Origin of the sequence: Chitinophaga sp. RAB17, assembly GCF_052114225.1 — a bacterium.
GTDB lineage: Bacteria > Bacteroidota > Bacteroidia > Chitinophagales > Chitinophagaceae > Chitinophaga.
In genome coordinates, this window is the sequence record NZ_JBFREI010000015.1 from 115,344 (window position 1) to 205,815 (window position 90,472).

At 44.2% G+C, this 90,472-nt stretch carries 78 protein-coding genes (1 of these 78 running past the window's edge); 37 read left to right on the plus strand and 41 right to left on the minus strand.

Going from position 1 to position 90,472, the window contains the following annotated elements:
* From AB4Z08_RS32015 to AB4Z08_RS32055, 9 genes are all read left to right on the plus strand, one after another.
* On the plus strand, positions 1 to 2,827 hold the 3' portion of the coding sequence (locus AB4Z08_RS32015; RefSeq protein WP_441577858.1) for an SDR family NAD(P)-dependent oxidoreductase. 1,643 nt of this gene lie to the left of the window's left edge; the window shows 2,827 of its 4,470 coding nt (coding positions 1,644-4,470); its start codon lies off the left edge, out of view; it ends in the stop codon at positions 2,825 to 2,827.
* A gap of 35 nt (positions 2,828 to 2,862) precedes the next feature.
* Positions 2,863 to 3,672, plus strand: a complete 810-nt coding sequence (locus AB4Z08_RS32020; protein ID WP_441577859.1) for a PIG-L family deacetylase — start codon at positions 2,863 to 2,865, stop codon at positions 3,670 to 3,672.
* A 27-nt stretch (positions 3,673 to 3,699) separates the two neighbouring features.
* Positions 3,700 to 5,115 carry a condensation domain-containing protein gene (locus tag AB4Z08_RS32025; protein ID WP_441577860.1) on the plus strand — a complete coding sequence of 472 codons (1,416 nt, stop codon included), beginning with the start codon at positions 3,700 to 3,702 and terminating at the stop codon, positions 5,113 to 5,115.
* 9 nt (positions 5,116 to 5,124) lie between these two features.
* Positions 5,125 to 5,952: an aspartate/glutamate racemase family protein gene (locus tag AB4Z08_RS32030; RefSeq protein WP_441577861.1), complete on the plus strand. Its 828-nt coding sequence runs from the start codon at positions 5,125 to 5,127 to the stop codon at positions 5,950 to 5,952.
* On the plus strand, positions 5,924 to 6,820 hold the full coding sequence (locus tag AB4Z08_RS32035; RefSeq protein ID WP_441577862.1) for a DUF6734 family protein: 897 nt from the start codon (positions 5,924 to 5,926) through the stop codon (positions 6,818 to 6,820). Before AB4Z08_RS32030 ends, AB4Z08_RS32035 begins: the two co-directional genes overlap by 29 nt.
* Before the next feature lie 11 nt (positions 6,821 to 6,831).
* Entirely contained in the window at positions 6,832 to 8,721 is a 1,890-nt protein-coding gene (locus AB4Z08_RS32040; protein WP_441577863.1) for a lanthionine synthetase LanC family protein, read from the plus strand.
* Positions 8,722 to 8,741: 20 nt separating this feature from the next.
* Entirely contained in the window at positions 8,742 to 9,548 is an 807-nt protein-coding gene (locus tag AB4Z08_RS32045; protein ID WP_441577864.1) for a glycosyltransferase family 2 protein, read from the plus strand.
* A gap of 22 nt (positions 9,549 to 9,570) precedes the next feature.
* On the plus strand, positions 9,571 to 10,788 hold the full coding sequence (locus AB4Z08_RS32050) for a glycosyltransferase (RefSeq protein WP_441577865.1): 1,218 nt from the start codon (positions 9,571 to 9,573) through the stop codon (positions 10,786 to 10,788).
* Between the two features lie 144 nt (positions 10,789 to 10,932).
* Positions 10,933 to 11,625, plus strand: coding sequence for a response regulator (locus AB4Z08_RS32055; protein ID WP_441577866.1), 693 nt, complete (start codon positions 10,933 to 10,935; stop codon positions 11,623 to 11,625).
* Positions 11,626 to 11,710: 85 nt separating this feature from the next.
* Here the strand turns inward: AB4Z08_RS32055 and AB4Z08_RS32060 are convergent, their stop codons facing one another.
* Positions 11,711 to 12,418: a thioesterase II family protein gene (locus AB4Z08_RS32060; RefSeq protein ID WP_441577867.1), complete on the minus strand. Its 708-nt coding sequence runs from the start codon at positions 12,416 to 12,418 to the stop codon at positions 11,711 to 11,713.
* Positions 12,419 to 12,791: 373 nt separating this feature from the next.
* On the opposite strand from AB4Z08_RS32060, the gene AB4Z08_RS32065 reads away from it, so the two are divergent.
* Both AB4Z08_RS32065 and AB4Z08_RS32070 read left to right on the plus strand, forming a co-directional pair.
* The gene (locus AB4Z08_RS32065; RefSeq protein ID WP_441577868.1) at positions 12,792 to 13,955 is read left to right on the plus strand and encodes a helix-turn-helix domain-containing protein; all 1,164 of its coding nucleotides are present in this window, start codon (positions 12,792 to 12,794) and stop codon (positions 13,953 to 13,955) included.
* 116 nt (positions 13,956 to 14,071) lie between these two features.
* Positions 14,072 to 14,683, plus strand: coding sequence for a DUF2306 domain-containing protein (locus tag AB4Z08_RS32070; RefSeq protein WP_441577869.1), 612 nt, complete (start codon positions 14,072 to 14,074; stop codon positions 14,681 to 14,683).
* Positions 14,684 to 14,775: 92 nt separating this feature from the next.
* Here AB4Z08_RS32070 and AB4Z08_RS32075 read toward each other — a convergent pair whose 3' ends face one another.
* The 3 genes from AB4Z08_RS32075 to AB4Z08_RS32085 form a co-directional block, all read right to left on the minus strand.
* The gene (locus AB4Z08_RS32075; RefSeq protein WP_441577870.1) at positions 14,776 to 15,315 is read right to left on the minus strand and encodes a hypothetical protein; all 540 of its coding nucleotides are present in this window, start codon (positions 15,313 to 15,315) and stop codon (positions 14,776 to 14,778) included.
* A 129-nt stretch (positions 15,316 to 15,444) separates the two neighbouring features.
* Positions 15,445 to 16,023: a Crp/Fnr family transcriptional regulator gene (locus tag AB4Z08_RS32080; RefSeq protein WP_441577871.1), complete on the minus strand. Its 579-nt coding sequence runs from the start codon at positions 16,021 to 16,023 to the stop codon at positions 15,445 to 15,447.
* A 29-nt stretch (positions 16,024 to 16,052) separates the two neighbouring features.
* Complete coding sequence (locus AB4Z08_RS32085; RefSeq protein ID WP_441577872.1) at positions 16,053 to 16,589, minus strand: adenylate/guanylate cyclase domain-containing protein; 537 nt, start codon at positions 16,587 to 16,589, stop codon at positions 16,053 to 16,055.
* Positions 16,590 to 16,612: 23 nt separating this feature from the next.
* Between AB4Z08_RS32085 and AB4Z08_RS32090 the strand changes: the two genes are divergently transcribed.
* From AB4Z08_RS32090 to AB4Z08_RS32110, 5 genes are all read left to right on the plus strand, one after another.
* Complete coding sequence (locus tag AB4Z08_RS32090; protein ID WP_441577873.1) at positions 16,613 to 17,194, plus strand: methyltransferase family protein; 582 nt, start codon at positions 16,613 to 16,615, stop codon at positions 17,192 to 17,194.
* Positions 17,195 to 17,435: 241 nt separating this feature from the next.
* Positions 17,436 to 18,833, plus strand: a complete 1,398-nt coding sequence (locus AB4Z08_RS32095) for a family 43 glycosylhydrolase (protein ID WP_441577874.1) — start codon at positions 17,436 to 17,438, stop codon at positions 18,831 to 18,833.
* A 121-nt stretch (positions 18,834 to 18,954) separates the two neighbouring features.
* Positions 18,955 to 19,365, plus strand: coding sequence for an SRPBCC domain-containing protein (locus tag AB4Z08_RS32100; RefSeq protein ID WP_441577875.1), 411 nt, complete (start codon positions 18,955 to 18,957; stop codon positions 19,363 to 19,365).
* A gap of 83 nt (positions 19,366 to 19,448) precedes the next feature.
* The gene (locus AB4Z08_RS32105; RefSeq protein ID WP_441577876.1) at positions 19,449 to 20,036 is read left to right on the plus strand and encodes a DUF1963 domain-containing protein; all 588 of its coding nucleotides are present in this window, start codon (positions 19,449 to 19,451) and stop codon (positions 20,034 to 20,036) included.
* Positions 20,037 to 20,063: 27 nt separating this feature from the next.
* Positions 20,064 to 20,570 (plus strand): hypothetical protein, encoded by a 507-nt coding sequence (locus AB4Z08_RS32110; protein WP_441577877.1) that lies wholly within the window; start codon positions 20,064 to 20,066, stop codon positions 20,568 to 20,570.
* Positions 20,571 to 20,657: 87 nt separating this feature from the next.
* On the opposite strand, the gene AB4Z08_RS32115 is transcribed toward AB4Z08_RS32110, so the two are convergent.
* Entirely contained in the window at positions 20,658 to 22,421 is a 1,764-nt protein-coding gene (locus AB4Z08_RS32115) for a RagB/SusD family nutrient uptake outer membrane protein (protein WP_441577878.1), read from the minus strand.
* 11 nt (positions 22,422 to 22,432) lie between these two features.
* Positions 22,433 to 25,450, minus strand: coding sequence for a SusC/RagA family TonB-linked outer membrane protein (locus AB4Z08_RS32120; protein WP_441577879.1), 3,018 nt, complete (start codon positions 25,448 to 25,450; stop codon positions 22,433 to 22,435).
* Between the two features lie 545 nt (positions 25,451 to 25,995).
* Here AB4Z08_RS32120 and AB4Z08_RS32125 point away from each other — a divergent pair.
* The gene (locus AB4Z08_RS32125) at positions 25,996 to 26,235 is read left to right on the plus strand and encodes a hypothetical protein (protein WP_441577880.1); all 240 of its coding nucleotides are present in this window, start codon (positions 25,996 to 25,998) and stop codon (positions 26,233 to 26,235) included.
* A gap of 130 nt (positions 26,236 to 26,365) precedes the next feature.
* Here the strand turns inward: AB4Z08_RS32125 and AB4Z08_RS32130 are convergent, their stop codons facing one another.
* The 6 genes from AB4Z08_RS32130 to AB4Z08_RS32155 all read right to left on the minus strand — a co-directional run bounded on the left by AB4Z08_RS32130 (position 26,366) and on the right by AB4Z08_RS32155 (position 31,687).
* Entirely contained in the window at positions 26,366 to 26,866 is a 501-nt protein-coding gene (locus AB4Z08_RS32130) for a DinB family protein (RefSeq protein WP_441577881.1), read from the minus strand.
* Between the two features lie 27 nt (positions 26,867 to 26,893).
* Entirely contained in the window at positions 26,894 to 27,424 is a 531-nt protein-coding gene (locus AB4Z08_RS32135; protein ID WP_441577882.1) for a YbhB/YbcL family Raf kinase inhibitor-like protein, read from the minus strand.
* Between the two features lie 94 nt (positions 27,425 to 27,518).
* Positions 27,519 to 28,331, minus strand: coding sequence for a helix-turn-helix domain-containing protein (locus AB4Z08_RS32140; protein WP_441577883.1), 813 nt, complete (start codon positions 28,329 to 28,331; stop codon positions 27,519 to 27,521).
* 251 nt (positions 28,332 to 28,582) lie between these two features.
* The gene (locus tag AB4Z08_RS32145) at positions 28,583 to 29,542 is read right to left on the minus strand and encodes a Dyp-type peroxidase (RefSeq protein WP_441577884.1); all 960 of its coding nucleotides are present in this window, start codon (positions 29,540 to 29,542) and stop codon (positions 28,583 to 28,585) included.
* Positions 29,543 to 29,653: 111 nt separating this feature from the next.
* On the minus strand, positions 29,654 to 30,121 hold the full coding sequence (locus AB4Z08_RS32150) for a GNAT family N-acetyltransferase (RefSeq protein WP_441577885.1): 468 nt from the start codon (positions 30,119 to 30,121) through the stop codon (positions 29,654 to 29,656).
* A 66-nt stretch (positions 30,122 to 30,187) separates the two neighbouring features.
* A complete protein-coding gene (locus tag AB4Z08_RS32155) occupies positions 30,188 to 31,687 on the minus strand; it encodes an FAD-dependent oxidoreductase (protein WP_441577886.1) in 1,500 nt (499 codons plus the stop codon).
* Between the two features lie 192 nt (positions 31,688 to 31,879).
* Here AB4Z08_RS32155 and AB4Z08_RS32160 point away from each other — a divergent pair, with 192 nt between their 5' ends.
* Positions 31,880 to 32,068 (plus strand): hypothetical protein, encoded by a 189-nt coding sequence (locus AB4Z08_RS32160; protein WP_441577887.1) that lies wholly within the window; start codon positions 31,880 to 31,882, stop codon positions 32,066 to 32,068.
* Between the two features lie 243 nt (positions 32,069 to 32,311).
* Here the strand turns inward: AB4Z08_RS32160 and AB4Z08_RS32165 are convergent, their stop codons facing one another.
* Positions 32,312 to 33,022: a CPBP family intramembrane glutamic endopeptidase gene (locus AB4Z08_RS32165; protein ID WP_441577888.1), complete on the minus strand. Its 711-nt coding sequence runs from the start codon at positions 33,020 to 33,022 to the stop codon at positions 32,312 to 32,314.
* 63 nt (positions 33,023 to 33,085) lie between these two features.
* Positions 33,086 to 33,682: a Crp/Fnr family transcriptional regulator gene (locus AB4Z08_RS32170; RefSeq protein ID WP_441577889.1), complete on the minus strand. Its 597-nt coding sequence runs from the start codon at positions 33,680 to 33,682 to the stop codon at positions 33,086 to 33,088.
* Positions 33,683 to 34,029: 347 nt separating this feature from the next.
* Between AB4Z08_RS32170 and AB4Z08_RS32175 the strand changes: the two genes are divergently transcribed.
* The gene (locus AB4Z08_RS32175; protein ID WP_441577890.1) at positions 34,030 to 36,162 is read left to right on the plus strand and encodes a hypothetical protein; all 2,133 of its coding nucleotides are present in this window, start codon (positions 34,030 to 34,032) and stop codon (positions 36,160 to 36,162) included.
* Positions 36,163 to 36,236: 74 nt separating this feature from the next.
* Here AB4Z08_RS32175 and AB4Z08_RS32180 read toward each other — a convergent pair whose 3' ends face one another.
* The 11 genes from AB4Z08_RS32180 to AB4Z08_RS32230 form a co-directional block, all read right to left on the minus strand.
* Positions 36,237 to 37,250, minus strand: a complete 1,014-nt coding sequence (locus tag AB4Z08_RS32180) for an OmpA family protein (RefSeq protein WP_441577891.1) — start codon at positions 37,248 to 37,250, stop codon at positions 36,237 to 36,239.
* A 102-nt stretch (positions 37,251 to 37,352) separates the two neighbouring features.
* Positions 37,353 to 37,835, minus strand: coding sequence for a YybH family protein (locus tag AB4Z08_RS32185; protein ID WP_441577892.1), 483 nt, complete (start codon positions 37,833 to 37,835; stop codon positions 37,353 to 37,355).
* A gap of 89 nt (positions 37,836 to 37,924) precedes the next feature.
* Positions 37,925 to 38,479, minus strand: coding sequence for a cysteine hydrolase family protein (locus tag AB4Z08_RS32190; RefSeq protein ID WP_441577893.1), 555 nt, complete (start codon positions 38,477 to 38,479; stop codon positions 37,925 to 37,927).
* A gap of 74 nt (positions 38,480 to 38,553) precedes the next feature.
* Positions 38,554 to 39,138, minus strand: a complete 585-nt coding sequence (locus tag AB4Z08_RS32195; protein ID WP_441577894.1) for a Crp/Fnr family transcriptional regulator — start codon at positions 39,136 to 39,138, stop codon at positions 38,554 to 38,556.
* Positions 39,139 to 39,243: 105 nt separating this feature from the next.
* A complete protein-coding gene (locus AB4Z08_RS32200) occupies positions 39,244 to 40,053 on the minus strand; it encodes a helix-turn-helix domain-containing protein (RefSeq protein WP_441577895.1) in 810 nt (269 codons plus the stop codon).
* An 85-nt stretch (positions 40,054 to 40,138) separates the two neighbouring features.
* A complete protein-coding gene (locus AB4Z08_RS32205; RefSeq protein ID WP_441577896.1) occupies positions 40,139 to 41,161 on the minus strand; it encodes an SDR family NAD(P)-dependent oxidoreductase in 1,023 nt (340 codons plus the stop codon).
* 294 nt (positions 41,162 to 41,455) lie between these two features.
* Positions 41,456 to 43,210, minus strand: a complete 1,755-nt coding sequence (locus tag AB4Z08_RS32210; protein WP_441577897.1) for a SusD/RagB family nutrient-binding outer membrane lipoprotein — start codon at positions 43,208 to 43,210, stop codon at positions 41,456 to 41,458.
* Between the two features lie 17 nt (positions 43,211 to 43,227).
* Positions 43,228 to 46,782: a SusC/RagA family TonB-linked outer membrane protein gene (locus AB4Z08_RS32215; RefSeq protein ID WP_441577898.1), complete on the minus strand. Its 3,555-nt coding sequence runs from the start codon at positions 46,780 to 46,782 to the stop codon at positions 43,228 to 43,230.
* A gap of 301 nt (positions 46,783 to 47,083) precedes the next feature.
* The gene (locus tag AB4Z08_RS32220) at positions 47,084 to 48,235 is read right to left on the minus strand and encodes a FecR family protein (protein ID WP_441577899.1); all 1,152 of its coding nucleotides are present in this window, start codon (positions 48,233 to 48,235) and stop codon (positions 47,084 to 47,086) included.
* 71 nt (positions 48,236 to 48,306) lie between these two features.
* Positions 48,307 to 48,894, minus strand: coding sequence for an RNA polymerase sigma-70 factor (locus tag AB4Z08_RS32225; protein WP_441577900.1), 588 nt, complete (start codon positions 48,892 to 48,894; stop codon positions 48,307 to 48,309).
* 189 nt (positions 48,895 to 49,083) lie between these two features.
* A complete protein-coding gene (locus AB4Z08_RS32230) occupies positions 49,084 to 49,893 on the minus strand; it encodes a class I SAM-dependent methyltransferase (protein WP_441577901.1) in 810 nt (269 codons plus the stop codon).
* 127 nt (positions 49,894 to 50,020) lie between these two features.
* Here AB4Z08_RS32230 and AB4Z08_RS32235 point away from each other — a divergent pair, with 127 nt between their 5' ends.
* Entirely contained in the window at positions 50,021 to 50,779 is a 759-nt protein-coding gene (locus tag AB4Z08_RS32235) for a DUF2314 domain-containing protein (protein WP_441577902.1), read from the plus strand.
* A 99-nt stretch (positions 50,780 to 50,878) separates the two neighbouring features.
* Here the strand turns inward: AB4Z08_RS32235 and AB4Z08_RS32240 are convergent, their stop codons facing one another.
* Positions 50,879 to 51,286 (minus strand): winged helix-turn-helix transcriptional regulator, encoded by a 408-nt coding sequence (locus tag AB4Z08_RS32240; protein ID WP_441577903.1) that lies wholly within the window; start codon positions 51,284 to 51,286, stop codon positions 50,879 to 50,881.
* Between the two features lie 104 nt (positions 51,287 to 51,390).
* Between AB4Z08_RS32240 and AB4Z08_RS32245 the strand changes: the two genes are divergently transcribed.
* Positions 51,391 to 51,771, plus strand: coding sequence for a nuclear transport factor 2 family protein (locus AB4Z08_RS32245; RefSeq protein WP_441577904.1), 381 nt, complete (start codon positions 51,391 to 51,393; stop codon positions 51,769 to 51,771).
* Positions 51,772 to 51,793: 22 nt separating this feature from the next.
* On the opposite strand, the gene AB4Z08_RS32250 is transcribed toward AB4Z08_RS32245, so the two are convergent.
* Positions 51,794 to 52,162: a winged helix-turn-helix transcriptional regulator gene (locus AB4Z08_RS32250; RefSeq protein ID WP_441577905.1), complete on the minus strand. Its 369-nt coding sequence runs from the start codon at positions 52,160 to 52,162 to the stop codon at positions 51,794 to 51,796.
* 162 nt (positions 52,163 to 52,324) lie between these two features.
* Between AB4Z08_RS32250 and AB4Z08_RS32255 the strand changes: the two genes are divergently transcribed.
* Entirely contained in the window at positions 52,325 to 53,077 is a 753-nt protein-coding gene (locus AB4Z08_RS32255) for an SDR family NAD(P)-dependent oxidoreductase (RefSeq protein ID WP_441577906.1), read from the plus strand.
* Between the two features lie 25 nt (positions 53,078 to 53,102).
* On the opposite strand, the gene AB4Z08_RS32260 is transcribed toward AB4Z08_RS32255, so the two are convergent.
* Positions 53,103 to 53,948, minus strand: coding sequence for a helix-turn-helix domain-containing protein (locus tag AB4Z08_RS32260; protein WP_441577907.1), 846 nt, complete (start codon positions 53,946 to 53,948; stop codon positions 53,103 to 53,105).
* An 85-nt stretch (positions 53,949 to 54,033) separates the two neighbouring features.
* Between AB4Z08_RS32260 and AB4Z08_RS32265 the strand changes: the two genes are divergently transcribed.
* Positions 54,034 to 55,596, plus strand: a complete 1,563-nt coding sequence (locus AB4Z08_RS32265; protein ID WP_441577908.1) for an MFS transporter — start codon at positions 54,034 to 54,036, stop codon at positions 55,594 to 55,596.
* A gap of 5 nt (positions 55,597 to 55,601) precedes the next feature.
* On the opposite strand, the gene AB4Z08_RS32270 is transcribed toward AB4Z08_RS32265, so the two are convergent.
* On the minus strand, positions 55,602 to 57,824 hold the full coding sequence (locus tag AB4Z08_RS32270; RefSeq protein WP_441577909.1) for a S41 family peptidase: 2,223 nt from the start codon (positions 57,822 to 57,824) through the stop codon (positions 55,602 to 55,604).
* Between the two features lie 442 nt (positions 57,825 to 58,266).
* On the opposite strand from AB4Z08_RS32270, the gene AB4Z08_RS32275 reads away from it, so the two are divergent.
* Together AB4Z08_RS32275 and AB4Z08_RS32280 are read left to right on the plus strand one after the other, a co-directional pair.
* A complete protein-coding gene (locus AB4Z08_RS32275) occupies positions 58,267 to 58,986 on the plus strand; it encodes a hypothetical protein (protein WP_441577910.1) in 720 nt (239 codons plus the stop codon).
* Positions 58,987 to 59,122: 136 nt separating this feature from the next.
* Entirely contained in the window at positions 59,123 to 59,533 is a 411-nt protein-coding gene (locus AB4Z08_RS32280) for an L-rhamnose mutarotase (protein ID WP_441577911.1), read from the plus strand.
* Here the strand turns inward: AB4Z08_RS32280 and AB4Z08_RS32285 are convergent, their stop codons facing one another.
* On the minus strand, positions 59,534 to 60,844 hold the full coding sequence (locus tag AB4Z08_RS32285; protein WP_441577912.1) for a DUF1963 domain-containing protein: 1,311 nt from the start codon (positions 60,842 to 60,844) through the stop codon (positions 59,534 to 59,536).
* 293 nt (positions 60,845 to 61,137) lie between these two features.
* Between AB4Z08_RS32285 and AB4Z08_RS32290 the strand changes: the two genes are divergently transcribed.
* A complete protein-coding gene (locus tag AB4Z08_RS32290; RefSeq protein ID WP_441577913.1) occupies positions 61,138 to 62,016 on the plus strand; it encodes a retropepsin-like aspartic protease in 879 nt (292 codons plus the stop codon).
* Positions 62,017 to 62,119: 103 nt separating this feature from the next.
* Here the strand turns inward: AB4Z08_RS32290 and AB4Z08_RS32295 are convergent, their stop codons facing one another.
* Together AB4Z08_RS32295 and AB4Z08_RS32300 are read right to left on the minus strand one after the other, a co-directional pair.
* Positions 62,120 to 63,466 (minus strand): vanadium-dependent haloperoxidase, encoded by a 1,347-nt coding sequence (locus AB4Z08_RS32295; RefSeq protein WP_441577914.1) that lies wholly within the window; start codon positions 63,464 to 63,466, stop codon positions 62,120 to 62,122.
* Between the two features lie 179 nt (positions 63,467 to 63,645).
* The gene (locus AB4Z08_RS32300; RefSeq protein WP_441577915.1) at positions 63,646 to 64,104 is read right to left on the minus strand and encodes a YdeI/OmpD-associated family protein; all 459 of its coding nucleotides are present in this window, start codon (positions 64,102 to 64,104) and stop codon (positions 63,646 to 63,648) included.
* 209 nt (positions 64,105 to 64,313) lie between these two features.
* On the opposite strand from AB4Z08_RS32300, the gene AB4Z08_RS32305 reads away from it, so the two are divergent.
* Complete coding sequence (locus tag AB4Z08_RS32305; protein WP_441577916.1) at positions 64,314 to 65,045, plus strand: ankyrin repeat domain-containing protein; 732 nt, start codon at positions 64,314 to 64,316, stop codon at positions 65,043 to 65,045.
* 195 nt (positions 65,046 to 65,240) lie between these two features.
* On the opposite strand, the gene AB4Z08_RS32310 is transcribed toward AB4Z08_RS32305, so the two are convergent.
* From AB4Z08_RS32310 to lpdA, 3 genes are all read right to left on the minus strand, one after another.
* Positions 65,241 to 66,206 carry a S41 family peptidase gene (locus tag AB4Z08_RS32310; RefSeq protein ID WP_441577917.1) on the minus strand — a complete coding sequence of 322 codons (966 nt, stop codon included), beginning with the start codon at positions 66,204 to 66,206 and terminating at the stop codon, positions 65,241 to 65,243.
* Positions 66,207 to 66,272: 66 nt separating this feature from the next.
* Positions 66,273 to 67,061: a helix-turn-helix transcriptional regulator gene (locus AB4Z08_RS32315; protein WP_441577918.1), complete on the minus strand. Its 789-nt coding sequence runs from the start codon at positions 67,059 to 67,061 to the stop codon at positions 66,273 to 66,275.
* Between the two features lie 10 nt (positions 67,062 to 67,071).
* Positions 67,072 to 68,475, minus strand: a complete 1,404-nt coding sequence (lpdA, locus tag AB4Z08_RS32320; protein WP_441577919.1) for a dihydrolipoyl dehydrogenase — start codon at positions 68,473 to 68,475, stop codon at positions 67,072 to 67,074.
* Between the two features lie 467 nt (positions 68,476 to 68,942).
* Here lpdA and AB4Z08_RS32325 point away from each other — a divergent pair, with 467 nt between their 5' ends.
* Positions 68,943 to 69,347 (plus strand): antibiotic biosynthesis monooxygenase family protein, encoded by a 405-nt coding sequence (locus AB4Z08_RS32325; protein WP_441577920.1) that lies wholly within the window; start codon positions 68,943 to 68,945, stop codon positions 69,345 to 69,347.
* A 6-nt stretch (positions 69,348 to 69,353) separates the two neighbouring features.
* Here AB4Z08_RS32325 and AB4Z08_RS32330 read toward each other — a convergent pair whose 3' ends face one another.
* Complete coding sequence (locus AB4Z08_RS32330; RefSeq protein ID WP_441577921.1) at positions 69,354 to 69,749, minus strand: hypothetical protein; 396 nt, start codon at positions 69,747 to 69,749, stop codon at positions 69,354 to 69,356.
* Positions 69,750 to 69,979: 230 nt separating this feature from the next.
* On the opposite strand from AB4Z08_RS32330, the gene AB4Z08_RS32335 reads away from it, so the two are divergent.
* On the plus strand, positions 69,980 to 72,187 hold the full coding sequence (locus AB4Z08_RS32335) for a glycosyl hydrolase family 8 (protein WP_441577922.1): 2,208 nt from the start codon (positions 69,980 to 69,982) through the stop codon (positions 72,185 to 72,187).
* Positions 72,188 to 72,263: 76 nt separating this feature from the next.
* Here the strand turns inward: AB4Z08_RS32335 and AB4Z08_RS32340 are convergent, their stop codons facing one another.
* Positions 72,264 to 73,535, minus strand: coding sequence for an LVIVD repeat-containing protein (locus tag AB4Z08_RS32340; protein ID WP_441577923.1), 1,272 nt, complete (start codon positions 73,533 to 73,535; stop codon positions 72,264 to 72,266).
* 273 nt (positions 73,536 to 73,808) lie between these two features.
* Between AB4Z08_RS32340 and AB4Z08_RS32345 the strand changes: the two genes are divergently transcribed.
* The 5 genes from AB4Z08_RS32345 to AB4Z08_RS32365 all read left to right on the plus strand — a co-directional run bounded on the left by AB4Z08_RS32345 (position 73,809) and on the right by AB4Z08_RS32365 (position 81,256).
* The gene (locus AB4Z08_RS32345) at positions 73,809 to 74,948 is read left to right on the plus strand and encodes an efflux RND transporter periplasmic adaptor subunit (protein WP_441577924.1); all 1,140 of its coding nucleotides are present in this window, start codon (positions 73,809 to 73,811) and stop codon (positions 74,946 to 74,948) included.
* 5 nt (positions 74,949 to 74,953) lie between these two features.
* Positions 74,954 to 78,121: an efflux RND transporter permease subunit gene (locus AB4Z08_RS32350; RefSeq protein ID WP_441577925.1), complete on the plus strand. Its 3,168-nt coding sequence runs from the start codon at positions 74,954 to 74,956 to the stop codon at positions 78,119 to 78,121.
* Positions 78,118 to 79,515 (plus strand): efflux transporter outer membrane subunit, encoded by a 1,398-nt coding sequence (locus AB4Z08_RS32355; protein WP_441577926.1) that lies wholly within the window; start codon positions 78,118 to 78,120, stop codon positions 79,513 to 79,515. Before AB4Z08_RS32350 ends, AB4Z08_RS32355 begins: the two co-directional genes overlap by 4 nt.
* A gap of 43 nt (positions 79,516 to 79,558) precedes the next feature.
* A complete protein-coding gene (locus tag AB4Z08_RS32360) occupies positions 79,559 to 80,476 on the plus strand; it encodes a helix-turn-helix domain-containing protein (protein WP_441577927.1) in 918 nt (305 codons plus the stop codon).
* 120 nt (positions 80,477 to 80,596) lie between these two features.
* A complete protein-coding gene (locus AB4Z08_RS32365; RefSeq protein ID WP_441577928.1) occupies positions 80,597 to 81,256 on the plus strand; it encodes an epimerase in 660 nt (219 codons plus the stop codon).
* Between the two features lie 74 nt (positions 81,257 to 81,330).
* On the opposite strand, the gene AB4Z08_RS32370 is transcribed toward AB4Z08_RS32365, so the two are convergent.
* From AB4Z08_RS32370 to AB4Z08_RS32380, 3 genes are all read right to left on the minus strand, one after another.
* Complete coding sequence (locus tag AB4Z08_RS32370; RefSeq protein WP_441577929.1) at positions 81,331 to 82,530, minus strand: macrolide family glycosyltransferase; 1,200 nt, start codon at positions 82,528 to 82,530, stop codon at positions 81,331 to 81,333.
* A gap of 100 nt (positions 82,531 to 82,630) precedes the next feature.
* On the minus strand, positions 82,631 to 83,647 hold the full coding sequence (locus AB4Z08_RS32375; protein ID WP_441577930.1) for an AAA family ATPase: 1,017 nt from the start codon (positions 83,645 to 83,647) through the stop codon (positions 82,631 to 82,633).
* Positions 83,648 to 83,673: 26 nt separating this feature from the next.
* Positions 83,674 to 85,677 carry a TonB-dependent receptor gene (locus tag AB4Z08_RS32380; protein WP_441577931.1) on the minus strand — a complete coding sequence of 668 codons (2,004 nt, stop codon included), beginning with the start codon at positions 85,675 to 85,677 and terminating at the stop codon, positions 83,674 to 83,676.
* Positions 85,678 to 85,949: 272 nt separating this feature from the next.
* Here AB4Z08_RS32380 and AB4Z08_RS32385 point away from each other — a divergent pair, with 272 nt between their 5' ends.
* The 3 genes from AB4Z08_RS32385 (at position 85,950) to AB4Z08_RS32395 (ending at position 89,721) form a co-directional block, all read left to right on the plus strand.
* Complete coding sequence (locus AB4Z08_RS32385; protein ID WP_441577932.1) at positions 85,950 to 86,921, plus strand: 3-keto-disaccharide hydrolase; 972 nt, start codon at positions 85,950 to 85,952, stop codon at positions 86,919 to 86,921.
* 153 nt (positions 86,922 to 87,074) lie between these two features.
* A complete protein-coding gene (locus tag AB4Z08_RS32390; RefSeq protein ID WP_441577933.1) occupies positions 87,075 to 88,628 on the plus strand; it encodes a hypothetical protein in 1,554 nt (517 codons plus the stop codon).
* A 340-nt stretch (positions 88,629 to 88,968) separates the two neighbouring features.
* Complete coding sequence (locus AB4Z08_RS32395) at positions 88,969 to 89,721, plus strand: M57 family metalloprotease (RefSeq protein ID WP_441577934.1); 753 nt, start codon at positions 88,969 to 88,971, stop codon at positions 89,719 to 89,721.
* Between the two features lie 88 nt (positions 89,722 to 89,809).
* On the opposite strand, the gene AB4Z08_RS32400 is transcribed toward AB4Z08_RS32395, so the two are convergent.
* On the minus strand, positions 89,810 to 90,472 hold a 663-nt coding region (locus AB4Z08_RS32400), incomplete at its 5' end, for a fatty acid desaturase (RefSeq protein WP_441577935.1).

Sequence of the window (90,472 nt, forward strand, 5' to 3'; positions counted from 1 at the left end):
CGAAGATGAGCCCATATTCAGAGCGGAGGTAGTGCGTTGCCTGGAAATATGCAGCAGTGAGCTTGAAAGGGATTTGCATCATATCCTGTTTTCATGCGCTGATGATTCCACGACGAGTGATATAGATGATACACAATATACGCAGCCAGCATTGTTCGTTATAGAGTACGCACTTGCCAGACTGATCATGTCATGGGGAATTGTCCCCGATCTGATGATAGGTCATAGCCTGGGTGAATATGTGGCTGCCTGCATTGGAGGCGTCTTTTCGCTGGCAGAAGCGCTGAAGCTGGTCATCAGAAGAGGACAGCTGATGCAGCAGATGGACCGGGGGGCGATGTTGGGAATTTCATTATCGGAGGCTGATCTCAAGCCATTTCTTAAAAGCCACAAAGGCATTTCCCTCGCTGCTGTGAACAGCTCGGAATTATGCGTGGTATCAGGGCCGGAACAAGCGATCAGTGAGTTTGCCACCTGTATGAAGGAAGAGGGACATCCTGTAAGAAACATCCGGACTTCTCATGCATTTCACTCCTCCATGATGGATGAAATGCTGGAGGAATTTGAAAATGAAGTAAGAAAAATCACATTGCGGCCCACTACTATTCCCATTATTTCAAATCTTTCCGGGAGAGTTTTAAAGGATAAGGAAATTACAGATGCTGCGTACTGGAGTAAACACCTGCGCAATACGGTTCAGTTCTCCCGCGGCCTGGATACCCTTCTGAAAGAAAAAAATATGATATGCATAGAAGTGGGACCCGGAAAAGTGCTGAGTACTTTTGTACGGTCGCATATCGGGAAGAAGAAAGGACATAAGGTCATTAACCTGGTACGCACACCACAGGAAGCTGTAAACGATGTAAGCTACCTGCTACAGGCTGTTGGAGAGTCGTGGCTGCATGGCATTGAGCCCAATTGGGAGGCACTGAACCAGGATAGCAACTGCAGAAAAATATCATTGCCTGCCTATTCCTTTGATAAAACGGAGCATCTGGCCAATGTCGATGTGTTTAAGGTGTTGTCGGGAATGATGCAAAAAAGCTATGTGCAGAAGAAGCAGGAGATCTCCCGGTGGTTTTATACGCCTACCTGGAAATTGCTGCCGCTGCCTGCTGTAAATACCGCACACAGAAGCAGTGGATGCACGCTGATATTTGCCGACTCCTGCGGAATTAGTCACCGGTTGATCAAAAAAATAAAAGAAGATAAAGGAGAAGTTGTTTACGTTCGAATGGCCGACAGCTACCAGGAGGAATCTTCCCATTTATATGAGCTGAATCCGAATGATGAAGAAGGATACAGACAGTTATTCTCAAGTTTATCTGACTACGGATTGCTGCCTCATCGCATCATCTATTGCTGGGGAATCACCAGGAAACAGGTGAACGAATTTTCCATTCCTGCAGGCAACATCTTCTTTTTCGGCTTGCTGGAAATAGCCCGTCAATACCATGCGCAGAGAGGCATTGACAGGAAGAAGATTATTGTGCTGACCAGCGATCTGCATCCTGTATTGGGCAGTAACAAAACCTCCGGCGTTAAATCCATGTCGTTGGGATTGTTACGGATCATTGCGCAGGAGTTCCCGTTTATCGAAACCGGCCATATAGATATTTGCATGGAGGAGTTGAACGTGGCCTATGTACAGCAACTCTATCAGGAAGTATGCACCGGGAATACGGGTAAGGTGATTAGCCTGCGGCAGGGGCAAAGATGGGAACAGATTTATGAGCCCGTGATGGCGGAACCGGAAATGCCTGGAAGAGGATTCAGGGAAGAAGGTGTTTATCTGATTACCGGCGGTCTCGGGAATCTGGGTGTTACCATCTCCGGATATCTGCTGAAAAACCTGCGTGCAAAAGTGATCCTGTTGGGCCGAACGGAAATACCGCCGGCTGAATTATGGGAGGGAATATTACATGACGATAGTTTCAACGCAGAAATCAGGAAGAAAGTAAAACAGCTACAGGCGTTGCAACAGCAAGGTGGTGAAGTATTATACCTGTCCTGCGATGTAGCCGATGCAGTCGCCATGCGTAATGCGGTGACCAGGGCGGAGAAAAGGTTTGGCCCTGTTAATGGAGTGATTCATGCCGCAGGGTTGGTGGGAGGCAATGCCGTGCAGTCGCTCACCGAGCTGCAGAGAAATGATTTCTATGAACAATTTTTACCCAAGATAACAGGTTTACAGGTGCTGAGGGAATTGATGGAAAGCAGAAACCCTGATTTCTGTATCATCATCTCTTCACTGGCGGCTGTTTTAGGTGGACTTGGTTTTGGTGCCTATGCCCCCGCAAATATTTTCATGGACTACTACATTGACGCCTACAGAAGAAAAGGACGCCTTTTAAACTGGGTATGCGTTGATCTCGATGGTCTGAATTTTGATGGCACAACCACTAATGTCATCGACAGCAGCGAATTGTGGGAAGCGTTGAATATTGTATTGAAGTTAAAAGAGATGTCCAGGATTGCGGTATCTGCTACTGACTTACAGGAAAGACTGAAGAAGTGGGTATACCGGCAGGAGGTGGCAACAGAACCGGAGATAATAACCACAGAAGTATATACCGCTCCTGCCACAACACTGGAAGAAAAACTCACCGGGCTGTGGTCTGCGGTGTTGAGTATAGAAAAGGAGAAAATCAGTACTACCAGCAGTTTCTTTGAACTGGGAGGCAACTCGCTTATCGCTCCGGTGCTCCTGTCTGAGTTGAATGAGGCATTCGGCATAACAGTGCCGTTGAAATATTTATATCAATATCCTACTATCGAAATGCTCTCTGCTTATTTATCTGAAAAGCAGCAGATCGTCATCGGCTAAATGTAACCACTATTTTTTTTGTTAATCATTCCACCATGTACAACAGGATGGCTGTGTATGTCGTTGCTCATCAGGACGACTGGCAATTGTTTATGGACCCCCTTATCAGCACTGATATCAACGATCCCGGGTGCAGGACGTTAATTATACATACAACTGCCGGCGATGCAGGAGATGAAAGAAAATACTGGCGTGCCCGCGAAGCCGGGGCTGTCAATTCACTGAAATTCAGAATAAGCCATGACGTTGGAAAGCAGCCGCTCAGCGGATATATAATGGTGAACAAAAAGAAGATTTTCCGGACACAGGCGGCTCATTGCAGTATCTATTTTCTGCGACTACCCGATGGCGGTCCGTATGGTGAAGGTTTTGCCCGGTATGGTTTTCAAAGTCTCTCGAAATTGCGGGGGAATAGTATCGGACAAATTCATTCCGTGGATAGACTCAATTGCTTTAGCAGTTTTGCTGAAATAGGCCGCCTGCTTGACAATATCATTAACAGGGAATTACAGGCAGGGCTTATGAAAGGCGATACTCCTATTGTGCTGAATTTTCCGGAATATGATGATAGCATCAATCCGGACGATCATAACGATCACCTGAATACAGCGCTGTTGCTGATGTCGATGAAAATATATGCCACTGCAGGAAAGCGTGCTTTTGTTCACTATCATATTCAGCACGTGGCACCGGATCTGGGCGGAGCAGAACTGTTCTGGAAAGTAGGTATGTTCAGCGTATACCATCAGACAGTACTGGATTTACATGGCCATTCCACTATCGGCGAAACACATCAGTACAGCATATGGTCAAGAAAAAATATTATCTGCAGGGATATTCTGTAGCATATCAATACCTCAATATCTGAAGCAATGCTGAATCATCTTATGGAAACAGGAATAAAAACGGAGATACTGGAAACCGGTTTTGTACAAAAACGGGAATGGATGCTGTATAAGATCAGAGAAGATCATTATCCGCTGAATATAATTGTCGATTTTTCGCTGGACAGTTTTGATCGTGATGTTTTTCAGAAGACCGTAGACCTGTTGGTACTGCGCCACGAAATTTTCAGGACTACTCTCCAGGTGATCGGTGGTAGCCTGAAACAGGTAATACATGATCCGGAAAAATTTCATGTGGGCTTCAACTACTACGATCTGTCCGGTAGCAGCCCTGCAGAAAGGGAATTGTTTACAGGTAATAAGATGCTGTTGCTGTCTTATATGCCTTTCAATTTCGAATTCGGACCGTTGTTACGGATCGCCGTATTCAAAACAGCGGAGGAGAAATTTGACATCGTTTTTATATTTCATCACCTGATTTTTGATAACATTTCTGTTCAGATATTCAAGGCGGATGCTGTACGTATATGGGGGCAACTGATGTACGGAGAAAGCGGACTTCCGGATACTGAACAGCCCCAATACAGAACCTATGTTGCATTTGAACAGAAGCTGCTGAACTCTTCCCTGGGTGATGCTCACCGGCATTATTGGTCGCTGCAGTTGAAGGAAGCATTTCCCCGGTTCCGTTTTATTGATGCGCATGCGTGGAAAGCATATCAGGATCGGCAGTTGAGAAAGGTACAGGAGGTGAAACGCAGGATCTTCAGCTTGCCTTTTTACGATCGGCGTTTTCTGGGTAGCGTGGTCAGAAGATATAGTTTTAATCAGGCAGGTGTTATCTGTTTTGATTATTCCAGGGAAACGATAAAACAGGTGTTTGAATACAAAAACAATCGGAACAGCAATCTTCATTCTGTTTTCCTGGCAGGCTTTATTCTCGCCTTCCATAAGCTATGTGGCCAGGAAAAATTTGTTTTTGATATCCCTGCCTACAGGCGAACGGATGGCGTATTTAAAAGTGTGATTGGCTGGCTGGCAGCCGGTGGGGTTTGTTATTTTGATATACAGGAGAATAAAAGCCCTGCTGCCTGGTTGCAATATATAGACAGGCAGTTGTCGCATCTGGCCAAACATTGTGTATACCCTTTCGAGATATTGGACTACGAATCCGCGATTCCTCTTGGCGGGGCAGTACCGGTTTTCTTCACCGTTTCTGAAACATTCCGTGCAATTGGCCCCGGGGGAGGATCCGGTATCGTGAGCCACGATACAGAAGGATCGGCCGTTTACGAGGAGATGGCAGTATTCCTTGATGTTTATACAGATGCCTGCCGGCTCAAAATGATGTATGACAATTCTATTATCCCTGCAGGCATCGTGGAAAAATTCATGTGGGAACAAGAGGGCTGCCTTCGTAATCTGCTCAGGGAAATTCTATAAAAATCTGCCATGGGAAACATGAAAGAAAATAATGTAATCGGAATAGTAGGAGGGATGGGGCCCCAGGCCGGTGTGGCTTTATTTGAGCGTGTTCTTTATCATACCAATGCGCTGAGTGATCAGCAACATCTGTCAACTATATTGATGTCGTTTCCTTCCCATATTGTAGATAGAACATCTTTCCTGGAAGGACATGAACCGGTAAATCCCGCCTTCAATATAGCAAAGGTCATCAACCGGCTGGAAATGGCTGGCGCCGGCGTAATAGGAATAGCCTGCAATACCGCGCACTGCTCAAGAATTTATGATGTTATACTTGACGAATTGCACAAAACAAACAGCCCCATCAAGCTTGTAAACATGATCTCCGAAGTATGCAGGCGGATTGAAGAACATTATCCGCGTGCACGAAGGATTGGGGTGATGGCAACAGACGGTACCTACAAGTCAGGCGTATACCAGGAGTTGCTGCAGAAATGTGGCCTTGAAGCTATAATGCCTGATCCTGCCTTTCAGCATACGGTTATTCACCGAATGATATATGACCCCGATTTCGGCATTAAAGCCCATTCGGTGAAGATCAGCCCGAAAGTAAATGCATTACTTAAAAAGGCGTTGCAATTCTTCAGGAGGGAGGCAGTTGATGCAATCGTCCTTGGATGTACAGAGCTTTCCCTGATCCTGCAGGAAGAGGAGCTGGAGAATATACCGGTTATTGATTCCTCGAAATCCCTGGCCCTGGCGCTCATCCGGGAAGCAACGGCGGAGAAAACAGCAAATAAAATACCTGAATCAACATCTAATCTCAATGAAAATAGTTCAAAGTTTCTGGTCTAAACCTTCCCGGCAATCCAACTCCCAGTTGGTAGATGCACGGTTTAATGGCGGTTGGCTCCATCGCAGCCTGAATTACTACAGCTGGGCGCTTAGCTGCCTGCAACTGCGGAAATATTATGATAGTGTGGAGCTGGTAACCGATGAATGGGGTAAAGAAATACTGATCGACAAACTGAATCTTCCCTATACAAAGGTAACAGTAGCCCTTGATGAACTGAACAGATTCGATGCCGGCATGTGGACAATGGGAAAAGTATATGCCTACGGTTTGCAGCAGGAGCCATTTATACATGTGGACAGTGATGTGTTTATCTGGAAACCGTTTGAAGATGATATCGTAAACGCTGCCCTCGTAGCGCAGAATCTTGAAGAAAAAGGGCAGGGCTATTCTGAATCTTTCCTGACAGTATGTGATACTTTTTCGCATGTTCCTGAATATTTCCAGCCCTTGTATGATCAGGGGTTTTCACCGTCCGCCAACGCTGGTATTCTGGGGGGTAATAATATCCCGTTTATGCAGAATTATGTCCGGGAAGTATTTTCTTTTCTGGATAATAATAAAAAGGACCTGGATAGTATGATCAGACAGAATGCCGGAAATTTCAGCGTCGTTTGTGAACAGGTGATTTTCTATTCCTATGCCAAACACTGCGGGGTGGATATTGGATATCTGCTTCCGGCAACACCTAGCCTGCCACCCGACATAGGATACTTTCATATGGCGGAACAAAACAGAGGCCTCGTTCACTGTGTGAGTTTTTATAAAAGAGACTTGCTGTCTTATGCCACACTGAAATGGAGGTTATGGGAAAATTATCCTGCGTATTATAATAAGATAAATAAGCTAATCGCTGATGCAGAAATCTAAAAAAAAGTAAAATGGAATCTGTTTATACTGATATAGCAGAAAAACTGTTGTATGTCTACAATCGCTTTTCTGCCGATGATAAAGAAATTATATATCCGGATTTGCCCGGACATACCACAAAACCCGACAGCATAGGCTATGGTAGCCTGGGATGGCATCTTTTTGCGCTCGAACTATACCGGTATACCGGCGAGCAGCAGATCCTGGCAGATGTAAGCCGTGATCTGCATGCGCTGGAACTATACACGCTTCACAATAAATCAAATAACTACAGTCTGTTAAATGGCCGTTCAGGACTGCCTTATTTATATCTTCAGCTGTACCGGATAACAAAAGAGCAGAGCTGGCTGGATAAATGTACAGGAATAGTGAAGAAACACTGGGACAAAGATGCCGGCAACCTGAAAATATTTGATAATAAGGGAATCGTGAATGGATTGTCGGGCCTGATATTGTTTTACCTCGATCTGTATACGGAAATAAGGGAGGAATGGCTGATGACACATATCACGCAGTGCACAATGGATCTGATCAATAAAGCTAATATGGGCGAGTCGGAGGTGTACTGGCCATATGATTTTTTTGAAGATGACCAGGAGACGGTCTGGATGAGTGATCGTTCGGCGATTGCCCTGTGTTGCCTCGAATTGGGCTGGTATAGCGGCAATAATGTTTTACTGGCGTTGGCGAAAGGTGTTTTAAGCAGGGAACGTAACAGGAAAGCCGGTATAGTGGCATCGGCTAATCGCGGAAGTATTGGTGATATGCTCGTTGACATGCATGCCGCTGCATTGAATATCGTACCGGTGGCAGCGGAAGAACATAAGGTCGCGGCATTGCCGGAATTGCTATTATCAGAAGATATTCCCGGCAATTTGTATTATGGACTGGCCGGCCATGCGTTGGGATTCCGGGAGGCATATAACATCTCCGGTAATCCCGATTGGCTGCAAGCTGCAAAAAGAATAGCTGCCACGCTGGAAGAGAAGTTAACACAGATGGTAAGCGGTGTAACCGACAAGCGCTTTTTTACCGGGATTGCCGGCATTGGCTATGCTTTGCTAAAGATGGCAGACAAAAGTGCGTCTCCATCACTGATGCTGCCGCGTGTTCATATCCGGGAAGATTCGCCATTATCCGGTGGCTCTCTGATGCATGCCAATGTTCAGATTGATCAGCCAACCGTAAACCGGATGCTGGTACAGAAGAATTATAAAGAAACGTTGAATTTGCTGAAAAAACATTTTCAACCGGAAACGGATACTTTTTTACTACAGGAGCCACCACTTTATCCATCGCAGTTACAGGACTTTGTAGCAACCTTGAAAAAGGCCCGCCCGGATACTGATAACTGGGAGCTTTTGCAGGAAATGCTGGAGCGGGAAAGGGCAGGTAACAGACTTAAAGAATTGCAGGGGCGTCCTGTAGACGATGATATCCTGTATGGGCAGCGGGTGGATAAAGTATTTCAGATTTCCCGCAGCAAATTGCTGTCGCTTAGACTGGTGGTGTCTGACAGGTTTTTTATCCTCAAAAGGGAGCCGGTGATTGATCTGACAGAAAAGGTGTCGGCTGCCGTGTTGCAGGAGCTGCTGACCGAATACGGCTCATTGTCGTACTTCATGCGTATCGACAACTTTAACCAGGTGCAGATTCAACGATTGGATATACGAAGACTCTATGTTGATCAATTCATTACGCCTGCCACAGTAAATGACGTGGCTGCAATGATCATATCTTTTGTAGAGCAGCAGGACGAGGAAAATATCAACATGCTTATTGCCGGATTGGAGGTGGAAAACCTGGATGCGGTCAAAGAAGTACTGAAAGAACGGTTTCTTGAAGCCATGCAATGGCTGCTCGCGATTGGGCTGTTGGAAGAATCCCCTGCTGCCTCCTGAATTATTTTTTAAATAATCTTATGAAGAGCTTACCGGTAACTGTTATCATCACTGTTTGGAAAAGGCTTTACCTGGAGGAACAACTGGATGCAATATTATTGCAGACGGCACTTCCATCTGAAATATGGATCATTCATTATGAAGATCATATTGATATCATTCAGTTGGTAAATCGCTTCAGGGAGAGGTTTCCTGCCATATTTCTTATCAGGTCTGATAAGAATTTAAAGTACTTCGGACGTTTCAGTATTGCCAGCCATGTAACCAGTGAATATACGTGGCTGATCGATGATGATATTGTGCCTGGTAAACGATGGCTTGAACTGAGCCACCAGAAGTGTTCGGCGTTGAATGCTGTTATTGGTTGCAGTGGAAGGATTATCCCCAATGGTATTTTTGTGCCTGAGAAGGGAGAATATCCCGATCCGGAGAAATATTTTGTAGGAGATGGGAATGGGGCAGAAGAAATGAACTGCTGCGAGGAAGATACCATTGTTGACTTCGCCTGTAACAGCTACTTTATCCGTTCCCGCTGGATAAGCGATTTCTGGGCGATGTGGCCAAGTACATTCAACTCTGGAGAAGACATCCATTTAAGCGCCTCACTGAAAATCCGTCAGAACATACCCACCATTGTTCCTGCTCAAAATTGTGCTGAAAGTACCGGCAACAGGAAGAAAGAATATGGAAGGGATCAGCATTCGTCCTGGCTGAAGCCCGGTTTTTTTACGATCAGGGAAGGGGTTTTCCGGGATCTGATCACCGTCAGGGGCTGGAAGCCCCTGTTATGGCAGCAGGCGTCTTTCCCGCAATTGGCTAAACCTTAAGATTCATTATATAATTTATTCTATGAAGTCTTTAAATAATAGCGCCGTCAAATTAGAATGGATGACGAGTGAACCCGCTACCGATCGAAGGATCGCCATGCTTATTCCTCAGTACAATGAGGGTGCTGATAAAGATTTTGAGCAGCGTCTGGAATATTTTAAAATGGTTGCAGACAAACACCGGGAACAATTGGATATCATCCTGATTGATGACGGATCAACGAATGATAGTCTTGAAAAAATGAACCTTTTCCTGGCTGTAAATCCTGGTGCTTTCTATCTGGCATCTGTATATCCGAATGCCAATAAGGTAGGTGCGCTTTTTCTGACCACCTTGTCTATTTCTCATGAGTTTGTGGTATTGTCGGACTTTGATACTGATATTAACGGTCTGGAGAAACTGCCTGCTGTATTGGACAACTTCAGAAGTGATGATGGGCTGATGGGATGTTATTTCAGGATGCTTCCTTTTGAAGGATCGGGAAATATCTTTCTCTACCAGCAGCTTGAATATTCGTTGCATCGCAGTATTTACCGTTATCATGAGAAAGAGCAAAGCATACGGGTGATGCCCGGAGCAGGCAGTTGTTATCGCCGCGATGCACTGGTGGCTATTTACCGGCAACACAGCGGGCTCCGTAGTGGGGAAGACAGAGAGGCCACTTTGATTGGGTTGAAGATGGGCTATAAAACCTTTTACCTCAATACCGTGCTGGCATTAACAAGGCCTCCATTGTCCGACCGGGCGCTGATCACGCAAAGAATCAGATGGAACATAGGGTACCTGGAAACATTCTATAAAGAAGGGAACTATTATCTCGGTGAGATCTGGAAATTCAGCCGCATCGGTATGATCACCATCGTGGATTTCTTTTCGCTGGTATTTCTGCTGCTGTTTCCTGTTATTGCTTTGGTCTGCGGAATTGCCGGCGGTATTTACCTGCTGTTGTTGCTGGTTTCCATTTATGTAGTACAGCTTGGCTGGTGCCTGAATTTATTATGGAAAGCGCCCGAGGAGTCGCATGAGTTCAGGGCAAAGAAATTAATTTCTGTCCTGCTGTATCCGGTAATTAAATTTTACATTGATTATTTTGCATGGAACCGGGCTTTTATACTGTTTATCAGCAACATCAGAAAGCTAGGGAAAAAAGCAGTGAATCAAAATAAAAGTAAAAATGAAATACCCACTAATATAAATATGGAAGAAACCCCTCGTGCAGAGTCGATCAAAGACCGGTGATTCAAATGGAGATGCGGCAGGCAGGTTATCAGGAATGTGTTGGTTTCAAAAACTGTAAAAAATATTTGCAGTTTAAATCTTAATTTGTATATTGATTATACAAGTGTTAACCGGATTTGTTTGAACCGCATAATTCTAGGTCCTATGTCACTAAAAGCCATCAATTTAGCCCTGGTTGATGAACGCACGTTGTTGAGTAAAATTTTAAAAAACTATCTCGGTGAGCATGAAACGATCAATGTTGTTTTCCACGTTTCAGAACCGGTCGACCTTTTTAAGAAGCTGAATGATTTTGATATTAACATTTTGTTGATAGATATATTCATTTATCAGCCCAATGCACTTGAGTTGCTGGAAGCCATCCGGACTGAGTATCCCAATGTCAAGATACTTGTGTTATCAAAATCTATGGATGTGGCCCATATCAGCGAATTGCTGGAAATCGGCATTCATGGCTATGTTTCAAAGATGGATGATCCTTCGGAATTACTTCAGGCCATCACGGCGTTGTCGGAAGGAAAGATTCACCGTAACAGATTGTTTACGGAGGCTTTGTATTGGAATAAGCAAAACAATGAACGGGTTTATACTGCCGCAGATTTAATCTCCCTCACTGAAAGAGAAAAAAGAGTACTCCAGTTGTTGTGGGAGGAAAAAAGTAACAGGGAAATTGCCAATGAGGTTTTCCTCAGCATTCGATCAATAGAAAAAATCAGGCAGGATATGAAGGAGAAACTGGACATCAAATCAACGGTAGGATTGCTGAAATATGCCATCGGCAAAAAAATAATATCTATTAATTCAATTAATGGAAAAATGACGGACAACAGTTACTAATATCACCTGTTGCCGGACAAAGATATTGAGGCGCATTTAATGCGAATGCTTTCCTGTGCTCCACACAAATTCTTCAGGATAACATTTATGTGGCAGCAGAAGTTAAGTCATTGCAATAAGCACTGATAATACCGGCAATTTTTTCCGGGTGATCGTGAATGAAGAAATGCCCGCCTTCAAAGAGGCTGTGGTAAAAGGGCGCATTGGTGAACCTTTGCCAATTGGTGATCTTGCCGGCATTTTCTTCCTGATTTCCCATCATGGCGTAGATAGGTACATTTGTAACAAAAGGGTCGATGGTATTTTTTTCTGCCAGTTCAAAATCCGCTCTGAGAATAGGTAAATAATAACTCATGAGGTCTTTATCAGCGAGAAATTCCTCCGGTATGCCACCCAGCGCTGTCAGTTTTTCAATAAAATCATCATTTTCCAACAGATGCCAGTCGTCCGTTTCCCGGATACCAGGTCCTGCATTGCCGCTGGTGAAAAGAAACGCAGGAGGTTGATGCTGTTTTTCCAGGCGCTGCGTAACAGCCAGTGCGAGGTAAGCACCCAGGCTATGTCCAAATATGATAAAGGGGGCACCATTCCTCATGGTGCTGATCTGCTGGTATGTGTCTTCCACCGCTAATCCAAAATCGTGCAATAGGGGGGATGCCATTCTTTTTCCTCTGCCCGGAAGTTCTACAGGAATAACATCAAACCCTTTCAGGAGTGGCGTCAGATAGCGGAAGGAATATACGTTTCCACCAGCGAAATGCAATAGGAATAGCTGTGCTTTGCTTGTTTTCATTGTAGTTTTTGTTCAGTGGAAATGGCTCTTTGCCAGGAACAGTGATAGCCAGCCCTTTTTGCCAGGTTATTAGAAGCGCGATGGATGAAGTTATCTCTGTTTGAAGCCATGAGGTTAATATTTCTATATATCCGTGGATGATGGATATGTAATTTACAAATTTAAAATAGATCACCATAAGGGACAAATCTTTTCAGAAAGATTTGTCCCTTTTTCTTTTTGGCTCAAATGGCTTCGTCAAAAAATAGTTTTTCGGGAAGTATTGGATGATCTTTTTCTTCGGTCGTTGGAGTAGCTTCCAACTGGCTTTAATCAAAAAGCGCTATTTTTAATCGATGGCATAGAAAGCGGGTTTGCATAAATTCAAAAAAAGATGTTTCATATAACCGGAATAATCATCTCTATATTTCTTGCTTTGCTACTTTTTACAAAAAAGGGTAAATCAACCGCTGATTTTATTTTAGCAATCTGGTTAGCCGTGATTGGTCTCCATTTATTATGCTATCATTTGCTGATTTCCGGAATGTATGTTGAACTCCCGTATTTTCTGGGCCTTGAAATTCCATTACCACTTATTCATGGTCCTTTTCTGTATTTGTATATTGCTACTTTAGTCAATCAAGGAAATAAAAGGCTCCATTGGTTTATCCATTTTATTCCTGCAACGATAGCCTACCTCTTATTGTCAGGATTTTTTCTCCAGACTTTTGCCCATAAAATCAATATTTATCAACATCATGGGATTGGATACGAAAAACTTATTTCAATTATACGCCTTCCCATCATACCTTCTGGTATTATTTACGTAGCCTTATCGCTGATTTTATTAAAAAAACACAGCATAAATATCTCAAAGCAATTTTCTTATACAGAGAAAATCAATCTGAACTGGCTGGTTTACCTCACCATTGGAATGGGGGCTATATGGTTATCCGTTATATTCGGGAATGATATTTCTACTTTCATGCTGGTTGATTTTTTCATTCTGTTTATTGGATATTTTGGAATAAAACAAGTGGGCATATTTACCAATCGAATGGTGAATAGTCAATTGGCAGGTACTGATAGTATAAAGCTCAGTGATTCGGAAAAGGAAGATAATGATCCTGATCTTGGCAGCGTAGCCATTGGTAGTGAAAAAACCAAATACATGAAAACAGGGGTCGGACCTGAATTGATGTCAAAAGTTCATAAGGAATTAACGCTGTTAATGCAGACAGAAGAACTCTTTAAAGACCCCGAACTAAATCTGGATGGACTGGCAGAAAGGTTGGGTGTTCATAGTAATGCCCTGTCCCAGGTAATTAACTCCATGGAGCAAAGGAATTTTTACGATTATATCAATGATTTCCGCGTAAAAGCATTTCAGAGAATAGCTGTATTGCCCGAAAACAGCAAATTTACACTCCTTTCCCTTGCTTTCGAGGTGGGGTTTAATTCAAAGACCTCTTTCAACCGGAATTTCAAAAAGGCGACGGGCCTGTCCCCCAAAGAATTCTGCCAACAGGAGAAAATACAATTGGGCCATCAGATGTAAATGAAAAGGACCAACCTACCATTTGGAACGTCCAAAAGTGGAATACAGAGAGACCATCTTACCTTTTGGAGCGTCCCAAAGAAGAATAGCCGCTTCCTTTGCTACCAAAAAACAAGATGGTAAAAAAGTTATTATGGATACTATTGGCCGCATTGTCGGTAATTATGGGTCTTTATCCAATTCTGTTCTTTTCGGCTGGCGAGAAGCAGGGTATATTGAAAGTCAAACCCGATGAGCTTTTTCTTAATCCCTTTTGGTACCTGAGCCTATACGTTCACATCATCTTCGGCGGGTTTGCTATACTGATCGGCTGGATACAATTTAGCCCTGGAATCAGAAGCAAAAATATAACGCTCCACAGGGGAATCGGTAAGTTATATGTAATAGCCGTTTTATTAAGCTCACTTGCGGGGTTTAATATTGCTTTTTATGCAACGGGAGGTCTGCCGGTAGCTTTGGGTTTTATGAGTTTAAGCGTTATTTGGTTTTATACCACTTTGATGGCATACATCCGCATTAGGAACAGGCAAGTGGTACAGCATAGAAATATGATGATCTATAGTTATGCCTGCTGCTTTGCAGCGGTTACATTACGAGCCTGGATGCCTTTTCTGCATGTCATGTTCGGTAACTTTGCTTATATGGTTGTCGCCTGGTGGTGCTGGATACCTAATTTGGCCGTGGCTTATTTTCTGATCCGGAAATCAGCCCAGGCAACTCCTGAATAACTTTGGGTCATATTGTTTGATACCGCTTCAAGCACTTTCACGATCATCGCCTGCGCGGATCTCCTAACCAATAGCGCCTTTCCTGTTTTGATTCAGAATAATGTTATAATTATCCAGATAGATAATGTCCCAATGACGAAAGGTAGCGCAAACACACAAAGACTAATTGCCATCCAAACGAATGGATTGTTATTGTTACCAGCCCTGTTGCTCCATATATTCCGTAAATCGGCGACAGGTAGCTGGTACATTTCAGTTTTTGTTAAACCACAGGTCACTGCGTTTTTCATCGTTAGTCCCTGTTTAAAGGCCTTTAAGGTACTCCCTGGATAAAATAGTACGCCCAGGCCTATGGCCCATAATGCCATGATCCAGATAACATAGATATTCTTCCAGCCACCAGAAGCAATTTCCCAGGCAGAGATGGCACTTTCGCCTTTCCAGGTGGTATCGTAACCGGTAATGATATGGTTTATATCGTGTAAATAAACATTTTTACGCCTGCTTTCAATATTGAGTACCGGGATTGAGAAAAAGCCAAATTTTATCCAGGCATATTTCTCATTTATTCCGCCTTCTGCGCCATAGTTGTGTTGTTTGTAAAAATTCTGAAGTGCCTGCTCTACTGTCATACCTGATTGCTTTAATAATATCTATTTCGCCCCCATGGGAAGGTCATGTAGCGTATCCGCTATAGCGTCATTTTATGAATGCAAAGTTCAGAAGAGAAAAATAAAATTCCATTCACCTCGGTGAAGAAATTATCTGCTTTCAATAATTCTTTTGCGGATGCGGCTAAGAGAAGGAGGTTTTACACCTACAAATGAGGCAATATGGTATTGAGAGATGCGTTGCTGCAGGTCGGGGTATTCCTCGATAAATTTTTGGTATCGTTGCTCGGGCGTATCTGTATAGAAAGAAGTCAGTTCTTTTTCAAGCTTTATAAGCACCATTCCCAGTACCAATCGTCCGATTTTGTCGCCGGATTTTGTGTGCTCATAGAAGTATTCAAAGTTTTCAAAGGTGGCAACGTGTATAACGGTGTCTTCCAATGCCTGTATTATTCTCGAGGAAGGAGCCTGCGTTTTAAAGCTTTCATAGTTACACAGAAATCTTTTTTCGTTCACAAACGAAAAAGTCCTTTCCTTGCCATCCTGGTTGATATAATGGCGCATTAAGCCGGATTCAATTAAGCCCATATATTTACATACCTGTCCTTCCTGTAGAAAGAAGTCACCTTTTTTGTAATGCTTTACCTGGAAGAGGTCTTTATAAATGACTTTATCTTCTTTACTGATGGGTACCAATTGTTGAAGGGTATCGATAAGAAAGGATGCCATTAGTATCATTATAACGTTTGAAATTATATTTAGTTAGCCCCGCCGATTGTAAATAGTTCGACCTTTTCATCTCTTCCTCTTAACTCATTTTTACCTAATGATTTAATCTGAAATTCAGTAGGGAGGTTGAGTTTTTTTATCAGCTTATCCGAAATAAGTATATCCACCTCGTAAGTATTGCAAAGTCCCTGTATCCGGGCAGTGGTATTGAGTACATCGCCTGTAAAGATAATTTCCTTTTTTATAACCCCTATTCCTCCTGTAGTCACTTTCCCCAGGTGAAATCCTGCTTTGAACACAGGTAATAACCCGAATTCCTTCTTATACCCGGGATAATATTGTAACCCGCCCAGCAAACCCCTTTCGAGCTGAGAATAGACTATACCAAAGATCAGCCATATCACGCCGAAAGGAATGAGCCGGGATATGTTTCTTTTGATTTTAGGAGATAGCATAGCATATTTATATTGGCCTAATATACGGTTTTCTATTGCCGGATGAACCGGTACTATTTCAGGATTGAATGAAATGAACAGATCATTTATAGGAATATCCCGTATTTTCATATGACCATTTATGATCCCCTGTTATGACTGAAAATATAACCATATTCACCTGGGTAACTGTATGTTGCTGGGTATTGTTTTGTAGCTACTGGTTGCTGCTCCGTAATAAAACCTTAAAAAATATCCAGGGACGAACCGCACGGCAGCGTTACCTGGGCACACTTGGGTATGTGCTCATCTTTACCTTACTCTATCTCCCCTTATTTGTACATGGTGGTTTTGCGGGCCGTATTATTCCCGCCCATTACCTGTTGCAGGGAATAGGTGCCCTGATATGTATGGCTGGTGTTGGCGTGTGCATCTGGTCACGCACTATACTGGGCCGGAACTGGAGTGGGGGTGTTACGGCCAAACAAGGGCATGAGTTAATTGTAGAGGGGCCATATCGCCTGGTCAGACATCCTATTTATTCGGGCTTTCTTACGGCGTTGGCGGGCACGTGCCTGGTAACAGGGGGGCTGGCAGCTATAATAGTTACTTGCATATATACGTTGGCGTTGTGCCTGAAAATAAATGATGAGGAAGTATTACTAAGGGATGTTTTCCCTGGGACCTATGAGATATATCAGCAACAAACCCGCAAACTGATACCTTTCATCTGGTAAAACGTTCGACCGACTCACGGCTGTTCAAAATATGTCATCCGCTGCACCCCGGTGTGCTAATAGGTACTCTTAACATGTGTGAGGGCATTTCCCCGTGCCGTTCCAGCCGGGCAACGGTAGTTTTAAAGGATGTTTATCTGACAAATGCCTGCAGGTGAAAGTGCAGCAATAATGCAGTCAGAATGATTAATTTTTCTTTGATAAAAAGCTAAAATTTCCACGTCATTAAACTCACTTCCACATGAGAATCCTATGCAAACCCGTGTTTGCACTCCTGCTCATTTTTGCAGGCAGCTGCACTAAAAAACACACTCCTTCCAGGTATGACAAAATCAATGCTAACGAGATGGCTGTTGCAGCCGCTGCGGATAGCATGAGAAATCCGTTTATCACTTCGATATACACAGCAGATCCGTCGGCCCATGTATGGGCGGATGGCCGCTTATACGTATATCCATCGCATGACATTGCTCCACCCCGGGGAGCTGACCTGATGGACCAGTATCATGTGTATTCCACAGATGATATGATCCACTGGACAGATCATGGGGAAATCCTGAGGGCCAACCAGGTGCCATGGGGAAGATCGGAAGGAGGCTTTATGTGGGCGCCCGACTGCGCCTATAAGAACGGAACCTATTATTTTTATTTTCCCCACCCCAGCGGAACGGACTGGAACAATACCTGGAAAATAGGGGTGGCTACCAGTACCAGCCCGGCCGGCGGCTTTACGGTACAGGGGTATATCCCCAATCTTGAATCGTTCATAGACCCCTGCGTGTTTGTGGACGACAACGGGCAGGCCTACCTGTATTACGGCGGCGGCGGCACCTGTAAAGGAGGAAAGCTCAAAAGTAATATGATGGAAATAGATGGCTCCATGCAGCCTATGGCCGGGCTGGAAGATTTCCATGAAGCCAGCTGGGTACACAAAAGAAACGGCATTTATTATTTATCCTATGCCGATAACCATGACCTGAACGGTAAACATAACCGGCTGAGATACGCCACCAGCAGCACCCCCCTGGGGCCCTGGACCTATAAAGGTATTTACATGGATCCCACCGATAGCTATACCAACCACGGCTCTATTGTGGAATACAAAGGCCAGTGGTATGCTTTTTATCTCAACAGTGCCCTTTCCCATAACGACTGGTTACGGTCCATCTGCGCGGATAAGCTGTTCTATAACGGCGATGGCACTATCCGGAAAGTGATCCAGACGCCCGTAAATAATAATCCAGGCAATCCCGGCGGTGTCCCCATTGGTCTGACGATCACGATCAGAGGCTCCAACAAAAAATTTGTATGCAGCGAGAACGGCACGCAACCGATGAACTGTAACCGGGATGCTGCAGGACCCTGGGAGAAGTTCATAGTGGCCGATGCCGGAGGTGGAAAAATAGCCCTGCAATACCAGGGTAAATATGTGAGCAGCGAGAACGGTACACAGCCAATTAACTGTAACCGTGCTGCTATTGGTCCATGGGAACAGTTTGAATGGATCAGTAATGCGGATGGAACAGTTTCTTTCAAAGGGAGTAACGGTAAGTTCATTTCCAGTGAAGGAGGGACAGCCGCAATGACCTGTAACCACACAACAGCAGGAAGCTCGGAGAAGTTTGATGTCGATCAGTGAGAAATCGGGAATACAAAATAAATAAAAACGGCTGCTGTAATAGCGGCCGTTCTTATTTATCTCCTAACTTTAAATGATTTTGCTCCAGATCAGTTTAAAACAAAAAAAACAGGTAACAGTTATGGACAAGCCAGTTATTAAAAAGGAGATTAACATCAACGCGTCAACAAAAAATGTCTGGCGTGTTTTTACAGAACCTGCAGTAACAAGACAAATGGGCGGTGAATATGTTTCTGAATGGAAAGTTGGTAGCTTATTTGGATGGAAAGGAAAAGGCAGCACGCTTTATACGAACGGAACAATTCTTGCGTTGGAACCGGAAAAATTATTGAAGCATAGTCTGGTTGACCTCAAGGATAAGAATAAATTACTTTCAGTCATAACGTATGAATTTTTGAAAAATGGTTCGGGAACAATCATTTCAGCAATAGAGGAAGTCAATTATGAAATGACAGATTACCAGTTAAAAGAAGCGAATGAAGGTTGGGATGCAACACTTCAACTGGTAAAATATGTAGCAGAGAAATTATAGAATTGAGTTGCCCGGTGGTCATGGTTTATTAATTATATTCGTTTTAGTGTAAATAAAAAAGGCGTTAACCTAAATTGAAGCAGATGGCAAGTTATATCGAATATGAGGGCGATGCGGAGGACCAGGAGCATAGTAAAATTGGCGGTAGTGCTTTATTACCGGAAGCTATAAAATGGCCGATAGATCGTCACGGCAGGAAGATGCTTTTTTTAGCGTCCCTGTCTTCCCAATTATTGAAAGCACAATGTGATATTGTAATTCCTGAAGACCAGGTGCTGTCCATATTTTGTCCTTATGAAAGAGATAATATAGAATGTGCCATTGACATGGCCAGAGGACGGGAAACCGGATGTGTGATTGCTCATTTCGCAAAGGAACCGAGACAGGAGTTTAATGATCCTATTGCTGAAGTAAAAAAGCTGGTCTTAAATGAGGATGTTGAAACGGATGAAGATGAATTTTCTGAAGATCTGGATGATAAAATTGGAGGTAATCCCAACTGGCTCCAGGATAGATTCGATTACACAGGCTACGATTTTGTACTGCAGATTTCCGGATTATATTTTGGAAAAATTATTCCCACCCACAAACATATATTTATGGGTGGAATGTTCTACGTTTTCTACCATCCATCGGACAATAAAGGATTAGTTACTTTACAATATTCATAATCATAAAGAAGATAAAAGCTGATTATTATGGAAAACCTGACTTTTATTGAATCATTGAGCAAGCAGGGGTGGGATATTCAACTAAATACTGAAGATCTTAAGCGTGTGATAAACGAAAGGGTAAATAATACATCGGAAGACTTTAAAAACTTCATTACCAGCTTTGATATCTGCGCAAATAAAGAAGATAATACCTGGTTTTTATCTTACAGAGATTATGACAACAAAACTGATTCGGCATTTCCCTGGAATGAATTTGAGGAACAAAGCCTGCAAAGTGCAGAGAGGGATAGCATGGATGCTATTAAGAAATTTTGGGAATCGCATCTTCCTTTCTTAATGTCTGTAAAAAACGGATATCAGTATGTTGCTATTGGAATAGGCGAAGAGAATGCAGGTAAGATTTACTATGGTCGTGAACCTGAATATGAAGAAGCTATATTGATAGCCGAATCTTTCTCAGTGTTCAGCGCATATTATATAGATGCGTTAGATCAAAAATTTCAATCAAACTATTATAAATTAATAGTATAAAAGGCACATCTTTCTGAAACGAAAATACGCCGTCTCATTTCGGAGACGGCGTATTTTTTATTAATGTGCTGTTTATTTCAGATACGCTTAATAGTTAGGGTTTTGAGTAAATGCCTTTGAAGCGTCCAACGTAGACTGTGGAATCGGGAAGATCCGGCGGAAAGGTTGTGAGGCAGCCTTAGCTGTACCAGCGGCATCGAATTTGCCAAACCGGATGGCAGCCTTTCTTCTGTACATTTCCCAATACATCTCGTACCCTGTTTCATTGTAAAGCGTTTGCTCCGTCAGGGCAGTAAGAGCAACACCGGGGGCATTGTTATAGAGTGCCTCACGTGTTCTGCTTGTACGTAACTTGTTGACATCTGCCAGCGCAAGACCTGTCTGACCGTTACGGAAATAAGCTTCAGCGCGCATGCAATACATACCTCCCAAACGATAAAGCGGGATATCTACGTTGCTGGAACCATTATCTTTTTCCGGATCGAATTCAAATTTGAAGGGACGTACACCACGATTGATTTCTGCCTGTGTGAAAACAGCCTGCGCCGGGTTGGAGAAGTTAAGCGCTGGTGTAAAGTCCATTGGCAGCGTAGTGTTTTTTTCACAGTTGAGTTTTATCACTTTGATACGTCCATCAGGAGTGCGTTCAAAATCACCGGAAGGCAACAGGTTAGGACCATATTGCTGGCCTACCTGGAGTCCACGGTTGAAATGGAACCATGACAGTGTTCTGGCGCTTAACACGAAGGTAGTGCCGGGTACGCTCACGTCTGTACCATCGTTCATGAACCAGGTACCATCGGCATACTGGTAGTGCCGCTGAAAACGGGGATCATTATGGTTGCCATCCCAGGTAGCGTAAAACTCAGGAGTGATACATGATGCGTTGGTGCCACGGTTAACAGGAGAAGGTTTCTGGTTCCTTTCCATGCACATGTAGGCGAAATCGTTGTCGCTGTTGCGCAGTGTATTGAGTACTTGCGTTACCACAAAAATCAATTCCGGTCTGCCGCTGTTATCAATATCAAAATTCTTGAAGAAGTTGCTTTCCAGCTGGAATTGGCTGTTTGAAATCAGCAGGGAAGTATACTTGATCACCTTGTCCATATCTGAACCATCGTTGTCCACTGCTTTCTCTTTGAAATCAAAGGTAGCAGCAGTACGGTTCTTGAACACTGCACGGTTCAGGTACATATCCGCAAGCAATGCATATGCAGCTTGTTTGGTGAATCTGCCGTTGTGTGTATTCTGTTGGCGTAATTCGGCCAGGTTAGGAATGAGTGATTCTACTTCTTTGATAAGGTCATCGATGGTAGTTGCTGCTTTTCTTACCTGTAAAGGTGCATTTACCACGTTAGGATCGCGGTAGGGTGCCTGACCGAAAAGGTCCAGTGTATGATAGGTGTAGAAGGCCAGCAATCCCCTTGCTTCTGCCAGGAACAGGGCTTTATTGGTAAAATCCTGTTTGCTGTTGATGGTGCTGATAGCTGTCAGTGACTTGGTGATACCGTTGTTCAGGTTATTCCATGTGTTGGTAACCACGGAATTGTCGGGCCCCCAGGTAAACTCATGGATGGCACGCCAAACACCACCATCACCCCAGTCACTACCACGGGTGGGGAGCAGCGCTTCATCTGTTGAATACTCCTGTAATGCAAACACGTTACCATGATCTACAAACGTTGCATCGCCCAATTGACCATATGCTGCGGCTATTGCATTTTCAGGATTTGAATTGTTGGAACCGAGCACCTCATCGATCACCTGTTCGTGCAGGTTGGTACAGCCCATCAGGCCCACAAGGAGAGATGCGCAGGTTAGTTTATATAGTCTTGATGAATTGATTCTCATATTTCGATGTATTAAAATTTAACCGTTGCACCTAACAGGTATGTTTTAGCAGCTGGATAGGTGGCATAATCAACACCCAGGGACTGGTTTCCTCCCACGTTCTTGGTGGTATTCACCAGTGGATCAAATCCTGAATAGCCAGTGATGGTAAACAGGTTCTGGGCACTTGCATATATGTTTAATGATTGCAGCCATGGCAATTGTTTCACAGTAAGGGTGTATCCCAGGCGGAGATTATTCAGACGGATGAAGTCCGATTTTTCCAGGTACAGGGAAGACAGCTGTACTGCGTTAGAAGTATTTGCCTTAGCGTCAAAGTACTTTTTCAGCACGTTGCGGTCGGAGGCCAGACTGTTGATGTTCAGATCCAGCGCTGTATTATTCACCAGGTAACCACCGGTTTGGCCGATGAAGGAAACTGCGAGGTCAAACTTCATATAACGCAACTGGCTGTTAAGACCGAAATTAAATTTTGGTATAGCACCCTGGAAGATCTGTCTGTCGTTTGAGTTGATAACGCCATCGCCGGTTTTATCTTCAAAAATATCCTTACCATCTTTGTCATAGCCCAGGTGCTTCAGCATAAAGAAAGAACCTGCCGCATAACCATTCTTGTAAATGTTGGCATTTACACCAGAGAGACCAGGACCAGAGATGCTGCCAGAGTATAGCTCGGACACCGGAAGATCTTTGATCGTGTTTGACAGTGTGGCGCCGTTCACGTCAGCAGACCATGATAAATTTCTGGTGCTGATCAGCTGCGTACCTAACATGAATTCGAAGCCTTTGTTGATGATGCGTGCGTCAACGTTCTTCCACACCGTGGTGGTAGGACTGAGTGGCTCAGAAGGAATGTTCAGGATAGGATCCCTGGTGGTCTTATTATAGTAATCCAGTGATCCGTACAGTTTACCACCGAAAAGGTCAAAGTCCAGGCCGAAGTTGAGTTGTTCTACCAGTTCCCATTTGAGTTTAGGATTGGCGGTACGGTTTACGGTAACACCATTTACCAGTGCATAATTGTCATACAGGTAGTAACCGGCACCAGATGATAAGGAGTAGCTGGCCTGTGTAATCTTGTTAGGTACTTCCTGGTTACCTGTCTGTCCCCAGCTGGCGCGTAGTTTCAGGTCCCGGATAGCCTGAATGTTTTTCAGGAAATTTTCCTTCGACAAGGTCCAGCCTAATGCAAATGATGGGAAGTAACCGTACTTGTTGTCACCACCAAACCTGGTAGAACCATCAGCACGAAGAGAGGCGGTAAGGAGATATTTGTTATCGTAATTATAGTTCACACGACCAAAGTAGGATTGCAGTTCATTTTCCTGGGCGAATCCGCTAGGGTTGATAGGGATTCCTGAGTAACCTGGATTGAACTCAGGAGGAACACCTTGTCCTTGTTTGGCGATGTTCTGCATACCGAAAGCGGTACCTGCGAATTTGAATTTCTGGTAAGAGAAACCACCCAGTACTTCTATCTGGTGTTTGTCAACAGCCAGGTTATAGGTCAGGTAATGTTCCAGTAATGTGCTTAGTGATTTCAGGTTATTCTGCACGTAGGCGCCATTGGGTGTACGATCCGTGACGTTCGGATAGATGGTGGTGTTGCGCTCTGAAGTGGACTTGTCGATACCAACGTTGAAGCGGTAATTCAGTCCCTTGAACAGTCGCAGGCTGGCCTCCATATTACCCAGTACCCGGAAGGTGTTGGTTTTATCATCATAGATGCTCAACAGGTAAGCCGGGTTGTAGTGAGCATTCATGTTGAAGTTGGTGAAATTGCCGGTGGAGTCGCGGAGCGATCTTGTCGGATTGGCCATCAGTGCATGTATAATCAGCTGTCCGTCTGAACCTGCGGTGTTACCATTAGGTATACCTGTTTCGTCAATGTTGCTGGCGGTCAGGTTCATTTTAACGGTGAGGCGTTTGTCGTCGAAGAAGGATTCTTCGGCATTTACCCTTGCAGTGGTTCTTTTAAAGCTGCTGTTTTCTACGATACCATTCTGGTCCATGCGGGATAAAGACGCCAGGAAGCTGCCGTTAGCAGTAGATTTGGCAAATGAAAGGTTGTGGTTTTGCACAAAGCCGTTGCGGAAGATCACATCCTGCCAGTCAGTATTGCCACCATGATCATAGGCTGGATTCACCAGTGCTTTGCGGTATTCGTCAGCATTCAGTACATCGAGTTTTTTGATCACAGAAGAGGTGCCTACATACATGTCGTAAGTCAAACTACCGGCTTCTCCTTTTTTACCACGTTTGGTGGTGATCAATACTACACCGTTGGAGCCTCTGGCACCATAGATGGATGCTGCGGAGGCATCTTTTAAAACCGTAACAGTTTCAATATCGCTGGTATTCAGAAAGTTCAGCGGGTTCTTAGGCTCAGAGCTACCCAAACCGAAATCAGGGCCACCTGCGCTTACCACGTCATTGCTTAATGGTACACCATCTACAACGAAAAGTGGTGTACTACCACTCCTGATGGAGCCGGCACCGCGGATAAATACGTCAACACCTGCGCCGGGCTCACCGCTCGACTGCGCAATGCGTACACCTGATACGCGGCCTTGCAGCAGGTTGTCTACGGAGATGTTGGCACCCTGTTTAATATTATCTGCTTTTAACTGGGTCAAAGCACCTGTTACATCGGCTTTGGTTTGACTGCCGTAACCTACTACGACTACCTCACCCAGCTGGCTGTTGCTGGTAGCCAGCGTAATGCGCAGCGATGTGCCATTGACCGTTACTTCCTGTTGGTTGTAACCGATGAAGGAGATGACAATTTTTTCGCCCTGAGATGCGGGTAGCGTAAACTCACCACGTGCATTCGTAGTGGTTACTTTTTTCGTGGAAAGCGATCTGACTGTGGCGCCGGGTATCGGTGTGCCATCCTGGCCTATAACCACTCCCTTGACAGGTTCCTGAAGGACAACCTTGTCATAAATACGATGGTATGGCGCATTAGCACGGGAAAGGCTAACGCATGAAAGCCATACAACTACCATGAAGAGAAACCGAATGTTCATTGGCAAAACTTTGTGATGCTTAATATGAAAAATGAAAATGAATAAAGGTATAGCCAGCCGGATATCATTACTTATGACAGCGATCATCCCAGTTATTATACATAGAAGGGCTGGTTGGTTGTTTTCTGAATTCTATTTTGTGCAATGCACCTATCCTTGTTAAATCAAAGAAAAAAAACGATTATGGTTTGAAGCATCTGCAAATCGACATAGACAACTGTTTATGAAATCGAGTGCAATGATAGGGCGTAATCTGGATTTGTCTGTTAACTCCAGGTTATGTTTAGTTTAATTAAATGTAATAATTGTCATTTTTAAGACTACGTAGTATAGAATAGTATAGTCTAGCTAAACTTAATTGAAAATGAATGGATTAAAGGTTATAAATTTTGGTTATAATTATATATAACGTCTTTTTTACACGTGGAATAACGCTTTTTTATTTTCGTAATTTGAAAGTAATAATAATAATTTAGAAATACAATAGCAGTGTGACAGAGATAAATTGAATATCTTATGTAATCATCAGTAATCCCATCTGTTTCATGAATAAAGCAGAACGAATATTTATAGAAAGTACATTGGAAAGAGGAGGGATACATCTCTATTCAAAGGAAAATGCAATTGCATTTGTGCTGGCGTGTAGAGAAGAGAAAATACGTTTGTTAGGTATAGATGGCTTTTGGCTTACTGCTAATAGTATTCAGCCCAGCATGGAAGACAGTGTTGATTTTTCTCTTCAATTTTTACAGGAGATTGCTATGAAAAAGCGATCGGTTTTTTGAAAGTAAGACCGGATGGATTATTCTTTGAGATAGTAGTAGCAAATGATTAAAGAGAAAGGGACATAGCTGTTTGCTGAAGAGGTACCGGAATACCCAACAAACACACTATGCCCGCATAAAACTCCCAAACCTATTTTTGAGTTATATAATAGTAAGTACTTAGATCAGTGGAAGAAAATTTTGTGAAGCCCGCCTGACGCAGCAGGGTTACTAATTGTCCACGATGAAAGGTAGAGTGGTTAATGATGTGCGAAAATGTTTGCGGATATTCCATTCGGCCTTCCTCACCGCTTCTTTTTTTAAAAGTGACTTCCTGCAGATAATTTTCCTCGGGATAATTTTCAATGAAACTTTTTAAATCGGAGGATGATTGCTGCCAGATTTTTATTAAGTCATTTTTTGTGCCATTAAATTCTGCGGATAAAAAAACAGGATCAGGCATATTTTTCCAGAAGTCCACCCATATTTTTTCGGCGCTGGCAATATGAATAGCGGTTTGCCTGATGCTGCTGAAACTACTGCTGATAAACTGATTCCATTGCTCATCATTGATTTCATGCAACCATCCAATAGCAATATTATCTGCCCAGTTATTGTAACCCGCTAATGCGGTGAAATATTTTTTGTTCATTTTTTAATGTTTAGCCGAATTACCTGCTTAGTTTTTTTGTCCGTAAACCAGCAACGAGGCTTTGGCCAGTGTATCGAAATGCATAGTGAAGCTTACGAAAGCGGGAGTGACGTTTTTATCCAGGTCCAGTTTTTTGCTGAGCGCATATACGGTAATCAGATAACGATGTGCCGGGCCATCAGGGGGAGCTGCACCCACGTAGCCGGGAACCCCCAGATCACTATTGCTTTGTACAGCACCGTCAGGAAGTAAATGTTTTGAAGGATCTCCCGCATCAGGTTTGAGTTCGTGCACATCAGCGGGGATATTGAAAACCACCCAATGCCAGAAGCCACTGCCAGTTGGGGCATCCAGGTCATACACGGTTACTGCAAAGCTTTGTGTGTTTTCCGGGGCGTTTTCCCAGTAAAGCTGCGGCGATTGGTTTTCACCGGAAAACCCCATACCATTGAGATATTGTTTGTTTGTAAACTGACCTCCAAGCTCTTTGCTCTTCAAGGTGAATGCTGCTGCGAGAGGACTCTTGTTGAGTCCAGTTGTTGTTGTTAATGTAGCCATCATCTTCGTGATTAATATTTAATTATTAATCAAAGGTAGCCCCGATAAAGGGCGGCAACAGATGGCCTGACGTTCAAAAAGTGTTGCTAAACGTTCAATTTGACAGCTGGTATTGCTTGGGTGTTATTCCATGGACTTGCTTAAATGACTGAATGAAGCTTGACAGATTTTCATAGCCTAGTTCGAAATATATTTCGCTTGCTTTGCACTCACCTTGTTTAAGTAATTGGGCCGCTTTCTGCATCTTCTTTTCAAGTAGCCATTTATTTGGTGAGGTACCATAAATCCTTGCAAAGCGCCGCTTAAAAGTGGACAGGCTCATATTACACAGAAAGGCCAGCTCCTCAACAGTGACGGTATTATAGATGTTGTCTGTGACGGCCTGACGGATCAGCAGATCGTCATCAGCTTCTTCACTGAAGCTGCGAAGTTGCTGAATTTTATCAGGATAGTGCTCACTTAAGTAAAGCAGCAATTCTTCCAGTTTCACTCTTCGCATTTCTGCCGAGCAAGGTTGATCAAGCGCTAACATAAAACCAAGCGAATCAATGAAGTTTATCAGAAATGCATCTTTCTCAAACACCAGAAAAGGTGCTTCATTGTTTTTGTGGGTAGAAGTCTTAAGCGCCTGTGGATGACGGAAGAAGAAATCTATCAGTATCTTATTGTCGAAAAAAAATAAAACACTCCTGTAACGCCCACCGGCTGCTGCTATCTTCTCGCTCATCAGGCAATTACCGGCGGACATCAGCAAAAACTGATGGGGGTTAATTGTTACCGGTGCTCCAATGTATTGAACACTTTTTTGACCTTCCAGCAAAAAGCTGAATAAATTTTGCCGTAGTTTGATCCTGGCGTTAATACTCACTACGTCCGAGTCATACCGCATGATGGCAATATGGTCCATCGCGTTTTGTGAATCGGCGGAGCGAAGGTCAGCAGGTATTATAGACTTCCTCATAAACAGCTACATAAAGACAGAACGAAGCTACAATATTTTTATGGTAGGAGAATAATGGTGCTGCCGTTTTAGCATTTTGCAAACCGGCTTACCTGGTAATATCTATTAAATCGGTCCGTTTTTTTGTGCTTACAAAACATTCCCCAAAGTCCAATTTTTCAGACCAAAGGTCCCTTTGCATTCGTTGCGCTGTAAAATCACGAAGTCACATCTGCTGTATATTGATCCAGCATATCCATTGACGGAGCAAAGAAGAGGCTGCCGGTATGTGCGGTACTGAAATCCAGTATCCTGTCGTAATTACCTGCCGGCACGCCAATAAACATGCGTTCCAACATTTTGTAGGTAGTGCTAAATGTATTGGCATAAGCAATAAAATAGGTGCCCACCTCATTTTTAGCGGGATTGCCAAAGGGCATGTTATCTCTCAGTATCTTCAGCTCATTGCCTTGATCATCATCCAGACTGGCCAGGGCACTATGCGAGTTATTGGGCTTTATATCATCAGGCATCTCTATATCACTCAATTTATAACGACCGATTACTTTCTCCTGTTCTTCGGTAGACAGCTTTGTCCAGCCTCTCATATTGTGCAGGTATTTCTGGACAAAAAGATAACTTCCTCCCTTATAAAGCGGATCTTCGTCACCAACCAGGGCAAAGAGCTGCCGGTCTTCACCAATAGGGTTTTCTGTGCCATCCACAAAGCCAAGAATGGAACGGCCATCCCAATACCTGAATCCATGTATTTCTTCCAAACAATCGGCAACCGGGTATAACACCTCAGTGATAGCGGTGAGCATATCAAAGCAAACGGACATATCTGTTGACCGCAAGTGAAAGTGCAGGTCTCCCGGAGTCGCCACAGCCGTATGTTTTGATCCTGCCAATGGTTCAAAATTTTTCAGTTCTTTCGGGACGGGGAGTGGTAAGGATAACTTTATCCAGGCCTCATACCCAATGGCCATTATACAGCTCGCACGTGCGTCCGGTACTCTTATGGTAAAGGAATGATTGAGATTGGCCACCAGGCCACAGAGCTTTTCGAAAGCTGGTTTGACGGGCATATCTTCCTTAAACTTCCAAACTACAAATATGGTGTTGTTGTTTGTGATGTCGGTGATGTTTTGCGATTCAGGCTGTATAGCTTTACTCATATTAAAAATAGCTTTTTGATAATTTAAAGAAGGTTCCCTCTCTGGTCCGGAAGTTAATGTTTTTAGGAACTTCAAAAACAGATAGTCAGCATGTGACTATCTATGCCCGCTTTACAATATTTGTTTGCTCATTAAGGTTTCTTCAAAACCTACACCATAGTGTTCAATCGTGAAGTCTTTTACCTTTTGCCAGCCATTTTTATAATAAAAGGCCAGACCTTCCGGTGATGCCGCCAATTGCAGTGTTGTTAAACCTTTACTTTGGGCATAAGTTTCCAGATAGGTCATCAATTGTTTGCCTATTCCCTGATTGACATATTGTAGTCTTGTATAAAAACCAACAACAAAATCGCCATCAAGTGCGGCAGTGCCTATTATCTGGCCATCTCTTTCGGCGCAAAATACCGTCTGGCTGGCTATCTTTTCACTCAATACCTGCACTGAATAGTACTTGATGAATATATTCCATTGCTCGTTATTGTAATGAGGCTTCAGGAGTTTTTCTGCATTCTCACAGATCAAATCACTTAGTTGTTTTGCATCTGAAGGTTGCGCTGCTCTTATATGTATTGAAGACATGACGGTGATTTAACGGTAGTTTCTCTTGCTGCAAACGTACAGCATTTGTCTTTTAATAAGAAACAGTCATCGTTGCTGCTCGTCGCCCGCCCGTATAGACAAGGCATGATAAAATATGTTCAACGGATCCCATTTGCGTTTCACTTCCTGCAGTCGTGGATAATTATCTTTATAATACAGGGTATGCCATGGAACGCCTGATTTGTTCCATTCCGGATCGGCGAGATCTGTATCTGGATGATTGATCATGCAGCCGTCTGTTTGTTCATTGGGAACAGGTACGCCGCCAGACTCCTCAAAAAGTTCCATATAGAAAGCACGGATCCAGGCAAGGGTAGGTGCTTCGCCTGTCGGGTCGCCCCAGCCTGCATTGCACGCAACATCAAGAATGACATCCCGCTGCGCCGATGCGGTGGCGTCTGGCGCAATCGTATTCACTTTACCTCCATAGGTGGCCATGCCTAATCCTCCTCCTACATTTGCTTTCGCAGTAAGGTATTTGAAGGCGGTTGCAATCTGTTTGTCAGTAAAGGGTTGCCGGAAGAAGGCATCCTTTACTTTTGCCTGTGCGTTATCGAAACCGGGCTGGAATAGTTCCGGAAATGGGTTGAGTGCAAAGCGAAGCCAGGGTGTTTCCTCGATCTGGCGTGTATAAGGAACTCCGAGGGGGATTGCGATGGCGGCTAAATGCTCATCTATGAGCTGAATGGCTTTAGTTCCGGCGGTGCATACGCCTTTCATTTCCAGCTTGCCCAGGTTCCGGTGGTTAAGAAAAAGCAGGCTGAATAGCTGTCTGTAAGGTGAGTCTGCCCCGCTGTGCTGTTTACTCCATTCTCCAAAATTTTTCGCCAGCCGGAAAAACAATTGCTCATCGAAATCCTTCCAGTCCCATGCAATGCGGAAGGTGGTAATAGAGGCCGGTGCTTTGGGCAATGCAACAGCAGGATCCGATCCGATAGCGTCCGCAGACCTCAGCCAATAGCGGGTAACGATCCCGAAGTTACCGCCACCTCCGCCCGTATGCGCCCACCAGAGCTCACGATTGGGATCAGTGGATTCACGGGTAGCAATAACGCTGCCTGCCGTACCGGATGCTTCAACAGTCACCAACTCTACAGCGTAGAGATAGTCTGCCGCCAATCCGTATTCCCGGCAAAGAAAGCCGAAAGCACCACCTGGTATATGTCCGCCGATACCGATGGCGGGAAGCTCCCCTGCGGGAAGAACTACACCCCAGCCCAGAAATAGTCGACGATACATCTCCCCAACGGTAGCGCCGGCCTCCACTAGAAAGGAGGATTGTTTCTCATCATAGCGGATATCCGCCATCAGAGACATATCTATGAGTACCTGCACGGAAGGATCTGTTACGAACCCTTCCAGGCAATGGCCGCCACTGCGTACTACCAGCCGCCGTTTGCTATCCACGGCCTCTTGTACAGCCGCCACCACCTCTTTCGTAGAGGTAGGCAGGTAAATATATTCAGGCTTCGCAGTAAAGCGTTTATTGAATCTTTTATCCGCGAGATCCGAATACCGTATATCGCCAGGGGTGATCTTTTCCATATACCGGATTTTTAGAAATTATGTAGGTTTATTATTCAATAATTACATGACGGTGTTAACTGGTTTTTCCTTTACTAAAGTAGTAAAGCATCGCCGGGAAAGCAATCTTATTTGCCGGCGGCCTGTTTTATTTTAGCCCCAGGGCCCGGAGTAAAGAATTTCTTCTTAAATTAGAATACTAATATAAATAACATGAAGCAGAAATTTGGAAGATCGTTCGTGTTGATTCCTATTGGACTATTTTTTATTGCATTGACATTTATTCTTTCAAGAAAAATAGCAATGCCCGATGCAATTAGAGGATTTTCCATGGGAGTAGGGCTGGGCTTAATGATATTGGCGTTTGTTGTAAGAAAAATTAAGCCGGCATCCCATCAATGATTTTGGGATATGTTCGGGTAAACCAATGTTTATCCATCAAACATTGATACTACAAGTAACTACGAACATGCGTAGTGTTCCCACAGGGATCACAGGAAAAGCACACCCCCACCTGACGCCTGGGGTTTAAATAAAACAGAAAAACCACCTATATGGTGGCTTTTTTATTTTAGGCGAATAAATAATTTTTTATCAGACAAATATCTTCAGGTGATTTAATAGTAAGGGTTAAAAATGATAGAGCTAATGAGGATACAGTTTGGAAGCAACAGGGGTGATAACTTTTTTCGTATAAACCAGGTAGCCAATCCAGATACAAAATATGGCTATCAAGGTGACACTTAGTACAGGAGATTTGTTATCTGCAGCAGAATAAATATCATAAATGGCATGAAATGCAGAAAGGGCAATGAGAGAATGTGTTTTATCAGCTACGGCATATAGTCCCCAGCTACTAAACAACAATATGAGGAAAAAACTGAGGTTTGCACTGCTTAATTCGAAGTTAAGGTGCCAGATAAACCATAAGACGGCAACAATGAAAATATTGGCAAACTTAGGCAGGGAGGATAATGCAGGTTGTAGAAACCCGCGCCAGCCCATCTCTTCGAGCAAACCATAAATAAGTATAGAAAAAGTTACGGTGTTAAATGTTCCCTTGTATATCCATGTAATGATGCCAACAGCCAGGAAAGGCAGTCCCCAGAACAGGAGCACAGGGACAATTTTATTGGAGTAATTGCCCCAGAGTGTTTGAGTAGGTTTAATCCGGAAAGCAAGAAAAACAATGAGTGCCGCAATAGCAGGGCCTATGCCCTGGATGATAATTTTAAGAAAACCTGTTGGTATATACTGAAGAAGGGATGTCTTGTTGGTAGCATACCTGAGGGCAATGGCAATAACGTAAAAGGTCACAATAGCGCCCACTCTTATTTTATCCTTTTGCGGTGTCATATTATTTCTTTTTTACAAAGCTATTCCAAAATAGGCTGGCAAAAATTGACTTTGGGTAAGAAATCAGGTTATTTGTTTTAAAGTGACCCTTTTTCTGATGCGGCTCAGGCTTTCGGAAGTTACTCCCAGGTACGAAGCAATGAACTTTAGCGAGGTCCGCTGAACTATTTGAGGCCTTACCTTAATGAGCTTAATATAACGCTCCTCAGCGGTGAGTGTCAGTAAATTTATTTGTTCCTCCTGCTTTTTCGCATAAAGGGTTTCGGCCATAATTCTGGCCATTGTACTCCCCAGCATGGTGGAATCATATAAGGCCTTCAGGTCGGTATGAGATATTGACCAGATAACAATATCTTCCAACGCTACCGTTTTTAACGGTTTTTGTTCCTGTTTCAAAAAGGAAAGATAATCTCCGAAGAAATCATTTTCATAAAAGAGGTTGATGCAGATATCGTGTTTGCCATTCCAGATAAAAAGTGCGGCGGTGCCACTTATCAGGATGTTTAAGTATTTTTCTGTAGTACCGTAGTCCTTAATAACTTCATTCTTCCGGAAGCGTCTTTCCTGTAGCTTAGATGTAAAACCCTCCCAGGTTTTTGCATCCGCTTTGTAGAACTGATCAAAAATGTCTTTTATATTTTGTGTGGTGATTTCTGGCATGCGGCGCTTTTTTTATAGGATATAGCTCAATAGAATGATATATCATTCACATAGATTTCCACGTAATTTAAGTATTTCGGCGGATGGAGGAAGGGATTTCAGGTGATAAATGATTATAAGAATGCGCTTTTAGGCGTATTATAAAATGTAAGGTTAGGAAGATGAGGTGGCCGGGGATTGGAGGGAACGGTTACTTCAACAATAATCTGGAATATAATCTTTATATTTAACTACCGGTGGACTCAAATAACTGACTATGAAAACCGGCGGATTTTAGTTCGCAATCCTTTTTTATTCTGATGTCAATGTCGTGCCCGCACTACTTTACAATCCTATAACCATTTACTATGACTACCAAAACAGTTCAATTCAATGTGGAAGTGAGGAATGTTGTGATCACTTCGGGAACTTATGAAATCCTGAGTATTGTTAATGGATATGTTGGTGCCGCCAGTCACAAAAAATCATTTCAGGGAAATGATTTTAGTGTGGAGATGAAGGGGGAAAGCGAATCTGCTTATTTTTCTGTAACCGTTTTTATACAAAGTTATACCATAGATGGTGTTCCCCATATCATGCGGGATAAGCCGTTGGCTCTCCTGGCTACTTTTTATTTACCGGCCGTTGACCATGTGGTAAAAGTTAGCCCTGAATCCTCCATTGCATCTATCTACACATTTGCTCAAATGACAACTGTTGGAAATGACGGTTTAGTAAAGATGAGCGGCACCGAACGTAATATGAAGATTGCCTATGGAATGAAACAGAATATTTACCGGACAGAAGGAGTAGTGGCTGATATGATCAAACATTCGCCTAACGGATTTGAAACAAACAGCTACCCGATGTTTAACTCGCTGTGTAACCTGTTTTACTATTGCTTAACGGATACTGTTGTCGTTTCTGGAAAATCATTCTATGACCAGTTTCTTGACTATGCCTGGCATGAAAAAGGTAAACCGAACAACAGCTTCCTGGAAGCCATCAGGAATATGTTGTATGATCCGTTTACGAATGCCGGCAATATTTATCAGATGCTGGTGGGCAGAGAAGAAATATATAAAGACTCGCTTACTTCTATGAACGTTGCAGATGATAAGAAATCGCCGGACCAGTGGACACTTACGCTTAAGAGTAATTCGTCAGGCGCAAAGAATTTTATTCCAAGTGGAGCGGCTTTTGTGGTATTTGATGCAGATGACAATGCGTGGGTAGCGAATAATTTCAGAGCTGGGTCTAACCTTTCCGGAACACATTGCCTGGTGTATAAATATGATGCCACGCCGGCGAGTTTTTCTCCTGTACAGGGAGGAGGGTTGCTGGGCGTAGGATTTGGCGTGGCGATAGACCCGGAAAAAAAGCACATTTCCTTTGGCAATTTCGGATGGGGACCTGAATTGAACAATCCACAGGAAGGAAGTATTTCCCGTTTTTATTATAAAGACGGCAAACCGCTAAGTCCCTCCAATGGCTATACGTTGAGTCTCTCGCGGGTACAGGGAATGAACTATGATAAATCCGGAAATCTCTGGATGGCCTCTGTTGGATGCCAGGATCCTTTTGCGCCGGCACCAATTGGTCATTACCCGTTTAAAAGTGAACCCAGTGCGGTCGTCGTCTACCTGAAAGGGGAAGCCACGAAGGAAAATATGCTGATTTGTGATGAGTTTCCTGTTAAAAGGAAGGCGTCATCAGAGGCTACACCATTAAAAACGCCTTATCTTAAGGTATTTGATGTAGTTCCCGATAATCATGGAAATGTATATGTTTCCTGTATTGGCAATTATGATAAAGATCATGAGGACAAATGCGCGGTGTCAGCGGTTTATAAAGTAGCGATTGAACATAATAAACTGGTGGTTAAAGGCGCCTGGTTCAGTGATTATTACAGTCCGGTGAATAAGCACAGCGGCTATGAATCGCTTCGGCAGCTGGCAATAAATGCAGCGGGAGATGTAGTTGTGGTGGGCGTGGCCAGTAGCAGGGCAACGATACTCCACAATGATCTTTCGGGCGTAAAAGGATATTATGATGTAAATACTTACGCGCCCTGGGGCGTGAAAATCGATAAAAAGCAAACAGTTTTCCTGGCTAATTTCGGGCACGAAACAGATTATGCCAGTGATAAAACCCTGGATATGCAAGGGCCATTCGGCGTAACGATGCTGCGGGATCCGGCACATCCTGAAACCGCCCGGCTGCTGACAGTACCTACAGGTGGTGCAGAAGTAATGCTGGCAAACGGATGGCCGCTGTACGGAACACTAACGAAGCCGGTAATTGTGGATGGAAAGCCAAGTGGGCATAAGGTTCCTGTGAAGTGTTATCAGCCGATTATGCGACTCACCTCTACCAACATAGACGGAGCAGGAAATTTGTGGTGTATGAATAATTGGAAGCCTTCGGCAGTAGTAGATGTTACCGATAATCCGGGTGGGGATGGTGTGGTGATTTTTCTTGGAATCGCGGAGCCGGAATAAACGTATACTTTAAAAGGAGCCGCCTTCCATTTGTAAGAATGGAAGGCAGCTCCTTTTAATATCGTAGATGGATACTATATTTTTACGATTTCCACCCGGCGGTTTTTGGCTTTACCGTCTTCGCTGTTATTGTCAGCAATTGGCTTGTCTGCTCCCAAACCTTTTGCCTGAATCCTGCCGGCATCAATGCCTTTGCTGGTCAGTGCGCTTTTAACGGAATTGGCCCTGTCTTCAGATAGTTTTTTATTGTGGGCAGGAGCTCCGCTGTTGTCAGTATGCCCTTCAATGCTTACTTTCAAACCGGCATTATCTGCCAGCAGCTTTTGTATTTCATCGATAATAGGCTGTGATTCAGATTTAATGCTGGCTTTGTCCGTATCGAAGTTGATATACAACGCAACATGGCCTTTGCTGTCCAGCTCTTTTTTCATTTCATCTGCTTTAATGAGAGACGCCGTGGCTTTAAAAGGTTTTGTTTCTAAGATCATCCAGCCTGCGGAAACGCCGTCATCTCCGGGGGTGGTTTGTATCCAGATATTTCTATCCGCACGACGGATCAGATAAGTGGTGGTAACAGCACTTGAAAAAAATCCATAACCGTCCTTATATTTCACCTGGTTATCGCTCGGAATAACATAGAAAGAATCGTTGGGTATTTTACCTTCGGATACCTTCACACCACCGGCACCGGTAATCACTTCATCCAGGTTCTTGATTAGTTCGCGGTCACTGTAGGACTTGCCTTCTTTGGCGGTGACCCTGCTATAGAAGATTTTCCCTTCAGGTCTTTCAAAATGATCTTTCACCCAGTAGTAGATGAGGTCATAATCCATTATCTTATTTTTTGAAAAGTTCTGGTAACCTTCCGGCAGGTTAAAGTAGGGGAAGGCGCCCAGCGGCTTATCTGATATCGCGATCGCATTGATATCAAATGTTTTTGCGGCAGGTGGCGTTGCAGCTTCAGGTGTAGCATTACCGGTTTGTGTGGAAGCAGTACTATCTTCTGTAGGTGTTTGTTTTTTTTGAGAATTGCAGGCGAAGAGTAAGCTGGCAGTAGCAGCACATATTGTGAGTGTCCGGAGGTTCATATAGGTCTGTTTTTAATATTTCAAACTTAGGAATTAAACGAGATTCTTCCAAACCAAAGTTACCGGTCCTAACATATCAAAATGCCGGCACAGAGCCATTCGCTACTTCGCAGGGGAATGGTTACTGCTAAAGGAATCCCTGAACATCTTCCATCCCTCGGCTGTTTTCTTCCACAACACCAGGAACTTACCATCGTCAAACAGTTGGTTGTTGGCATCAAACGACTGCCATAAGCCTACTTCGGTTACATATTCAATGCCATCCCCGAAAACGGCGGTAGTGATAAATTTGCCCCCTCTCAGTCCGATTTTGTCATAGGCGGTACGGAAAAATTGAAGTGCCCCTTCCCGGCCTGATACGGCAGGCATGCCTGGGGCCATAATCTGGCAGTCAACAGCGTATCGTTCCACAAAGATGGAAGAGTCGTTGTTGGCAAAGGACGTAAAATAGATGGCATTGCTGGCCGCAATTGCTTTTTTCGCCTCCTGCAGTGCCGTATTGTTTTGCGCTGTTGCAGATAAGCTAGCCATCATTATGAGCACCGGCAAGAGAAGTTGGGTAGAGAAAGTGTGTATTGTTTTCATGTTATTTCGATTTACTGACACAAAATTATGCCGGCAGCTGCCGGCATAATTGTACAAATCGGAACAATGAACCACTTTTTACAGGAATACTAATTCGCCATCAATTCTGAAGTAGTGATCACACGGGCATAAAGTCCGTTGAGCGCTGTCATTCCGGCCAGGTAAGCATCGTTGATTTCTCCGGCTTTTATCGTTTTCCCATATAGCTCCCGATCCCTGGTGGCGCAGGCATCACCGATTACGGTAGTGCTGAAGCCCAGGTCCATTGCTGCTCTTACGGTGGCATCCACGCATACGTCTGTCATCATGCCACAAATAACTAGGTCGGTAATGCCGTTTGCCTGCAGGTGTTCCAGTAATGTTGTTTCCCTGAAACTATTCGGGTAATTTTTAATGATTACTTTTTCCTCCGCACGAGGGCTCACATCAGCATGTATGGCTGCACCCCGGGTATTGGGGAGGAAGAAGTCTGCGCCATCGTTAACGGCAAAGTGTTGTATATGTACAACGGAGAGCTGTTGTTGCCTGGCGGTCTGCAATACCTGTTTCGCCTGTTGGCCTGCTTGAGGAGCGTTTACCAGGGTATGCGCGCCGCCGTCAAAATAATCATTCTGTACATCAATAATCAGCAATGCTTTCTTCATTTCGTGTCTTTTTTAGATCACGAAAGTAGGCGATCGCTATTCCCTGAAATTTGAACTAGTTCAAAAAAAGAAATTTATTTACCGGATAGCTTCTTCCTTATTTTGCTTAAAAATTCATGTGAGATACCAAGATAGGCGGCCAGTTGCTGCTGGTTGAGACGTTGTTCCAGTTCGGGATATTTTTCAATGAATTCCAGGTAACGCTTATCCGCAGTTTTGCCTAATGAAGAAATGACCCTGCGCTGAAAGGTAACCAACGACTTCTGGTTCATGATGCGAAACATCTTTTCCACTTTAGGTAGCGTTTCGTATAAGATGTCTTTATGCGGCTTGTCGATGAGGAGCACTTCACTGTCTTCCAATGCTTCAATGTTCAGGGTAGACGGCCGCTGGTTGGTAAAGCTGTCGATATCTGTGGCCCACCAGCTTTCTACTGCGAAGTATAAAATCTGGGCATCCCCTTTTTCATCGGGATAATAAATGCGGAAACAACCTTTAGTCACAAAGGCTTCATATTTGCAGATGTCGCCTTCCCGCAAAAGAAAGCCCTTTTTCGTTATTTTTCGGAGATGAAAATTAGCAGCGAACTGTTCAAATTCCGTATCAGTAATTGGGATGTACTGTTCTATATTCTTCCTGAGTAATTCAAAATCGGTCATAAAATATGTTTCCGGTAGCATGCATGCCTTTTCTTAAATAGTTAAAAAATGGCAGGATGAATATTAAAGTTAGGACTTTTTTTATGATACGATATGGGAGGGAGACTATTTATGAATCAAGGCATTGGGTGGATATCCATAGTAATTTTTAAACGCATGCGAAAAATGGGAGAGGTTCTCAAACCCTACTTCAAAATAAACGTCAATAGGTTTCCGCTGTTTTTCTGCCATCTGGTAATGCGCCAGTTGCAGGCGCTTTTCGGTCAGCCATTTTTGTGGCGTAGTTTGATATGTTTTTTTAAAGTCTCTTCTGAAAGTGGCCAGGCTACGGCCGGTAAGATAACCAAACCTATCCATCGGCATGTTAAACATAAAATGCCGTTCCATAAAGTCAGAGAGATTTATTTTGCCGGGTTCTTCAAAGTCACTCAACAGTCCATCTACACTGATGTCAATCGACCTCAGTATACTAATGGCCTCCTCAATTTTGATAGCGGCTATATCCGGCGACAAACTACCACCGAGATCAAAATAATGAATCAGTGAAGCCAGACAGCCGGCCAGCAACGGGTGTTTGGAGAAACGATATATTTTGGCATCGGGGTTTATTTTACCAACCGCCTTATGCCTGGAATAGTAATCTTTCAGCCGCTCTTTGGTTAAATGCATGGCCACCGATTTATGCGGCAATCCATCTTTCGGATAATTGATAACAGTGGCCAGCTGATTACGCGGAATCAGGAAAATGTCGCCGGCATTGAACGTATAGGTTGCATCGGCCTGTATTATTTTTGTTTCACCGGAGATAAACCAAACCAGGATATGATGCTCAAATATGACCTCTGTTTTGAAGCCTTTGCCATTGAACTCCGATAGCTTAATATCGGGCGCAATATATTTCGTTTCAAACTCCATTTTTTCGAGCGGTTGATTGACAAAATAAAGTAAGCCGAATATATACATTCGGCTTGTGATAAAATAGTTTAATTGTTGATGAGGATCAATTTACGGGAAATAAAATACCGGTCATTTCTTCCGTCAGTGCCCATAATCTTCGGGCATTTTCCGCATTAACAGCGTAGGGTTGTACGCCCCGTAAGGAGAGGGGCTCGTCATAATTGTGTGCAATATTTCCTTCATCCAGCTCTGCTATGTCGGCATTTTCACAGTATACACCACCGATACCATTTAACTGCGCACTGGTGGCGCACCATACGGATGTAGCAGCTCCCTGTTCCACATGCTTCAATTTAGCAGCCACGGCTGGTTTTATATTTCCGTTTTCGTCATGCGTACCCATTTGCTGGAATAGCGCCATAGGGGCCACGCGACCGAGGTCCGTTCCATTTACTGATCCGGGATGCAGCGAAAAAGCACGTACACCAAAAGCTTTACCGCGATGGTCAAGTTCTACTGTAAAGAGGTTATTGGCAGTTTTGGATTGTCCGTAGCCTTGCAGGGTTTCATAGGGCCTGTTCATAAAGTTAGGATCTTCAAAATTGAAAGGCGCCATCTGGTGGCCATAGGACGATACATTTATTACACGGGCACCAGGAGCCTTCTTCAGGGCGGGCCAGAGCTTTGCCGTTAAATGAAAATGTCCGAAGTGATTGGTAGCAAGCTGCGATTCATAACCACGTTGATCACGCTGCAAGGGCACCCACATAATACCGGCGTTATTGACCAGTATATCGAGGGCTTCATGAGTGCCCAGGAATTTTTCCGCAAAAGCATCGATAGATACAGGATCCATCAGATCCATTCTTTCGATGGTTACGTTATTTACCCCTTTCAGATTATCGGCTGCTTTTTGGGTATCACGTGCAGGAACGATTACTGTTGCGCCGGCGGCAACAAATGTTTTTACTGTTTCAAGTCCTATGCCGGCATAGCCGCCGGTAACGACCGCTGTTTTGCCGGTAAGGTCAATCCCTTTTATTACATCATGCACAGTAGATGTTGCGTCAAACCCCGAATGAACAGGTTGCTGAAGGGCGCCGTTATAATTGTCTTTTAAGTACATATTGCTGATTTTTAGAACACAAAGCTAGTGATAGCGCCCTCAAGCCACTTTGTTTAAAACGTCAAATTGTTTTGTTTAAAACGTCACTTTGAGATGTATCGCTTTTACAGCTGGCAGTAAAAATCGTAAGGGCGGCTATGCCCAGGATCATTTTTTTTATAGGTCAAAAATTCAATTTGTCGTGGTTTACGTTTTTGCATAGGTTCCGTTGGGTTGTGCAGGCCGCGGGTCCTGACATAACGAAAGAAGGTGTCTCAAAAGAGACACCTTCTTTCAACGTTACAATGTTCGCTGCTATTGGTAATTATAATTATCCCAGTAAGGGCTTTGTGCTTTTATATTAGCAGGTACCCAGAAAATAGGAGAGGTATTATTATTCTGCGCTGCTACTTTAGCGAAGTTGTCCGGATTATTGGTCACTTCAATCGCAGGGTAGCGTGCTCTCTCCGGCATTGGTTTCCAAACGGAACTATGCCAGGTGAATGGCTCCAGTTTCGGGTGATGGGTCCTTCTCAGTTCAGCCCATAACTCGTAGGGTTGATAGAGATTCAGGTGCAGGTATTTCTGCTGCATCAGGATTTCCATTTTATCGTCCAGAGAAGCGGCGGCAGTGAACTTGTTTTTAACAACATCGCCCCACGCGCTCACTACTGCGGCAGTTGGTCTGGTAGGATATACCAGTGCCGTTTGTGCAGGCGTCAGATTTGATTTAGCATAACTGCTCAATTGATTGATGGTATACCAGAAAGCGATGGAGTGTGTTACTTCATCTTTAATATGCTCTTCAGCAGATTTACCGGTATTAGCCAATCCTTTCAGCGCAATTTCCGCCAGGAGCAGATCCAACTCGCCCAGTGAACTCATGTAAACCGGCATCTTCGCATTCTGGTGGAAGGTAGCATGGTTATACATGGATTTAGCATTTGTAGAGAAAGTAGAAGCTACATTATCCGCAAAAGGATAATATTTCTCTCCGCTGCTATATAAGGCATCCTGTGCTTCTATATTGGCAGAAACACCGCGGTAGTCCATGTATTTAGTAGGCATGGCCAGTACTGGTAAACGGGGATCGTCAATTCCTTCCTCATAAGCAGGCGTACCGTAGTTCAGCCTTTTCATGATAATGTTTGGAATAAAGGAAGCGAAGCAATTTTCATACACCCCGCGGATCCAGGTACCACCACCGGTTGGCACGATATCAAACCAATAGAACCAGTAATAGTCTGTTTGTGGTAATGGTTTTGCCAATGCCGCCTGAATCAGTGGTTTGGCATACGCCTCTTCAACACCGGCAATTCTTACCAGTAATTTCAGACGTGTGAAGTTGATAAAAGCTACCCACTTGTTGATATCACCTTTGAAGGCAATATCCTGGTTGGTAAAAATAGTTTTACCCGCATCAGAGGTCTGTGCATAGGCGGCTGGTAAAGCATCTACCAATGTTCCCAGTTCAGCAATTATAGACTGATAAACCGCTTTAGGATCGTCGTATTTAGGAAACAGGTATTGTGCCCCTCCTTTCATTCCCTGAAAGGCATCTGAATAGGGAATGGAATTAAAAACATCCACCAGCTTGGCACTCTGATAGCATTTAATAAAGCCGGCCAGTTTCACATACAGGTCACCATCTATTTTCATTTGGCCGGTACGCAGTGCCACGGAGTCTACGAGTACTTCATAGTTTTTCAGCCTGGTAAAACTATTCTGAAAGAAATTCTGCCCGGTAATGGGAGAATCATCAAAACCATTGCCCGTGGTGAGATCGTTATAACCGGAGAACCAGGCGTAACGATAAGATACATACCGCTGTGCAACCTGTTCATAACCGGTGATGCTGGTGCCGCCATTAAGGAGATAATACCATTCTCCATAATCCTGTGCGAAAATTTTATTGTTGGTCAGCAGAGCCGTAAATAGCCCTGGGACTACATCAATACCCTGGCCGGTAGTAAGCTTGTCCTTGTCATAGAACCGGTCTTCCAGGTCTTTTTTACAGGCGCCAAGGACAGAGGCGGACAGTAGAATAATATATAAATAAGCTTTTTTCATTTTTTTCATTTTATACATTAGAAAGCCACATTTAATCCCAGGGAATAAGTCCTTTGTGTTGGGTAGATGGTATTTTCTACGAATACATCTGCACCCAATGCTCCTTCCGGATCGATGTTGGGAATAGATTTGTACAGGTAGAAAAGGTTACGGGCGGCCGCTGTAATGGTGAGCCTTTGCATTTTAATCTTTTTTGCCATGGTTGCCGGTAATGTATAGGAGAGTGCTACTTCTCTTACTTTGATGTAGTTGTTCTCAAACATACGGTCTGGCGGGAAAGACGTTGCCAGGTCATTGGCATAACTGGAGTAGTAGTTATATGAATTGGTCATGATGTCATTTGGAACATATTTGCCATTTGCATCGAGTTTAACACCTGGAAGAATCAGACCATCATGATATACTTTTCCATCCCTGGACTGTGCAGGTGCTGGTTGCGAATGCTGCCACGGAATCTGCTGGCCGCCGGCATTGTAGTAATAGGCAAGACCGCCATTTTCTTCATCGCGGTATTGCATCGTATTTTCCAGCTGTCCTACACCCGTTAAGCGGTTATTAGTGTAAGAGAAGATGGTACCACCGTATTTATAATCCAGTCCGATACGGAAGTTGAAATTCTTATACTGGAAATCAGAGATGAATCCACCATATAATTTAGGCATCACATTACCAGCGGATATCTTTTTCTGGTCATCCAGCACATAGCTACCATCGCCATTTACTATTTTGTTGCCAGCTTCATCGCGCTTATAGTCATACGTCATGATTTCTCCATATGGCCGGCCCTGATCTGCATTTATAGAAACAGCACTGCCATTGATCAGGTTACTGAAGGGATTGTAAATAACTCCAGGATACAGATCTATTACTTTAGATCCCTGTTTGGCCGCATTCAGGGTCAGATTCCACCGATAATTTTTACCGATCAATGGTGTTCCTGTCAGCGCCAGTTCAAAGCCCCAGGCTTTTACATCACCCGCATTCACGATTAAACCGGTAGAACTGGAGGCAGAAGAAATTGGCAGACTGATAATCTGGTTATAGCGGTGATTGCTATAGAAAGAGAAGTCGAGTGTAATCCTATCCTGCGGGAGGAAGGTATTGTTGATACCTATTTCAAATTCCCGTTTACGTTCCGGTTTCAGCGCTCCGGGCAAAAGATCTCCGGGAGGAGCTACTGAATTGGCGTTGGTGCTGGGAAGGCGGTTATATCCATAGAGGTTGTTGGCAAAATAACGTGTCGTACCATTACCCACATCAGCCCAGGATAATCTCAACTGTCCACTGTTAACAGCAGGCAGCGCAAAACGCTCGGTATAATTCCAGGTAACTGCTGCACCAGGATAGAAATATTTATTATTTTCCGGAGGCAGCGTAGAATTCCAGTCTTGTCTTCCCTGTACTTCCAATGTCAATTCATTTTTCCAGGACAACGCAGCAGAAGCCAGTAAACTATACAGCACATCAGAACCACGACTGTAGTTCCTCAGCTTATCCATATTGTCGGCACTGGGTGTTCCAAGTTGATTGGAAAACGAATACCAATCAGGGAAGGTCAATCCACCCACCGTATTGGTACCAAGATAGTCTACTGTACGGAGTCTGTATATACCTCCACCGAATGCGAACAATCGTAAATCGTTATTATGGAACGTCTTATTATAGTTCAGTAACGCCTGATAAGTTTGGGTAGTAGCATTTTGTTTTGCCACTCCGAAAAGGCCGCCCTGTACCGTTGGAAGCACTCTTGTTACACCTTGCTCCGTGGTATAATTGGTGTTATCATAGTCCAGACCTGCCTGTCCTACCAGGAAAATATTTTTGGTAAAGTTCAGGGTTACTTTGGCAGAAGTGATCATATGCACTTTATCATCCTTGTAACGGTTCTGTTTCTGATTCCACAGGTAATCGCCCAATTTGTTAAACGCATCAGATACTCTTGCATTGGAGAGATCGCGTTTATAACCAGTGGCATCTGTATAGTAAGGGTAGATTTTGCTGTAATCATAGTCTACCGGATATCCCCATGCTACAGGGCCATCGTTCTGGGAACGGCGGTTCTGCGTGGTGATATTGTAGATATTGGAAACCACTTCAAAGGAAGCCAGGTCGGACGCTTTGTAGTTACCATTAAAACTAAAAGAGTTTCTTCTCTGCCAGCCATTGTCAGAAGCGATATCCTGGTAGTTATAGTTGGTGTAAGAAGCCCTGATACTTCCTTTTTCATTGCTACCTGCAATAGCCACATTCGCAGAAGTGGAATGACCAGTCTGGAATAGGGAGAGGAAATTTCCTTTATGCGGAGAGTTCTTCACCATAGAACTATCATAAAACATTACATCTGCTCCATCAAAAGCCGGTCCGAAGCTAAAGCGCTTATTCGGCAGCAGCCTGGTTTTTATACCATTGATCGTAGCATAGGTTGTATCGTAGAGGTTATCTCCCAGGCCGTATTTGTCCTGTAATTTCAGGTAAGATATAGGCTGTTCCACGGTATACTGCAGGTTGCCGGTCATGCCAAATCCTTTTACATTACGGCCATTTTTGGTGGTAATAAGCATTACACCATTAGCAGCATCGCTGCCATACAGCACGGTTGCTTTTGCTCCTTTGAGGATATCGATAGATTCAATATCATCAGGGTTGATATCATTAATACCTGCGCCATAGTCGAATCCTTGTCCAATATCGCCGCCTATCTGGGTTTTGCGATCACTGAGGATCACACCATCTACCACAAATAAAGGTCTTACATTCTGGTTAGGGTTCATACTGGCTGCACCACGGATATTAATCCTGACACCACCCTGTGGGCCGGCAGCACCTGTGTTTACACCTACACCGGCAGCTTTACCATACAACGCCAGGAAGGGGTTCATAGTGGTACCAGCTTTGGTCAGTTCATCGGCCTTAATTGTGCTGATGGCATATCCCACGGTTCCTTTTGGACGCTTGATACCCAACGCCGTTACCACCATTTCATTTAACCCGCTGGAAGCAACTGCCAGTGTAATATTCAGGGAAGTACTGGTACCTACGGTAACAGACTGTGTTTCAAATCCAACAGAGCTAAATACCAATACCACATTCCCTTCAGGTACATCAATGCTGTATTGCCCTTGTACATTGGTAGTGGTGCCGGTTTTGGTACCCTTGATGAGAATGGTGACACCAGGTACCGGAGCCCCGGTAGCATCCCTCACTACACCGCTTATTTTTCGTATAACTACTTCTGGTATAGGTATGAAGGGAGTAGCATTCTCGAGTTTATAATCCTTTTCTTTTACAGCAATGATTTTACCGATTACCTCATAGCTGAATGGCTGATTTTTGAAAAGCAGCGCCAATACATCTTCCAGCGAACCATTCTTAATGGAGATATCTACCGGCTTACTTTTCTTCAGCATAGCATCTTCATACCAGAATTTATAACCCGATTGCTTTTTGATTTCTTCAAACACCTTCTGAATCGGTGCATTTTTTTGCGACAAGGTTATCTGTTGCGACAGAGTTTTGGCGCTGATCTGCAAACAAACTACCGTCAAGAGGATAGTTGTCAACTTTATTTGCATAATCAGTTGTTTTTTTAACTTCAGATGGACGCCCGATTGACGGAGTGCCAGGACGCGATCTTTGATGGTTGATAATAGCCCGGGTACATAGACGGGCTTTGCATGACAATGAGATTGCATACATTTGTGGTGTTTGGGTTTAGATAATCTGATTTCTGGTAATATTGATGTCAGTGGCTGACCCAGGCTTATTTGCCAGGGGCGGGTGAGATCGCTCCTGGTTTTTTATGCCGGTTCCTCACTTTCCTTAGGGACCTTTGTTCATTATTAGGTATTTGGTTGATATAATTGAAATAACAAGCTACGGCATCACAATCAGCTTCCGATTCTCCATTTTAAAATGGATCTTGCTGATTTCGAGCAGTCTTAATAGTTCTGAGAGGTTCGCGTCTCTGGGAATATCTCCTGTAAAGCTCCTTACTGGTATCGCGTCACTATATACTACTTCTACATCGTACCATCTTTCCACCTGGCGCATGATTGTTTTGATGTCGGCGCTCTTAAAAGAAGTAACGCCATTTTTCCAGGCAATGGCGAGATCAATGTCTGCCTTTTCTATAACGTGCATTTTGCCGTTTGGTTCAAGTAACGATTGTTCTCCCGGCTTTAATAAGCTGGAAGCATCATCCCGGGAAACTTTCACGGCACCATCCAGCAAGGTGGTCTTGATCTCAGCTTCATCGGCATAGGCCATTACATTAAAACTGGTGCCTAGTACGGCTATATTAGCTTTGTTTACCGATACAAAAAAAGGTTGACCAGCATTTTTCGCCACTTCAAAATAAGCTTCTCCACTTAGTTCTACCCGGCGTTCCTTTCCAACAAAGGCAGTAGGGAATTTCAATGAAGAGGCTGCGTTCAGCCACACCCGGGACCCATCGGGTAACTCCAGCCGGTACTGCCCACCTTTGGGTGTTCTGAGTACATTGTAGGCCACCCCGCTATTCGTGGAAGAATTTCCCGGATCATATTTCAATAAACCCGGACTCGCTTGTAGATGCACATTCCCCTGTTGGGCCAACGTGCCTTTCATACTGCTGTCCAGCGCAATCTCATGGCCATTGGCCAGGGTGAGCATCGCTTTATTACCACCCGGTGCCACGTCCTTCTTCGTGTCTTCTGTCAATGCGCGGGAAGATTTATCTCCCTTGCGGTCCCGGGTAGCCAGCATCCAGGCTCCCGCGGCAACAATCAATAATAATACCGCTGCTGCCCAACGCTGCCAGTATACCGGTTGTATAGATGTCTGCACCGGTTCCTGCGTCAGTTGGGGTAAGGAAAAGGGAATTTCCTCATTATCACCCGACTGTATCCAGGCTTCTTCTATCAGTAACTCCAGCTGCGTCTGATTATCTGCTCCATTCAAAAAGTCACTTAACTCGGACTGTTCTCCTGCTGTAAGCTTTTTATTGGCATATTGACTGAGTAGGTAGCGCAACCTGGTATTATCCATTAGTATAGATTGATTCTATATAATAAGACAGCAGGAAGTATGAAAAAGAGGTAATGGAGGAGAAAAAAATTTTAAAACCGGAAAGAATGGCTTGTCAGCAGTAGTAATATATTGATTTCCGGATGAGCGACCGCGTAGTTCCGGATAGAACGAAGAGCCAGCACCATGTGCTTTTTAACCGTTTCCAGGGAAATTGCCATGCGTTCGGCTATTTCTGCCTGCCGCAGACCTTCATCCCTGCTTAAAAGATATACTTTCTGACGCTGAGAGGGCAGCTCTGATATTGCTTCGTCTATAATACGACGGTAGTTTTTAATGGTCGTGTCTTCTTCCTGATCCTGGGTTTCCACTACACTGAGTTCCCAGGCCTGTTTCCGGGCCAGTTCCCGACCCAGTTTTTTGAGAAATGATAAGCTGTAGTTCCGCGCCACAGCGTACAGATAGGAGTGAAAATGCTCCACCTGGCTTAGCTTCTCCCTTTTTTCCCATATCCGGATGAAGATTTCCTGTACAATTTCTTCAGCCATCGGCCGGGAGCCGGTTAGTTGCATCACAAAAGCTCCTAACCTGTTCTGATAGGTATTAAACAGCTGTGCGAAGGCAGCCTCGTCGCCTTGTGACACCCTGAATAGTAAATCTGGTTCACTATTTAATTGCACGGTATACAAAATAGATTTAAAATGGTCCCCTTAAAAGCAAATTCTGGTCGATGTGGAAGCATAAAGATATGTATTCCCACCATGATAAAAAATCACACCTTTGATCTACTTCCGGAAACATTCATTTACCATTACTATTTATTAACTGTGATGAACCAGGTATGATAGGCTAAAACCAGGCGCTTTGTCCTATTTTTGCCCAATGGCTACCCAGGCCCTTAATTCAAATTCAAAAGGTCCTGCACCAAATTGTTGAATAAGTCGCTGCTCCAGTTCTTTTGCGACATCATTAAATGAGGAAGGCATTTTTTCTTTTACCTGTCTGCCAAGCGGATGATGCAGGAAATAACTGGTCACAATATGTCCAGGAGAATCCGCATGTCCTTTGAATGGTATAAGCTCGACTTTGTTATTGGAAAAACCTGCCTGCTCCAGGTAGTGATGCAACTGTTTGGAATCGTGCAATGCAAATGGTGTATAGAATCGGCTGGTATCTTCCTCTTTAAAAAGTGGTACGATGATTTCATCGATGAGCAATTTAAACAATGGCATGTTTGACGCATGATCCCAGGTGGTGAAAGCAAAATGTCCACCGGGATTTAATACACGGAACGCTTCATTAACGCCCACTTGTTTATCCGGCAAAAACATTAATCCAAATTGATTTACGACCAGATCAAAAGATGGATGGGTGAATGGTAATTGTTGTGCATCCGCTATCTGGAAACGGATAGTGGTACTATTTAGTTGTTGCTGTGCCAGCTCCAGCATGTCGGGATTAATATCTGTAGCAGTCAGTAAAGTGCCGGCGGGAAAATTTTCCTCCAGATGTTTTGTAAGTCTGCCTGTTCCACAGGCCAATTCCAATATTGAATGCACCGGCAAATCTGTAATATGCGGTAGTAGTGCTTTTGCTGCCGGTTCAAATATCAGCGGGCCAAGATACTCCTCATAATTGGCAGCATCCGTGCCGGCAATTTTATATACTTCTTTATTCATTTGGGCTAATTTAAAAAGATGGGTTGTTGGAAAACGTGGTAATTAATGTAATACGGAATTTACGTTTAATTTGCATAGCATTGTCATTAAAATAGGTATAGATATTTGTTCGTATAATTATTCAATGATGGAAGAAAAAATAATTTTTTATTCCGAGGCAGACAACCCGGAAATGATAAAAGCTTTTCATAAAGCACAGGAAACATTCAGGTATTTCTGGCGGGAGCTTTCCTGGGAGTACCGCAGAATAATTCCCGGACTGGACCTGGCTTGCGTAAAAGTAGCTTTCATGGAACAGGTTGCACATCAGGCAAAACCCATGGTAGAGCATATGTGGATCAACCAGGTAGCATTCGATGGGGATACGATTAGTGGCGTCCTCATAAATGATCCGAATGAACTGACAAACGTCAGGAACGGCGACTTTGTAGAAATACCGTTGAGCCAGATCAGCGACTGGTTGTTTAGTTCCCAGGGAAATGCCTATGGCGGATTTACCATTCAACAGTTAAGGGCCGCCATGGGGCCACAGGAGCGCGAAGAACATGATGAAGCGTGGGGATTGAATTTTGGAGACTATAATGATATTCTGCTGGTGTATGAACAAAAGAAACATCCGGAAAATCTCATAGAACACCCTATGAGTATTAATATGAAAGATAGCCTGGTCGAATTTCTGAAAGCACATCCGCTGGAAATCACCAACCAGGATGAAGGAGGATATACGCTTTTACACCGGGAGGCAATAGCAGGTAATCGCAGCTCTGTTGAAACTTTATTGCAGTTTAATGCCGATAAAAATATTAAAACCAGTAACGGCAAAACAGCGTTGGACTACGCAAAGCAGCTGGGATGGGAGCACATCGTTCCATTACTGGCCGACTAAATATATCTGGCATAAAGTATATTATTACCCCGTCGCCTAACCCGCTGCGGGGTTTCTTTTCCGTATCGCAGGTAATTTGTTTTACAGCAAAGCAACCCCTTAGGTAACCTGATTTTTGAGTTTTTCATAATACTCTTTAATCACCTGCGCCTTGTCTTTTTTTATTTTTTTGCCGAGTTCCCTGCGGGGACAGTTATCATTATATTTTGCTCCCCAATCCATCATTTCAATGATGATAGGTAACAGGTCAACTCCCTTAGGGGTAAGACTGTAAATAAACTTGGATTTGTTGGTGGGAGATACCCGTTTTGCCAGGATATTTGCCGCTTCCAGCGCCTTCAACCGGCTGACAAGAATATTGGTGGCAATCTTTTCCTCTGATTCCAGGAACTCACTGTAAGACAGTTTACCTCTCAGCATAATATCCCTGATAATAAGCAGTGACCATTTATCCCCAAAAACATCGAGGGAACAGCTAATGGGACAATCTGATCTGACCTTTTCCATACCATTTATTTAAAAAGTACTTGCAATTTGAAATAACTCTTTATCTTTACTTGCAAAATGCAACAACAAAGATAGTTATTACTCATTCTTAAAAAAACGAAAAAATGAGCACCTCCACTTCAACCAAACAATTACTTGAAACTTATTACGCAGGGTTTGCCCAAAAGGAAGGATGGGAATCGGTCATTTCAGACGACTTTAAATTTGTTGGCGGGGACATGACCAAAACAGCTCCTACAGTAGGGAAAGCAGCGTATATAGAAGTGATTAAAAGATTTTCCCGGGCATTTCAAACCATGCAGATTAGAGATATGATTGTAGCTGGCGAAAATGCCTGTGTTGTCGGCAATTACGACTTTATCTTTCCCAATGGTAACAGGGTCAATGGGAACGTAGCGGAGATCTGGACTGCAAAGGATGGCCAACTGGACTCATTAACGATATTCTTTGACACGCTTACCTTCGATAAAAATATCCCGAAGTAGTCCGGCTTCCCGTCCTGTTTCCCTATTCTGTTTCCTTCGGGATTAAATGACGGTGTTTGCCGCCCCAATCGCTCAACTGTTTGAAGATGGGACCGAACGCGGCGGCCATTTCCGTGAGTTCATATTCCACTCTTGGAGGCACCTCTGCATACACGGTTCTCTTTACAAGCCCATCCTGTTCCAGGGCCCGCAATTGTAGGGTTAACATGCGCTCAGTAATAAGCGGAAATTCCTTCTTCAGCTCATTAAACCGGAATTTGCGGGTCTCCAGCTTGCTGATGATCAGTATTTTCCATCTCCCCCCAATCTTGTTTACCGCATAGGTAAGGTCACATTCAACGATAAATTCTTCGTTGCGGGAATAAGTCGAGTTTTTCTTTCTGGCAGCCATTAGTTACATATTTGTAAGTACCCTACAATTGATTGTACTGCTCATAAAATTAGATGCTACCCATTACTTTTACAAAGAAATTTTTGAAATCATTTTTTAGCACGGAAAATGAAGTCGGCCGAAAAGTGATTATTTCAGTCATCATCAATTAAGATAAAAAGTATGGATCTGTATTTAAAAGGAAAAACAGCAGTCGTAAGTGGCGCGAGCCRGGGAATTGGTCGTGCGATTGTAAAAGAACTGGCACTTGAGGGCGTGAAAGTATTGGCCACCGGCAGAAATCAGGATTTATTAAACAGCCTGAAAGAAGAGGTGATTGCAGCTGGCGGCGTGGAACCTGTCACGTTTGCCCAGGATTTCATGGCAGCAGATGCTCCACAAAAAATAGCAGCGGCCGCATTTGCTGGTCTGGGACATATCGATATACTCATTAATAATGCCGGCCGCAGCAATCCCCAGGATATCATTGGCTCTGAAAACGGATGGAATGACTCGCTGACCCTGGACTTCACCCGTCACCGGCAGTTGACACAACAGCTGTTACCTCATTTTATCGAACGTAAACAAGGTGCTATCCTGAATACCATCAGCACCTATGAGTTGCGTATGATCAATGCCTCGGCGGTGGCCAAAGCAGCAGTAGTGGTATGGTCCAAACAACTCGCCGGACAACTGGGGCAACATGGTATCCGGGTCAACAGTCTGCAGCCGGGACTCATAGATACCGAGAACATCCGCCCTTACTTTCCGGGAGAAGAACGCCTGAAATTTGCAGCGCGCGAAATTCCACTCGGCGATTTCGGAACGCCTGAAGATATGGCTAACATGGCTACTTTCCTGGTATCACCCCGTGCACGTTACATCACAGGCTCCGTTGTTGCTGTAGATGGTGGCATGAGTCACTACTCGTTCTGATATGGATATTGCAAAAAGACAGCTTTCAAATCACCAGGTTTGAAGGCTGACTTTTTCTATATGCGGTAAGACTTATATTTCTACGTTTCTTAAAAAACTTATTGAGATGGCTTTCGTCAGCAAAACCAAATTCGCTGGCAATTTCATTAATCCTCCTGTCGCTGAATTTTAACCGATGCTCAATCAGTCTTAATTTATAATTCGAAATGAATTCCTGGATGGTCTCTCCACATTGGTTCTTGAAGTAGCTGCCCAGGTAAGTATCCGACAAACCAAATACCTCCGCAATAGCCGATGCTTTTAATTTTTGCGGCTCAAAAATATGGAACTGGATATAATCAATGATGTCTAATATTCGTTTATCTACATTCTCCCGCAGGTTGGCAGGCCTTATTTTCGAAATATTTCTTGCAGCAATAACAATCAATGCGTTCACAAAATGCCTTGTTAAGTCCTCATCATAAATATCCTTGTGGTCAATACCGGATCGAAGGGACTCCACGATAGCCTTTACCAGTACAGCATCGCACTGACATCTTAAAATACAGCCGGACAAATGGGTGGCATAATGCAGCAGACACTCAATATGGTCAATGCTTTGCCATTTATATTCTTTTACATAGCTGCTACTGAAACGAATCAGCAGAAACTCCGTTGTGCTGGAAATATCAAATGAGTAATAATCATTGGGGGTTAATAAAAGCAGGTTCTCTGGTTCGTAGGGGCGCCGGTTTCCATTGATTCGCAGTGCGCCTGTTCCGGAAATGATATATACCAATTGGAAAAAAGTCAGCTGCCAATCTGTTAACGGGCATTCATCCACCTTTTTATATATCACCTCTACCGATTGATGTAAATTCTCTTTTCCCATGTGGTAAAGTTACCTTTTTATCATTGAAATGTACCGGAATGCCGGCGTTGTTCAGTTTAATTTTGCTAAAACAAGCAGAAAGAAAATGGACATAAACACTCGTATCAGCAGGAATACAATCGCATTGGTGGCAATTAGCCTGGCCGCTTTAATGTTTGGTCTCGAAATTTCCAGTGTGCCGGTTATACTTCCAACATTGGAAAAAGCATTGCATGGCAGCTTCAGGGATATCCAATGGATCATGAACGCTTACACGATCGCCTGTACAACGGTATTGATGGCAACAGGCACGCTGGCCGACCGGTATGGACGCAAACGGATCTTCATGATCAGTATCGCTTTATTTGGCATCACTTCTTTGATTTGCGGAATCGCACAAAGTATGTCGGTACTCATTGTGAGCCGCTTTCTTCAGGGCATGGCCGGCGGCGCTATGTTAATCTGCCAGGTGGCCACCCTCTCGCATCAATTCCGGGAAGGAAAAGAGAGAGCGAAAGCTTTTGGTATATGGGGAATCATCTTTGGTATAGGATTGGGTTTCGGACCTATTATTGGCGGTATGATAGTAGCAGTATCAAACTGGCAGTGGGTATTCCTGATACATGTATTGTTATCTGTACTTACACTGATACTGGTGATGAGCAGTATTGAAGAATCCAGTGATCCCCAGGCAAAAAAAATAGACATTGCCGGCATCATTACACTTTCCCTTACGGTATTAGGACTCACCTACTTTATCACGCAAGGTTCCGAACTCGGCTTTACCAGTACTATCGCTATCAGCATACTGCTGGTGTCGTTTGTAAGTTTTATCATTTTCCTTTTTGCGGAGAAAGTCAATGCGCATCCGATGTTTGATTTTTCGATCTTCAGGATACGGAATTTTTCAGGCGCACTGCTGGGCTCTATGGGTATGAATTTTAGTTTTTGGCCATTCATGATTTACCTGCCCATATATTTTCAAAGTTGTTTGGGGTACGACAGCATTACCGCTGGTTTATCTTTGCTGGCCTATACGCTTCCTACCCTGGTGTTTCCACCGCTGGGAGAGCGGCTTTCCATCCGTTATCAGCCCGGCGTTGTTATTCCGTTAGGCTTATTCACGATTGGCGCCGGCTTTTTCGGGATGAGGTATGGCAGTAGTGTGGATCATGCCAGCTGGTTAACCATGCTCCCGGGAGCGTTGCTGGCCGGTGCAGGTCTGGGTATCACCAATACTCCTGTAACCAATACTACTACAGGGGCCGTTGCTACTACACGTGCTGGCATGGCTTCGGGTATTGATATGAGTGCCAGAATGATTTCGCTGGCAGTTAACATTGCGTTGATGGGATTTATATTGGTAGAAGGGACTTTATCTGCTTTGAAAATAGCTTTTTCTACTGCCGGAAATGCCCTGCCACTGCGTGCTTTAGCGGAGAAAATTGCCGCCGGAAATATCGCAGCGCTTCATCGGGATTTTCCACAACTATCCCAACTGGATTCCTCAGATGTGGTGATTCACAAAGCACTAGTACATGGCTTCGATTCGGTCATGCTATATGGAGGCATCAGTATCTGGATATTAGCGGGTATCAGTTTTATCATCTTTGGTTCCTGGAAGAAGGAAATGGCCACCTCTTCTCTGAAAGTAAGATCAGATCACTGATTGCTTCAGTACTTTAATGCCCGTTGTAGTATCGGGTCAGTTTCACCGATGGCTTCTTCTTCAGACAGTGTTACGGGGATAGTTGGCTGGATACCTATCCGTTGTGTTTCTCTCTGATCCGGATAAGTAACGCGTAAACCGGAAAAAAAGAAGGACTGGACGCCTATCCCTGGTATACTGCTTATGTTGCCATCAGCACCTGCTGTTGCGCGGCCTATTAGTGTCACGCTGTTTCCTGTCTGCAATATCATGGTGAATAGCTCTCCCTTACTCATTGTCCCTTCATCAATTAACAGGACCACCTTTCCATTGAAGATGGGATATTGGGACGCCGGAGTTTTTTCCTGTTTTGTTTTTTCCATTACAGCAGGATAACGGCTTTGCCACATAAAGTTAACAAAGGGTGTTTCTCCCTGAGCAAACAGGGATAATATTTCGTGAGCACCGGGAGAGGGGTACTTCCTTAAATCAATGATGGCTTTGCGGATAGAAGGAAGTTGTTCACGGATCTTCGCCGATTCTCCTTTAGTATATTTTGAGATGTCTATATACAAAGTAGCCTCAGGCAATATTTTAGTGGATACTTCCTTCTCTTCTGGTGGCGCCGCTCCGAAGATATATTTCATCAGGAAAGGACCATAAGTCTTATAGGCATTGATATCAAAAGGTATCACAGCATAATTGATTTTTCCCTCCCGGGTCTTGTAGACGAGTTGCAGGGAATCATTTACCAGTGGTATACCGGAAAGCAGGTGTTTTTTGGAAATATTATAATATTTCATGGTTAGGTTGGAGGCTCCAACATAGCCCAAAATTTTTGAAACCCATGTCGATATAGCTGCGCGGTTAACAGAAAGTATTTTATCGCCAGCCACAATGCCGGTGTTGCGGGAAAAGGTGGTATCAACGTTGACCACTACCACCTGGTTACTGTCAATAATTCTGAACAGCATGGGCATTATGGCTATTTTTCTGGTACCATATGCAGCCTCCCATAGAGTACTGTTACTCACGTTGGAGGGGGTAGTGGCATGGCCATCATTAATTTCAGTATTCAATCGCAACATCGCACTGAGGTAGGTGTTGCGTGTGGTCGCTGCCGTAAAAACAGGGAGATATTTTTCAAGAATGGCATTCCAGTCCTCTCCGATAGCGTATTTATATGGATAATAATATTGAATAATGTTCCAGTATCTGGCAAGCATTAACAGGCGGTATCTTATATCAACTGGTCCACGCATGTTGTATGCGTCTTCGTACTGGAATGTAGGATTAGGTGTAGCGAGCGTATCTATCTGAATGTAGTAATTCTTAAACGGCTTAAATCCTTTTTTAATAAGGCGTAACTGGGTACTGGTTTTAGTATCTGGCAGTGCCTGCAGCCACTTATCGTCGTAGTTGATGAGTTGTTCTTTTGAGTAGGCAGTATCAGCAGTGGCTTTAGTGGCAACGACTACCTCTGACGCCTGAATAAGTTGCCGGAGTACCTGTTGAAAATCAGCAGCCTTGTCTGATTCAAAAATAGTGGTCACGTGTTTAACAAATACGGCATCCCAGTCGATATGTTTTTCACTGATGGACGGCGCATAATATTTCAGGAATCCCCAAACTTTAGTGTATAATGCTAACTTGTCGAGTGTTGACTTTCCCTGTGTGAGCGGGGTAACATATTTCGATTGCCAGGCTCCATCGAACTCACCTTTAGTGACAGTAACAGTAAGATGTTTCAACTGGATTTTTCCTTTGCCCTTGATGAATACAAAAGCCTGGACTTTATTCATCGGTGTTTCAAAAGGAATAACCAGGTGGATTTTATTAATGGTGTCATGGTTTTTTAGCCTGTATTCGGATAGATTCCTGTAAATGGAAACCGCATTACCATCCAGGCTTCCCAGCACGGCTATACCTGCATCATCCACATTTGTCAGCAGGTCTGTCTGGAATTCAGCGTCCAGGATAATTGCGCCCTGTGTAATGATGGAATCGAAATGAAATGTATTATCGAAAGAAGCCGTACTATCTGTTTTTTTTTGTTTTTCGATGCTGGCGAAGTCAATTACAGCTGGATCTTTGGTATTCGTTTTTAACTGGTATTGTACTCCTCCCTGTGCATTTGATCGCCATCCCTGTTGGGTATATTTGAATGGTTGCTGGGACACTGCAATGTTAGAAATGGCGATGCAAAAGAAAGTCAGTATTAATTTGTTCACCGGGGAAAAATTATCCATAATCAATGACGGGTTGTTCCTGTTGAAAGACAATATAAGTTAAAAAAAAGGTAGGGAATGGAAAAAAGTGCACTGGATATGTATTTTATAGTGTGATAGATAAGATATTTTAGTTGGATGGAACAACATAAAACAGGAGATGTGAGTACCGGAAAATAATAGTATCTTAGTTTTGTAGTATAAGACCGCTTTTACCATTCAGTATTAATCTTGATAAATTGAAGATTTATGATAGCACTTTTTGAAACCATTTTGTACATGATTGCTATAGTACTTAAAGTGAAGGCTGTGCGCAAAAGGTATGCAAAAAGCTAGGACATTGTAATCAGGATCTTCTCTCCAAATAATTATACAGCAATAATATATTATTACCTTTTCATACAAAGACCCCATGCAGTCAGCATGGGGTTTTTGTATGAAAAGGCGTCAACTAAAAATGATCATGGATATTTTAGAGGCAATAAAAGGTATTTTCAGAAAGAATAACGGAAGTGAAAATGAAAGCGTTGTTGCTTATCACTGGTATTCCCGGGAGCAATTAGCTGCTATACAGCACCATTTAAAAGACGCAGAAAATAAAGTTCCACAACTGGAAGGAATTTATGGGCAAGACTTTGCCTCCTTTTTTTATGCAACCGGAATAGAGAAGACGATACGTACGGCATTCCTGGAAACACTGGATGTAGCAATACAATACCGTAACTTTCTGGATAAGGATCATTGGAGCGATAAGCATCCGTTTAATTTTCCGGGAACATTTTATACCGGAGAAACCGATACCTGTGGTACAGGGGATGGGGAAGCCCCTTTTAATGTGTTGTATGATGAACACTGCTGTGAATATATATTTAAGCAGCCTCAAAATTATGCTGAACTGGTATGTGTAGTTGATGCTGCGTACCTGGAAGTATATGGAGGCTACTCCTGTAATGGAAACGATCATTGGACCTACACAGCATGTAAAAACTGGTGGAGTAACAGATCCGATATAATCGTTGGATTATATGATAACAGACTACAAGAAATGAATGGCGGCAGAGAAAAGATGTATATAGATTATCTGAAATCACCGGCCGCAGAAATGGATCTGAGAAAGTATTGCTATTTTTTAGAACATCATTGTTATCCTGCTAATGACCAGGTAAAGCTGCCTACTTTATAGAACGGAGGAAAGCACACTAATTAGTCAAAATCGTGCTGAAATAAGTCAAGGATGCCATAATATGAATGCCTTTACCAGTTACCTTCGCAGGTATATTCCTTTATGAGGAGGTTCCACCAAATGAAAAAAGTTGATCATGAAAGTTACCTTATACGCATGGCTGTTACTGTTGGTATGCATATCGGCCTGTAATAATGCTCCCCGACCGGTGAGTCGTTATGCGTCAGTAACCGGTCTCCGCCCGGAGAAAATGGAAGAATACAAGCGATTACACGCAGCCGTATGGCCGGATGTATTAAAGATGATCAGGAAATGTCACATCAGCAATTACTCCATCTATCTGAAAAATATAGAAGATCACTGGTATTTGTTCAGCTATTTTGAATATACCGGCAGCGACTTTAACGCGGATATGCAGCAAATGAAAAATGACAGTACTACTCAGCGCTGGTGGAAAGTAACGGCTCCCTGTCAGTTACCACTGCCAGATGCCGCGGCAAAAGGAGAAACCTGGTCTGGCATGGAAGAAGTATTCCATGCACAGTAATCAGGACTGGCCCCAGGCAAACACGCAATGATCAAAATTCCTGTTTTCAAGGTCGGTCTTTGCAATCAAAACGCTGAAAACGCCTTCATCATTAAAACCATTTTCACCCACTTGCAACAGTAATAATTTATCGGAGAAGGTGATAGCGGCTATTTCTTCTTCGCTGGCCTGGCAATGGGTAAAAATGCCAAATATTTTAGATTTGTCGGTGCCTGCAAAGTAGTCCCATATCTTCCCTTCGTCATTGGCCTCCTCTTCCTCGCTTTCATCTTCCGGGTCGCGGAAGCGTTCTTCCATTGTTTCAGTATCCGCAAAGATCCGGTCTATCAATACGCCCGTGAAGAAGTTATCATCGTGTTCTTTAATCACTCTCACCAGCTGGTCGTTGGGAACATCCGCATAAATAACTTTCCCGGTATCTGAAACAATGTCTGAGAAGAAAAGGAGTTGACCTGTTTTAGGAAGCAGTCCGGTTTTGTCAAAAGGAGAAAACCTGGAGAGGTCCAGTTGCGCGGCAAACCGCATATTTTCCGGCATGGTTATTCCCGGAGGGAGGTCAATCACCGGCCCGCCATACCTGGATTGGCCTGGTGCAATGGTGATGTCGGTATGCTTCACATGGCTGTCATCCATCCAGTTTTGTCTTTTCATGGAAGCCGGATAATATTGTTTGCTGTCTGCCGTGAAACTGATAATATCAAAGTGCTGACCACCGGTGGCGGAAGCAACCGGATGTCCGTTTAAGGGCTCATCATCCGACAAATCCTCATTAAAGAAAGGTTTTATCCAATTGTCAAAGGACGATTTATATTTTTGCTGCGCTGTTTCAATGATCCTCGCCGGATCTTCCACAGGGTCCTGCATAAAATGCTCTTTCAGCCATTCCCGGTAGCTATCGCCATATTCGCTTGCTTCTTCCTCTCCATCCCTGTAAAAGTAGGTGCGGGTATGATCTACATATATCTCGGTATCATAGGTCAGCAAACGCATTAACTGCAATATATTCTCAGCTACCACATGTATTCCTCCTTCATCGCCAAAAACAATGACCGGCATTTCATTCAATTCCTTGTCGGTGCCTTCATCCCATAAGGCATAAAAAGAACCTGATGCATTTGCCTGTGCAAATGGCATCAACTGATCTAAAAATGCAGGATCTTCAGACCATGATTTCAGGCCGGATTTATCATCTGCCAGCAGATAAAAACCTTGTGCATATTCCGGCATTTCTTTTTGAAAGGCATGCAGGTAAACAAACTCTTTTGGGGGGTACTGGGTACCAAAGTTTTGCTGAAATTCTTTTAATTCCATTTGATATCTTTTATTCTTACTCCTGAAGTTCCTATTCTTTATGTTCTTTTCAATATTACCATTTTATTATCTAAAAATGAACAGAGATGGTATCCAGGTGGCTGCGTTATTCCTGCAGCGAACCTGGTTGTTCCCTGTAGGAGCGAAGTATAGCTGTTGCCGTATTAGCATTTCTCCTGTTTCAGTATTATCTTGCTGCCGACCAAAATCTGGCTTAATGGAATTTCTTAACGGGATATGTTAAGTGCTTCGGACCAGTTTGGATGAATTTCTCTGTAGATAAAAACAACAACATGATCAAACGCCTGCTTGCTATTTGCTTCATTTTAATTTCAACGATTGTACATGGCCAAATGAGGCTGAGTACGCCGGTAAGTATTCCTTTTACATTAACGTCACAGGGACATATCCTGATTAAAGCCAGCATTAACGGCGTAACGGGCAACTTTATTTTTGATACCGGCGCCGGGCTGAATATGCTTACTAAAAAGTTTGCAGATAAAGTATCCGGGCTTAAAAAGACTGATGGTTTTTATACCGGACATCGCGCAACCGGTGAACCCATCACAACAGATGTGTGGAGGGCAGATAGTATTGGAATTGGGTCGTTGAGCTTCACCAATGAGGTGATCTCTATTATCGATATTGATTTTCCTTTTGACGGCTTAATTTCCCTGATGCCATTTAAAAGTAATCCTGTTACGATCGACTATCCCCATAAATTATTGATCATTGAATCTGCTGCATCAATTAAACAGTTACTGAAAGAAGGGAAATCCATTCCCCTGCAAATTTCTGACGAACGTGGCATTACACTGGGCATCAGCACTTACATCAGGCTTGCTGATGCACTCACGCTTCAGATAACATTGGACAGTGGTGCAGGCGCTGATGTATTCCGTTTTAACTCCAGGTATATGGACAAGCTAGGAATAGACTCCGCGAAAACAATCCATAAATACATTAAAAGCGAGTTCAATCCTTCCGCAGGTAATAATTACTATGTTGCCAATCTGCCTGTTATCAGCGCCTACCAAGGGATTGCGGAAAAGAAGGATTTCAGCGCCACTTTTATTGAAGGATTGATATATGAAGGCATCACCAGCATTAACTGGCTGGGAAATAAGATAACAATTGATGTACCTGCCAAACGACTGATTGTGGCTAAATAATCTGATTGTTTGCTGTACAGTGATATCTCCAAAAGATGATCAACGAAGCCTGCACTTAGTGCGGGCTTCGTTGTTTCACACTATATACGTCACCGTTATTGCATCAATAATTTAGCGACAATACGTCTTGTGCCACTTTCTTTCCTGTCAACTTCCCGATTTCGCTGTCAAACTCATAATGAATACCACCATATACTCTTGAAATGGAGGCCTCATTGATCATATCAGTGAAGCTGTTAAAGGAGCGGGGCGAAAAGCCATCTGCTGTTTTCTGGTTATCAGTAAAGGCGTAACCATTGCCAAAGTAGGCGGCTAAAATATTGCCGGCAGCACCGGTAAAAGTAGCATGCCCTGAGGTGTAGGAAGGGAAAGGTGGTGTGCCAATCAATGCAGACCAGGTGCTGTCTATATGTCGCCGGATATAGGTGATAGGACGAATCAGGTTATACCGGTACTTATATTTCCAGCAAAGGATAGCGGCGTCATTTAATCCTATTCCTACCTGTGCCAGGATGGTGGCTGCTTCCCCGAGATCCAGCTGCTGATCGTTGACCAGCTGAGTGGTGATTGCAATCATATGACCGGGAGGGGTGAAGGTTCCGCCACCGTCTGCCCAGTATTGAGCGATGATGGTTTCTTCCGGGGTAAGGGTCTTCACTTTTTGATAAACAAGATGAGCAGCCTTGTAAAAGGTGGAATTGGTGTCTGTAGAAAATGCAGGGGGCGCAATATCCGGTTTACCTGCTTTCACCAGGGAGCGGTTGTTGCCCCAGTAAGGTAACATGGCAGACTGGAAGAGTGGGGGTGTGGGCACCCAGTAACCCGGACCTACAGGCGGAATATAGTCAGTGGGGAAGTTGTTTAAATAGCCATCTTTCCCTCCGTCACTGGCTGACCACTGGTAGACAGCGGCGGCTATCAGTTTGCCATAATTGATGGAGCGGGTAATTACCTCCGGCGCGCAGTTATCAGAATGCGCCTGCAGGTTATTGCTTTCCAGCTGTGTGATCAGGGCAACATTGGTAGTGCTGGCATTGGGAAACAGATTTTTGATGATCTGGGCCATGGCGCTGTTGGCGGCAATAGCCCAGTTGTACCTTTTCCCTCTTTCCGGTGCGGGAAGACGCCCTAATCCATTTAGCTGGCCTCCCAGGGAAGGTGCGCCATTCATTCCACCCAGCACCGATTCATGCAGGGTGATACCGGTATAGGCAATTGCCCTGGCTGCCACTGGCGGACTAAACCCCGGACTTTCTTTTATCAGTTTTAGCTCTAACTGATACCAGGAAACCGGAACCGCCGCATCTCCTCCGGCTGACAGTGATTTTACGAGTATTTCATTTAATGCTGGGAAGGTGTTTTGGACCGGCGTCTCATTCTTTTTACATGCCAGCAGACTAACAATAAAAAACAGCCCCATGGCACGGGACAACAAACAAACGGTTTTCATTTTTGCTTTTGTTTAGGAGTTAAGGATCAATGGTTAAATACAATCAATTGCTGCAGTAATCAGTTGTCAGATAAAACTGTTTACAGAGCAGGGGTTCCAGGCTAATACACAATGACCATTTTGAGTTAAATAACTTTCTAAACCAAGATAATAAATGATTACGCAGTCTATTGGCGTAGTCAGGAAACCGGCTCGATCACTTCCCAGGTGCCTTTACTTTTAGCCAAATCAATCAGCTGTTGTCCGGCTGGCGTCATCAACCCTTTTTCTATCATCCTTTCCGCCCGGTCCCGGTTAGGCTTACTCCAGTTGCTTTTAGGCTTGCGGGGCGTCATAGTCAGGTAGAAGCTCTCTCCGTCACGTTTTTTAGCCTTACTGTCTATCCAGCCAAAGCAAAGCGCTTCTTCCATGGCATCATTGTAACTCACTCCTGGTACTTTACTTTTCTTATGAAACTGGATTAACCAGATTGACTTCTCCACCGGCGTGTTTTGTTGCAGCCATTTCCGCCAGTCCGCTCTCGTTTTGGCATAAACAGCCAGTTTCCCGTCTTTCATCTCTGTCATAAGACGGCGGCTATAGGCTTTTTCAGGTGCCGTAGTTGTGGTGTTTCCTGGATGTGACGCTGTTTTTGCCATAATGATTTGTTTTAAAGGGTTTGTTTTAACAAAGATAAAATGGAGGCGTGACAGCCCTATGTCAGGGGTATATCCGGTCGCCCGAATTTTTTTACATCGGGCACCGCCATTTTTTCATTTACTTTTGTAACTGATAGATTTTCCCCCGCCATAGGAGGTATTCCAGCAAGATTGTTCACTATTCATGCTCAACTACACTGATGGATTACATGAAGAAATTAATCGGCGACATTGAATGTCACTCGGTGGAAGGCATCAGCGAATGCTTCTCCAATGGCATTAGTCCAAATGATTATTTTAATAATAGTCCGCTTATTGACGAATTAACCAGCGAGTATGCGAGAACACCCCGGTTTAAAGATTGCGTGCGCGAATTTATCAGGGCGGGATTAAATTTTGATGAAAAGGAGCTACTGGCCGTTCTTTCAGATGACGCGGAGACACTCGATAAGCAGCTGGAAGCGAATCCTGCCACCCTTAAAAAGAGATATACCCTGCGTTCTGCCTATACACCGCTGCAGGAGACTACCTTATTGCATGTATGTGCTGAATTTAATCACCTGGCCTGTGCGGAAGTACTGGTGCGCCATGGTGCAGATATAAATGCCCGCGCCGGAATGGACGAATATGGCTTCGGTGGACAAACACCCATATTTCATACAGTGAATCAAAACTCCGATAACTCAGCAGATATGATGGAATATCTTCTTTCAAAATCTGCTGACCTGAAAATTACCCTCCCCGGCATTATCTGGGGTAGGGGATATCAGTGGGAAACCTTCTGTCCTGCTGTTAATCCGATCAGCTATGCCATGATGGGATTACTTCCCCAAATGCATCGGAACGAGCAACGCATCGCAGCCATTGTGTCCAGGCTTATTAAGCAGGCATATGGACTTGACTATTTGCCTGTAAATATTCCCAATGCCTATCTGAAATAAACAGCCGTCTGTATTCATATTGCGCTGCCGCCTGCCGGGAAAGAGTTCCACCCGATTTATTTCCACCACTGATATGGGATACCCTAATCATGTAAATGATCTGTAAGTCTTTTTTAAAATCATAAAAAAGGTATTCACTGATAGATTATCTATCGGTGAATACCTTTTTAGATCCTTTATGTAGTGTCCCGACTTTTATTTCTTCTTCTCTACTATTTTCAACACCTCATTTAACTCTTCACCCGGCGCAGTTACGATATCCGGTTGTACACCTGTTCTTTCCCAGTTTTGTTGCGTACCTGGCAATGCCGGTGCAGATTCAGAAATAGAAATAAACACCTCATTATTCACAACGAAATATTCGTTGTGATTGGCAGCGCCTGCGGAAGGCTGCCCTACAATTTTTGCCCGGTGCTGCGCCTGCAGCACATAGGCAAATGCTTCTGCTGCGGAAGCGGTTCCTTTATTCAGCAATATATACAATGCACCCTGGTAGGGTTGGCCTGCCGGAAGTACAATGCTGCTGTCAATTTCCTTATTACCTGTCCGTGAATAAAATTCCAGTAGTGGCAACGCCGCCGGCAAAAAATAGCTTTCCAGTACCGGCTTTATTTCGCTGCCGCCACCGCCATTATCACGCAGATCAATGATCAGTGCATTGGTGCGGGATACCAATGTCATCGCGGCCTGTAATACGGGCAAGCTCTCATCAGAAATATTGATTTGATCCATCTTAATATAGCCGGTATTTCCATTTAATATCTTCACTTCCCGGAAGCCATAATTTTGCTCCCTGGTTTTTTGGCTGTGAAAGAAATCATCTATACCCTGTGGCTGTTGCTGGGAGCGGATCTTTGTTACTTTGTCGGGGTTGTACCGCAAATACAGATGTCCATCCTGACTGAAATTTCGGAGGATAGCGGTGCCCAGTGAATCAAATGTTTTCCAGTCAGCCACCTGCCGGAAAGCCCCGGCTTTATATTTTTCCTCAAGATGACGGGCAATTTTTTCTCCTTTATCTGCAAAAACATAATGACGCCGAAGCAGGGCGGCTGCACTATCTACTGCTTTGGCTACTTCCCGGGTAGGTAATCCCTGCTGAGCGTTCACCGATAAAGCGATGCAGCAACATCCAAGACAAACTAATCTCTCAATAAACATAAAACGTATTTAGGCGCTAAAGATCGATGCTGCTGCAATTATAAAATAGTATAAAATTAGCGCGTGTTATAATTGCTGAAATTGTTTGGGCAGAAAGCCGGTCACCAGTTTGAAGGTGCGAATAAAATGGCTCTGATCAAAAAATCCGCAGGAGTAAGCAATGGCTGTCAGTGACAGGGAGGAAGTCTGCATCATTTGCATGGCCTTGCCTATTTTTATCTCCCGTATATATTCCCCCAGCGAACAATTAAAGTATACCCGGAAGTATTTGGAAATAGTGACTGGATGAACGCCCAGGATGAGAGACATTTCCGGTAAGGAAAGGGTTTCATTCCAACGGTCATGCAACAGCATTTTTAATTGCTGCAACCAGGGTGGCATTGTTTTTTTTCGTGCAGGCGTTGCCGTAAAAACAGGCAGTAACAGTGACTGAATAGCGGTGTCTGTCAATGTATCTGCAACAAGGCATTCCCTGTAAATTTTCAACAACGCATATTTCATCTCGGTTTGTTGTTCCGGAAACTTCTCCAGCACGCTGAATTGTAATCCGTGCTGCGCCAGGAAAGTTTCCGGAATCTCAATATTGATATTTTTAGAGGGGTGCCGGGTATGGTTGTTTTTATGTCGCTCCCCGCTGTTATAAAGAAGCAGGCTGCCTGCGCTCACTTCCTGTTCTCTGTTGGAGCGTTGCTCCCTGTTGCCGCCTTTTATCAGCAGCGACAGGTGATGATGTTCATGGCAATGCCAGCCCTGGTATACGGGCTCATGATATACCGTTTGGCTCACAATAAGGCCTTCCCGGTGAAACGCGGCATGTGCCTCGCCTAAAAAATTCCCTTCCTTCAATCTGCGCATCTATACTGATTTATATATTGATAGCACCCTGTCCGGTAGCAATAAGAAAAGCATCTTTTAACGCTTCTGAATAAGTAGGGTGTGCGTAACAGAGGCGTGCCATGTCTGCTGCGGTAATTTCATATTCCATGCCAACCACTGTTTGGGCAATGACGTCTGCTGCACGGGGGCCGATGATATGTACGCCCAGTACTTCTCCATACTGAGGGGATACCAGTACTTTTACGAAGCCGTCCGTATCCATCGATGCTCTGGCACGGGCGCTGGCCATATAAGGGAACCTGCCGACTTTATATACCACGCCCTGCGCTTTTAATTGCTCTTCAGTAGCGCCTGCGGCAGCTACTTCCGGCCAGGTATACACGACTGAGGGGATCAGGTCGTACTTTATATGCGGCTTTAAGCCATGAATGATTTCCGCTACAAAAGTGCCTTCATCTTCCGCCTTGTGCGCCAGCATAGGACCATCAATTACATCACCTATCGCGTATATGTTAGGCACAATGGTTTGCAGTTGTTTGTTGACGGCTATTTTGCCATTCTTTTCCGGTGTAATACCTATCGCCTGTAAATTTAAACCATCGGTATACGCCCTTCTGCCCACGGCTACCAGGCAGTAATCGGCTGTGATAGCCTGCTCCTTACCGTCCGGATCCAAAAAATTAACAGTGGCAGATGCCCCTGTATTGGAGGCAGCTTGCACTTTACTGCTCAGCAATATTTTGATGTTCAGTTTTGATAAAGTTTTAAACAGCGCTTTCCCCAGTTCTTTGTCCATGGTAGGAATCAACGAATCTGTATATTCTATAATGGTTACTTCTGTCCCGATACGCGCATATACGGAAGCCATTTCTACCCCGATCACGCCGCCGCCGATAATCACCATAGATGCTGGCCGGGCAGGCAGGGATAAGCCCTCTGTAGAGGTAATAATTCTTTGTTTGTCGATAGTTACCCCAGGTATAGAAGAAGGTTTTGAACCGGTTGCAATGACAAAGTATTGACCGGTGAGTATAGTTTCTTTATTGTCTCCCGTTACTTTCAGATGGGTGGCATCCATAAAGCTACCTACACCCTGATGTACATCGATTTTATTTTTCTTCATCAGGTACACTAAGCCTGCTGTATTTTGCTTTACCACATCACTTTTGCGCAGTATAAACTGGCTGAAGTCAAGATGAATATCACCGAGGTTGATCCCATGTGTCTTAAACTGATCCTTTGCCTGGTGATAATGTTCCGAACTGTCCAGTAATGCTTTGGCTGGTATGCAACCCACGTTGGTGCAGGTGCCGCCAAGGGTACTGTATTTTTCGACAATAGCTGTTTTATAGCCTAATTGTGCAGCGCGGATGGCAGATACATAGCCTCCCGGTCCGGATCCGATTACTATTACATCATATTGATTCTCCATAAATGTTTACTTTTTATGTTAGCCGAACAAAATTAAATAAATTATACCAATCGGTATGATTTATATGGAAAACAATATTGGCCTTTAGAAATGTTTTGATAGGCAGACCGGGTGTCATCCCGGTCCATCGCATCAGCACGGACTTCCGTCCCCAAGCCCGCGACGTTACAATTCCTACTCTGATCATCCACGGCGATCAGGATGCTTCTATTCCTTTTCATTGTGGGCAGATGTTTCATGAATTGATTACGGGCAGCATTTTTAAGCCTTATCATGGTGCGCCGCATGGACTGATAGTTACACATGTGGATCAGGTCAACAAAGACCTGCATGACGTCATCAGTACGTGCTGAATGACGACTATTTCATGGAGCATATCAGATCGATAACCAGCCTACTTTTTGGTAAGTTATTGATTAAGGGAGTGATCCGGTCTACCTTCATCTCCATAAAATATTTATCATCATATGAAAACATTACTGACGATTACCATTTTCTTTATCCAGTTATCATGTACGAATGCTTTTGCACAAACCAGTCCATCAAAAGTCTCCGACAAAAATTATTCAACAGAAATTATCCGGTACAATGTGCCGGCAACAGAACGGAGTAATTTTGAAAAAGCATACCAGGACGCCGGGCAATATCTGCAGGCATCTCCCTATTGCCTGGGCTACCAGGTTATTCATGGCAATGAAGAACCCAATCATTATATCGTGATCATTCACTGGACTTCTCAGCAGGACCATTTGCAGTTATTCAGAAAAGAAAAGGGCTTCTTCGCTTTTTTTAACCTGGTAAAACCTTTCTATAATAACATAGAAGAAATGAAACATTATGATCTTACACCCAACAAATGGACAAGAGGATAAACTGTTTCATAGCCTTTGCAGCTGCCTTCTGTATTGAATGAAATAATATACCAGCGGTGTCAGAAACGATAATAGCATCACCGCAAATAACCTCATTTCCTGCTGTTCAAAAATAGATACTCCTATAAGGATGCCTACTATCATGGGCAGCAGGAAAAATGAGAGCAGAGACAGGAATGTATTTGTTCTCACTACTGTAAGTTTATTGAAGAAAATAGTGAACGTTGAAAGCGCCATGCAGACTGCGCAAAACACAATTATGATATGCCCCAGACCATACAGCTCCATCTTCCTGTCCGCGATTTCCACTATTTCCAGCCACAATAATGAAACAACACTGCAGCTGATCATCGTGGATAAGACAGTCCTTAATACAATTCCCTTTAAACCAGGTTTTTCCATAGTTGTTTGGCAGATTAAACAGTAACGAATATACGCTTGACTGCTGAATGAGAGCAGTACTAATTGTCCCTGCAATTAATATTATTTTATTGTTTTAGATAAAAAAATATTATCTTAATATCGAAATTACGTTAACTTATACAATCGATTGAAATTCCTATTTCTAAATTAGCCCGTAGACCAAAATTTCTGAACTGTAATTTGAATTAAAACCCTTCAAAACAAATGCTATGATTAAGCGCTACACTGTACTGGCGGCGGGATTGCTATGTCTCGGCGGTAACCTCGTACAAGCTCAAAACAAGCCTTACCCACAGGCTATCAATTACCCCAATTGTATTAAACCTAATAATGTTACACAGGCAGCCATGAACGCCAGTGTAAGCAGTTATTATGACTATTGGAAATCCAAGTATCTGAAAAACAACCTGAGTTCCCTGCCAGGTGGTTATTATGTAAAAGGCGACATTACGGGTGGCGCTGATGGCTATACGCCACTTGGTTCTTCAGAAGGACAGGGATATGGCATGGTCATCACCGTATTAATGGCAGGCTACGACCCCAATGCCCACGCTATTTATGACGGGCTATTTAAAACAGCACGGGCTTATCGCAGTTCCGAAAACAATAACCTCATGGGTTGGGTGGTAGCCGATAACGCCACCGCACAGGGACATTTTGATTCTGCTACAGACGGCGACGTAGATATCGCCTATTCGCTCATCCTGGCCCACTATCAATGGGGGTCCGGTGGTACTATCAACTACCTGAATGAAGCGAAGAAAATGATTAACAATGGTCTTAAAGTAAGTAACGTTACTACCAACAACCGCCTCAATCTCGGTGACTGGGATACCAAGAGCGCGCTGAACACACGGCCATCAGACTGGATGATGAGCCATATGCGTGCTTTTTACCAGGAAACAAATGACGCTACCTGGTTGAATGTAATCAATAATCTGTATACTGTATTCACCCAATTCAGTAACGCTTATTCTCCCACCACTGGCCTGATTTCAGACTTTGTAGTGAAGAATCCGCCGGAACCCGCTCCAAGAAACTACCTGGACGAATTCCCCGAAACAAATGAGTATAACTATAATGCCTGTCGCGTGCCGCTGCGTATTGTGATGGACTATGCATTATATGGCTCCACAGATGCATTGGCAATTTCCAATAAAATGGTAACCTGGATTAAGTCGAAAACTGGTGGCAATCCTGCCAGTATTATAGACGGCTATAAGTTGAACGGAGGCAATACCGGATCAAATGCAGAAGCAGTATTTGTTGCTCCTTTTGTGGCCGCATCTGTTACCAGCAGCAACAACCAGGCTTTCCTGAATAGTGGCTGGAACTGGATGAAAACCGCTAAGTCGGGCTATTACAGCGACTCTTACAGTCTCTTGTGTCAGCTGTTTATTTCCGGCAACTGGTGGAAACCGGAAGCAGGAACGCCGGGCAACCAGGCACCTGCGGTATCCATTACCAGTCCGGCTAACAACGCCACCTTTACCAGTCCGGCTAATATCACCATCACCGCTACTGCCTCAGATAATGATGGAACGGTGAGCAAGGTGGAATTCTTTAATGGCAGCAGTAAGCTGGGAGAAAGTCTGACTTCCCCTTATAGCTTTGCCTGGAATGGCGTTACTACAGGTACTTATACCATTACTGCCAAAGCAACTGATAACGCTAACGCCGTGACTACCTCACAAGCGGTGAATGTTTCTGTAGGGTCAGCTCCTGCCTGTGTGCCAGCTACCGCCAGCAGTGATGATGGCAATGTGGCCGCCAATGTATTGGATAATAACCTCAGCACCCGCTGGTCGGCCAGTGGTGACGGGCAATGGATTCAACTATGTTTGGCCAACAGCGTCAGCGTAACCGGAGTGGAAATTGCTTTTTATAATGGCAATACCCGGAAAGCAAAGTTTGATATACAGCTGAGCAGCAATGGCAGCAGCTGGACTACCGCAGCAAGTAACCTGGAAAGCAGTGGCAGCTCTACTGCGCTGGAAACATTTAACATCACGGCAGCTACGGCTAAGTATGTACGAATTCTTGGTCATGGCAACAACGTGAATGCCTGGAACAGTTACACAGAAGTAAAAGTGAAAACAGCTACATCCGGCGCCAGGATGGCAGCAGCAGCGAATGACAAAGAAGGTACGCCTGAATTGAGACCACTGCAGATAAAAGTTTATCCTAACCCTGTTGTACATACGGCTACCATTACTTTCAATGTGAAAGAAGCCGGATTCGCCAACCTGGGCGTGTATGATGCATCAGGTAAACGGGTAGCACAGCTCATCAACGAGCAAATACCAGCAGGTACACAGAAGACTACTTTCAATGGTGGAGGTATTCCGGGCGGTGTGTATATATTAAGATTGGTACACAACGGAAAGGTAACGACTACTAAACTGGTAAAAGAATAAGCAGCTATAATAAAAACGCCTTGTAATGGAACTACCATTACAAGGCGTTTTTTATTAAGGCCATTAATAATAGATATCAGGGAAGTTTAACAGCTATTTTGCTTAACAATTGTGGTGTGTTCATGACACTGTAGTCGTACTGATAAATCCCGTCTTTAGCGCTAACCAGCAGGCGGTGCTGGTTTTCAAAAGGGATTACATCAAAAGTTTCCACTCCTTCCACCAGTTTGGTAGTAACAATATGATTAACATCCGCAGCATCCAGGAAGCGAAGACCATAAGTCCCTTCACATATGAAAAGTTTCCCGTGATCGATACCTAAACCGAATGGATTTTTCATGTCAACACTACTCAGTTTTACCGGGCTATCCACATTGCTGATATCAAATACCTGTAACTGGTTAATATTACCTCCGCAGTTGGTACCACTTCTGATGGTAACATATGCTTTATTTCCTTCCACTACTACCGGGTCACAGGCCCTGAAATGCGTCACGGCAGAACGTTTTTGGGGTATGGCCGGATTGGTGATATCGTAAATATACATGGCATTGCGGCTGCCAATGAACAGGTATTGGCCATAGGGGAAAATGGTTTCAATGCCGGAGTTGATTGTCTGTGAGTGCTTGAGTACAGGGTTGGCTGTTTCCGCAAGACTAAATGCTCTTAACTCTGTCCAGTTAACGGTATAAAGGTAGTCTTTGAGAATGGTGAAACGGGCCATAGACCCGCCTTTACCTGTGCCTGTGGCCTGACTGCTATATGCCTGGGAAGCAGCGGGACTGGAAAAGAGGAGCTTATCCCCGGCAAATTCTTTGGTGCAGTCATAAGTATAGGTGGTATCCCTGGCTGTATAACCTACTACCATACTGTCTGAATATTGCTTCCAGCCGAGTAGCATGCCACTGGCATCTACGGGGTAAATCATTACGCCAGGCAACCGCTTTATAAACGAAACATGACGGGGATCGCTGATATCGAATACGGTGAGGTCCGAATAACTATCGGCATAAAGAACGTTGCCCTTTATGGCTATATCTACATTCCCCATCACTTTCACAAAAGCAATATTCTGCGGAGAGGCTGGTTTGCTATTGTCTATAATGTGGATGCCTTCATAAGGCTCACTCACAAAAATATATTGATCTTTAACATAGATCTTGCCCGTCCTGTTAATCTCTCTGGGGCCGCCGGATGTGGCGGATGCCCAATAGTCTTTGATCGACATCAGGACCGGCGTGTATACTTTTGTAAATACGGTTTTGCTGCACTTATCCTTTACACATCCACTCAGGGCCCATACCGTAACCGCCATGAGGGAGAACTTGAACAAAGTAGAAATATGCATAAGGGGAGGGGGTTTTTCCTTTAAACGGAAACTGCAGAACAAAAGTTACAGCATTTGCCCACCGGTCGATGGCTTGATAATTTCATTGTTTCCCGGCAGCGGCGGTTGTAGGACGCGTCCTCCGTTAATCGTCTTTTTTTCATTTTTTTGAAATGATTGAAATGTACAAAACATGGCATTCAAACTACCAATGGTTTCTTCGCCGGCAATTTAGTTTTGCTGTAGAAAATCAATCATGAGGCCCACCATCAACATTCAATCAACAAATAAAAAATGAAGAAGACAATTGCATTATCAATTCCGGGTATGCTGGCTATCGGCCTGCTGGCCTCCTGTTCGCAGGGGCAGCAGGCTGGTGCGGCTTACGATCCATCTCCCGGAGAATATCCGGTATATACTCTTCAAACAGGTACTGCCATTATCAGATCAGTATATCCTGCATCGCTGGAAGGACAACAAAACATTGAAATACGACCCAAGGTGGATGGCTATATACAACAGATTTTTGTAGACGAAGGCTCGCCGGTAAAAAAAGGGCAGCTACTGTTTAAAATCCACGCCCCGCAATATGAGCAGGAAATGCTTGCGGCTACAGCGGCTATCAAAAGTGCTACAGCAGAAGTAAGTGCTGCGCGCCTGCAGGTAAGCAATCTGTTACCGCTCGTTAAAAAAGAAATTGTGACGAATACTGCGCTCGAAGCGGCAACCTATAACCTGCAGGCAAAAGAAGCCGTGCTGGCGCAGGCCAGAGCAGGTTTGGTGAATGCGCAAACCAATATTGGCTATACTACTATTCTTAGTCCGGTGACAGGAATTATGGGCGCTATTCCCAATAAAACCGGCAGCCTGGTAAGCTCCTTATCACCGGTTCCATTGACAACGGTTTCTGATACCAGGAACATGTACGCTTACTTTTCTTTTGATGAAAAACAATTTCTCGAATTTTTTGCAAAATATCCTGGTGCTACGGTGGAAGAAAAATTGAATCATCTTCCTCCGGTAACACTGGTACTTACAGATGGTACCACGTATGGGGAGAAAGGGCATGTGGAAACGGTCAATGGCATGATCGATAAAAAAACAGGATCGGTTAGTTTCAGGGCCACCTTTGCTAATCCTTCCGGCATGCTCCGGAGTGGCGGCAGTGCCACCCTGCAAATCCCATTTCAGCTACCGGCGGCATTACTGTTACCTCAAAAAGCCACTTTCGAAATGCAGGGTAAGAAACTGGTGTTTGTTGTTGATGAAAAAAACAGGGTGAGATGTGAGGAAGTAAAGGTGATGGACCTGGCTGCAGGTAACAATTACATTGTACAAAGCGGCGTCCATGCCGGTGACCGCGTGGTAACGGATGGAATGGACCAGCTCAGGGACAGTATGCTCATTAAACCAGGATCTTCTACTATTAAATAAGCGGCATGTTAAAGAAATTTATTGAAAAACCGGTACTCTCTACGGTGATCTCGGTCATCATCGTCATCCTGGGATTGCTGGGATTATATGCGCTTCCTATTTCACAATATCCGGAAATAGCACCACCTACTGTAGAAGTCAAAACGGCTTTTCAGGGCGCCAATGCAGATGTGGTCATGAACAGTGTAATTGTTCCGTTGGAGGAACAGATCAACGGCGTGGAAAATATGGCCTACATGACTTCCACGGCAGGGAATGATGGCAGTGCGGTGATCACTGTTTATTTCAAACTGGGGACTGATCCTGACCTGGCGGCCATCAATGTGCAGAATCGTGTAACCAAAGCCACCAGCTTGTTGCCGGCAGATGTGATCCGTTCGGGAGTAACCACCAGCAAAAAACAAAGCAGCCTTGTGTATATTTTTGAGATTTATAGTAAGAACAAGGCATACGATCAGAATTTTTTGCAGAACTATGTCAGTATTAACCTGATGCCACAACTCAAAAGGGTGAATGGTATTGGTGACGCATTCATATATGGGGCGCAGGATTATGCAATGCGGATCTGGCTCAAACCGGATGCTATGGCGGCTCATGGCCTGATGCCGCAGGATGTTATTGCCAAGTTGGCGCAACAGAATATTGAAGCAGCGCCGGGTAAATTCGGAGAAAATGGTCTCCAGGCATTTCAATATGTGATCAAGTATAAAGGGCGATTGAAAACCGCTGCAGAATTTGATAATATCATCCTCCTCGCGTCCGACAAGGGCGGCCTGATACGGCTGAAAGACATTGCCCGCGTAGAAATGGGCGCTTTAAGTTATGCCAGCACCTCAAAGGTGGATGGATACGATTGTACAGCGATTGCCATCACGCAATCTGCCGGTTCCAATGCACATGATCTGATTCAGCAATGTGAGAAGATACTAAAAGAAAGCGCGAAAGATTTTCCGGAAGGAATATATTATGCACCGTTCCTGAATGCCAACGAATTTTTAGACGCATCTATCGAAAAGGTGATTCGTACATTGGTGGAAGCATTCATCCTCGTTTTTATCGTTGTATTTATTTTCCTGCAGGATTTCCGCTCCACATTGATTCCGGCCATATCTGTTCCGGTGGCCATTATCGGCACCTTCTTTTTCCTTCATCTTTTTGGTTTTACGATCAACCTGTTAACCTTATTTGCCTTGGTACTGGGTATTGGTATTGTGGTAGACGATGCCATTGTGGTGGTGGAAGCGGTGCATGCCAAGTTGGATCAGGGAGCTACATCGGCTAAGAAAGCAACGATGCATGCCATGCGGGAAATCAGTGGGGCTATTGTATCCATAACACTCGTGATGGCGGCCGTGTTTGTACCGGTTTCTTTCATCAATGGCGCTGCTGGGGTATTCTATAGGCAATTTGGATTAACACTGGCGATTGCTATCATTATTTCCGCCATCAATGCGTTGACGCTCAGCCCTGCTTTGTGTGCTATTTTTCTTCAGCCACATGCATCCGGTGAACTGCTGCAGAAAGGGGTGTTACGGCGTTTTTACGCTGGTTTTAATACTGCCTTTACTACTATGACGGGAAAGTACAAACAGTCGGTTTATTGGCTGATCAGGCGTAAATGGTTAGTGATTCCTATTATAGGGATCTTTGCAGGGACTTGCTGGTTGCTCGTGAAGACGACTCCCACAGGCTTTGTGCCCAATGAAGACGGAGGCGCTATTTTCGCGGATATTATACTGCCGCCATCCGCCTCGCTGGAACGTACTACCGCTTTAGCTGACCAGGTAGACAGCATTGCCCGCAGTATTCCTGAAGTAGCATCTTCTGTACGACTGGCAGGGCAGGATTTGATCAGTGGCCCCGGAGGTTCTTATGCGGCGCTTTTCATTCGTTTGAAACCCTGGGCGGCACGCAGTCATAAAGGACAGGATGTGAACAGTATTGTAGGCCAGCTTTTTGGCAGAACGGCACATATCAAGGGTGCGAGAATTATCTTCTTTGCATCCCCTACATTAATGGGTTTTGGCAATACGAATGGTTTTGAGTTATCCCTGCAGGATCGCTCTGCAGGTGACCTTAATCAGTTTGGAGGCGCGGTATACCGGTTCCTGGGTGCGTTGAATCAGCGGCCGGAAATTTTATATGCCACCACCTCTTTTAATAACAGTTTTCCTCAGTATGAGCTGGAAGTGAATGTGGCCAAATGCGAAGAGGCCGGCGTGGATGTCAGTACGGTATTAACAACAATGCAGGGGTATTACGGCGGTATTTATGCTTCGGACTTTAACCGTTTTGGTAAACAATACCGGGTGATGGTGCAGGCGGAAGCGTTGTACAGGGCTACGCCAGAAAGTATTCATCAGATCATGGTACGGAACGTGGCTGGTAAAATGGCGCCTATAGCTGAATTTGTTACGCTTAAGCGGGTGTATGGTTCGGAGTTTATTAACCGCTTCAACCTGTTTACTGCTGCCGGTATCACTGGTGTACCTAAGCCGGGTTATAGTTCCGGAGATGCCATCAAAGCCATACAGGAGGTGGCGGCACAAACACTGCCTAAACAATATACGTACGAATTTTCCGGTTTGAGTAAAGAAGAAATCGCGAGCGGTAATCAAACGGTATTGATCTTTTTGCTATGCCTGGTGTTTGTGTATTTCCTGCTGAGCGCACAGTATGAGAGTTATGTACTTCCCTTTGCGGTATTACTGTCGCTGCCTATTGGGCTTGCCGGTGCTTTCTTATTTGCCTGGTTGTTCGGTGTAGATAATAACATCTTTTTGCAGATTAGTCTGGTGATGCTGATTGGGTTGCTGGCCAAGAATGCGATTCTGATTGTTGAATTTGCGCTGTTGCATCGCCGCAGCGGAGAAGAGATGATCCAGGCAGCAGTGGCTGGTGCGGGAGCAAGATTAAGACCTATCCTGATGACCTCCTTTGCTTTTATTTTTGGGCTGATGCCACTGATGTTGGCCACCGGTGCAGGGGCCGTGAGTAATCGTTCCATCGGCACGGCTGCCATTGGAGGCATGCTGACGGGAACGATCTTCGGCATCTTCGTAGTGCCGGTGCTCTTTATTTTATTTCAAACATTGCAGGAGCGCATAAGCGGCGTCACTCCAAGGCCTCCTGCTTCCCCGCGTGACGCACACCATAAATTTATTCAAGCATGAGTAACAGGAAAGCAACATATACCGGTATCGTGATCATTGTATTCACCGTACTATCCTGCCAGGTAACGAAGCCATATCAACAGCCGGCGGCCGCTAATGATCCCAAAGACCTGTTCCGTGACAAGGCGGATGCCGACAGCAATAGTATGGCCCGGATACCCTGGCAAACTTATTTTAATGATACCACGCTGCGGGCCTTGATTGCAGCCGGATTGAAAAATAACCTGGATCTTAAAGTGGCGATGGAACGAATGATGATAGCCCGTGCGGAACTGCAAAAAGGTAAGGCCGCCTTTTTGCCTGCCGTCAATGCTACTGCCGGTGTACGTCCATCTAAAATAGCTTATACCCAGGGCTTTGGATTTGTTACCAATGCTACGCAGTATGATCTGGGCCTGAATGCCTCCTGGGAGGCGGATATCTGGGGTAAACTACGCAGTGCCAAACGGATGGCTGTTGCCGGGTTATTGCAAAGCGAAGCGGCTAAAAGGGCCGTGCAGGCCCAGCTGATAGCCGACATAGCGGGTAACTACTACCAGCTGCTGGCGTTGGATGATCAATTGGACATCCTTCAAAAAACGGCCATTAACCGCAGCGATGATGTTGCTACGATGAAAGCATTGCAGGCGTCGAATATCGTTAATGGGGCGGCTGTTGTGCAGAGCCAGGCTAACTATTATGGAGCGGAAGTAGCTATTCCGGGAGTGAAAAAAAGGATCCGCGAAACGGAGAATGCGCTCAGTGTGTTGCTGGGGAGGAACCCCGCCGCCATCGTCCGCAGTACCCTGGCCTCGCTGCAGTTGCCGACGGGTATGAGTACGGGTATACCGGCGCAACTGCTGGCCAACCGTCCTGATGTAGCGCAGGCGGAACTGGCTTTCAGGGCAGCTTTTGAAAATACCAATGTAGCACGGACTTATTTTTATCCTGCATTGAGTCTGACTGCCGCCGGAGGCTTTTCCAGCTTTGACCTGGCCGGCTTCTTTACGAACATCAACCTGTTTGGTAATATTGCCGCCGGCATTTTGCAACCGGTATATAACAAAGGTATTAACAAAGCCCGGCTAAAAACAGCGGAGGCACAGCAACGGATAGCGCTGTATAATTTTCAGCAATCCCTGCTGGTGGCAGGGCGTGAAGTATCTGATGCGTTGTACGCTTACCAGGTAGTGGAAGACCGGAAAGCCAACCGGCAACGACAAATCCGGGCATTGGAAACAGCGGTTGATTTTACTAAAACCTTATTGAAATACAGCACCACTACCAATTACACCGATGTACTGACTACTGAACAAAACCTGTTGTCCGCTCAGCTTGACCATGTCAATGACCAGGTAGAACAGTGGATGGCCGTGATCAGTCTTTACCATGCCCTGGGAGGAGGTTGGCAATAATATTTAGTAATTTAAAGCCCGGTAGCTTAAATTGAACGACCACATGAAACATAAAAAACTGCAACGTGAAATCAAAACACTGGCTCCCGAAGTCTTTAAGAAATTGCATATTATTTCGGAGACAGTTGATTTGAGTAAAAGCATGGGATGGGATGATTTTTTTATTCATGACCTCAGTTCCAAAGAATTGCAGTTAAAATATCCGCTGCCTCCACACCGGAAAATCGTCAACGATCTTATTTATATTCACAAGGGGGCTACCGTGCGGAAGTCGAATACGGACCTCCTTGTTTCGGAAGCCAATATGCTGACAATCGTCCCTGCACTCACCATTACTGAAACATTAAGTATGGATGAACAGGCAGAAGGCTATTATCTTCATTTCTCTGATAAATTTATCATGAGTAGTGGTTTGGGGGTAAAAGACCTGGTCCGGTTAAAATCTACCTGGCCGGCGTTGTTGAGTTTAGATAACGCCCATGCAAAAATCATCTATCGGATGCTGCAGCGCATAGCGTATTTGTATCAGAAAAAGAAGCAGGATGATTTAATTAGATTGTACCTGCTGACACTTTTCAAGGAGATTGAAATGTATAGTCTGCAAAACAGCACGGTGCTAAAAAACAAACCTGATATCACCGTGGAGAAGTTTAAAACTTTAGTATCCAAAAATTTATATGAACATAGAAGTGTGACCTATTATGCGTCTTTATTACATATTACACCGAATCACCTGAATAAATTAATCAAGAAAAACACAGGGATGCCTGCTATCTCATTAATTAACCAGATGATTATTTTAGAGATAAAAGTACTCTTGCTGCAAACCGATTTATCGGTGAGCGAAATAGCTTTCGGAATGAATTTTAGTGACGTATCTTACTTTAGTAAGTTTTTTTCAAAGCATACCCATACCAATCCATCTGCTTTCAGGAAGATGATTGAAGCGTATAAAAGCTGATTTTTAAAATGATGTTACGATGGCACTATGTGTCGTTCTGCGTTTAAAATGTTATTTTTAAGTGATAGAAAGGAAAGTAGGTCTTTTATTGCTGAATAGCTATCTGTCAAAATACAACCCATGAAAATTAAAGCAATCATCACCGGCTCAACGGGCATGGTAGGAGAAGGGGTATTACTGGAATGCCTGCAACATCCCGATGTGGAAGCAGTCCTGGTCATCAACCGGAAGCCGGGCGGGATATCACATCCGAAGCTGCGCGAAATTATTCACTCGGATTTTTTTAACCTTGGGTCTATTGAGCCACAACTGGCGGGATATAATGCCTGCTTTTTTTGCCTGGGTATATCCTCTGTGGGTATCAGCAAAGAAGTGTACCAGCACATAACCTATGACCTTACGCTGAGCGTAGGAAAGGTGCTGGCAAAAGTTAATCCGGAGATGACCTTTTGCTATGTAACCGGTGCGGGTACTGACAGTAGCGAAAAAGGAAGTGTGGCATGGGCACGGGTGAAGGGTGCTACCGAAAATGCGTTGATGCTGTTATTCAAACGGTCGTATATGTTTCGCCCGGCGTTTATGAAAGCATCCGCAGGACAGAAGAATTTAAAATCGTACTATAAGTACTTTGCCTGGGTGTATCCCATTGGCCGCGCGCTTTATCCTGCCGGCTTCTGCACCCTGAAAGAAGTAGGACTGGCCATGATCAAGGTGGCCAGTACAGGATATCACCAACGGATTGTGAATGTGAAAGACATTGTGGAACTGGCGAAATCCTGATGCCGCCGGCCTCAAAAGTAAATATCCCGGAGACATATAACAAGCCTCCGGGATATTACGTATATACCTGGCTGTTAGTTAACTATTCCCTTCTCTCTTTTCAGTGCAAAAATTTCTTCCACCGCTTTTGGGTAACCACCTGCTGCTTTAAAGGAGTCGCTGATCTTTCGGATACCTTCAAGGTAGCCAGGATCACTTACGACTTTTTCTACCGAAGCACTTAATATTTTCGGGGTAAGCTGGTTGGCATCGAGTGAAATGGCAGCGCCTAACGCCACCGCTTTTTCAGCAAGTGCGGGCTGATCTGCTCCCAGTGGGATCGCCACAAACGGTGTATTACTGTATATTAAATCGCTGATACTATTCATGCCGGCATGCGTGATGGCCACATCGGCATAGGCTAAGACCGCTGATTGTGGTACATAATTCCTTACGATAAAATTTTCAGGAATATCATAGCCGGAAAGATCTACCTGGTAGGCGGCCATTACTACCACTACGTCCTGATCTGCAAAGCTGTTGAAGAAAATGGGGTAGAGGGCAGGGTTGTAATTGCTAAATATCGTACCCAGTGAAATGTAAATCACTTTCTTATTTTGTAAGCGTTCAAAAGGAAAATCCATGTTTTCTTTTCTCGCATAAATGGGTGGTCCTACGAATTTGAAACTGTCGTCAAAGAACTCAAGGTCAGGTGTAAAATATTTGGAAGTATACACAAGGTTGATATCTCCGGTATTGTAAATCATCTGCATAAAATTCTCCGGTAACCCCACCGAATAAATATCATGGAGCTTTTGAGAGGCCGCTGCATAAGTTTTCAGCATCCCTTCCATGCCCGGGAAGGCTTCATGCGATTGATTCATTTCTTCCAGAAAATCCCTTAAGCCGCTAAATATAGCCAAAGAAGATACCGTAGGGATTTTCAGCAGTGGTGCTATCACTTTTGTAAAAGGAAAGGCGGCAGAATGGATGAGGTAATCAAATGATATCCCTTTGATCTGATCCAGGATGTCTGCTATAATTTTATCTGCCTGCGTGAGTATTCCTATCAGTGGATCATCTGCATTATCATGGTCTTCACTGCCCATTTTAAATATATTCATATCTGCTGAGTAGGCGCGGAATTCGGCGCCAGTGGCCACTATCTTATCTTTGAATTCATCGGCCGCGAAATAGACCACCTCTTCGCCCTGGTTAACCAGCTCACTGATTAATCCCAGGGTAGGGTTAATATGTCCATGGGAAGGAATACCTAAAAAAAGCACTTTTGACATAGAGCATCTGTTAATTAGTTAGTAAGGTAGACGAACCAAATGCTTTTTTATTTTATCGGGATGATTAAAAATCATGGCAATAACAGATATAACGGGTATGCTAGCAGCTTTTTACTTTATTATACCAGCTTTCCACTTTATGTTGCAGGAGTTGTTCTACCAATATGACCGATTTTTTAAACCGTTCCTCCCAGTTACCGGTAATTTCTTCGTACGAGATGTTGTATTTATCCAGTGTATGGCGGTGTGATAAGTCGAGCAGATCTCTTTCCGCCTCACTCAAACGGGTACCATCCTGCACATAGTCTACATCGTTATTGAGATAAAGATATAGATCTGCTTTATTGGCCTGCCAGATACCCTGGTCTATCTGCAGGGTTTCTCCAAAGGTATATTCGGCATAGGATAAAGTAATATGAATATCCGTATCAATGAACAGCAAAGGACTTTCTCCTGGAGCCATCTGCCTGATGCCGGCGGCGTGTGTTGCAGCAATCAGGTATAGATCATCGGTGTTGAAATCATTGGAGTCGGCTACAATATCCCGGGCGGCTTCCATTACAGCTCCAGCATTAAAATGGGCGGCCAGCTTGCGGGTTAAAGTAGTTTTGCCGGTCGATTCTGTACCCAGCAATACTACTTTAGTCACCAGCGATGCTTTTACCGCATCAGGTAAATAGGCCCATGTATTTAATAAGTCAGCTCTCACGTTAGAGGCAGATATGGGATAAAGATTTTTTTCTATGTTAAAGGGAATATGGCGGATACCCATGAACGCGGCTACTAAATCGCCATAGGGCTCAGAGGTGACTACGATGTTATAATCCGGGAAAAGCGTTTTAAACTGCGCTGCCCATATCTCCGATACGGTAGCAGATGTTTCGGAGGTGTTGGGAAGCAACCGTTCATCGTAGGTGTAGGTCCGGATCTCTATTTGCGGGATATGCCGGAAAGTATCTTCCAACCATGATTGCCGGAGGGCGGCGGGTATCGGCTCCCGGTCGCTGCAGCAAACCAGGACCGTTAAGAAGTCACAGGCAGACAAAGCAAAGTTAATCATCGCCTCATGCCCCTTATGAAAAGGCATAAACTTTCCAAACACAAATGCTTTATTCATACACAATTTTAATCTAAAAAATTTTATCAGAAACTATATTTAAAAGCTACATATACGTTCCGTGGTGCCTGCACAAAGTATTGCCGGGTACCATCTGCTGCAACAGATCCATTGTTGTAGTACTTTGCGTTGGTGATGTTATTAACAAAGAAAGATACCATATAACGCTGAAGGGTATACTGAATTCTTGCATTTAACAACACGTATTCTTTGATGGTAGCGTTATTGGAAAAGTTAATGTAGGACTGACTTTGATACCGGCCGGCTAAGGCGAACAGCAAACGTTTATGTAGGTAGGCCACCTCCTGGTTAATGATCAGTGCCGGCGTTAAAATGGGGCGGAAAGTAGTCGTTTCTTCTTTTATCCGACTGTAGTTAAAAGAAGAATTGTTGGTAAAGCTGAATGCACTATTCAGTTGGTAGGTGGCATATAATTCCAGTCCTGTTCTGAAGCTGCGCTGTACCTTATTCGTTAGCAATAAACCATTCGGTCCCAGTTGTCCGTTTAAAACGATTTCGTCTTTGAAATTCATGTAATAACCGTTGAACTGAAGCGCCAGCCGGGAGGTATTGATACGGATACCCAGCTCATGATCTATTACAGATTCCGGGTCGCGGTTCACAATAAGTGCTTTGTTGCTGCTGTCTGCCGGCAGGTCATCATTGCCGCCGAAGATATCATTTCGCGTAGGTTCCCGCCCGGTTTTTCCAATGCTGTAGTAGATATTTGTTTGATCGTTTACAGCAAAACCCAACCCTGCCTTAGGGTTTAAAAAATGCCAGGTCATTTGTTCAAAAGGTACACTGCCTTTGTAATTAAAAGAAGAAAACCGGTATTGCAGATCTGCATACAAAGAGAAGCGATGCAGGTAATATTCTATTTTACTGAAGGTGCTTACTTCGTTTTTATAGCCATCATTTCTATACAATTCACCTGACACCTGATCTGTACCCACATGTTGCCTGGTGTAAATATTACCATGTATGCCTGTCGTCCATTTGAAGTGGTCGTATGCCAGGGTGTAGTTACTGAAGAAGCCGGAAAAATGAGAGCGGAATCCGTAATGGAATAAATTATTATCTGAAGGCACCCCGATAAAATTATTTACATCGAAATCATAGCCACCTTTCAGGAAGGTATAATAAAGACTGGAAGTAAGGGTACCGTGGGCAGATGCTTGCCATACATTTTGCAGTTGCACCAGCCCCTGGAAAAACTCATCTTTTTCCGCTTTGGTGTTGGCGTTTGTTTTCCGGTCTTTTGTAATCAGGGAATCTGCTACCGGGAGCCAGGCCATGCCATTTTGCTGATGCCCGGCCATTACATTCATCTTCCACGTACTTTTATGGTAGAACAATCCACCGCTGATAAAAACGGACTGGGAATTATTGAAAGCATGATTTTTATAGCCGTCTGTATATACCTGTGATGCTCTTACATATAATGCGTTTCTGTTTTTGACACCGCTTTTATATTCTCCGAAAACCCGGAAGCTATTGTAGGAGCCGTAGCCAACGCCCAGTGTGGCGCCGGCAGCATCGCTTAAGTCCGATGAAAACAACTGCATACTGCCTGCATAACTGGCGGCGCCGTTTTTAGAGGTGCCCACGCCACGCTGGATCTGCAGTCTGCTGACAGAATTCAATATGTCAGGATAATTGGAAAAATAGGCGCCCTGGTCTTCCGGTTCATTCAGCGGCATGCCATCCAGGGTGGTATTGACCCTGGTTTGGTCCATTCCACGTAAACGGTAGTACGAATATCCCTGCTGATTCCCGGCATCTGAATACACGGTAATAGCCGGTGTTTCAGATAAAAGGAAAGAAGGTTCCTGCCCGGTATTTTTCCCGCGCAAAACTTTCATGTCTATGTTCTGATAGGTGACAGGCGTGGTTTTATTAGCCCGGTAATTGATGACTACTTCTTCCAGATGCTGGCTGCTATCTTTTTTCTGTGTGAATGAATCCTGCGCATGGGCCAACAAACTAAACAACAGGGATACAACGGTAGCTGATAAATATCGCTTCATGATTTGTGTACTGAAATTCCCTGGTTATAGACCACACGACTATACGTAATTGACAAAAAATAGCAATGGTGGCCTGTTAGACAGGGAAACTATAATTAGTGTAATAATTACACAAATATATCAACTTATTCCAGCAATTGATTAACACGTTTGTGTTAGATTGCCTGCTATTGGTCTGGCAGGGTGAAACTTAAATAAACCCAATAAAGGACTATAAAAGCAACATCAAATATTTATCTTTATAGCTTTCTTCATCAAATACGAACATGGACATGAATAAGAAATGTATTATCGCTGGTCTGGTATGCTGTATGGGCCTGGGGTTGGTGAATACTACCCGGGTGATGGGACAGGTGTCAGCTATCAAGACGGAAACGGTGAATGGTGGATCGCTGATTGGACGCTGGGATATCAAAGTCAATGAAAATGGCGCAGACAAGCCTTCCTGGCTGGAAGTGGAGCTTTCCGGCTTCAGTACGCTGGTAGGTCGTTTTGTAAGCACCGGTGGAAGCGCCCGACCTATTTCCAAAGTAAACTTCGATAATGGCAAGTTCAGCTTCGCAATTCCGCCACAATGGGAAAGAGAAGACCACGACCTGACATTGGAAGGAAACGTAACGGCCAGCGGCATCAGTGGTACTATACATACCAGCGGTGGACAGTCTTACTCATTTACCGGCGTAAAAGCGCCTGATATGAAACGCACTGGTGCACCAGTATGGGGCAAGTCAGTGAAATTATTCAATGGGAAAGACCTGAGTGGCTGGAAGGCAGCAGGAGAGAACCAGTGGATCGTAAAAGATGGCATCCTGAGCAGCCCGCATTCAGGTGCCAACCTGATCTCTGAACAAAAGTTTAAAGATTTTAAACTGCATGTAGAATTCCGGTATCAGAAAGGCAGCAATAGCGGTGTTTACCTGAGAGGCCGTTACGAAACACAGATCATCGATAATCCTAAGACAGATCGTCCCAACAGCCATCTGTTTGGTGGTGTATATGGTTTCCTTGTGCCTAATGAAATGGCAGTTGGTGCTCCCGGTGAATGGCAGACTTTCGATATTACCCTGGTAGGCCGCCTGGTAACAGTAATTGCCAACGGTAAAAATATCATCTGCAACCAGGAAATTCCCGGCATCACCGGCGGTGCACTGGATAGCAACGAAGACGAACCAGGACCTGTTTATTTCCAGGGCGACCATGGACCTATTGAGTTCAGAAACATCACCATTACCCCCGCTAAATAAACGGAACTTACAAGCCGTCATCTTACTATAAAAAAATAAAAAACGTGATATGCTTCTCCGGAAGATATCACGTTTTTTATTTTGTATGGAATTGGAAAATATTCATTTGAAATAGTAGCTTTAAGAAATTCGCGTACAACATTTTGTTCCCTTATGAAAAACACCATCTGCCAGCGTACCCGCCAAGGCATGTTGCCTGCCATCGTTACTGCTTTACTGCTTACCACTACCACCTCACTGCAGGCACAACAACAACAATGGATATCGTTATCTGCAAAAGGTAAACTGGTATACGATACAACTGCTCATGGAGATAAAATAATGGATTTCTCGTACGCCGGCTACAAAGGAGGAGGGGTGAAGATTCCGGAAGTGCCGGTGAAAATTTCCCTGCAACCTGTTGCCGGAGATAATTCCACCGCCATTCAAACGGCGATAGATCAGGTAGCAGCGCTGCCACTGGTCAATGGCTGGAGAGGCGCCGTATTACTGGCACCAGGCACCTACAATTGTGATAAAACGATTACGATACAAACCAGCGGTGTGGTATTGACAGGCAGCGGCCATAAAGAAAATGGAACGCTGCTGCAGTTAACAGGTGCGCCGCATGTAGGTGTGGTCATTAAAGGTAAGCCGGTATATGTTTCCTCCGGTCCTGTAGCTACTGTTTCAGACGCGTATGTACCAGCAGGAGCTATGCAACTGCATGTTAGTAACCCTGCTGTTTTCCATGCCGGTGATACTATTCGTATATCCAAACCCGTTACACCACAATGGGTGAAGTTTATGGGCATGGATGACCTGGTTCGTGATGGTAAAAGTCAGACCTGGATCAATGGTGAGATCACCACAGACCGGATCGTGCAGCAGGTAAAAGGAAATACCCTGTTACTGGATGTACCACTGACAGATAGTTACGATGCCACGTATACATCGCCGCAAGGTACTACGATAAATAAGATTAGTAGTAGCGGAGAAATCAGGGATTGCGGGATATCCAATTTCAGGATGATTTCTCCCACACAAGCAGGTACTATTAATGACCGGCATCACCAGGCATTTTTTATCAGTGGTATTACAGATGCATGGGCAACTGATATCGATATCTACAATACGGTGAACAGTGTAAGTGTGACTGGTAAACGGGTAACGCTGGATCGCATCAATATCTATCATGACACGGTGACGGTAGGTGCTGCGAAGCCGGCAGACATTAATGCCAGCGGTCCGCAGTTGTTGGTGAGGCGTTGTCATATTATCGGTAGCAATGTTTTTTATATCGCTACCGGCGCAAAAGCGACCGGACCTATTGTGATAATGGATTGCCGGTTTGAAGGTGGGGGCTGGATTCAACCCCATCAACGCTGGGCAACAGGTATGTTGGTAGACAATTGTGAAGTACCTGGTGGTGGTATCGAATTTATGAACCGTGGTGAAATGGGATCAGGTCATGGCTGGTCTATTGGCTGGGCAGTTGCCTGGAATTGTATGGCGAAATCTTTTCTTAATCAGCAACCTCCGGGCGCTATGAACTGGATGATAGGTTGCACCGGTGATCGCCGCCAGGAAGGCCGGCCTTTTGAAAGAACAGTTGTATTGCCGGAAGGAATTTATGTTTCACACAGTACGCCCGTTAAACCACATAGTTTGTACCTGCAGCAATTGCAGGAGCGTTTAGGAAAAAAAGCAGTGGAGAATATTGAATAACTATAGTGTGTTTTCAAAGTATATCATCCATCACTTTACATTCCCCTACTGTTATATCACATCACCGGTCCGGAAAAAATATTTTTCTGGTCAAATTATATTTGTATTATTGTGATAACCAAAATCTGTACAACGTTTAGTAACCTAATCACAAAAATTTAGCGGAAGTGTTGAGCGCACATATGAGAGCACTATGAGCAATGCCGTAGCTGGCAATTAACCTTTTATTGCTGTTAACTGAATGACAACAGTTGTTGTCGTGGGCTGTCTGTAGTTCCGCGCAGGAAATGACATGTATTAATTCTCATACCATTTTTTCTAACCTAAACAAAACCCGCACATGAAAAAGAACATGTTAGTTGCCATGGCCATGCTGATTGCCATCGCCTTTGTTGCCTGTAAAAAATCTGCTGATGCCCCCGCAGAACCACAAACAGCACGTACAGAACAAGCCCAGAAAGTTTACTCTTACATTATCGGCCTGGGATTTTTTGCGCACACGATCGTTGAGCATCCTAACGAATTTATTGTAGAGGAAGATATTATCTTCCCAAAAAACATGAAGGTACCTGATGGCAAGGTTAGCACTGAACAGTATTATACCGGCAGTCTTGTTTCCGCCACCAATGTCACCAACATTCGCCTGAAGATTGATCCTTCGATGACTTCTATGACATCAGAAATCAATTCTGCCATCGCCCAGTGGAACAGTGTTTCCGGCTGTACTATTCACTGGACCGTAACTACCGGTACTTCCGATGTGCTGATCACCGATTTTAACCTTGGCAGCGGCATTTGTGGTCAGGGTACTTTCCCATCCGGCGGAGTAGCAGGTAATCTTATCCGCATCAACAAAGCTTACATTGCGGGTAACAGCTTCGCGCAGCGTGCACGCACCATCTGCCATGAGATGGGCCACAACGTATCATTCAGACACACTAACTGGTCTGCTATCGGCGAATCAAGCGCTACTCCTGTTCCAGGTGTAGGTGGCACAGATGCGTCATCTATCATGAACGGTGGCCAGTGCGGAAGCGGTGCTACTGTATTGTCTACAAAAGACAAACAGGCAGCCGTTGCACTTTATCATTAATTTTAACAGAGGTAGTGTTTAAATGACAAGCGTTTCACTGTAATAGTGAAACGCTTGTTCTTATTTTTTTTAAAAGATGTATAACCGGTTATGCCGCCTTTGCATTTTTTAGCTGTGCGGAAGTAATCACCGCTGGCTTCAGCTTAATGATACCTACAAAGTTCAGCAGTTTCATTACCTGGTAACTCGGATCAAACTCATACCATTTCTTGGCGAAGTTAGGACTGTCTTTAAATTTGTGGTGGTTGTTCTGAAACAGTTCTCCCATCAGTATAATACCCCATGGAGAAGTATTCCTGGAATGGTCGCCATTTTTAAAGTTCTGGTAACCGTATTTGTGACCGCACCAGTTAACGATAGCACCCTGTACTGGTCCCATCAGGAAATGGACAGGTAATAACAAATAGAGATACCACATACCGGCAGGAACAAATACTGCGTAGAAAGCAATATATACGGCTATCCAGGCAAGACGGGTAATTCTGCTGTCACCGAATTTGTCCAGCGCATCCCATTCAGGTAATGGTTCGGCCATAAATTTAGGATCGATAGTGCTGGTACGGGTTACAAAACCATTGTAGATGTTGCGGGTCTGTACCATCATGCCCCAAACGTCTTTAAAGAAGTGTGGAGAATGCGGATCGTGCTCGGTATCGCTGAATTCATGGTGCATGCGGTGCATAACGCCATAAGCTCTTGGAATCAGGTATGATGAACCCTGGAAAAACCAGGTACTGAAATAAAAGAAACG

Coding starts and splice junctions, on each gene's coding strand:
- AB4Z08_RS32020 (WP_441577859.1), top strand. CDS start 2,863: ATGTACAACAGGATGGCTGTGTATGTCGTTGCTCATCAGGACGACTGG.
- AB4Z08_RS32025 (WP_441577860.1), top strand. CDS start 3,700: ATGCTGAATCATCTTATGGAAACAGGAATAAAAACGGAGATACTGGAA.
- AB4Z08_RS32030 (WP_441577861.1), top strand. CDS start 5,125: ATGGGAAACATGAAAGAAAATAATGTAATCGGAATAGTAGGAGGGATG.
- AB4Z08_RS32035 (WP_441577862.1), top strand. CDS start 5,924: ATGAAAATAGTTCAAAGTTTCTGGTCTAAACCTTCCCGGCAATCCAAC.
- AB4Z08_RS32040 (WP_441577863.1), top strand. CDS start 6,832: ATGGAATCTGTTTATACTGATATAGCAGAAAAACTGTTGTATGTCTAC.
- AB4Z08_RS32045 (WP_441577864.1), top strand. CDS start 8,742: ATGAAGAGCTTACCGGTAACTGTTATCATCACTGTTTGGAAAAGGCTT.
- AB4Z08_RS32050 (WP_441577865.1), top strand. CDS start 9,571: ATGAAGTCTTTAAATAATAGCGCCGTCAAATTAGAATGGATGACGAGT.
- AB4Z08_RS32055 (WP_441577866.1), top strand. CDS start 10,933: ATGTCACTAAAAGCCATCAATTTAGCCCTGGTTGATGAACGCACGTTG.
- AB4Z08_RS32060 (WP_441577867.1), bottom strand. CDS start 12,418: ATGAAAACAAGCAAAGCACAGCTATTCCTATTGCATTTCGCTGGTGGA.
- AB4Z08_RS32065 (WP_441577868.1), top strand. CDS start 12,792: ATGTTTCATATAACCGGAATAATCATCTCTATATTTCTTGCTTTGCTA.
- AB4Z08_RS32070 (WP_441577869.1), top strand. CDS start 14,072: ATGGTAAAAAAGTTATTATGGATACTATTGGCCGCATTGTCGGTAATT.
- AB4Z08_RS32075 (WP_441577870.1), bottom strand. CDS start 15,315: ATGACAGTAGAGCAGGCACTTCAGAATTTTTACAAACAACACAACTAT.
- AB4Z08_RS32080 (WP_441577871.1), bottom strand. CDS start 16,023: ATGGCATCCTTTCTTATCGATACCCTTCAACAATTGGTACCCATCAGT.
- AB4Z08_RS32085 (WP_441577872.1), bottom strand. CDS start 16,589: ATGAAAATACGGGATATTCCTATAAATGATCTGTTCATTTCATTCAAT.
- AB4Z08_RS32090 (WP_441577873.1), top strand. CDS start 16,613: ATGACTGAAAATATAACCATATTCACCTGGGTAACTGTATGTTGCTGG.
- AB4Z08_RS32095 (WP_441577874.1), top strand. CDS start 17,436: ATGAGAATCCTATGCAAACCCGTGTTTGCACTCCTGCTCATTTTTGCA.
- AB4Z08_RS32100 (WP_441577875.1), top strand. CDS start 18,955: ATGGACAAGCCAGTTATTAAAAAGGAGATTAACATCAACGCGTCAACA.
- AB4Z08_RS32105 (WP_441577876.1), top strand. CDS start 19,449: ATGGCAAGTTATATCGAATATGAGGGCGATGCGGAGGACCAGGAGCAT.
- AB4Z08_RS32110 (WP_441577877.1), top strand. CDS start 20,064: ATGGAAAACCTGACTTTTATTGAATCATTGAGCAAGCAGGGGTGGGAT.
- AB4Z08_RS32115 (WP_441577878.1), bottom strand. CDS start 22,421: ATGAGAATCAATTCATCAAGACTATATAAACTAACCTGCGCATCTCTC.
- AB4Z08_RS32120 (WP_441577879.1), bottom strand. CDS start 25,450: ATGAACATTCGGTTTCTCTTCATGGTAGTTGTATGGCTTTCATGCGTT.
- AB4Z08_RS32125 (WP_441577880.1), top strand. CDS start 25,996: ATGAATAAAGCAGAACGAATATTTATAGAAAGTACATTGGAAAGAGGA.
- AB4Z08_RS32130 (WP_441577881.1), bottom strand. CDS start 26,866: ATGAACAAAAAATATTTCACCGCATTAGCGGGTTACAATAACTGGGCA.
- AB4Z08_RS32135 (WP_441577882.1), bottom strand. CDS start 27,424: ATGGCTACATTAACAACAACAACTGGACTCAACAAGAGTCCTCTCGCA.
- AB4Z08_RS32140 (WP_441577883.1), bottom strand. CDS start 28,331: ATGGACCATATTGCCATCATGCGGTATGACTCGGACGTAGTGAGTATT.
- AB4Z08_RS32145 (WP_441577884.1), bottom strand. CDS start 29,542: ATGAGTAAAGCTATACAGCCTGAATCGCAAAACATCACCGACATCACA.
- AB4Z08_RS32150 (WP_441577885.1), bottom strand. CDS start 30,121: ATGTCTTCAATACATATAAGAGCAGCGCAACCTTCAGATGCAAAACAA.
- AB4Z08_RS32155 (WP_441577886.1), bottom strand. CDS start 31,687: ATGGAAAAGATCACCCCTGGCGATATACGGTATTCGGATCTCGCGGAT.
- AB4Z08_RS32160 (WP_441577887.1), top strand. CDS start 31,880: ATGAAGCAGAAATTTGGAAGATCGTTCGTGTTGATTCCTATTGGACTA.
- AB4Z08_RS32165 (WP_441577888.1), bottom strand. CDS start 33,022: ATGACACCGCAAAAGGATAAAATAAGAGTGGGCGCTATTGTGACCTTT.
- AB4Z08_RS32170 (WP_441577889.1), bottom strand. CDS start 33,682: ATGCCAGAAATCACCACACAAAATATAAAAGACATTTTTGATCAGTTC.
- AB4Z08_RS32175 (WP_441577890.1), top strand. CDS start 34,030: ATGACTACCAAAACAGTTCAATTCAATGTGGAAGTGAGGAATGTTGTG.
- AB4Z08_RS32180 (WP_441577891.1), bottom strand. CDS start 37,250: ATGAACCTCCGGACACTCACAATATGTGCTGCTACTGCCAGCTTACTC.
- AB4Z08_RS32185 (WP_441577892.1), bottom strand. CDS start 37,835: ATGAAAACAATACACACTTTCTCTACCCAACTTCTCTTGCCGGTGCTC.
- AB4Z08_RS32190 (WP_441577893.1), bottom strand. CDS start 38,479: ATGAAGAAAGCATTGCTGATTATTGATGTACAGAATGATTATTTTGAC.
- AB4Z08_RS32195 (WP_441577894.1), bottom strand. CDS start 39,138: ATGACCGATTTTGAATTACTCAGGAAGAATATAGAACAGTACATCCCA.
- AB4Z08_RS32200 (WP_441577895.1), bottom strand. CDS start 40,053: ATGGAGTTTGAAACGAAATATATTGCGCCCGATATTAAGCTATCGGAG.
- AB4Z08_RS32205 (WP_441577896.1), bottom strand. CDS start 41,161: ATGTACTTAAAAGACAATTATAACGGCGCCCTTCAGCAACCTGTTCAT.
- AB4Z08_RS32210 (WP_441577897.1), bottom strand. CDS start 43,210: ATGAAAAAAGCTTATTTATATATTATTCTACTGTCCGCCTCTGTCCTT.
- AB4Z08_RS32215 (WP_441577898.1), bottom strand. CDS start 46,782: ATGCAAATAAAGTTGACAACTATCCTCTTGACGGTAGTTTGTTTGCAG.
- AB4Z08_RS32220 (WP_441577899.1), bottom strand. CDS start 48,235: ATGGATAATACCAGGTTGCGCTACCTACTCAGTCAATATGCCAATAAA.
- AB4Z08_RS32230 (WP_441577901.1), bottom strand. CDS start 49,893: ATGAATAAAGAAGTATATAAAATTGCCGGCACGGATGCTGCCAATTAT.
- AB4Z08_RS32235 (WP_441577902.1), top strand. CDS start 50,021: ATGGAAGAAAAAATAATTTTTTATTCCGAGGCAGACAACCCGGAAATG.
- AB4Z08_RS32240 (WP_441577903.1), bottom strand. CDS start 51,286: ATGGAAAAGGTCAGATCAGATTGTCCCATTAGCTGTTCCCTCGATGTT.
- AB4Z08_RS32245 (WP_441577904.1), top strand. CDS start 51,391: ATGAGCACCTCCACTTCAACCAAACAATTACTTGAAACTTATTACGCA.
- AB4Z08_RS32250 (WP_441577905.1), bottom strand. CDS start 52,162: ATGGCTGCCAGAAAGAAAAACTCGACTTATTCCCGCAACGAAGAATTT.
- AB4Z08_RS32260 (WP_441577907.1), bottom strand. CDS start 53,948: ATGGGAAAAGAGAATTTACATCAATCGGTAGAGGTGATATATAAAAAG.
- AB4Z08_RS32265 (WP_441577908.1), top strand. CDS start 54,034: ATGGACATAAACACTCGTATCAGCAGGAATACAATCGCATTGGTGGCA.
- AB4Z08_RS32270 (WP_441577909.1), bottom strand. CDS start 57,824: ATGGATAATTTTTCCCCGGTGAACAAATTAATACTGACTTTCTTTTGC.
- AB4Z08_RS32275 (WP_441577910.1), top strand. CDS start 58,267: ATGGATATTTTAGAGGCAATAAAAGGTATTTTCAGAAAGAATAACGGA.
- AB4Z08_RS32280 (WP_441577911.1), top strand. CDS start 59,123: ATGAAAGTTACCTTATACGCATGGCTGTTACTGTTGGTATGCATATCG.
- AB4Z08_RS32285 (WP_441577912.1), bottom strand. CDS start 60,844: ATGGAATTAAAAGAATTTCAGCAAAACTTTGGTACCCAGTACCCCCCA.
- AB4Z08_RS32290 (WP_441577913.1), top strand. CDS start 61,138: ATGATCAAACGCCTGCTTGCTATTTGCTTCATTTTAATTTCAACGATT.
- AB4Z08_RS32295 (WP_441577914.1), bottom strand. CDS start 63,466: ATGAAAACCGTTTGTTTGTTGTCCCGTGCCATGGGGCTGTTTTTTATT.
- AB4Z08_RS32300 (WP_441577915.1), bottom strand. CDS start 64,104: ATGGCAAAAACAGCGTCACATCCAGGAAACACCACAACTACGGCACCT.
- AB4Z08_RS32305 (WP_441577916.1), top strand. CDS start 64,314: ATGAAGAAATTAATCGGCGACATTGAATGTCACTCGGTGGAAGGCATC.
- AB4Z08_RS32310 (WP_441577917.1), bottom strand. CDS start 66,206: ATGTTTATTGAGAGATTAGTTTGTCTTGGATGTTGCTGCATCGCTTTA.
- AB4Z08_RS32315 (WP_441577918.1), bottom strand. CDS start 67,061: ATGCGCAGATTGAAGGAAGGGAATTTTTTAGGCGAGGCACATGCCGCG.
- lpdA (WP_441577919.1), bottom strand. CDS start 68,475: ATGGAGAATCAATATGATGTAATAGTAATCGGATCCGGACCGGGAGGC.
- AB4Z08_RS32325 (WP_441577920.1), top strand. CDS start 68,943: ATGAAAACATTACTGACGATTACCATTTTCTTTATCCAGTTATCATGT.
- AB4Z08_RS32330 (WP_441577921.1), bottom strand. CDS start 69,749: ATGGAAAAACCTGGTTTAAAGGGAATTGTATTAAGGACTGTCTTATCC.
- AB4Z08_RS32335 (WP_441577922.1), top strand. CDS start 69,980: ATGATTAAGCGCTACACTGTACTGGCGGCGGGATTGCTATGTCTCGGC.
- AB4Z08_RS32340 (WP_441577923.1), bottom strand. CDS start 73,535: ATGCATATTTCTACTTTGTTCAAGTTCTCCCTCATGGCGGTTACGGTA.
- AB4Z08_RS32345 (WP_441577924.1), top strand. CDS start 73,809: ATGAAGAAGACAATTGCATTATCAATTCCGGGTATGCTGGCTATCGGC.
- AB4Z08_RS32350 (WP_441577925.1), top strand. CDS start 74,954: ATGTTAAAGAAATTTATTGAAAAACCGGTACTCTCTACGGTGATCTCG.
- AB4Z08_RS32355 (WP_441577926.1), top strand. CDS start 78,118: ATGAGTAACAGGAAAGCAACATATACCGGTATCGTGATCATTGTATTC.
- AB4Z08_RS32360 (WP_441577927.1), top strand. CDS start 79,559: ATGAAACATAAAAAACTGCAACGTGAAATCAAAACACTGGCTCCCGAA.
- AB4Z08_RS32365 (WP_441577928.1), top strand. CDS start 80,597: ATGAAAATTAAAGCAATCATCACCGGCTCAACGGGCATGGTAGGAGAA.
- AB4Z08_RS32370 (WP_441577929.1), bottom strand. CDS start 82,530: ATGTCAAAAGTGCTTTTTTTAGGTATTCCTTCCCATGGACATATTAAC.
- AB4Z08_RS32375 (WP_441577930.1), bottom strand. CDS start 83,647: ATGAATAAAGCATTTGTGTTTGGAAAGTTTATGCCTTTTCATAAGGGG.
- AB4Z08_RS32380 (WP_441577931.1), bottom strand. CDS start 85,677: ATGAAGCGATATTTATCAGCTACCGTTGTATCCCTGTTGTTTAGTTTG.
- AB4Z08_RS32385 (WP_441577932.1), top strand. CDS start 85,950: ATGAATAAGAAATGTATTATCGCTGGTCTGGTATGCTGTATGGGCCTG.
- AB4Z08_RS32390 (WP_441577933.1), top strand. CDS start 87,075: ATGAAAAACACCATCTGCCAGCGTACCCGCCAAGGCATGTTGCCTGCC.
- AB4Z08_RS32395 (WP_441577934.1), top strand. CDS start 88,969: ATGAAAAAGAACATGTTAGTTGCCATGGCCATGCTGATTGCCATCGCC.